Genomic DNA, 115343 nt, shown 5'->3' with positions numbered 1-115343 from the left:
AGCGCATGCCAGGCCAGGCGCCGCACCGGTGTGGACGATCCTTTCCGGCCCGGCTGCTTCGGAGCGGCGACGACACCCGCCACGGACATGCCGCAGGTGGACCAGTTGGCAGCGAGGGACGTGACGAGCCCGGCTCCGACGACAGCGACCGTCAGGGCCGTTGCCGTCGTCGGTGAGGCCAGGGCGGCGGACCCCGCCCCGGCCACTGAGGCACCGGCCGCGAGGCCGAGGCGGGTCTGCGCCGACACGGCACCGGCGAGCGTCGGACGGATATCGGGTAGATCGGTGTCGATCGGTTCATGGGTGAGGACAGTCGTCATCGGTAACCTCCAGAATCGTTGCTGTGTAGTAATTCCCGCTCGGGTATCAGCGGACGGTGACTGTTCCGTTCATGTACGGGTGGATCGAGCAGATGTAGCTGTAGGTGCCCGGACTGTCGAACGTGTGCGAAAAGGTGCCCTCGCCGGTGATGCCGCTGTCGAACTCACCGGGTGACTCCACGCGGTGGAGGACGCCGCCGTCGTCGAATCGCCATTCGACGGTGTCGCCGGCCGACACCGTGGCATCCATCGGGTTGTACCGCACGTTGCTGATCTCGATCACCGTGTCAGGCCCGGCGGCGGAACATCCGGTCGATGCAAGTGCCGCGACGCCGATGGTGAGTGCCCACCGGCTCCAGGCCCGCCCGGGGCCCTGCATCATGGACGGCCGCACTACCGGACGATCACGGTGCCGACCATCGACGCGTGCGGCGTGCAGTGATAGGTGTACGTGCCGGGGTCGTCGAAGGTGTACTCGTAGGTGCCCTCGGTGAGCAGTTCGCTCTGCAGCAGGCCTTCGAGGGGTCCGTCGCCGGCGACGTCGTGGGGGAGTCCGTTGTCGTCGAACTTCCACCGGACCGTCTGGCCCTGCTCGATCGTGACCGAGGCGGGTGAGTACGACATGTTCGTCACGTCGATCACCACGGCGGGTTCGGTGTCCGCCGCCGACGAACCGCACGCGGTCGGTCCGACGGTGGCGATCAGCGCGGCAATGAGTGGCAGCAGCTTCTTCACAGGTGTCCTCTCATCGGATGTATCGCAGGTTCGCGGTCATCCCGGCTTCGAAGTGATAGGCATTGTGGCAGTGGAACATCCACTCCCCAGGGTTGTCGGCGTCGAACTCGATGGCAAGTTCGGTGCCGGGTAGCACGTTGACGGTGTCGCGCCGGAGTCCGCCGTAGTCGGGGACCGCGAACGTGTGGCCGTGGGTGTGCATCGGATGCCACATCGTCGTGTTGTTCGCCATCGTGATGCGGATCCGCTCTCCCTGCCGCATCACCAGTTTTCCGGCATCCGGCCCGGCCATACCCCACACGTACCGATCTCCGGCCTGGATCAGCTCCACCCGGTAGTCCCGGTCTGCGGTGCGAGAATCCAACCGGACTGCGTCGACCGGTCGCAAGTCGCTCTCAGCGAGCAGGCGACCCGACAATTCCGGGACGAATCCGCCCACATCCGGATTCGGCAGGGGCGCCGCGTCGTTCGAGCGCAGCACCGTTGACGCGTATCCGTCCCGGCCCTCCACCTTCGCCACGATCGGCCACGCACCCGACTTCAGGGTGAGCAGCACGTCGTACCGCTGGGCCATGCCGACGATCAGGGTATCGACGGTGGTCGGGACGCAATCGAAGCCGTCCGCAGCGATCACCGTGAGTTCGTGGCCCGCGACTGCGAAGCGGTACGGCGTCTCGGCGGCTGCGTTGACGATCCGTAGCCGCACCCGGTTCCCGGGTGCCGCGGTCACCGTCTCGGGGTCGTTGGGCGGACGCCCGTTGATCAGGTGCATCGGGTAGCCGATGTGCTGGGTCATCCCGCCGAGAGGCCCCGACGAACCGTGACCTCCCGATACGAGCGACTGCGCCGCAGCGGTTTCCTCGGTGGTCTGTTCGGCCGGTGCGCCGCCTCCGCCATGCCCTGCGTGACCGCCGGATATCGCGGGATTGAGCGCCGCCAGCACTGCCTCGGGGGTGGTTCCGAGGCCGTCGACCCAATCGTCGAGGACCAGAACGGCGTCGACGTCGGCGCCGGAGGTATCGTGCGGATCCTCGACGATGAGGGCGCCGAACAGTCCACGGTCGGCCTGCAGGCCGCTGTGCGAGTGGTACCAGTGTGTGCCCGGGTCCGGGACGATGAAGTCGTACAGGAAATCACCACCCGGGCCGATCGGATCCTGCGTCACCGGCGCCGCACCGTCCATGTCGTTGCGGATGCGGATCCCGTGCCAGTGCAACGTCGTGTCCACTGCGAGGTCGTTGCGCACCGACACGAGCAATTTGTTGCGGACGCTCGCCCGCAGTTCCGGAGCCACCGCGCGGCCGCCGTACGACCAGGTGTCGACGAGCCGGCCACCGAGGTCGACGGTGGCCACCGCGGCGGTCAGCGCGACGGGCACTTCCCGCCCGTTCCATCCGCGCGCGGCTTCCGCCGCCAGGATCTCCGGATCGGTAGGGGAGATGTACTCGAGCGGAGGGCCGCCCGTCGCATCGGCCGAACTGCACGATGCCGCACCGAAACCGAGTACGCCGAACCCCACCGCACCGGCTCCGAGGGCGCCGATGCGGAGGAATCGACGACGGTCGAGGGTCGGTCCCGACCGCATCATTGCAGCACGCGACATCATTGCAGCACGCGACCGCGTCATTCCAGCACCTGGGGGGTGATGAGCGACCCGATGTCGTCGACGGTGCCGGTGACCTCAACGGAGCTGACCTGATCTCCTGTGGCGGCATCGATTCCGACGATCATCTGAGTGGTCTCGCCGTCGACCTCGGGACCGGATCCGACCACGTACAGGATGCTGCCGTCGACCGAGAATGCGCTGCTCGAGATCTCGGTGAGACCGAGAGTCGGCAGATCGAGAGTCTTGATCGGGGCGAAGGTCGCCGCGTCGACGAGTTCGACCTTCACCACGTCACCGCCGCGGGCGGAGTGCGGGTGGACCACCGAATCCGTGTACTCGATCGCGATTCGGGAGCCGGTGTTGTCGATCTCGTTGTCGGCGAACCGGCCGCCGTCCTGTCCGGCATTGCCGATCGGTGTGACTTCCGTAGCCGGCAGACCCTCCGAGAAGTCGAAGACGTAGACGTCGCCGTTCGCACCGACCAACAGGGACTTCTTCGCCTCCGCGGCCCACGTCACCGTACGGGTGCTGACGAAGTCCTCGGGGAGGACCTTCGAGCGGCTCGTCTCGGTCGGGACTCCGGTGTCGTCGATCGAGAACTGGATCAGCTCGCGCGTATCCTCACACACGCTGTAGAGCTCGTGCCCGTCGAGCCACGTGAACGGCCCGCAGCCGATGATCTGGAGGGAGCCGCTCTCCTTCTTCGCCTCGAGGTCGACGACGCGGATGCCGTACAGTCCGTCGTCCCAGGTCACGAAGAACCTACCGTCCGAGGTCACCGCACTCGAGCCCTCCCGTGAATGGGCGCGGGCGTAATCGGGGAGCAGCACCTCGGATGGTTCGAGCAGGTTGCCCGAGTAGGTGCTGACTGTGAATTCAGCGGTGCCGCGAGAGCCTCGCGGTCGCCACACCTCGGCCGCGAGCACCGCGGGATCGCTGGATGTCTCGCCGACGAATCCGTGGATCACGGGCGACCAGATGCCCGGCCCGACGACGAATCTGTTGCCCGCCACACCGGTCACCGGGTCGAGTGCATTGAGCTCGACCTCGAGACCCGTATTGACGACAGCGAGAAGGTCGGTCGCCTTGATCGGCTCGATGTCGCCGACGTGTACCGGTTCGGGGATCGTGGCGCCGATCTCCTGGTCGTCGTGGCCGAGCGAGATACCCTCACCCGGCGGAATGACGGGAACGGTGGGATATGTGACCTCGCCGTCGACGGTGGCGTCGTCGTTCGAACTGCATCCGGTGAGGACGAGCGCGGCGGCAAGCGGGATCGCTACCACGCTGGAGCGGGAAAGGCGCTTGGTGAGTGCAGAATTCATGCTCCCGCACCGACCTTCGGACGTGCGGCCGGTCGAGTCTGGCAGTCCTCGCCGATGATCGGGGCCATGGTGCAGGTGTACGACTGCGACTCGTCGGAGACGCACCAGATGATTTCCTGGTCGTAGCTGCCGGAGACCGGGTTGTACATGATCGCCTGCATGTCGGGTTCCCCGCAGAACGCATTGGAGCACGACGGTGCGCCGCAGCAGTCGTAATAGGCGATCAGGTAGGTCTTTCCGGTGTCGGGATTGGTGCAGCAGCCGACCCAGAACTCGGCGCCCGGCTTGCTGCCGGGGGCGCAGGTGGTGACGCCTCCGCCGTTGCAGGCCGCGCACGAGGTGCCGTCCATGTTGCACCAGCGCCAGTACTCGCATTCCGCGGGATCCTTGCCGTCGAAAGCGATGAACTGCGGATCCGGTGCGTCGGGGGCCGGGGCGGCCGGCGGTAGGTCCTGCGCCATCGCGCTGCGGGTGACCGGGAGCGAACTGATCAGCGCGACACCCGAGACGCCCATCGTCCAGCGGCCGATCCTGCTGAGCATCGACCGACGCGATGTGCGCTCGGACAGGGTGCGTCCCGCGCGGCTCGCGAGGGAACCACCCTGGCCGGCCATCCACGCTGCTTGCTCGCGGACGGTGTCTTCGTCGACCGGATATCGATTCTGGGTCGTACGGTGTTCTTCCACGGCGTACGCCTCCTTGTCTCGGGTGAATGGATCAGGGTCTCGGGTGAATGGATCAGGGTCTCGGGTGAATGGATCAGGCGGATTTCGCCTGCGCGTGCAGGTGCTGAAGGGACGGAGTGCCGGATTCGAGGGCATTGAGCAGACTCTCGACCTGCGCCATGTGGTTGCACAGGCCCTTGCCGCGGATCTTGCCGTGCTCGTCGAGAATCACCCCGTACGGCGTGGTGCCGACCTGGTATGCGATGCCGACGTCGCGAGCATCGATGTAGCTCAGTTCGGTGCCGATGTTGCTGCCTGCCAGGAACGCCTTGTGCTCTTCGGGGGTGCCGTCGGACACGATCACGACCTCGAGGTCGGTCTCCGCACGCGCCATCGCACGCAAACCGGGCAGCAGGCTCTTGCATGTGCTGCAACTCGGAGCGGTGAACATGAGCAGCTGTGCCTTCTCACGATGTCCACCGACGCGAACCGAGCGTCCGGCGTGGTCGACGAGCCCGGCGAACGAGGGACCGGCCTGCTCGACCTTCGGACCCGTGTCCATCATCCGTGCGCCGAGAGGGCCCAGGCGCACCTGGACGCGCCCGATTTCTCGGGCGAGCGCAAGCGTCATCAGGAGCAGCAGCGCGACCGCGATTGCCAGAACCACAACGGACACTACCAGGAATGTTGTCATCGAACGTGTCCTGTCTGTACGAAAGTTGTTGACGAAGAAGTGATCACGAGTCGAATCGAGACGTGGTACTCACCGCCCGGAGCTTGATCGAGGCGTTACTCAGATAGTCGTCGACCGGGCGCCGGCCGAGATGCACGACCGACCGGATCGATGCGACCGCAACGACGGCCAGCACGATCAGCGCACCACCTGCGGTGCCGGCCAGGTGTTCCGGCACAGTGACGTCCGGCGAACCGGCCACTGCGAGTGCCGTCGCCGTCGCCGCGAACGTCGCAGCACGGACGGCGTGGAACCAGCCGATGCGGGGGATCTCGTGCGCACCGAAGGCGAAACAGCCGCAGTCGAGATCGCTCCGCCCGCGGGCGAGATTCACGGTGAGCCCCATCGTGAACGCCACGAACAGCAGCGCGGCCGCCACAGCCGGCCACCGGCCACCGACGCCGATGATCAATGCGACGCCCACCAGCGTCTCGGCGATCGGCAGTGTCGCTGAGACCGTACGTTCCGCTCGGTCCGGCAGGAGCCGGTATCCCTTGACCACCGTCAGCAGTCCGTCCCGGTCGCGGAGCTTCGGAATGCCCGCGATCAGGAGCGTCCCACCGATGATCGATGCGACCATCACCCACAACATGGATCACGCCCTCTCTGTCGTCGGACCAATCGTGCTGGCGCGATGGGGCATTGATGAGTCGTCGGTGAAACGACCGTCGTGTCGGCGAGTGGGAATGCGCATGCACCAGGAGGAACCACTTCCGCGCAGGTGACGTGGTCGGGCACGACGCGTGCGGCTCTGCGGAGGTGATGCCCGGCACGGTCTGCTCGGTGCAGAGTCCGACACGATTTCCACTTGGGATCATGTCGCTGACACGACGGAAACACTCCCGTTACACCACGAGTCGTCCGGCGGGATTCGGAACACCGATCGGAAACACGACAATCCTAAAGTTCCCCGAACGGTGGTCCGTTCGGATGACGGGCCCACAATCGAAGAGAGGCGCCGAGTGAGTAGCGGCAGACGTGGTAATAGAGGTTCATGGATCGGCGGAGCGCTCGCTGCCGCGATCTCGACGTCGCGTAGCAGCGAGCCGGTGGCCACACCGGTGTACTCGCCCTTGAGGGGGCTGGGTCGTCGCAGACTCTCGCAAGTGGACCTGGTCGGGCAATCCCTGTCGACCGTCGCGCCGGCGACAGGGATGATCTTCATCGCGTCGTGGATCATCGGGGCCGAACCCGGCGTCGGTGGTCTGGCAGCGATCCTCGGTACAACCGCATGCGTTGTCGCAGTTGCCTACTGCGTCACCCAGTTCACCCGGCGGCTTGCTGCTGCGGGGTCGCTGTACAGCTTCGCATTCCACGGGCTGCCGCGCCGTGCGACGTTGACAGTGGGCGCGGCGTTGCTCCTCGGCTATCTGGGCATCTCGATTTCGGTGTCGGCCAACGCCGCCGAGAGTGTGCTGGGAGTAGCGATCACGCTGGGTCTGTCGTGGTCGGGGAGCCATCTCCCCCTGATTACCGCCGCGATCGTCACCGCTGTGGCCGCGGTGATCGCGGTGAGTGGCGTACGTGTCGCGACCCGCGCGATCCTCGTGGTCGAACTCTGCTCGCTCGTACTCATCTGCGCACTGATGGTCACCGGTTCCGGCGCGACCGTCGTAACGGAAACCACGAGTTTGTCTGCTTCTCTGCCATTTCTGGCGTTGGTTGTCGTGTTCGGGATGGCGGGTTTCGAGAGCGCGGCGTTCTTCGGCGCCGAAGCGCGGCGGCCCCTGACCACCGTGTCCCGGGCGGTGCTCGTCACCCCGGTGGTGTGCGGCTCGCTCTTCGTCTTCGCCGGGTGGGCAGCGCTGACCGGGCGTGCCGACGCCGTCGTCGCCGCGTACTTCGACGGCACCGCCTCCGGTGCGAGTCCGGCGATGGTGGTCGCGGTGCAGGTCGCTGTGACGTTCTCGTGGTTCGCGTCGACCCTCGGCTGTGCGCAGGCCGGGTCGCGGTTGTTGCTGGCGATGGGCATCGAAGAAACCGCGCCGAGGGCGTTGTCGCGTGTCCATCCGGGTCGGCGCACCCCCTGCGTTGCGATTGCCTGGTTCACCGTGCTGAGTTTCGTGGGCGCAGCGATCCATCTGCAGTTGTTCGTCAGCGAATCCGGCCTGTACGACGGGTTCGTCGAGGTCGCCATCGTCATCGCATACACCTTGCTGGCGGTGTCGTGCCTACAGTTCCTCCGCAGGATCGGGGAGGACGCACCGTGGACCACTGTCGTCGCCCTGGCGGTCGCGAGTACCGGAGCAGGTCTGCTGGGTTATCTGGTGATCGACGGTGCGGCACGCGGGGAATGGGGAATCCCGATCGCGGTGCTCGTGGTTGCGGCCTCCGGTGGACTGTGGGTGGCTGTGCTCGAGCGGCTCAAACCCGGATCACTCGCGACGATGGGCACCTTCGACAGCGTCGAGACGGCCGACCTGCTTCCAGGCTCCGGTGTTCTCGTTCTCGACGACGTGGGCAAACCGCAGTTGGTGTCGGCGCATCCGCGGCCGGAGTCCTCGTGAGGACCGCTCACGTGGTCGCCGAGACCGGGTTCAGTGGGCAGCAACCGAGAGCGGTGCAGAAGGCTCTCTGCATGCTCGAGGCGGTCGCGCATCTCGGTCCCGGTGCTACGGCCAAGGAGATCGCCCGCTTTGCGGGTGTCGCACCCACCACCGCCTATCGGATGCTCAACCTCCTTGTTGCAGAGGGATTCCTGGTGCGGGTTCCCGACCTGTCGGGTTTCGCGCTCGGACGCCGAACAGCCGAACTGTCCCGAGCCGCGGTGGCCACCGACACCTCACCGACACTGCACGAGACGGTGGAAGACCTCCGTTCGCACACCCGGTTCGGTCTGCATGTCGCGTCGTTCGCCGGTGGCAGGCTCCGCTTCGTCGATCAGGACCCCGACCATGAGATCGTCGGTATCGCGGTGCTGTCCAAGAACCTGCATGCAAACGCACTCGGCAAAGTGATGCTCGCGCACAATCCCGCGCTGCGAGCAGGAATCGAACTGCGACGATTGACCGAGGCGACCGTGTGCGACCCGGAAGGGCTCAGCGACGAACTGTCCCGCATACAACTCGACGGGCACGCCTTCGAAAATCAGGAATGTCGCATCGGCCGGTCGGCGTTGGCCGTCCCGATCCGGAACCACGGCGCCGAGGTGGTCGGGGGACTGTGTCTCCAGGGCTCGCCGCTTCGGGTATCGCCGTCGGACTTCGAGCAGTTGAGGTTTCTCTACGAGGGGTCCCGTCGGCTCACCGGGCTGCTGTAAGTGCGATCGGGGAGTTCCGGTGTGTCGGTGATGGCATCCGCGATCGCTGCCCCGGCAGCCGGGACGGTCGTGGCAGTTCTCGTCGCAGCGGCAATTCGTCAGCGGACACGTGTGACCGCGACTGTTCGGCACTCCGATCGGAGGTCGGCAGTGCGATGGTGCCCCCGGTGAGACTCGAACTCACACTGGACGGGTTTTGAATCCGTTTCCTCTGCCAATTGGGATACGGGGGCGTGGTGCGGAGACCACTGTAAGGGATGGATGGACAGGGGGCGAACACCGGTACCCTTCTAACGTTCGATTCCCTCACGGGGGCATCCGCAGCGAGAGGGGAAGGGCCCGCCATGACAGCCGTGCCGCAGGACGACAACGCCGGGACGAAGAGAGTCGTCGTCGCCGAGGACGAGGCGTTGATCAGGCTCGATCTGGTCGAAATGCTGCGCGAAGAGGGCTACGACGTGGTCGGTGAAGCGGGCGACGGGCAACGCGCCGTCGAACTCGCAGAGGAACTGAAACCGGATCTCGTGATCATGGACGTCAAGATGCCGCGCCGCGACGGAATCGACGCCGCATCCGAGATCGCGCAGAAGCGCATTGCCCCTGTGGTCATTCTCACAGCATTCAGTCAGCGCGAACTCGTCGAACGGGCGCGTGACGCGGGAGCCATGGCGTACCTGGTGAAGCCGTTCTCGAAGAGCGATCTGGTTCCGACCATCGAGGTGGCGGTGAGCCGGTTCGCCGAAGTCCGCGAACTGGAACGCGAAGTCCAGGGGCTGTCCGAGCGGTTCGAGACCCGCAAGCTCGTCGACCGGGCCAAGGGGACGTTGATGGACAAGCATGCGATGACCGAACCCGAGGCCTTCCGCTGGATCCAGCGCGCGGCAATGGACCGGCGCACCACGATGAAGCAGGTCGCCGAGGTGATCATCGAGAGCCTGGGGGAGACCGCCGGCTGAGTGTCGGCGCGGGTCGCACCGCGCAGTCCGTCCGGGTGGTCGTGGACGTCGTACCCGGTCCCTAGACTGGCACGCGTGACCCGTGCATCCGCTTCGCCCTCGACCACCCCGGCCGCCGACGACCGCCCGACCCTTCTGCTGCTCGACGGACATTCGCTGGCGTTCCGCGCGTTCTACGCGCTACCGGCCGAGAACTTCAGAACTACCAGCGGGCAGACCACCAACGCGGTGTACGGGTTCACCTCGATGCTCATCAACCTCCTGCGCGACGAGAAACCCACGCATGTGGCAGCAGCATTCGACGTGAGCCGCAAGACATTCCGTGCTGAAATGTATGCCCCCTACAAGGCGCAGCGCAGCGCAGCTCCCGACGAGTTCAAGGGACAGATCGACGTCACCAAAGAGGTGCTCGGCGCCATGGGTATCCCCGTCATGGCGGAGGAAGGGTACGAGGCCGACGACATCATCGCGACCCTCACCACCCAAGCCACCGCCCTCGGTTACAAGGTGCTCGTCGTCACGGGCGACCGTGACGCCCTGCAGCTGGTCACCGACGCTGTCACGGTGCTCTACCCGAAACGTGGCGTCTCCGAACTGACGCGCTTCACTCCCGAGGCCGTCGAGGAGAAGTACGGACTCACCCCGGCGCAGTACCCGGACTTCGCCGCGCTGCGCGGCGACCCCAGCGACAACCTCCCCGGCATCCCCGGAGTCGGCGAGAAGACCGCCGCCAAGTGGATCCGCGAGTTCGGTAGCCTCACCCACCTCGTCGACCGGGTCGACGAGGTGCGCGGAAAGACCGGGGATGCGCTCCGCGAGAACCTGTCGAACGTGCTGATGAATCGCCAGCTCACCGAGATGGTGCGGGAAGTGCCGCTGCCGTACACGCCGGATGCTCTCGCGCTCGCACCATGGGACCGCGACAAGATCCACCGGCTCTTCGACGACCTCGAATTCAAGGTCCTGCGTGATCGTCTCTTCGAGACCCTCGCGTCTGCCGAGCCCGAAGCCGACGAAGGATTCGAGGTGCGCGGCGGCATCATCGAGCCGGGTGCCCTCGGCGACTGGCTCGCAGAGCACGCCGTTGCAGGACAGCGGCACGGACTGTCCGTTGCCGGGCCGGGTACTCCGTACGGCGGCGATGCAGTGGCCATCGCGATCGCGGCCGATGACGGCGAGGGCGCGTACGTCACGACAGTGGCGCTGACACCGGAAGACGACAGTGCGCTCGCTGCATGGCTCGCCGACGCTGCCGTGGAGAAAGCATTGCACGAGGCCAAGTCGGCCATGCACGCGCTGCGTGGGCGGGGCTGGACTCTCGCCGGAGTCACCAGCGACACGGCGTTGGCGGCGTATCTTGTGCGCCCGGGTCAGCGCAGCTTCAAACTCGACGACCTCTCGCTGCGCTATCTCAAACGGGAGCTGCGAGTGGAAGATTCCGGCGCCCAGCAACTGTCCCTGCTCGACGACGAAGACGCGGCGGACAACCAGGCCGCAGAAGGTGAAATATTGCGGGCTCGCGCGGTCGTCGACCTCGCCGCGGCGCTCGACTCCGAACTCGCAGACATCGAATCGGTGCGGCTGCTGACCGAGATGGAGTTGCCGTTGCTCGAGGTCCTGGCCGATCTCGAGGCCACCGGCATCGCCGTCGACGCCGATCACCTGCACGACCTGCAGGCGGGCTTCGCCGCCGACGTCGCCGCCGCCGCGAACTCCGCGTACGAGGTGATCGGCAAGCAGATCAACCTCGGTTCGCCGAAGCAACTCCAGGTCGTGTTGTTCGACGAACTCGAGATGCCGAAAACCAAGAAGACCAAGACCGGCTACACCACCGACGCCGATGCTCTGCAGAACCTCTTCGAGAAGACAGAGCATCCGTTTCTCGAGCATCTGCTCGCGCACCGCGAATCGACCAAGATGAAGACCACCGTCGACGGTCTCATCAAGTCGGTGGCCGACGACGGTCGCATTCACACCACGTTCAACCAGACGGTCGCGGCGACCGGCCGCCTGTCGTCCACCGAACCAAACCTGCAGAACATCCCGGTCCGCACCGACGCGGGTAGGCAGATCCGCAACGGCTTCGTCGTCGGCGGCGGATACGACCTGCTCCTGACCGCCGACTACAGCCAGATCGAGATGCGCATCATGGCGCATCTATCCGGCGACGAAGGACTGATCGAGGCGTTCAATACCGGAGAGGATCTACACAGTTTCGTCGGTGCCCGCGCGTTCGGCGTGCCGATCGAAGAGGTCACCCCCGAACTGCGCCGACGGGTCAAGGCGATGTCCTACGGTCTGGCGTACGGTCTGAGCGCTTACGGTCTCGCGCAGCAGCTGAAGATCTCCACCGACGACGCCCGCGAGCAGATGGAGGCATACTTCACCCGTTTCGGTGGTGTGCGCGACTACCTGCACAACGTCGTGGAAGAGGCCCGCAAGGTCGGTTATACCTCCACGCTCTACGGGCGTCGCCGGTACCTGCCCGACCTGACCAGCGACAACCGGCAGCGGCGCGAGGTCGCCGAGCGAGCCGCGCTCAACGCGCCGATCCAGGGCACCGCAGCCGACATCATCAAGGTTGCGATGATCGAGGTGCAGAAAGCACTCGACGACGCAGGCCTGCGCTCACGGATGTTGCTGCAGGTCCACGACGAACTCGTCCTCGAAGTCACCGATGAGGAACGTGAACGTGTCGAGGAGATGGTCCGCAGCAAGATGGACTCGGTGATCGATCTGTCGGTGCCGCTCGAAGTGTCGGTCGGCTATGGCCGTAGCTGGGATGCCGCCGCCCACTGAGCCAAGCGAGTTGGGCCGCTCACAGCGACGCGGCTCGGTTCCCGGACAGGAGTCGAGCCGCGTCGCGGTCGGTCGAGTCAGCTCTGAGCGTTCGACGCCTCGTCGATCTGCTTGCGCACATCGTCCATATCGAGCGCCTTGACCTGTGAGACGAGGTCTTCGAGTGCTGCAGGCGGCAGTGCACCTGCCTGGTTGTAGACCAGGATTCCTTCACGGAACGCCATGATCGTCGGGATCGAGCGAATGTTCGCGGCAGCCGCGATCGACTGCTCGGCCTCGGTGTCGACCTTTGCGTGCACAACGTCCGGATGCTGCTCGGACGACGATTCGAAGGTCGGTGCGAACTGTTTGCATGGGCCACACCAATCGGCCCAGAAGTCGACGAGCACGATGTCATTGCTGGTGACGACCTCGTCGAAGTTCTGCTGAGTGAGAGCTTGGGTTGCCACGGTGGTCCTTTCGGTTCGGGCGTGTCGACGGGTGCAACAGCGAGCCGCCCCCATTTCTTCCGCCACGCTACGCGAGGTGGGCGACACGGGGCGGCGGTTGCGCGGTCGACGTCACTCGACCAGGGTCGACTCCGCGGATCGAAAGGTTCGGCGGTACGCCTGGGGCGTGGTGCGGCGAAAGCGCAGGAAATGCTGCCTGAGCACAGGCGCGGTGCCGAAGCCGACACGGTCGGCGACGACATCGATCGGCAGATCCGTGCTCTCGAGAAGCTGTTGCGCTGCGAGCACCCGCTGCCCGCGGATCCATCGCGCCGGTGTGGTGCCGGTTTCCTCCGTGAACCGTCGCGCGAAGGTCCTGGACGACATGTGTGCCTGCTCGGCGAGCACGGTCACCGGCAATTCGCGGTGCAGATTCTCGGTGATCCAATCGAGCAGCGGGCCGATCGAGTCATCGGTGCACTCGGGAAGTGGTCTGGATATGTACTGAGCTTGCCCGCCGTCGCGGTGTGGTGGTACGACCATGCCCCGAGCTATCGCGTTGGCGACCTGCGAACCCTGGGCGGTCCGCACGATGTGCAGGACCAGGTCGATGCTGGCCGCGGTGCCTGCACTCGTCAGCACCGGATGCTCGTCGACATACAGCACGTCGCGATCGACTCGGGCCGACGGATACATCGCGGAGAGCCGGTCTGCGTACCGCCAATGGGTGGTGCAGCGGCGATCGTCGAGAAGACCGGCGGCAGCGAGGACGAAAGCGCCTGTGCACAGACTCGCGACCGGAGTTCCCCGATCGACTGCGCTCCGCAGTTTCCCGAACAGCGGCTCGAGGACGGCGAGATCGGGGCTGCCGCTGCGCACGAACTCGGGATCGGTCAGTTCCCCTGCCCCGGTGCCACCGGGAGGCACGATGATCAGGTCGGCGTCGTCGAGACGGTCGAGGTCGTACGGCACATCGATGGAGTAGCCGTACTTCGTGGTGACGGGTTCGGTGCTGCCCGCGACGAGCGCGAACTCATATTCGGGCAAGCCGTCGTCCGCGAGCTCGCCTCCGAAGACCTCGCAGGCGACACCGAGTTCGAACATCACGATGCGCGGGAGGAGAGGGACGACCACGTTGCGAAGCATGAAACCCAGTCTCCCCGCGCAGTGGCAGAAAATCGAACGATTACCTCAACTCTGCCACCGCGGCTGTCCGCAGGGTCAGCAGAGCCGCCATTCCTGTTTCGCGGTGCCGTCCCAGCGCCGGATCCGGCCTGCCGTACCGGCCGGATCGCCCGGCGTCCGGTGGGCGGCGATCACTGCTGCGCCGACCCGATCGGCGGGGACCCGCCGTGCCAGCGTCACGTGCGGGGTCCATTCACCCGGACGGATGTGCGCCGGAATCCCGGGACACTGCGAGAACGAGGCGAACAACCGGGCATGCAGCTCCAACAGCGGCACCGAGGGCACAACGAGGCGCGCCACCGTCGCATGGCGGCCTCCGAACAGAATCACACCGCCGAGGAGCATCGGTAGTTCGATGCTCGAGACGGCTTCACGCGCAGCCTCCTCCACGTCAGGCGGAATCGTTTCCGCCACGAACAGCGTGACGTGTGGCCGATTCGATTCGGCCCGGACTCGCTCCTGACTGTCGACACCGGCCGCGCGCAGGCTCTTCCACTGCGCGCGGACGTAACCGTCGAGGCGGTCATCGAGTAGTAGCTCCACCGACTGCACCATGATGCGCAATGATGGCGCGGTGACCCACGAGACTGCAACGGCAACCCATGAGACCGCACTCTCGCAGCCCCAGCGCATCGGCCTGATCGAAGGTGATGGCATCGGCCACGAGATCGTTCCCGCAACCCGCCGTGTCGTCGACGCGGCGATCGAGGCCGCGGGAGGGTCGGGCGTCGAGTGGGTACCGTTGCCGCTCGGGGCCGATGCCATCGGCAGTCACGGCACCCCGGTACCGAAATCGACACTCGAGGTGCTGACCGAGCTCGACGGCTGGATTCTGGGGCCGCACGACAGCGCGTCCTACCGCGAACCATTTCGTACAGCGTTACCTCCGGGCGGTCAGATCCGGAAGCATTTCGACCTGTACGCGAACATCCGTCCCGCCCGAGCACTGCCGGGCACCCGCGCCGTGGTACCCGAGATGGATCTCGTCGTCGTACGTGAGAACACCGAAGGCTTCTACGCCGACCGCAACATGGCGGTAGGCAGCGGTGAATTCATGCCGACACCCGACGTCGCCCTCGCCGTCGGTGTTGTCACCCGTGCGGCCTGCGAACGGATTGCGCACACCGCCTTCGATCTGGCTTCACGTCGACGAAAGCGAGTCACCATCGTGCACAAGGCGAATGTGCTGTCGAAGACGACCGGGTTGTTCAGGGATGTGTGCCGCGAGATCGGACGCATGTATCCGAGCGTGGACGTCGACGACGAGCACGTCGACGCGATGGCCGCGCTGCTCGTCCGACGCGGCGGTGAGTTCGACGTCATCGTGACCGAGAACCTGTTCGGAGACATCCTGTCCGACCTCGCAGGTGAGCTGTCCGGCTCACTCGGCAGCGCCCCTTCGATCAATGCGTCCGCACGTAAGACAATGGCGCAGGCGGTCCACGGCGCCGCACCCGACATCGCCGGATCAGGTCGAGCCAACCCGACCGCCCTCTTCCTGTCCTCGGCGATGCTCCTCGACCGTCTCGCCGTCAACGGGGACCCGTTCCTAGGCGGTGCGGCGCGCGCGCTCGAGCGAGCCGTCACGGAGACGATCGGAGACGGTGTCGCCACCGCAGATCTCGGCGGGAGGGCATCGACAAGCGAGTTCACGGATGCGGTGATCGAGCACATCAGCACCCCGTGAGGGAGGGCGTGCGACGCTCGCGACACGGCACGGGATCGGCCCGCGAGATCACACAGCACAGATTTGCAGACACACAGAGCGCTCCGGTCTACTGTGCGGATGTGGATGGACCAGCTCACTCTCGTGCCCGACGGCCCCGGCCCGGCGGTGTTGTAGCCGCAGTGCTGCTGCTCCTCGCGGCCGTGACGGGCTGCGTGGTCAACACCGAATCCACCGTGCCTCCCGGCGACCGGGTACATGCCGAGCGCGTCGATGCGCTCGCTGCACAGCTCCCACCCTCGACGGCGTCGGCAGGCGTGTTGAAGGTCGGCACGAACGTGCCATACGCCCCCAACGAATTCAAGGACGACGACGGCACCATCGTCGGTTTTGCCGTCGAACTCGTGCAGGCGCTCGGCGACGTGCTCGGTATCGAAGCCGTGTTCTACGAGTCGGACTTCGACCGGATCATTCCCGCAGTGCAGTCCGGTACCTTCGATGTCGGCTCGTCGTCGTTCACCGACACTCTCGAGCGCGAGCAGTCCGTCGACTTCGTCACCTACTTCAACGCGGGAATCCAATGGGCGCAGCGACTCGGCGAACCTGTCGATCCTGACAATGCCTGCGGACTGCGAGTGGCGGTGCAGACCACGACAATCGAAGACATCGATGAGGTCCCGGCGAAGAGTCAGGCCTGTGTGGATGCGGGACTTCCTCCCATCGAGAAGATCAAGTACGACAGCCAGGACGAAGCCGCCAATGCGCTGATCCTCGGCCGGGTCGACGCATTGTCCGCCGATTCGCCGGTCACCGCCTACGTGATCGAACGCAGCGAGGGTCGGCTCGAGTCGGCAGGTCCGCTGTTCGACGCCGCGCCGTACGGTTTCGTCGTCGGGAAGGGCGCTCCCATCGGTCCGGTCCTGCAGCAGGCGATGCAGCACCTGATCGACTCGGGAAAGTACCAGCAGATCGCCGACCGCTGGGGCGTGACAGAGGGAACGATCACCGAGTCGCAGATCAATGCGGCGACGAGCTGAGGAAGGGCCCGATGAATCAGCACACCGAATCCGGCGCGGCCGAGACCGAACCGGAACCGATACAGGCCGTCCCGTTGCGGCGTCCAGGCCGGTGGATCGCGGGCGCCGTCGTGGTGATCGCGTTGATCCTGCTCGTGTGGGGCGCCGCCACCAACGAGGCGTATCGCTGGGACATCTACGGGCAGTACTTGTTCGACCGGCGCATCAGCGAGGCAGCATGGAACACGGTTCAGCTGACCGTGCTCGCCATGCTCATTGCCGTTGTGCTGGGCGTGGTTCTCGCGGTGATGCGCTTGTCGCCGAACCCGGTGCTCAAATCGGTGGCGTGGGTGTATTTGTGGGTATTCCGCGGCACCCCGGTGTACGTTCAGCTCGTGCTGTGGGGCCTGTTCCCGTCGATCTACAAGCAGCTCGACATCGGAATCCCGTTCGTGCACCAGTTCTTCCACATCGATCTGCAGTCACTGAATGCGGCGTTCCTGTTCGCGGTGATCGGCCTCGCCCTCAATGAGGCCGCATACATGGCCGAAATCGTCCGCGCCGGAATCGGCTCGGTTCCCGAAGGACAGCTCGAAGCCTCCACCGCCTTGGGAATGTCGTGGGCGCAGACGATCCGGCGGACCGTGCTCCCCCAGGCCATGCGCGTGATCATCCCGCCGACCGGCAACGAACTCATCAGCATGCTCAAGACCACCTCGCTGGTTGCGGCCGTGCCGTACACCGCTGAACTCTATGCCCGGGCACGAGACATCGCAGGTGCGAACTTCCAGCCGATTCCGCTGTTCCTCGTCGCAGCGACGTGGTATCTGGCGATCACGAGCATCCTGATGGTGGGCCAGTACTTCGTCGAGAAGCATTATTCGAAGGGCATGACCCGGCACCTGACGGCTCGCCAGTTGCAGGCCCTCGCCGACGCCGAAGGTAAGGCCGTCGTCATCCAACCGGAACCGCCGACAGATCCGACCATCCCCGGGGGTGAGCGCAAGTGACCGCGTCAGGCCGGACGACCGAGCCGAACAACGTGCCCATGGTGCGGGCCGATCGGGTATGCAAGAACTACGGTGCCGTCCGAGTGCTCAAAGGGATCTCGCTCGAGGTGCAGCGTGGCCAGGTCGCGTGCTTGATCGGCCCGTCGGGCTCAGGTAAATCGACGTTCTTACGGTGCATCAACCACCTCGAGCGTGTCGACGCGGGGCGGCTCTACGTCGACGGCACACTCGTCGGCTATGCCGAACGCGGAGGCAAACTCCACGAACTGCATCCGCGCACGGCTGCGAAACAGCGCCGCGAGATCGGAATGGTCTTCCAGCACTTCAACCTGTTCCCGCACCGGACGGTGATCGCCAACATCATCGAAGCGCCGATGCTGGTGAAGAAGATGCGCCGTAGCGAAGCCACCGAAATTGCCCGCGACCTGCTGTCGAAGGTGGGATTGGGCAACAAGGCCGATGCGTACCCGGCCCAGCTGTCGGGCGGACAGCAGCAGCGCGTGGCCATCGCGCGGGCGCTGGCGATGGAACCGAAGCTCATGCTGTTCGACGAGCCCACCTCGGCTCTCGACCCGGAGCTCGTGGGGGAGGTGCTCTCCGTGATGCGCGATCTCGCCGACGGCGGCATGACCATGGTGGTGGTCACCCACGAGATGGGGTTCGCGCGAGAGGTCGCCGATCAGTTGGTGTTCATGGACGGCGGGGTGGTCGTCGAGGCGGGCGCGCCCGACGACCTGCTCACTGATCCGCAGCATGACCGCACCCGCGAGTTCCTGGCCCGCCTGCTCTGAGCTCGCGTGATCGACGACTCGGTCAGATCAGAGCTGGTCGCGCGCTGGTCGCGTCGCCTGGCGCGCGGCTGCAGAAGATCGCGGTCCCCGGAAAGATCTCGCCGCGCAGCGGGCTCCACTGTCCCCACTCCCGGTCGAGATGCTCGGGCCAGTCGGGTTCGACGATGTCGTAGATCTCGAAGCCGGCTGCGACGAGCTCGCGGACACGATCGCCGATGGTGCGGTGATGCTCGACGTAGGTCGGTATGCCATCGTCGTCGACCTCGACGTACGGTGTGCGGTCGAAATAGGGGAACATCGCGACCAATCCGCGCTCGCTCGGATCGTCAGGGAAGATCCACCGCATCGGGTGGTTGACCGAGAACACCCAACGTCCACCCGGACGCAGTACCCGTGCGACCTCCCTCATCACCTGCGCCGAATCCGCGACGAACGGGACAGCGCCGAACGCGGAGCACACGATGTCGAAACTGTTGTCGGGAAAGGGGAGATTCTCGGCGCCTGCCTGCACGAGCGGCACGCGCGGTCCACCTCGATCCATCGCCTCGACACCGCGCGACAGCATGCCCATCGACAGGTCGAGCCCAACGGCGCGGGCACCCTCACCTGCGAGCCAGCGCGCGCACGGCGCCGATCCGCAACCGAGTTCGAGGACGTCCTTGTCTCGGACATCGCCGAGAAGGCGGACGTCGCCTTCGTGCAGGCCCTCCGGACACCACACGAATTCGCCCGCGGGTGAGTCCGCGCCGAGGAAGTCACCGTGGGTGCGGTGGTAATCACCGGCGTCGGCGTCCCACCACGTGCGGCTGGCATGCTCACTGTCGCGGCTGCCCACGCGTGCACGGCCTGCCTTCGACGTGCCGAGCAGTTCATTGGCAGTGGCGTGACGAGGATCGGGCGGTAGCGACGGGTCGGACATGGAAACAGCGTAGGACGTGCACTGCAGACGGTTCGCCATTGGGATTCGCAATGGGAAGGCGTTGACGTGGCTGTGTGATGTCGAACATACTCACCGCGGGGCCCGGGCATCGATGCCCGGTGTGAAGGGGGATGTCATGTGGGGGAATCGTGGCCGCTACACGGCCGTCGTCGCGGCGGCGGCGCTCTTGGTGCCGGCGGGGATCGCCGCGGCGGGTCCACCGCCGCAGGACTCGTCCGGCGTAGTCCGAGAGGCCGGCGAGTTCGGGCGGCATGCGGCGGCGCGCGCAGAATGCGGGCCCGGATCACGACCCGAGCCCGGGTTGCAGGGCGACGTGCCTGCTGCTGATCGCGCCAGCGGACGCAGCGCTGAAGGCTACGAATGCAACATCACACGGCTCGGCGGGTTCGCGGGTGACGGCGCGGGCATTGTCTCGGCAAGCTATGACCACTGCGCCTACATGGGAAGTATCTTCCCCGGTAGTCTCGTCGGACCGGAAACGGGCGTACAGGTGATCGACGGGTCGGACCCCGCAGATCCGAGACCGACCGTGACACTCACCGAACCGGCGATGCTCGCAGGAACCTGGGAAAGTCTCAAAGTGCATCCGGGACGAAAACTGTTGGTGGGAACAGGTGTTCCGGCGTTGTTCGGTGCGGGGCTGCTGTCGGTGTACGACGTCTCCGACTGCTCGCACCCGCGACTGCTCAACCCCGGTACGGGTACCGACCCGCGGATGCCGCTCCCGATCACCGCGCACGAGGGGGGATTCTCACCCGATGGCCTCACCTACTGGTCATCGGGTACCGAAGGGGTGCTCAGCGCCGTCGACCTGACGGAGCCGACCGATCCGAGGGTCATCTGGCAGGGCTGGATGGGGATGTCCGGGCACGGGTTCGGGATCTCGCCCGACGGCAACCGGCTGTACCTGTCCAACAACTTCGGCGGCCTGACGGTGCTCGACATCAGCGCCGTGCAACGCCGTGACCCAGGCGCGCAGGTCCTTCAGGTTGCCTCGATGTCATGGACGGACGGCTGGGCCACCCAGCACAGCATTCCCGTCTCCTACGAGGGACATCCGTACCTGTTCACGGTCGACGAAGGTGGGTCGGGTGGGGTCAAGCTCATCGACGTGGGGGACGAGACGAAACCGACGATCGTGAATTCGATCAAGCTCGAGATCAATCTGCCGGAGAACATCGACAGTCAGGTCGCGTCAGGAATGGGTGGTTCGGCGTTCTCCTACGAATCGCATTACTGCTCGGCGGACCGGCCGGTGAATCCCACGGCCCTGGCGTGCGGATGGGTGTCCTCCGGTATCCGCGTCTTCGACGTCCGTGACCCGTTCGACGTGAAGGAGATCGCCTACTACAACCCACCGGCGATGACCGCGCGTAATCTCGAGCGGCCGAACTCGCCGCACGCGTTGGCATCCGTGATCGGTGTACCGATTCTCAGTGCGCCCGCGGTGCTGCAGGCCGCGATCGGAGGGCAGTTCGATCTCGCCCAGGCGGGCTCGTCACGCAGCGGCATGGTAGTTGCCGGCGACCTGTCCAGCGACTGGTGCTTCTCGCCCCCGGAATGGCGAGGCAACGAGCTGTGGGTCAGCTGTTCGGACAACGGGTTCATGACGCTGCGTCTGAGCGAGGACGTCTACACCCCACCCGCCGACCAGTTGTCCACGATCGGGTCATGAACGGAGCAGGAGGCCTCTCCCGAGCGCCCAGCATCATGGTCGGGGTCCTGGCGTTGGTATCGCTCTCGGGTCTCCTGTTGGTCGTCGGTGCGGCGTTTCGGCCGCTGGTGGAACCGCCGGACGCGGGTGAACCGGTGTTGAACGACGTCGAAGTCGGATTCGTGCAGGACATGGTGATCCATCATCAGCAGGCGTTGCAGATGACGGCGCGGCTGTCACCGGACTTCGATCCCACCGTCGTCGCATTCGCCGACCGGATCGATGCCGCGCAGCGGATCGAACTCGGAACGCTGCTCGGCTGGCTGACCTTGGCAGAAGCGCCTCCGACCAATCCCGATCCGATGTGGTGGCACCGCGCCGCGCACACACATGCAGGCGCCGTCGGTTCGAATGCCGGTGCCGGTGCCGGTGAGAGCATGCCGGGGATGGCCACACTCGCGGAACTCGACGCTCTGTCGGCAGCTCGTGGTCGCGACGGGGAGGTGCTGTTCCTTCAGTTGATGCGACGGCACCACGAGGGCGGAGTCGCCATGGCGCGGTCGGTGGATCTTCTGCTCGACGACGGTCCCGTGAAGCGGATGGCGCGCGCAATGATGCAGGAGCAGAGCAAAGAATCGGGTCTGATGACGATCATGCTCGCGGAACGCGGGGCGCTTCCTGCCGGGTGAGTTTGCCGGGGCGATACCGGACCGCGTAGCCTAGTGCACGCGAGTGTCCCGAGTTCTGTCCTTCACCGGTCTGCGCGAGGGCACTCGTGGTGGAAAGTGCGCGATGTGCACGTCAGCGCCGGTCCACCTGTCCGAAAGCGTTAATCAACCGACTATCAACCCGTCCGGAGCAACTCAAACACATGGCCTCCACCACCGTCACCTCGCCGCAGGTAGCCGTCAACGACATCGGCTCCGCCGAGGATTTCCTCGCCGCCATCGACGCCACGATCAAGTACTTCAACGATGGCGACATCGTCGAAGGCACCATCGTCAAGGTCGATCGCGATGAGGTGCTGCTCGACATCGGTTACAAGACCGAAGGCGTCATCCCGTCCCGCGAGCTCTCGATCAAGCACGACGTCGACCCCAATGAGGTCGTGTCGGTGGGCGACGAGGTCGAGGCCCTGGTCCTCACCAAGGAGGACAAGGAAGGCCGCCTGATCCTGTCCAAGAAGCGTGCGCAGTACGAGCGCGCGTGGGGCACGATCGAGGAGCTCAAGGAGAAGGACGAGGCCGTCAAGGGCACCGTCATCGAGGTCGTCAAGGGCGGCCTGATCCTCGACATCGGTCTGCGCGGCTTCCTGCCTGCATCGCTCGTCGAGATGCGTCGCGTCCGCGACCTCCAGCCGTACGTGGGCAAGGAGATCGAAGCCAAGATCATCGAGCTCGACAAGAACCGCAACAACGTGGTTCTGTCGCGCCGCGCATGGCTCGAGCAGACCCAGTCCGAGGTCCGCAGCGAGTTCCTGCACCAGCTCCAGAAGGGCCAGGTCCGCAAGGGCGTCGTGTCCTCCATCGTCAACTTCGGCGCCTTCGTCGATCTCGGCGGTGTCGACGGCCTCGTGCACGTCTCCGAGCTGTCCTGGAAGCACATCGACCACCCGTCCGAGGTTGTCGAGGTCGGCACCGAGGTCACCGTCGAGGTTCTCGACGTCGATCTCGACCGCGAGCGCGTGTCCCTGTCGCTCAAGGCGACGCAGGAAGATCCGTGGCGTCAGTTCGCCCGGACCCACGCGATCGGCCAGATCGTTCCGGGCAAGGTCACCAAGCTCGTTCCGTTCGGTGCGTTCGTCCGCGTCGAAGAGGGAATCGAAGGCCTGGTGCACATCTCCGAGCTGGCCGAGCGCCACGTGGAGGTTCCGGACCAGGTTGTCGCAGTCGGCGACGACGCGATGGTCAAGGTCATCGACATCGATCTCGAGCGTCGTCGTATCTCGCTGTCGCTCAAGCAGGCGAACGAGGACTACACGGCCGAGTTCGACCCGTCGAAGTACGGCATGGCCGACAGCTACGACGAGCAGGGCAACTACATCTTCCCCGAGGGCTTCGATCCCGAGACCAACGAATGGCTCGAGGGCTTCGAGAAGCAGCGTGAGGAGTGGGAGTCCCGCTACGCGGAGGCCGAGCGTCGTCACAAGATGCACACCGCTCAGATCGAGAAGATGGCTGCCGACGAGGCTGCCGAGGCTGCTGCCGGCGTGTCCAGCAGCAACTACTCCTCGGATTCGGCCCCGGAGACCGGCGAGACCGAGACCACCGGTGGCGGCTCGCTCGCCAGCGATGCTCAGCTCGCTGCACTGCGCGAGAAGCTGTCGGGCAACGCCTGATAGAGCGCTTCGACGGACGACCCCGCACCATCCGGTGCGGGGTCGTCCGCTTTCCCGGAACTGTTCGGCATGGCGCCGAGGGGCTGGGAGGACTGAGCCCCTCCGACACCGACGGCCCCTCCCGCATGGGAGAGGCCGCCGGTCGAGTCGTGCCCGGAATCCGTGTGGTACCGGATGCTCTCCGGGTGATCAGCCCACTGCGGGCGTCGCCCACTGGGAAGGCAGTCCAGTTGCGCGCTTACGAATGGCGGCCTGGCTGTGGCGCGCGTTGGTCAGGAGCATCGTGAGCCAATTGCGTCGGTGCTCTGTGAGTGCGGCGGCCACCTCGGGGATGAGGATGCAGTGAACACCGTTTTCCATACCGAGGCGATGCCGACCGGGTGATGACTGGGAGGATCGCATTCTTGCCTTCTCGAGTGGACTGGACTCTGTGGTCGGACGCTTCTGGACGACGATATCCGACCGAGAGATGCAAATGCTGCATTTGGCGCAGGTGAGAGGCGTGTTTCACTCGTGGTGGATCACTCGCGATCGGCCTGTGACCCGCTCGTGACCGCGATGTGACTGCGGCAGCCCGAGTTCCGATATCACGGTCGGTGATGCAAGACTGGGCGACGTGTTGCGAATGGGGTTGACCGGAGGCATCGGCGCGGGGAAGTCGACCGCGGCGAGGGAGCTTGTTGCACTCGGAGCGGTTCTCGTCGACGCCGACGTGATTGCGCGGGAGATCGTGGCGCCGGGATCGGAGGGACTCGAAGAACTCGTCGATGCGTTCGGCGACGAGATCCTGCTTCCAGACGGTTCGTTGAATCGCCCGGTGCTCGCGGAGAAGGCGTTCGCGACCGACGAAGCGCGCGCTGTGCTCAATGCGATCACCCACCCCCGGGTCGGTCGTCGCACGGCCGAACTCGTCGAGGAAGCCGCAGACGATGCGATTGTCGTGCAGGACATTCCGCTGCTCGTCGAAGGTTCCATGGCCCCCGCGTTCCACCTCGTCGCGGTCGTGCATGCCGGTGAGGAGGAACGTCTGCGTCGGCTCGTGGCACTGCGGGGGATGCCCGAATCCGATGCGAAGGCCCGGATCCGCGCACAGGCCACCGAAGAGCAGCGTCGTGAAGTCGCCGACGTCTGGCTCGACAACACCGGTGAGCCCGGCGCCGTTGTCGAGGCGGTCCGGCAGCTGTGGGAGCAGCGACTGGTGCCGTTCGAGGAGAACCTCCGTACTCGCACAGCCGTGCATGCCGAGCCGGTTCTCGGACCGGCACAGGCTCGATGGGAGCAGCAGGCCCGGCGTCTCGTAGCGCGACTGGCTCTCGCGTGTGGTGGGCTTGCGGTGCGCATCGACCATGTGGGATCGACTGCGGTGCCCGAACTCGACGCGGTGGACATGCTCGATCTTCAGGTCACCGTCGCGGACCTCGCGGACGCCGATGCACTCCTCGAGCCGCTTGCGGCGGCGGGCTTCCCGCGGATCGAGCAGATCGACCATGACATTCCGAAGCCGTCCTACAGTGCGAGCGGTGAGACCGATCCCGCAGTGTGGTCGATGAGGTTGCACGGTAGTGCCGATCCCGGCCGCCCCGCGCGCGTGGCGCTGAGAGTTGATGGGTGGCCCGGGCAACGGTTCTCCCTACTTCTGCGCGACTGGTTGCGGGCCGACGCGGAGGCCGTTCAGGAGTATGCGGAAGTCAAGCGCGCAGCGGCGCAGTCGGCTGCCGACGAGCCCGATCCTCTGCGTGCGGCGGCGGTGTACCGAGAAATCAAGGAGCCGTGGTTCGACCGGGCTTACCGCCGGGCGTCGGATTGGGCGGACGCGACCGATTGGTCGATCTAGTACTTTCGGCATCGACAAGGCACGTCGTTGCGCCCACGAACGTTGTCTCGGGTCGGGGGAACAAACCGCCGGAGCAGACCGTTGAAGTAGTTGACTGTTCAACGACATGACGGAGGTTCGGGAATGCAATTCGGGATTTTCACTATCGGAGATGTGACCCGCGATCCCACGACGGGGCAAATACCCACCGAACACGACCGCATCGTCGCCATGACGAAGATCGCTCTCAAGGCCGAAGAGGTCGGGCTCGACGTCTTCGCCACCGGCGAGCACCACAATCCGCCCTTCGTGCCGTCCTCGCCGACGACGATGCTCGGCTGGGTTGCAGCCAGGACCGAGAACCTTGTCCTCTCGACAGCGACGACCCTCATCACCACCAACGATCCGGTAAAGATCGCCGAAGACTACGCGATGCTGCAACACCTCTCCGGTGGGCGCGTCGATCTGATGATGGGACGCGGCAACACCGGACCCGTCTACCCGTGGTTCGGCAAGGACATTCGGCAGGGCATCCCCCTCGCGATCGAGAACTATCACCTGCTGCGCCGCCTGTGGCGTGAGAAGGTCGTCGACTGGGACGGTAAGTTCCGCACCCCGCTGCACGGCTACACCTCCACTCCGATGCCCCTCGACGGCGTCCCGCCCTTCGTCTGGCACGGATCGATCCGCTCGTCCGAGATCGCTGAGCAGGCTGCCTTCTACGGCGACGGGTTCTTCCACAACAACATCTTCTGGAACAGGGAACACATTCAGCAGATGATCACGCTCTACCGCACCCGGTTCGAGCAGTACGGGCACGGCGCCGCGGAGCAGGCAATCGTCGGGCTCGGGGGGCAGGTGTTCATGGCCGACACCGAAGCCGAGGCCAAGAGCCGGTTCCGGCCGTATTTCGACAACGCCCCCGTGTACGGGCACGGACCGTCGCTCGAGGAGTTCGGTGCGATGACGCCTCTGACGGTCGGTACGCCCGAGCAGGTCATCGAGCGCACCCTCGGGTTCGCCGACTACGCCGGGGACTACCAGCGTCAGCTCTTCCTCATGGATCATGCGGGCCTGCCGCTCGACGTTGTTCTCGACCAGATCGAAATCCTGGGTCGTGAGGTGGTTCCGGTGCTGCGTACCGAGTTCGAGCGTCGCCGTCCGGCACACGTGCCCTCGGATCCGCCGACCCATGCCTCCCTGCTGGCGGCCGGACCGGACTCGCCGCACCGACTCGTCGTGCCCGCCACGATCGACACGGAGGCCGCGGGAGCGTCGAAATGACTCGCCGCGTAATCGTTGTCACCGGGGGACTGTCGCAACCGTCGTCCACCCGACTGCTGTCCGATCGGATCTCCGGCGCGCTGATCGCCGCGATCGAGGCGCGCGGTGAATCGCTGGACGTCGATATCGTCGAACTGCGTGACCTCGCCGGAGACCTTGCAACCATGATGAGCACGCAGGTGGTGACACCCGCGCTGGCCGACATCCGTGAACGAGTGTCACGAGCGGACGGGCTCATCGCTGTGACCCCGGTGTTCACAGCAAGCTACAGCGGACTTTTCAAGATGTTCTTCGACGCCCTCGACCCCGATGTCCTACGCGGCACGCCGACGATCATCGCGGCCACCGCGGGCAGTGCACGGCACTCGCTCGTGCTCGACCACGCGATGCGCCCATTGTTCGCGTTCCTGGGTGCGGTCGTGGTACCCACGGGAATCTTTGCCGCCACCGAAGATTTCGGGGGCGGGGAGAACCGGGGAGAGGACGGACTGCCGCGACGTATCCGCCGAGCCGCCGACGAACTCGCGGCGATGATGGTGACCGGCAACACCGCGTCCGCTGTGTCGGAGGGCAGGGGCGGCTCGGCATTCGAAGCGTTGCTCCAGTCTCACCTGAAATGACCATCGCCGTTGCGTGACTCGGCCCTTGCGTGACTCGGCCCTTGCGTGACTCGGCCCTTGCGTGACTCGGCCCGCAGGACGACGGCAGTGTCGTTCCTGCGGGCCGAGCCGGATGCGGCACGAAGGTGGATCAGACCAGATCTTCACCGTTCCGTCGGGCTTCGAGCCATTCCTTGGTGAAGCCGCGGCCGAGAACAAGTAACACCAGCGCCACCAGGACTGGCCAGATCAGGACGTAGATGGTCAGGGCAACGGTACTCATGCGCGGTCCTTCGTCAGGGTCGGGTCGTTGTCGGGATCTTCGTCAGAGTCGGCCTCCACGGGGTCGAAATCGCCGACACGCTGTGCGATTACATCGAAATCGAACTCTTCCTTGCTGTTCACCGATATTGCCCAGCACACCAGCGTGCTGACCGCGTACGCCACCAGCGATGCGCTGAGGACTGCGTAGTCGTGCAGGAAGCCGATCGAGAACGGAGCGGCGATCAGCGCGGCTACGACGCCCACGACCCGCGCGACCCGCAGCCCGAAGAAGCCGAATGCCATCAGGCCGGCGATCACGCCTACACCGATGACCGAGACGATATCGACGAGGTAACCGACCGCGCCGTCCATCGCGATCCACTCGAATCGCACCGGGAGGAACAAGGCGAGTGCGAGCACCACCGAGCTGGTGAACGCCTTGTTGGTGACCTTGCCCCAGTAGAAGCTGGCGATCACCGGAAAGACGAGCGCGCCCCACAGCGCACCGACGAATACCAGTAGGTCGAGGATGTTCAAGCGCATACTGGCGAATCCGACTGCTGCCGCGGTGGCGAGCACCATCGTGGCCCGGCCTACGAACAGCATGCGCTGCGGGTCGGCGTGTTTCTTGCCACCGGCGATGTTCTGGCCGTACACATCGGCCATCATGATCGAAGACAGGGCGGCGAGGTCGGAATCCGCCGTCGACGACAGTGCCCCGATGATCATGACGAAGAACAGCACCACCAGGACCGTCGGCAGATACGACGCGACCATCTGCGGAATGATGTTGTTGACGTCCCCGTCCATCGGGTCGATCCCGAGGTACAGCGCGAGGACACCGAACATTCCGACACCGATGACCGTCGCGCCGTAGCCCACGGTTGCGGTGATGAAAGTGGGCTTGATCAGGTCTTCACGTACCGCGAACAGACGCTGCGCGATGGTCTGGTTTCCGATCGCATAGGCGAGTACCGCTGCGATATAAGGGGCGCCCTGGTTGAGAAATGCGTCGCTGGAGAAGAAGTTGCTCTGCTGCTCGCTGAGGTTGCTCGCACCTGTCTCGAAGGCGTCGGGGAATCCAGTGATGAAGAAGACGGCCGGGACGATCACCACAACCGCTCCGAGCATGGCCACCACTTGGACGAAGTCGGTGAGTACCGACGCTCGGAACCCCGACCACAGCGTGTACAGGAGCACGCCGGCCGCGATGAACACCACGCCCTGGACGAACGAGAAGGGCGAAAGCATCGAGATGAGGACGCCGCCCGCGATGAAGTTCGACATCAGACTGATGAGGCTGCCCACCACATTCGATCCGGCGAGCATCAACTGGCTCGACGCCCCGTGTCGTGCGTACATCACCTCGGCCAGGGTGTGTGCCTTGGGCGCGACCGCGCGGATCCTCTTGCCGAAGGGGTAGATGAACAGAATCATCAACGCGCCCCAGAGTCCGTAGTGGATAGGACCGGAGATTCCGTAGGTATATCCCGAGGTTGCGGACGCATATAGTGAGGACGCCCAGATCCATGTGGCCGTCATACTCGCTGCCGAGACGCCGAATCCAATTTTGTTTCCGGCAGTCATGTACCCGTCGGCATTTTCGTCCTTCTTGCCGATCCGGGCCGAAATGATAAATGTTCCACCATAGAATAAGACAAGCAACAGAACAACTGTCACGGCACTGAACTGAACGAGCTCGGTGCTGTTCAATGCGACCTCCTTCGTATTGACGTGGTGCCCGGCGCGGGGCACAGTGCGACACGAATTCGGTTTCGGCTATCCACCGGCGGGTCGACGGTATACCCGAACGGCCAGGGGATGCGACGCTGCCACGGCCCGCTCCGGACACGCGGGGCACGTATCCTGCTGGTCAACGCCCATTTGTGGGCGCACGTCAACGGGACAGCAGCTGTGCTGCTGCGCGCTCGAGAAAGTGTTTCGGCGCCACGCATGCCGACAGGAAGGGGTTTCCTCGCCCTGTCGACACCGATTGCCCTCCGGTCGTTCGTCCGGAGATTTTTCACGTGTGATGCAAATGCTCGCTGACCGCGAAACAGTAACATGCGGGGTCTGCAGGTATTTGCGTGGGTCTCGTCGAGGTTGTCGAATTATGTGATTTCCAGGAGTTTTCGGATGTTCGGCCCAACGATATCGACGTGAAAATGCGCGTGAACGGTTCACTGCGCGCATCGAATCGATTCAGCGCCATTCGACAGGAAAACCCTGGGCGGTGAGCCACGCGTCCAGATCATGGCCGTGGGAGGCGATTCCGTCGACCGCTGCGACAGCGGTGGCGACCGCCCGCTCGGCATCGTCGGTGTCGAGCACCCCGGCTGCCACGGCTGCGAACAACTCGTCGATGTCCTCGACACGGGTACTGCGCCCCGTCGAGACCACCAGATCGAGGTAGTGGTCGCGTGAATGCCAGACGTCACCGTCACGCCAGAACGCTCCGACGTCGACGTAGCGGTCCTGATCGCGTTCGTGTCCGGGTCGGAAGTGGAAGATCGATGCTCGTAGATGCAGAGAGGGCAACAGCCAGGATTCGAGGTAGTCGAACTGGACGTGATCTGCGGGTCGGGCCATGTACAAGCCCCACGGAAGTACTCGGAAACACTCGACCGGTCGCACCGTGCCCTTCGGGTCGGTGTTGGTCCGGGCGGTCACGTCGAATCGTTCCACCTTGATCGGATGAAGACGGTGCACCATGTGGGCACGCTACCGCGACCTGTTGCGGCCAGTGCGAGACCGTGTGCTCGGTGGTGCCGGAATGTCGGTGGCAGCGCCTACCCTGGATCGCATGGCGTTCGCAAGCGAGCATCCGGTTGTTGCCCATTCCGAGTTCCGCCCGGTCGGAGAGATCGAGCGCACCGACGCACGTTTCGAAGTGGTCAGCGAGTACGAGCCCGCGGGCGACCAGCCCGCCGCCATCGACGAACTGGAGCGCCGCCTGAAGTCGGGGGAGAAGGACGTAGTACTCCTCGGTGCCACGGGCACCGGTAAGTCCGCGACCACAGCATGGCTGATCGAGCGGGTGCAGCGCCCCACACTGGTAATGGCACCGAACAAGACTCTCGCCGCGCAGCTCGCCAATGAGCTGCGCGAGATGCTTCCCCACAATGCGGTCGAGTACTTCGTGTCCTACTACGATTACTACCAACCAGAGGCGTACATCGCCCAGACCGACACCTACATCGAGAAGGACTCGTCCATCAACGACGACGTCGAACGATTGCGGCACTCCGCCACCTCGGCACTGCTCTCGCGTCGCGACGTCGTGGTTGTTGCGTCCGTTTCGTGCATCTACGGACTCGGCACGCCGCAGTCCTATCTCGACCGGTCGGTGCAGCTGGAGGTCGGTGTCGAAGTACCCCGCGACGCCCTGCTCCGTCTGCTGGTGGACGTGCAGTACACCCGCAACGACATGGCATTCACACGTGGATCCTTCCGCGTGAAGGGTGACACCGTCGATATCATCCCTGCTTACGAAGAGCTCGCAGTCCGCATCGAGTTCTTCGGTGATGAAATCGACGCCCTCTATTACCTGCATCCGCTCACCGGCGACGTGATCCGCAAGGTGGATTCGCTGCGTATCTTCCCCGCAACGCACTACGTGGCCGGCCCTGAACGCATGGAACGCGCCGTGAACTCGATCGAATCCGAACTCGAGGAGCGCCTCGCCGATCTCGAGAACCGCGGAAAGCTCCTCGAGGCGCAACGGCTTCGGATGCGCACACAATACGATCTCGAGATGATTCGTCAGGTCGGCTTCTGCTCGGGCATCGAGAACTACTCGCGACACATCGACGGGCGCGGCCCGGGGTCGGCGCCCGCTACCCTCATCGACTACTTTCCCGAAGACTTCTTGCTGGTCATCGACGAGTCCCACGTGACAGTGCCGCAGATCGGCGCGATGTACGAGGGCGACATGTCGCGCAAGCGCAACCTCGTCGAATTCGGGTTCCGGCTTCCGTCCGCCGTCGACAATCGTCCTCTGACCTGGGAGGAATTCTCCGACCGGATCGGCCAGACCGTGTATCTGTCGGCGACCCCCGGCGACTACGAACTCGGGCAGGCGGGCGGCGAGTTCGTCGAACAGGTCATTCGGCCCACCGGGCTCGTGGACCCGAAGGTTGTCGTCAAACCCACGAAGGGGCAGATCGATGATCTTCTGCACGAGATCAGGGGGCGTGTCGAGCGCGACGAACGCGTTCTCGTGACCACTCTGACGAAGAAGATGGCCGAGGATCTCACCGACTACCTTCTCGAGCTCGGGGTGCGCGTACGGTACCTGCACTCCGATATCGACACCCTGCGGCGCGTGGAGCTGCTCCGTCAGCTCCGACTCGGGGAATACGACGTCCTCATCGGCATCAACCTTCTTCGCGAAGGTCTCGATCTTCCCGAGGTGTCGCTCGTGGCGATCCTCGACGCCGACAAGGAAGGCTTCCTGCGCTCGACCCGGTCGCTGATCCAGACGATCGGTCGTGCGGCCCGCAACGTCTCCGGCGAAGTTCACATGTATGCCGACAAGATCACCGACTCGATGGCGCGCGCCATCGACGAAACCGAACGGCGCCGTGAGAAGCAGATCGCGTACAACGTCGAACACGGTATCGATCCGCAACCGTTGCGCAAGAAGATCGCCGACATCCTCGATCAGGTCTACGAGGAGGCCGAGGACTCCGAGAAGATCGAGGTGGGCGGGTCGGGCCGCAACGCGAGCCGCGGCCGCCGGGCTGCAGGCGAATCGGGGAGGATCGGAAGTTCAGGTGTGGTCGAGGGTCGCGACGCGAAATCGATGCCTCGCGCGGAACTCGCCGATCTCGTGCAGCAACTGACCGACCAGATGATGCAGGCGGCTCGCGACCTGCAGTTCGAGCTCGCCGCGCGTCTACGCGACGAAATCTCGGATCTCAAGAAGGAGCTGCGAGGTATGGACGCCGCTGGACTCCAGTAATCACTCCTGGGCAGAAATCACGCCCGGGTCGCGCCGCCGGGTGCCGTAGTGTTCCGGTTCATGGATTCTGCTGCCGCCGGTCGCGCCGCTCGCGCCCTCGAGCTCCTTCATTCGTTCACTTACTTCGCTCCGGAAGTGCATTCGGAGCTGGGAGAGCTCGGGCTGAAGGGCTCTGCGATGAAGTATGTGGCGTCCCGAGTCGCGCCGATGGGCACGGTCGGGCCGGCCGTCGCGACCGCGACCTTCTACAACTTCGCGCCGCGACTGATCGGGGCAGCGTTGCCCGCGGCATGGGAGATCGCCGCACCGTCCGCGGTGTATGCGGCTCGCGTGCGTGGAGTGGATGCCGCGATGACGCGGTGGCTCGGAGCGGATGTCATCGCGTCACAGGAGATGGTCGAGGCCGCGGAGTTGGCTGCGATCGTTGCCCGGTCGATCCCCGGCGTCGAAGGCAGGGCACTCTTCGCCGGGTACGCTGATCAGCCGTGGCCGGAGGCGCCGCACCTGGTGTTCTGGCACGCGTTGACCCTGCTTCGTGAATACCGTGGGGACGGACACGTCGCAGCGTTGCAGGGCGCCGGGCTCACGGGACTCGACGCGCTCGTGACACACACCGCCAGCGGGATCGGCTTCACCACAGAATTCGTGAAGGCGAACAGAGGCTGGACCGCCGAAGAATGGGATGGGGCCGAGTCCGCCTTGCGTGGGGCGGGACTGCTCGACCGCGCAGGTACGTTGACGGGCGACGGATTCGAAGTGCGTGAGCTGGTCGAGGATCTCACCGACGATCTCGGGGTGGCACCGTGGGCGGCAGCCGGTGAGGAAGTGGTCGAGCGGCTGCTCGACCTTGCCGTACCGTGGCGCGACACGATCGCTGATGTCGGGCCGCTCCCCGGAGGCATGTTCGGACCACGTTTCGGTGACGCGAGGTAACACACACAACGGGTTCTGATGAGGTGTCGACCCCAAACATCCCACCCGTACCCCCGCGACCGCTAGTGTCTTTGCCAGCATCAGGTGTGGGGGATCGCCTGTTCGATCCGTCGCCACCGATCGGCCACCGCGCCGACACATAATCGATGGAGGACTGAATGACCGCTTACCGGACCATTGTCGTCGGCACCGACGGCTCGGAGTCGTCGTACCGCGCCGTGGAGAAGGCGGCCGCTCTCGCTGCGGACGCCGGAGCCAAACTGGTGATCGCATGCGCGTACTACCCCGTTGACGCCCGTGATACCGCCCAGGCGGCCGACGTCCTCCGCGACGAGGCGTATCAGGTCACCGGCTCCGCACCGACCTACGACATCCTCCGCACCGCTCGGGAGAAGGCGACGGTAGCGGGTGCGAAGGACGTCGTCGAGCGGCCGATCGTGGGCGCGCCCGTCGACTCCCTGCTGACCCTCATCGAAGAGGTCGATGCAGACCTCGTCGTCATCGGCAATCGCGGACTCAACACTCTGACCGGTCGCCTTCTCGGGTCGGTGCCGTCGGACGTTGCCCGCAAGTCCACCTCCGACGTGCTGATCGTGCACACGGTGCGCTGACGTCAGCAGAACTTCTCGCGCGTGATCATGATGTAATGCCGGGCGGCTTCGTCGCCCGGCATCGTCGTCTCCGAGACCGTCGCGGCATACGCCGCGATCGGACGGACCACCCCGATCACCTCTTCCTCCGGAGCGCCGGATGCCAATCGGCTGCACACCCCTCGGCCCACCGCGAGCAGTGTCTCGTCGGGCACGCCCGCCGCCAACCCGGAGTCGGCCAACGCATTCCTGAACCGAAGGGCATGCGCATCGAGCAACGGCGCCTTCTGCTCCGGACGAGCAGTCGTCGTCGAGGTCGCGGCGGGGGCGTGTGCGTGTTCCACGTGATCGGGGGAGTCGGCGCACGAGACCGCCGCGGCGACGACCCCCACCAGCACCCCCAGCACCATCGGTCGAGCTGCTCGACGGCCGGCCTCCCGGGGGGACGACCACCTACGGATCAGCACGGCGCCGGATTCTCCGCCGCGTCACTCGCCCCGAGCGAGGTCGTGAGCCCGCCGAGTACCTGCGGCAGTGGTGCAGTGTGGACCACCCCGAGGCGCTGGGTCGCGCGCGTCAACGCCACATACAGGTCGTTGAGTCCGCGCGGAGATTCCTCCTGGATCTCGGCCGGCTCGACGAGCACCACCGAATCGAATTCGAGTCCTTTCACATCCTTGACGGTTGCCACCCGCACCGAATCCGAGGCCAGGTGCGCCCATTCGTGCACCAGGCGCGGCGGAACGATCACTGCGGTGAGGCCGGGGCCGACCTCGGCATCGAGGACCTCACGGACCACATCGACGAGGTGATTCCGATCGACCTGGCGCGCCCAGGGCTCGAATCCGGAATCGCGCACCGAGCGAGGCGGAACCTGTTCGGGATCGATCTCGGCGAGCACGTCGTGCGCGATGTGCATGATCTCGGCGGGCGTCCGATAGTTGACCGTCAGCTCTGCCTTGCGCCACCGGTTCTTCACGTACGGCTCCAGGATCCGGTGCCACGACGAGGTTCCGGCGGGGTCACCTGTTTGAGCGGTGTCGCCCACCAGGGTCATCCACCGGTTCGGGATCCGGCGCATCAGCATGCGCCACGCCATGGCCGACAGTTCCTGCGCCTCATCGACGATCATGTGCCCGTACGTCCAGGTCCGGTCACCTGCCGCTCGTTCGGCCGTCGTCCGGTGCTGCTTCATGTCCTGACGCTCGGCGAGTTGCGACGCATCGATCAGGTCGTATGCCATCAACAGTTCGGGATCGAGTTCGTCCTCCAGATCCTGTGGCGCCGAACCGGTGAGGATGTCCAATGCACCTTGGGCGTCGGCGATCTGCCTTCGCCACCGCTTGGCGGCCCCTTCGCGTTCTGCCGCATCGTCGATGCCGAGCAGTTCGGCGAGTTCGTCGAGCAGTGGTGCGTCCGCGGCACTGAAACCAGCGTGTAGGCCCGGGCGATGGAGAGCGTCGATCTGTGCTTCGGTGAGACCGGGGGCGGCTGCGGTCAGACGCTTTTTCGACGCCAGCAGGTCCGACAGCACGCGTTGCGGTGACAGTGTCGGCCACAGTGCGTCGATTGCGGTCACGATGTCGGGATCGGCCCGCATCTCCGAGCGGATGTCGCCGATGTCCTCGCGGCTCAGGAGATTTCCGCCATTGACGAGATCCGCTCCGATGAGCTCTGCCATCTGATCCGCGAGCGCTTCGATGACAGCGGAGACGAAGATGGGCCGTGCCAGATTGTGGGGGCGACGGGACGACCGAGCGCGGCCTCGGGCGCGCGTGACAATCTTGCGGTCGAGCGTGAGTCGATAGGTGTCGAAGGTGAGGTGCACGGGCTTCGTTGGCACTTCCTGCCGGTCGCGGACCGCCGTCTTCAGGATGTCCACCATGTCGAGGGAGCCTTTGATCTCTGCGGCCTCGAAACCGTCGTCGAGGGTGGCCGTGACCCCGGGATAGAGGTCGCCGACAGTGGACAGCAGCACGCCGGTTTCGCCCAGGGACGGAAGCACCTGACCGATGTAGTCGAGGAACGTCGAGTTGGGCCCGACGATGAGCACGCCGCTCTTGGCGAGTTGTTTGCGGTAGGTGTACAGAAGGTAGGCGGCGCGATGCAGAGCGACCGCGGTCTTGCCGGTGCCGGGGCCGCCCTGAACCACGAGCACGCTCTTGTGCTCGGAGCGGATGATCGCGTCCTGTTCCGATTGAATGGTCGCGACGATGTCGTGCATCTGCCCGGTGCGGGCTGCGTTGAGCGCGTCGAGGAGCGCAGACTCGCCGGCCATGCCACCAGCGGATCCGACGCTTGCGTGCTCGCGTGCAGTGTCGAGGTCGAGGTACTCGTCGTTGAGGGCAGTCACGGTGCGGTTGCGGCTGCGGATGTGTCGGCGCAGTACCACCCCCTCCGGTGCTGCGGGGGTGGCCAGATAGAAGGGTCTGGCGAGAGGAGCGCGCCAGTCGAGCAACAACGATTCGTAGTCGTTGTCCTCGTCCAGGATGCCGATGCGTCCGATGTACCGCGCTTCGATGCTCCCACCGTCACCGTCCGGGTCGCCGCTGTGTGCGGCTTCGCGGACGTCGACGCGGCCGAAACACAGTCCGTGTTCGGCCGCGTCGTACTTGGCGAGGTCCTCGGTGTACATCTGGGTGAACGATTCGCGCTCGCTACGCGCCTGGGGAGTGCCGCCCGTCTCCAGTAGCACTCGCTTCAAGCGCGTCCGGGTGTACTCCCGCAGTGCGTCGAGCTGTGTGTACAGCATCGACAGGTAACGCTGCTCGTGCTCGAGGTCGGGATGGGGCGCGCCATCATCCGGCACATGAACTCCTCGGGTTGGAACGATTCGAACGCGCAGGCACGTCGAGGAAAGTGTCCAAGGAGTCTAGTTCGGCGGGGGCCCGTGTGCAGAAATCTCGGTGTGTCCGCCCCGGCTCCGGTCGCTATCCGAGTTTCTTCTGAAGCGCCTTCTCCGCCTTCGCTCGCGCTTTCTCTGCCTTCGTCCGCGTCTTCTCCGCGCGTGCTTGTGCCCGGTGCGCGTTCTCGAGTGCCTTCGCGTTCAGTTCCGAGGTTCGTTCCTCGGCGAGATGCGCCAGTTCGGTCCCTCGATCGCGGGTTGTCTCCCACAATTTCGAGCCGCGCCGTCGCGCGACCTCGGCGTACTCGGGGGCGCGGTTTCGTGCACGTTCGAGCAATTCGCTGCTGCGATCCTTTGCGGCGTCCGTGAGCTCCGGGGTGTGCTCCTTGGCTGCATCGAGGAGCTCGGCGCCGCGTTCACGCGCGACCGAGGCGAGCTCGGGACCTCGCTCACGGGCAACTCCCAGGATTTCCGTTCCGCGCTCGCGCGCTACCTCGGCGAGTTCGGGTGCACGTTCCTTGGCCTTCTCGAAGAGGGCGCTTCCCTGCTGGCTCGCGTCATCGGTGAGCGATTTCACTCGTTCGGAAACAGTGTGCAGGGCGTCGCCGGTCGCATGATCCGACGTCGATCCGGGCAAGGCGGCCACCACGGCTTCCTGGGCATGACGCGCGGCGCGCCTGCCTCGCCAGCCGAGTGACGGCTTGCCTTCGGTATCGACGGATGCGAGAAGCAGTCCACCGAGGAGGCCCACGTTCTTGAGGAACTGTGTGCGGTGCTGGGCGCGTGCGGCAGGGTCGTCGTAATTCCAGAAGTCGTGGCCGGCGATGGTGGTCGGGACAACGGTGCCTGCCAAGGCCAGGGCGGAGATCCGCGGCCACTTGCCGATGGCGAGAAGCGCGCCCGCCCCGACCTGGACCGCGGCATTGATCTGCACCAGGGTCTCCGGATTGCTGGGTAGCCGGTCGGTGACCGAATCGGGTGCGACGCCGAGCATCTGGTCCAGCCCTGTCTGGGCCGCGGTGGCCTTGGGAGTGGGATTGCGCAGGGCGTCGACTCCCCCTGCGATGAAGATGGATGCGAGCATCGGGCGAGCAATCCTTCGGACGATCATGTGCAGCCTCTTTCTCCGCGTCGCTTTGTTTCAGACCCTGCCACGTGTACCCGGATCGGATCGGAAGTATGCGAGATCTGGCTGAGGATGTGCTGCGATCGAATTCGGACCGGACGGAATCCCATAATATACCGAATAATTGTCGGCGCGGCCACTCGTCGCCCCTGACAGTTCCGATCGTGGCCTCCGGTCGGTATCCCCCGCCGATCATCCTCGAATCGACGAAGTGACCCGGATGGACAGGCGGGAGACACGCGTTCCGCTTCCGTGAACGCGCCGAGGCGGAGTGCTCGCACCGATGTGCGTATGTGGTTGTGCTCCTGCAGGATCGGAGCTCGGGCAGAAGGGTCGAGTCAGGATGTCCGGCGGGGTGATGGTTGATGGTCCTGGGCCCCGCACCTGCGATGTCACCAGCCGCGCTCACGCCACTGTTGCAGATGCGGACGCTCGGCTCCGAGCGTGGTGTCCTTGCCGTGGCCCGGGTAGATCACCGTGTCGTCACCGAACCGTCCGAAGAGCTTCGCCTCGACGTCGTCGAGCAGTGAAGTGAACTTCTCTGTATCGGCGGTCTTTCCGATCCCGCCGGGGAAGAGGCAGTCGCCGGTGAAGACGTGATGGCGTCCGGTACCGGCCTCCTCGAGTACGAGTGCGATCGAACCGGGGGTGTGCCCGGACAAGTGAAGCACCTCGAGGCCGAGTTCGCCGATCCGGATGGTGTCGCCCTCTTCGAGGAGACGATCCGGGGTCACCGGCAGCGGTTCGGCGTCGAGAGGGTGCGCTGCGGTCGGTGCCTTCGTGGCGGCAGCGACCTGCTCGAGGCCTTGCCAATGGTCCCAGTGCTGATGCGTGGTGAGGATCAGTTCGAGATTCGGCGCATGCTCGGCAAGATAGGGCACGAGCAGGTCCGGTTCGTTGGCTGCATCGATGAACAGAGATTTGCCGGTTCGGGTGTCGGTGATGAGGTAGGTGTTGTTGTCCATCTGACCGACCGAGAGCTTGACGATAGTCGCACCGGGGATGCTGCGTCGCTGCGCGGGGCCGCCCGGGGAGACCTCGCCGGTGTAGTGGTCATCGATGATGAGAGGCTGCTGCGTCATGTGCCGCACGTTACCTCTGCGCCGCATCGTCCGAGGTCGAGTGGCCGCAGACCGGAACGTGTCGGTGCACGCGCCTACGATGGGCAAGGGCCCGAATGCGGCCTTGTCGACAAGGAAGGAACTGGCGTGGCGGATCGCCTGATCGTACGAGGGGCGCGCGAACACAACCTGCGCGGTGTCGACCTGGATTTGCCGCGCGACAGTCTTATCGTGTTCACCGGCCTCTCCGGGTCCGGCAAGTCGAGCCTTGCGTTCGACACGATTTTCGCGGAGGGTCAGCGCCGCTATGTCGAGTCGCTGTCCGCGTATGCGCGGCAGTTCCTCGGCCAGATGGACAAGCCGGATGTCGACTTCATCGAGGGACTTTCGCCTGCGGTATCGATCGACCAGAAATCGACCAACCGGAACCCCCGTTCCACCGTCGGCACCATCACCGAGGTCTACGACTACCTCCGGCTGCTGTATGCGCGTGCCGGTACTCCGCATTGCCCCGTGTGCGGCGAGAAGATCGCCCGCCAGTCGCCGCAGCAGATCGTCGACCAGGTGCTCGAGATGGAAGCCGGTCTGCGCTTCCAGATCCTCGCGCCCGTGGTACGGACCAGAAAAGGCGAGTTCGTCGACCTGTTCGAGCACCTCACCGTGCAGGGCTACTCCCGCGTCCGGGTGGACGGGGTGGTGTATCCGCTCTCCGAGCCGCCCAAGCTCAAGAAGCAGGAGAAACACGACATCGAGGTTGTCGTCGACCGCCTCGCGGTGAAGCCCTCCGCCAAGCAGCGTCTCACCGATTCCGTCGAGACCGCGCTGCGCCTCGCGGAAGGCATCGTCGTCCTCGACTTCGTCGACCGCGACGAGGGCGCCCCCGATCGCGAACGTCGATTCTCCGAATCCCTGGCCTGCCCGAACGCGCATCCCCTCGCGATCGACGACCTCGAGCCGCGCTCGTTCTCCTTCAACTCCCCGTACGGTGCGTGCCCCGACTGCGCCGGCCTCGGCGTACGTAAGGAGGTCGATACCGACCTGGTGGTACCCGACCCGGACCGCAGCCTCGCCGACGGCGCGATCGCACCGTGGTCGATGGGGCAGAGTTCCGAATACTTCACCCGTCTGCTGACCGGGCTGGCCGACGTCATGGGCTTCGACATCGACACACCGTGGAAGAAGCTGCCCGCAAAGGTTCGTAAGGCGGTGCTCGAGGGCAGTACCGAGCAGGTGCACGTCCGCTACAAGAACCGTTACGGCCGAGTCCGCTCCTACTACGCCGAATTCGAAGGCGTGATGCCGTTCCTGCATCGCCGCATGGAGCAGACCGAGTCGGAACAGATGAAGGAACGCTACGACGGCTACATGCGCGACATTCCGTGCCCGACGTGTAGCGGCACCCGGCTACGACCCGAGATCCTGGCGGTCACGATCACCGCGGACAACCTCGGCGCCAAGTCGATCGCCGAGGTATGCGATCTGTCGATTGCCGAGTGCGCCGACTTCCTGAACAACCTCACCCTCGGGCCCCGGGAGGCGGCGATCGCCGGCCAGGTCCTCAAGGAAGTGCAGGCACGGCTCGGCTTCCTGCTCGACGTGGGTCTCGATTACCTCACTCTCGCTCGGGCGGCCGCCACCCTGTCCGGTGGCGAAGCTCAACGTATCCGGCTCGCTACCCAGATCGGCTCAGGTCTCGTCGGTGTCCTCTACGTACTGGACGAGCCGTCCATCGGTCTACATCAGCGCGACAATCGCCGATTGATCGATACCCTCACCCGGCTGCGCGATCTCGGAAACACTCTGATCGTCGTGGAACACGACGAGGACACCATCCGCGCGTCGGACTGGGTGGTCGATATCGGACCGCGCGCCGGCGAGCATGGCGGGCATGTCGTCCACAGCGGCACCTACAAGGGGCTTCTCGACAACTCCGAATCCATCACCGGCGCGTTCCTGTCGGGTCGCGAATCGATTCCCGTTCCACTCGTGCGCCGACCCGTGGATCCGAAACGTCAGGTCACCGTGATCGGTGCCCGGGAGAACAATCTCCGTGAGATCGACGTCGCATTCCCGCTGGGGGTACTCACCTGCGTGACCGGCGTGTCGGGCTCTGGCAAGTCGACGCTCGTCAACGAGATCCTCGCGACGGTGATGGCCAACAAGCTCAACCGTGCGCGGCAGGTGCCCGGGCGGCATACCCGCATCAACGGTCTCGATCAGCTCGACAAGCTCGTGCAGGTCGACCAATCACCGATCGGCCGGACACCCCGGTCGAACCCCGCGACCTACACCGGAGTGTTCGACAAGATCCGCACCCTCTTCGCTGCGACCACCGAGGCGAAGGTGCGCGGGTATCAGCCCGGACGTTTCTCGTTCAATGTCAAGGGCGGTCGCTGCGAAGCGTGCTCGGGTGACGGCACCCTCAAGATCGAGATGAACTTCCTCCCCGATGTGTACGTGCCGTGCGAAGTATGCCACGGCGCCCGGTACAACCGGGAAACACTCGAGGTGCATTACAAGGGCAAGACGATCGCTGAGGTGCTCGACATGTCGATCGAGGAGGCCGCCGAGTTCTTCGAACCGGTCACCTCGATCCACCGCTACCTTGCGACCCTCGTCGAGGTGGGTCTCGGTTATGTCCGACTGGGTCAGCCGGCGACGACGTTGTCCGGTGGTGAGGCTCAGCGTGTCAAGCTCGCTGCCGAACTGCAGAAACGTTCCAACGGACGAACCGCCTACATCCTCGATGAGCCGACTACCGGTCTGCACTTCGACGACATCCGGAAGTTGCTCGGCGTCATCAACGGCCTCGTCGACAAGGGCAACACGGTCATCGTCATCGAACACAATCTCGATGTGATCAAGACGTCGGACTGGATCATCGACATGGGGCCGGAAGGAGGGTCCGGCGGCGGCATGGTCGTTGCGGAAGGCACACCCGAGGATGTCGCGGCGGTCGAACGTAGCTATACAGGCCGATTCGTTGCGGAATCCCTCGCGGAATCCGTCCCGGCTCAGGAGAAGAAGTCTGCTCGTCCCGCCCGCAAGCGTGCGCCCCGAAAGAAGGCAGTCGCAGGCTGACGGGCGAGGCGAGCATGCGCTGAAGGTCAGTAGACAGGGCCGGTGTACTTCTCGCCGGGACCCTGGCCGGGTGCATCCGGTACCGACGAAGCCTCGCGGAATGCCTTCTGAAGTGCTTGCAGACCCTCACGGATCGGACCGGCGTGCGGGCCGAGGTACTCCACCGAGGCAGTGACCAGCCCGGCGAGGGCTGTGATCACACGGCGCGCCTCATCGAGGTCCAAGCGGTCGCTCGCGTCGGGATCGTCGTCGGCGAGGCCCAGCTTTTCTGCGGCGGAACTCATCAGCATCACCGCAGCGCGGCTGATCACCTCGACCGCGGGAATGTCGGCGAGGTCGCGAATATCCGCGGGCTGATCATCGTGGTGGGGGACGTCGGGGGTGTCGGTCATGTCCTCGAGGATCCCACCAGCGCAGCGGTGCTCGTGTCCCGGGTGCGTCCATCGACGCCCGATTCGGCGCCGACGTGCATATTTTGCTAGACTGATCGCTACGACCGCCTGCGCGTACCCGCGCGGGCAGCAAGTGGAGTCCGACTCCCACCTCTGGCCGTGTGATTTTTGCGGCGCAGTGGTCCGGTCCTTCGAACGTTTCGGCGCTCGGAGAGTTCATGCCCTCAAGGGTATGGAACGTGGTCGCGGCGGTGCCGCGGCGCGTCGACCGGTCGGTACGGACCCCGCCAGGTGTATCAGCACTGCAGCGGGGTTTTTTCGTCGAGGAATCGCCGGGCCCCGCGTGCTGCGGTGCGGTCAGGAAGACCACACCGCATTTCTACCTAGGAGGCCCCATCAGCGCTGAGACCCGCATCAACGAACGCATCCGTGTTCCCGAGGTCCGACTCGTCGGACCGGGTGGTGAACAGGTCGGAATCGTGCGTGTCGAAGATGCACTCCGCCTGGCCATCGAAGCCGACCTCGACCTCGTCGAGGTGGCCCCCGACGCCCGCCCGCCGGTCTGCAAGATCATGGACTACGGCAAGTTCAAGTACGAAGCCGCGCAGAAGGCGCGCGAATCGCGCAAGAACCAGCAGCTGACCGTGATCAAGGAGCAGAAGCTCCGTCCCAAGATCGACGACCACGACTACGAGACCAAGAAGAAGAACGTCGTTCGCTTCCTCGAGGCCGGCTCGAAGGTCAAAGTGACCATCATGTTCCGCGGTCGTGAGCAGTCGCGTCCCGAACTCGGATTCCGTCTGTTGCAGCGTCTCGGCGCCGATGTCGCCGACCTGGGATTCATCGAGACGTCCGCGAAGCAGGACGGCCGCAACATGACGATGGTCCTGGCCCCGCACAAGGGAGCGAAGACCCGCGCCAAGGCTCAGGAAGCCGCGCATGCCGCTCCGGCCAAGTCTTCCCGGCCTGCCCCCGCGGTACCTGCAGAACCCGCCGCACCTGCGGCGCAGGAGCAGCAGGATCAATCGGGAGAGGCACAGACCAGCTAGCCGCTCCGGCAGCACATCCGGTGCTGCGCGCGAGCACCGATGTATCCACGACAAGAACTGAGGACTCCATGCCCAAGTCGAAGACCCACAGCGGCACCGCAAAGCGTTTCAAGGTGTCCGGTAGCGGAAAGATCCTGCGCCAGAAGGCCGGTCGCCGCCACCTGCTCGAGCACAAGTCCTCGCGCGTCACGCGTCGCCTCGACGGGACCGCCGTCGTCGCGCCCGCCGACGCGCCGCGCATCAAGCGCCTGCTCGACATCTGAGCCTTCCCGACCGATCACCCCGGGGGCCGAGTACCAGCCCCCCGAACCTGACAGGACATATCAGTGGCACGCGTGAAGAGGGCCGTCAACGCCCAGAAGAAGCGCCGTTCGATTCTCGAGGCCTCCAAGGGCTACCGCGGGCAGCGCTCGCGTCTGTACCGCAAGGCCAAGGAACAGCAGCTTCACTCGCTGACCTACGCCTACCGCGACCGTCGCGCGCGCAAGGGCGACTTCCGCAAGCTGTGGATCACCCGCATCAACGCTGCGGCCCGCGCGAACGACATCACCTACAACCGGTTCATCCAGGGCCTCAAGGCTGCCGGTGTCGAGGTCGACCGCAAGATCCTTGCTGAGCTTGCCGTCTCCGACACCGAGGCATTCGCAGGCTTGGTGGCTGTCGCGAAGGCCGCGCTGCCCGCCGACGTCAACGCTCCGGCTGCCTGAGCGCGACGCTGAACGAGAATCCAGCACAGGAACGGCCCGTGGACCCGCTCACCGAGCGCACCCCACGGGTCGTTTCTGCTGTCAAACTGCTCCGCGCCGCTGAGCGGCGTAAAACCGGACGCTTCCTCGCGGAAGGTGAGAACTCGGTCACCGCGGCCCTCGCCGCCGGGGTGGTGCACGACATATTCGTGACCGAAGACGCCGCCGAGCGCTACCGGGATCTCGTCACCACCGCGCAGAAACGCGGCATCCGCGTGGGCCTCGTGACCGACCGCGCCGCCGGGCGACTGTCCGACACCGTCTCACCGCCGGGACTCGTCGCGGTGTGCGACACCCTCGACGTGCCCCTCGGCTCGGCACTCGACTCCGGGGCACGGCTACTCGCGATCCCGGTCGAGATGGGGGAGCCCGGCAACGCAGGGACCCTCATCCGCGTCGCCGACGCTGTCGGTGCCGACGCGGTGATCCTCGCGGGAGACAGCGTCGATCCGCACAACGGAAAATGCGTGCGTTCCTCGGCAGGCAGCGTCTTCCATCTGCCGCTCGTGAGAGAACGCGACACCAGCCGCGTGCTCGACGCCGTGACCGCCGCGGGAGTTCGAGTCCTCGCGACCGCGGCCGACGGTGAGGTCGATCTCGACGAAGCGGACGAACTGCTCGCAGGTCCCACGGCTTGGCTCTTCGGCAGTGAAGCCCACGGGCTGCCGCCCGAGGTCGCCGCCCGCGCCGATCATCGGGTGCGCATTCCGATCCGCGGTCGTGCCGAATCCCTCAACCTCGCGACCGCCGCTGCGATCTGCATGTATGCAAGTGCCAGGGTGCAGCATCGGTCGGCTACGCGCTTAACCTAGGATTTCTACGGTGCAGCCTCGTTGCACCGGCTTCACCCACCGACGAAGAACCGCTCGCCCCAAGAAGGAGTTGCACCGGTCGTGGCCAAGAAAGAGGGCGGCACTCCGCCGGAAGTCGATCCCCAAGCGCTGACCGAGGACGCCCTCGCGGCGGCACAGAAAGCAGCCCTCGAAGGATTCAGCGCGGCCCGTAACCTCGACGAACTCGCCCAGGCGAAGATTGCGCACCTGGGGGACAAGGCGCCCATCTCATTGGCGAAGCGCGCGCTCGGCTCCCTGCCCGGTCCCGAACGCGCCGACGCCGGGAAACGTGTCAACGTCCACCGCACCGCAGTGCAGGCCGCCTTCGACTCGCGTCGCGAAGAACTGCAGGCGGAGCGCGACGCCGCGGTCCTCGTCGCCGAGTCGATCGACGTGACCCTGCCCGCCACCCGCCGTGCGCTCGGCGCGCGACATCCCATCACCATCATCTCCGAACAGGTCTCCGACGTGTTCGTTGCGATGGGCTGGGAGATCGCCGAGGGACCGGAAGTCGAAACCGAGCACTACAACTTCGACGCACTGAACTTCTTGCCCGACCACCCGGCCCGGACGATGCAGGACACGTTTCACATCGCGCCCGAGGGTTCGAGGCAGGTGTTGCGCACGCACACCTCCCCGGTGCAGGTCCGCACGATGCTCAGCCGGGACATCCCGATATACGTGGTGTGTCCCGGGCGTACCTTCCGCACGGACGAACTCGACGCCACCCACACCCCGGTGTTCTCGCAGATCGAGGGACTCGCGGTCGACAAGGGCCTGACGATGGCGCACCTCAAGGGCACGCTCGACGCCTTCGCCCGTGCCCTGTTCGGTCCGGAGACCACTACCCGGATGCGGCCGAACTACTTCCCGTTCACCGAACCGTCCGCCGAGGTCGACGTGTGGTTCCCGAACAAGAAGGGCGGCGCAGGCTGGGTCGAGTGGGGTGGCTGCGGAATGGTCAACCCCAATGTGCTCCGCGCGAGCGGTATCGACCCCGATGTGTACGGCGGATTCGCGTTCGGCATGGGCCTCGAACGCACCCTGCAGTTCCGCAACGGTATCTCCGACATGCGCGACATCGTCGAAGGCGACATCCGCTTCACCCTTCCCTTCGGGGTGCAGGGCTGACGCCCTGACCCCTGACCGACGGGATCCGGCGCCGATGCCCTGACCCGTGACCGACATCGAACGAGAAAGCTGAGCTCAAGTGCGAGTAGCGCAATCCTGGCTGGCGGAAATCCTGCAGCGCGCCACCCCCGAGTGGAACGTCACCCCGGAGGAACTCGACGCAGGCTTCGTCCGGGTCGGTCTCGAGGTCGAGGACATCGAGACCCTGGGGCGCGTCGCCCATCTCGTCATCGGACGTGTCGTGGAGATCACCGAACTCGAGGGCTTCAAGAAGCCCATTCGGTTCTGCCAGGTCGACGTCGGTGAAGACGTCCCCCGCGGCATCGTGTGCGGTGCCCGTAATTTCGCGGTAGGCGACCTCATCGTCGCCGCGTTGCCCGGCGCGGTGCTCCCGGGCGGGTTCGCCATTGCGTCGCGCAAGACGTACGGCCACGTGTCCGACGGCATGATCTGCTCGGTCGCCGAACTCGGCATCGGCAAGGACCATTCCGGCATTCTCGTCCTCGAGCCGGGATCCGGAGAGCCCGGTGACGACGCGAACGACCTGCTCGGACTCGGCGACACCGTGATCGAGCTCAACATCACCCCCGACCGCGGCTACTGTTTCTCCCTGCGCGGCCTCACCCGTGAACTCGCGTGTGGTTTCGACCTCGAGTTCATCGATCCGGCCCAGATCCCGTCGCTGCCGTCCGATGGCGGACAGAGCTACCCGATCCGGCTCGAACCAGAAGCAGGAGCGACGCGATTCGCGGCGCGGAAGGTTACCGGTATCGACCCCACCGCGGTCACGCCGTGGTGGATGCAGCGTCGCCTGCACACCGCTGGGGTCCGCCCGATCTCACCGGCCGTAGACGTCACCAACTACGTGATGCTCGAACTGGGCCAGCCCCTGCACGCGTTCGACGCCGCGACCTTGCAGGGCGAGATCGTCATCCGTCGCGCTGTAGCGGGGGAGAAGCTCACCACGCTCGACGGGGTGGAACGCGTGCTCGATCCCGAGGACGTCGTCATCACCGACGACAGCGGTGTCATCTCCCTCGCCGGAATCATGGGCGGCGCCACCACCGAGGTCGGGGACGACACCACCGACATCCTCCTCGAGGCTGCGACCTGGGATCCGCTTGCGGTCTTTCGTGGCAACCGCCGGCACAAGCTCAGCAGCGAGGCAGGCAAACGCTTCGAGCGCACCGTCGACCCCGAGGTTGCGCTCGCGGCGCTCGATCGTGCGGCGTCGCTGCTCACCTCGATCGCGGGCGGTCGTGTCGAGCCGACGCTGACCGACATCTCCGTGCCGACCGAGAGCGTCTCGATCCGCATGGACATCGACCTTCCCGATCGCACCGCCGGTGTCGGCTACGCGAACGGCACCGCCGCACGTCGACTCACACAGATCGGGTGTGCCGTCGAGGTCGGTGTCGCTGACGATGGGAAGGGCCAGTTGGTCGTCGCGCCTCCGTCGTGGCGTCCCGATCTGCGCCAGCCCGCGGATCTCGTCGAGGAGGTCCTCCGTCTCGAAGGACTCGAACAGATCCCGTCTGTCGTTCCCGCCGCGCCCGCGGGACGCGGACTGACCCCGAGCCAGCGTCGTCGTCGCGCGGTGGGACGTGCGCTCGCTTCCGACGGATACATCGAGGTCCTCGCTCCGGTCTTTCTGCCCGCGGGCGTGTTCGACACGTGGGGGCTGGGCGCCGAAGACCCGCGCCGCACCACCACCAAGGTCCTCAACCCGCTCGAGTCGGATCGACCCGAGTTGGCGACAACGCTGCTGCCGGGCCTGCTGGAAGTACTTTCGCGCAACGTGTCGCGCGGACAGCGTGACGTCGCGCTGTTCTCGATCGCGCAGGTGGTCCACCCCGGCCCCGAGACGACCTCGGTCGCGGCGCTTCCCGTCGATCGGCGCCCCACCGACGACGAGATCGCACTCCTGGAACGGTCCCTGCCTGAGCAACCCGTGCATATCGGCGGTGTCCTGTCCGGTTTGCGGGAGCCCGCAGGCCCCTGGGGCCCCGGCCGGGTCTCCGACGCGGCCGACGCGTTTGCGGCAGCCGAGACCGTTGCCCGGGCTGCGGGCGTGCAACTCGAGCGTCGGGCAGCGCAGTACCTGCCGTGGCACCCGGGCCGTTGCGCGGAACTGCTCGTCGACGGGGTCGTCGTCGGTCATGCCGGTGAACTTCACCCGGCCGTCGTCGAACGGTCCGGGCTCCCCGCCCGGACGTGCGCCTTCGAGCTGAATCTCGATGCGCTGCCGATCGTGGAGTTGCTGCCTGCCCCCATCGTGTCGCCATTCCCCGCAGTTCTGCAGGACGTCGCGGTCGTTGTCGCCGACGAGGTGCCTGCTGCGCGAGTGGAAGCGGCCCTGCGTAGCGGTGGCGGCGAATTGCTCGAGGACATCCGGTTGTTCGATGTCTTCACAGGTTCGCAAGTGGGCGACGGACGAAAGTCACTCGCCTTCGCGCTGCGGTTCCGTGCGTACGACCGCACCCTCACCGAGGATGAGGCGAGCGCGGCTCGCGACTCCGCTGTCGCTGCTGCCTCGGCCGCAGTAGGAGCGGAACTTCGCGGCTGACGCGGCAGCGGCGGGCGGGTGCGCGACGTAGCCTGAGGAGATGAGCACGCACGAATCGTCCCCAGAGCGCGTACCGGATCCCGACAGTCCGGAGGAACCGGTACCGGATGTGACACCGGCGGGGCCCGACACGCCGTCGGTGCCCGATGTACCGCCCGGTCCATCGATACCCGACGTTCCACCTATCGATCCGGAACCATCGCCCGATCCCGACATCACACCGACCGGGACACGAGCGCCGACGATCGAGGAGGTGACCGGGTACACGGAGGGCGGGGTACCGACCTTCGACTCGGTGCGCGACAAGATCGAGCGGCGAGCCGGTACAGCGACCGGCATGGAGGAGCTGGCCCACGAGAGTGCCGCGGGACGGAGCCTCGATGAGAAGTACGAGGAGCACAGGAAGGCCGCGGCCGACAGATTGGACGAGATCCGGCAGTCGATGAAGAAGACCTGATCGGGGAAAGCCCGGTATGGGAACCCAGTGATGAAATAATTTGCATGAGCGTGCATAATCAATCGCATGGGTAACTCACCGGCATTCACAGCGACACCGCAGTCGCCACTCCGGGTCGCAGTAGCGGGCGCCAGCGGCTACGCGGGTGGCGAGGTCCTACGCCTGCTTCTCGCGCATCCCGCCTACCTGGACGGATCCCTCGTCATCGGTGCACTGACCGCGGGTGGCAACGCGGGCGCCGCCCTGCGCGAGTTCCATCCGCACCTGCACCCGCTCGCGGAGCGAGTGCTGGCGCCGACCGACCTCGACTCGCTTGCCGGTCACGACGTCGTCTTCCTCGGGTTGCCGCACGGCCACTCCGCCGCGCTCGCCGAGCAACTGCCCGGTACTACTGTCGTGATCGACTGCGGCGCAGACTTCCGGCTCGAGGACTCCGACGACTGGCAACGCTGGTACGGAACCGACCATGCAGGCACCTGGCCCTACGGACTTCCGGAACTCGCCGGAAAGCGGGAGCAGCTCACCGGCGCCACCCGCATTGCGGTCCCCGGCTGCTACCCGACGTCCGCGACACTCGCGCTGGCCCCGGCCGTCGCTGCAGGCATCGTCGAACCGGCAGTCCGGATCGTGGCGGTCTCCGGAACCTCCGGCGCAGGCAAGTCCCCTCGAGTCGACCTGCTCGGTTCCGAAGTGATGGGCTCGGCGCGCGCCTACGGCGTCGCGGGCGCACACCGGCACACGCCGGAGATCAAACAGAATCTGTCCGCGCTCGCAGGCGCACCGGTGACGGTCTCGTTCACCCCCGTGCTGGCCCCGATGCCGCGCGGGATCCTGGCCACGTGCACCGCCCCGACCACAGCGTCGATCGCAGAGGTGCGCGCCGTATACGAAAAGGCCTATTCCGACGAACCATTCGTGCATCTGCTTCCCGACGGCGTGCTACCCGCGACCGGCGCCGTCGTCGGATCCAACGCCGTGCAGATCTCGGTCACCGTCGACACCGACGCCGGACTTCTGGTCGCAATCGCCGCGATCGACAATCTCACCAAGGGCACCGCAGGCGGTGCCGTCCAATCCATGAACCTTGCCGTCGGTCTACCCGAGACCGCGGGCCTGCCCACAGTGGGAGTTGCACCGTGACCGAGAGCGCCGACAAGCACGCAGACCACGTCTACAGCGACGCGGTCGACATCGCCGGGGGACGGCTCATCCGCACCCAGGGCGTCACCAGCCCCGCCGGATTCCGCGCCGCAGGAATTCCCGCAGGTATCAAGATCTCCGGCAGGCCCGATCTCGCGCTCGTGTTCAACGAAGGCCCCGACCTCACTGCCGCCGGTGTGTTCACGGCAAACAAGGTCAAGGCCGCACCCGTCCTGTGGTCCCAGCAGGTGCTGGCCTCGCACGCATTACGCGCCGTGGTCCTCAACTCCGGGGGAGCCAACGCATGCACCGGACCCGGCGGATTCCAGGACACCCATGCCACCGCCGAAGCCGTCGCCGAGGCGCTGAGCAACTGGGGTACCGAGACCGGCGCCGGCGAGGTCGCCGTGTGCTCGACCGGACTCATCGGCGACCGATTGCCCATGGACAAGGTGCTCTCCGGCGTCCAGGACATCGTGCACGAACTTGCCGGTGGCATCTCCGGGGGTACCGACGCCGCCTACGCCATCATGACCACCGACACCGTGCCCAAGCAGGCTGCTCTGCATCACGCCGACAAGTGGAATGTGGGTGGCATGGCGAAGGGCGCGGGCATGCTGGCACCTGCGCTTGCCACCATGCTGTGCGTGGTGACCACCGACGCCGTCGCCACCGCCGAACAGCTCAGCCGAGCGCTGCGCGGCGCGACCCGCATGACATTCGACCGACTCGACATCGACGGTGCCACCAGTACCAACGACACGGTCCTGCTCCTCGCATCCGGCGCCAGCGGTGTGAGCCCGACGCAGAACGAACTCGATGCTGCCGTCCTCGCGGTATGTGACGACCTGGCAGCGCAGATGATGGCCGACGCCGAAGGCGTCACCAAGCGCGTCATCGTCACGGTGCGCGGTGCCGCTTCCGAGGCCCATGCCCTGATCGGCGCCCGCACGGTTGCCCGCGACAGCCTGGTCAAGACCGCGCTTTTCGGCTCCGATCCCAACTGGGGCCGTGTCCTCGCTGCGATCGGCATCGCCCCCATCGAACTCGACCCCGACAAGATCTCGGTGACGTTCAACGGCAGCCCGGTGTGCATCGACGGAGTCGGCGCTCCCGGCGCCCGTGAGGTGGACCTGTCCGGCATCGACATCGCGTTGGAGATCGACCTCGGTGTCGGCGACGCCGAAGCCTCCATCCGTACCACCGACCTCTCGCACGCCTACGTGGAAGAGAACTCGGCCTACTCGTCCTGATCGAGCGGCCCCCAGATCACCGGTCGATACAGGAGACCCCATGACCGACGACCTCATCGCGAGCCTGACCTCGCACCAGAAGGCGTTCGTACTCGCCGAAGCTCTGCCGTGGCTGCAGAAATTCCGCGACAAGATCGTCGTCGTCAAATACGGCGGCAACGCCATGACCGACGGCGCCCTCAAAGTTGCGTTCGCTGCCGACATGGCGTTCCTGCGCACCGTCGGCATACATCCGGTGGTGGTGCACGGCGGGGGCCCACAGATCAACACCATGCTGAAGCGGCTAGGCATGGAAGGCGAGTTCCGCGGCGGTTTCCGGGTGACCACCCCCGACGTCATGGATGTCGTACGCATGGTGCTGTTCGGACAGGTCGGCCGCGAACTCGTCGGCCTGATCAACAGCCACGGGCCCTACGCGGTCGGGATCTCCGGTGAGGACGCGCAGCTGTTCACCGCGACCCGGCGCACCGTCCTGGTAGACGGAACCGATACCGACATCGGGCTCGTCGGCGACGTCACCACCGTCGACCCCGCGGCGGTGCTCGACCTCATTGCGGCAGGACGCATCCCCGTAGTGTCGACCATCGCGCCCGACGCGGACGGCGTCGTGCACAACATCAACGCCGACACCGCGGCCGCAGCCCTCGCCGAAGCGCTCGGCGCGGAGAAACTCGTCGTCCTCACCGACGTCGAAGGTCTCTACACCGACTGGCCGGACCGTAGCTCGCTCACCTCGTCGATCGACACTGTCGCACTCGAGGCGCTCCTTCCGTCCCTCGACTCCGGGATGGTCCCGAAAATGGAGGCGTGCCTGCGCGCCGTACAGGGCGGAGTTCCCAGCGCGCACGTCATCGACGGGCGCCAGCCGCACTCCGTCCTGCTCGAACTGTTCACCGAAGAAGGTATCGGCACCATGGTGGTGCCTGCCCACGACCAGGAAGGCGCCGCATGACCGGCACGTCCGAGCTCCAGCAGCGCTGGGCCGGCTCACTCATGAACAACTACGGGGTGCCCAAGGTCGCGCTCGTCGCGGGCGACGGCGCCGTCCTCACCGACGCCGACGGTAAGCAGTATCTCGATCTGCTCGGCGGCATCGCAGTCAACAGCCTCGGTCACCGCCACCCGGCCGTCATCGAGGCCGTCACCGCGCAGCTGGGCCAACTCGGGCACGTGTCGAATCTGTATGCCTCTCAGCCGGTTCTCGACCTCGCCGAACAACTCCTCGGACGCTGGGGGCACCCGGGTCGCGCGTTCTTCTGCAACTCCGGGACCGAAGCCAACGAAGCCGCGTTCAAGATTGCGCGGCTCACCGGCCGTCCCAAGATCATCGCCGCCGAGAAGGCATTTCACGGTCGTACGATGGGTGCCCTTGCACTCACGGGTCAACCTGACAAGCGCGCACCGTTCGAACCGATGCCGGCAGGCGTGGAATTCGTTCCCTACGGCGACCTCGACGCACTCGCCGCCGCGATCGACGACACCACCGCCGCCGTGTTCCTCGAACCGATCATGGGTGAGTCGGGCGTCGTCGTACCGCCCGAGGGATACTTGGCAGGTGCTCGTCGCCTCACCTCCGAACACGGCGCGCTGCTCGTGCTCGACGAAGTGCAGACCGGCATCGGCCGCACCGGCACCTTCTTCGCGCATCAGGCGGCAGGAATCGTCCCCGATGTGATGACGCTTGCCAAGGGACTCGGCGGAGGCCTCCCCATCGGCGCGGTCCTCGCAACCGGATCCGCCGCCGATCTGCTCACCCCGGGCAAGCACGGCACCACCTTCGGCGGCAATCCAGTGTGCGCTGCTGCGGCGCTCGCCGTGCTGCGCACCATCGACGAACAGAATCTGCTCGCCCACGTCGATTCGGTGGGCAAGGCGCTCTCCGCCGGAATCGAAGAACTCGGTCATCCGCTCGTGGATCACGTGCGCGGTTCGGGCCTGCTTCTCGGCATCGTGCTCACCGGCACCAAGGCCGGTGCTGTCGAAGCCGCCGCGCGCGACGCCGGGTACCTGATCAACGCGGCCGCAGCCGATGTGATTCGTCTCGCGCCGCCGCTCATCCTCACCCAAGAGCAGGCGGACGGATTCGTCACCGCACTGCCAGGCATCCTCGACACCGCATCCCAGGAAGGGGGCCGGTGACCATGGTCAGACATTTCCTCCGCGACGACGATCTCACCCCGGCGGAACAGAACGAAGTCCTCGAACTCGCCGCAGAGTTGAAGAAGAATCCGCTCTCGCGTCGCCCACTCGAAGGCCCGTACAGCGTCGCTGTCCTCTTCGACAAGACGTCCACACGGACCCGCTTCTCGTTCGATGCGGGCATCGCACAACTCGGCGGACACGCGATCGTCGTCGATGCGGGCGCCACCCAGATCGGCAAGGGCGAAACCCTCGACGACACTGCGCGCATGTTCTCCCGCTTCACGAAGGCGGTGGTCTGGCGCACGTACGGTCAGGACCGTATCGAGACGCTCGCCACTCACTCCGACGTGCCCGTGGTCAATGCGCTCACCGACACCTTCCACCCTTGCCAGGTTCTCGCAGACCTGCAAACCATCCGCGAGCACAAGGGCAGCACCGCAGGCCTGAAGATGACCTACTTCGGTGACGGCGCCAACAACATGGCGCACTCGCTGATGCTCGGCGGCGTCACCGCGGGCATGCACGTCACCGTCGCCACCCCAGAAGGGTTCGCCCCCGACCCGGATGTCGTCGAGGCCACCCGTGTCCGTGCCGAGCAGACCGGCGGAAGCATCACGATCACCGGTGAGCCGCGGGCCGCGGCGGAGGATGTCGACGTCCTCGTCACCGACACCTGGGTGTCCATGGGACAGGAGAACGACGGCCTCGACCGAGAGGCGGTGTTTCGGCCGTTCCAGCTGAACGACGAGATCGTCGCACTGTCGAAGTCCGACTCGATCGTGTTGCACTGCCTTCCCGCCTACCGGGGCAAAGAGATCACAGCCGAGGTCATCGACGGTCCCCGCGCGGTCGTGTGGGACGAAGCGGAGAATCGTCTGCACGCGCAGAAAGCACTGCTCGTGTGGCTGCTCGAACAGAGCCGGAGCTGACGATGAGCACCGCGCCCGACCGAGACGACATTGCGGTGAGCGCTCCGACTCGGGCGGCCCGGCAAGCACGCATCATCGCGTTGTTGGCCGCACGCGCGGTGCGCAGTCACACCGAGCTCGCGGCCATGCTTGCCGATGAGGGCATCGAAGTTTCGACCGCCACGCTCTCCCGTGATCTCGAGGAACTCGGAGCCGTCAAGCTCCGGGCGGCCGACGGGGGAGCAGGCGTGTATGTCGTCCCTGAGGACGGAAGTCCGGTCCGCGGCGTCACGGGTGGCACCGACCGACTGTCGAAACTTCTCGGCGAACTGCTCGTGTCGACCGACTCGAGCGGCAACATCGCGGTGCTTCGTACCCCTCCCGGAGCAGCGCACTATCTGGCCAGTGCACTCGATCGTGCATCATTACCGGAAGTGGTCGGCACGATCGCGGGTGACGACACCATCGCTGTGATCGCCCGGGAACCGAACACCGGAGCCGACCTGGCTGCGAAAATCGAATCACTCGCCTGACCTACCACTGATCGACAGACGTCAAAGACAAGAAAGATAAGAAGGAGCACAATCACCATGGCCGATCGCGTCGTACTCGCCTACTCGGGCGGGCTGGACACCTCCGTTGCCATCAGCTGGATCGGCAAGGAGACCGGCAAGGAGGTCGTCGCCGTCGCCATCGATCTCGGCCAGGGCGGCGAGGACATGGAGGTCGTGCGTCAGCGCGCCCTCGACTGCGGGGCTGTCGAATCCGTGGTCGTCGATGCCAAGGACGAGTTCGCGACCGAGTACTGCCTGCCGACCGTGCAGGCCAATGCTCTGTACATGGACCGCTACCCATTGGTGTCTGCGATCAGCCGTCCGCTGATCGTCAAGCACATCGTGCAGGCTGCACGGGAGCACGGCGGCACCATCGTGTCGCACGGCTGCACAGGCAAGGGCAACGATCAGGTTCGATTCGAGGTCGGCTTCGGCGCCCTCGCTCCCGACCTGCAGGTCATCGCGCCCGTCCGCGACTACGCCTGGACCCGTGAGAAGGCGATCGCGTTCGCTGGTGAGCACGGCCTGCCGATCAACGTGACGAAGAAGTCTCCGTTCTCGATCGATCAGAACGTGTGGGGTCGCGCTGTCGAGACCGGCTTCCTCGAAGACCTGTGGAACGCTCCGACCAAGGACGTCTACGACTACACCGAAGACCCGACCCTCAACTGGCAGGCCCCCGACGAGGTCATCATCAGCTTCGAAGCGGGACGTCCTGTCGCCATCGACGGCAAGCACGTCACCACACTCGAAGCGATCCAGCAGCTCAACAAGCGTGCCGGTGCCCAGGGTGTGGGCAGACTCGACATGGTCGAGGACCGTCTCGTCGGCATCAAGAGCCGTGAGATCTACGAGGCTCCCGGCGCGATCGCGTTGATCACGGCTCATCAGGAGCTCGAGCACGTCACTCTCGAACGCGAGCTCGGCCGCTACAAGCGTCGCGTCGAAGAGCGGTGGAGCGAGCTCGTCTACGACGGCCTGTGGTTCTCCCCGCTCAAGTACGCGCTCGACGCATTCGTCGAGAAGACGCAGGAACGCGTCACCGGCGACATCCGAATGGTCATGCACGGCGGTCATATCTCGGTCAACGGTCGCCGCAGCCCCGAGTCGCTGTACGACTTCAACCTCGCCACCTACGACGAGGGGGACAGCTTCGACCAGTCGAACGCCAAGGGCTTCGTGCAGATCCACGGCCTCTCCTCGAAGGTCGCGGCCAAGCGCGATCTGGGCCTGTAACAATGACTCAGGCTCACGGCACCAACGAAGGTGCCCTGTGGGGCGGCCGGTTCGAATCGGGACCGGCCGCCGCCATGGCGGCTCTGAGCAAGTCCACGCACTTCGACTGGGTGCTTGCCCCGTACGACGTGCGCGCCTCGCAGGCCCATGCGAAGGTCCTGCACCGTGCGGGGTTGCTGACCGAGTCCGATCTGGCGACGATGCTCGACGGTCTCGAACAGCTCGCCACGGACGTCGCCTCAGGGGCGTTCACCCCGGCAGAATCCGACGAGGACGTACACGGTGCGCTCGAACGCGGACTCATCGAGCGCGTCGGTCCCGAGATCGGTGGGCGGCTGCGGGCGGGACGGTCGCGAAACGACCAGGTCGCCACGTTGTTCCGGATGTGGCTCCGAGACGCGGCCCGGCGTATCGGCGACGGAGTTCTCGACGTCGTGGAGGCGATCGCCGGGCAGGCTGCGGCGCACCCGGACGCGATCATGCCGGGCAAGACGCACCTGCAGGCCGCGCAGCCTGTGCTCCTTGCACACCACCTGCTCGCGCACGCGCATCCGCTGCTGCGAGACGTCGACCGCGTGCGCGATTTCGACAAGCGCGCTGCCGTGTCGCCATACGGGTCGGGCGCGCTGGCGGGGTCGTCGCTAGGGCTGGACCCGGATGCGATCGCCGAGGATCTCGGGTTCGACTCCGCTGCGAACAACTCGATCGACGCGACCAGTTCGCGCGACTTCGCGGCCGAGGCTGCGTTCGTGTTCGCGCAGATCGCGGTCGACCTATCGCGGATGGCGGAAGAGGTGATCCTCTGGAGCACACCCGAATTCCGGTACGTCACACTCGCCGACGCATGGTCAACAGGGTCGTCGATCATGCCGCAGAAGAAAAACCCCGATGTGTCCGAGCTCACGCGCGGAAAAGCCGGGCGTCTGATCGGCAACCTCACCGGTCTGCTGGCCACGCTCAAGGCACAACCGCTCGCCTACAACCGAGACCTCCAAGAAGACAAGGAACCGGTCTTCGATTCGGTTGCGCAACTCGAGTTGTTGCTGCCCGCCATCACCGGGCTGATAGCGACACTGACGTTCCACACCGACCGCATGGCAGAACTCGCACCGGCCGGTTTCACCCTCGCGACCGACATCGCGGAGTGGATGGTCCGGCAGGGCGTGCCCTTCCGGGTTGCACACGAAGCGGCCGGGGCGTGCGTACGTGTCGCAGAAGCACGTGGTGTCGGACTCGATGAGCTCACTGACGACGAGCTCGCTGCGGTCGATCCCGCCCTCACTCCTTCTGTCCGTGAGGTGCTCACGGTCGAGGGATCGGTGGCCTCGAGGAATGCGCGCGGCGGCACGGCAGGTGTCCGCGTCGCCGAGCAGCTCGACGACGTGCGGGCCGAAACGCAGAACCTGCGCTCGTGGGTGCGCGCCTGACCGAGTAGAGCTCGGACCACGATCTGTTGCCATCGGGCGACACTTCGTGGGGCACCACCGACAGGGGCGGGCCGTGTGGCACTCTGAGACCGTGAACCGGGACGTCGGACGCCAGGTGGAGGGGGCGGTAGGTGGAACTCAGTTCTGACGCGGTGATCGGGTCCCTGCGGCGCATCATTGCCACGGCACAGAACGGTCTCGAGGTGGTCCGTTTCGGCGGCCTGGAATCGGGGGCAACGCCGTCTCCGTTCCAGGTCGTCGTGCGTACCCCGATGTACCGGCTCCGTCGGTACTTTCCCGAAGCCGACACCGCCCGCTCAGGAATTCCGATCGTGCTCGTGCCTCCGATGATGATGGCGGCCGATGTGTACGACGTCACCCCCGACGCGGGTGCTGTCGGGATGCTGCAGTCGCTGGGACTGGACCCGTGGGTAGTCGATTTCGGGTCGCCCGACCAAGAAGAAGGCGGGTGGGGACGCACGCTGACCGATCACATCGTGGCCCTCGACGACATCATCGATCGGGTCCACGAGTACACGGGTCGCGACGTCCACCTGTCCGGGTACTCGCAGGGCGGAATGTTCTGTTATCAGGCTGCGGCATACCGGCGGAGCCGCAACATCGCGAGCCTCGTGACGTTCGGGAGCCCCGTCGACACCCTGGCAGCGCTCCCATTCGGTATTCCCGATGCCCTCGCGGTCAGATCCGCGGACTTCCTGGCCGACCACGTATTCAACCGGCTTGCGATCTCGGGCTGGATGGCGCGCACCGGCTTCCAGTTCCTCGATCCCGTCAAGACCGTACGCTCACGCATCGACTTCCTCATGCAGTTGCACGACCGTGAGGCACTTCTTCCGCGTGAACCGCAGCGCAGGTTCCTCGATACGGAAGGTTGGGTGGCATGGTCGGGGCCGGCCGTCGCAGAACTGCTGCGGCAGTTCATCGCGCACAACCGGATGATGAGCGGCGGGTTCGTGATCAACGACCGCGCGGTCAGTCTCGCTGAGATCACCTGCCCGATACTCGCTTTCGTCGGTGAGGTCGACGACATCGGCCAACCGCTCGCGGTTCGAGGCATCCGCAAGGCCGCGCCTCGCGCCGACGTGTACGAGTATTCGCTGCGCGCGGGTCATTTCGGTCTCGTCGTGGGATCGGTTGCTGCACAACAGACGTGGCCGGCTGTGAGTGAATGGGTGCACTGGCGTGACGGCCAATCGGACCGGCCCGTCGGAGTGGTTCCGATGGAAACGCCGAATCCGCACGGAGAAGACGAGACCGGTGTGACAATCGGTAATCGCATCACTCACACAGCCACGACGATCGCCGAGGTGGGTACCGAACTCGTCGAAGGCGTCGCAGACATCGCCGTCGGCGCTGTACGGGGTGCCCGCGAACTGTCGGGGGAAGCGATACGTGCTCTACCGCGGCTTGCTCGGTTGCGGCAACTCCAATCCCACACTCGTGTCTCTGTCGGAGGATTGCTCGCCGAACAGGGCAGCAAGGCCGCTCAACGCGAGTGCTTCATCTACGACGACCGCGTGTACACGTACGCGGTCGTCAACGCTCGGATCGACGCCATCGTCCTCGGTCTCGTCAGTTGTGGAATCCGCCCGGCCATGCACGTCGGCATCCTGATGGGAACTCGTCCCAGCGCTATGGCGGCAGTTGCTGCGGTGTCGCGGCTCGGCGGGGTGTCGGTGATGCTGGCCCCTGGTCCGGACCTCGCCGAGGCCATCAGGCTCGGCGCCGTCGAGAAGGTCATCACCGATCCGGAGAACCTCGACCGCGCCGCCGCTACCGGTCTGCCCGCGCTGGTCCTCGGCGGTGGCGACGTTCGCGACCTGGATGTTCCGCCCGGTGCTGACGTCGTCGATCTCGAACGGCTCGACGTGTCGGCCGTGGAGCTGCCGGGCTGGTACGTGCCGAATCCAGGGCTCGCTCGCGAACTGGCGTTCATACTGTTCACGGGTAGCGGCGACGCACTCGAGATGAAGCGGATCACGAATCACCGGTGGGCGTTGTCGGCCTTCGGCACTGCGACCGCAGCGGCCCTCGACCGCGGCGACACCATGTATTGCCTTGCACCTCTGTATCATTCGTCGGGTTTGCTGGTCGGGCTCGGGGGAGCTCTTGCGGGTGGCGCCCGAATCGCTCTGTCGCGGGAATTGGACCCGGCGCGGTTCCGCGAGGAGATCCACCGCTACGGGGTGACGGTGGTGACCTACACCTGGTCGATGCTCCACACTGTCCTCGGCAGCTCCTCCTGGCACTCCGACGATATCCATCCCATCCGATTGTTCCTCGGGTCCGGTATGACACCGGGCCTGTGGCGGCGCACCCTGGAGCGATTCGCGCCGGCGCGGGTCCTCGAGTTCTACGCGTCGACCGAGGGCGACATCGTGCTGGCGAATGTGTCCGGGGCCAAGATCGGTTCGAAAGGGCGTCCCTTGCCAGGCAGCGCCGAGGTCCGACTGGCTGCCTACGACGCGATTGCCGGACGACTTGTCGAGGGCGACCGCGGGTTCGTCCGTGAATGTGACTCCGATGAAGTCGGGTTGCTGCTCGGCCGACGGGGTCACTCGGCGGAAAGCCTCACCGCAGTGATGCGGGGTGTGTTCGAGCCGGGCGACAGTTGGGTCCCTACCGACAATCTGTTCCGGCGCGATGCCGACGGGGACTTCTGGCTCCTCGACAACAAGCGTTCGGTCATCGTGACACCGCACGGCCCGGTCTATGCGCAGCCGGTCGTCGATGTTCTCGGCAGTCTCCCGCGCGTCGACCTCGCAGTGTCGTACGGAGTGTCCGTCGGCCACGCCGATATCGCAGTGGCGGCAATCACGCTCCGCGAGAACCGGGCGCCGACCGCGTCCGAGATCACAGTGGCCCTCGACGCCCTGCCGGTCGACGAGCGACCGGATCTGGTTCATGTGGTTGCGGAGATAGCTCTCGGACCGTCGTATCGCCCGGTCACCGAGGTTCTGCATGCACGAGGGTTACCTGCTCCCAGCGTCCGGTCCTGGTATGCAGACCCCGCGACGGGGGCGTACCGACGGTTCACCAAGGCGGTATGGACGAAGTGGACGTCGGGCACGGACCGCTCCGGCCCGGTCGCGCGGTAGCCTGAGCGCGTTCACCACCAACCGTCGAGAGGACCTCCGTGGCCGTCGATCCCACACTGTTGAGCATCCTGGCCTGCCCGCAGGACAAGGGTCCGCTTCTGCTAGTCGACGACACGGTGCTGTACAACCCCAGGCTGCGCCGCGCCTATCCCATCGAGAACGGAATTCCGGTTCTGCTCGTCGACGATGCACGTGACGTCTCCGACGCCGAGCACGAGGATTTCGTCGCGCGCGGTGTCGCCGGGTGGGTGGCGAGCTGAGCTCGGACCGCCTCTCGGCTCTCGATCCGGTTGCTGCAGCGCGCGCCGTGCTGACTGCTCACATCAGAGTTGGCGAGGTGACACTGCGTGTTACCGAGGTCGAGGCCTACGGCGGACCCGAAGACAGCCCGTGGCCGGATCCGGCCGCGCATTCGTACCGGGGCCCGACCGGTCGCAATCGAGTCATGTTCGGTCCTGCCGGACACCTGTACGTCTATCGGAGCTACGGAATCCATCACTGCGCGAACATCTCGGTCGGTGCCCCCGGCGTGGCGTCCGCGGTGCTGTTGCGCGGTGCCGAAGTGCTCACCGGTGAAACCGCAGTACGGACTCGGCGGACGCCCGGCACCCCCGTGGAGAATCTCGCTCGGGGCCCGGGAAATCTTGCGCAAGCACTCGGGCTGACCCTCGAGGACAACGGTCTGGATGTATTCGCGCCGGGTGCGCGGGTATCGGTCACCCTCGCCGAAGTGGTGACACAGGTGGAGGCGGGACCGAGGGTGGGAATCAGCGTCGCTGCGGACCGGCCGTGGCGGTTCTGGATCCGCGGTGGGGTCGGCGTCTCCGCATACCGAAGGAGCCCACGCGCTCCGATCCTCTGAGCCGTAGTGGGATGATCGAACGGTGACTGAGCAAATTCTGGACGAACTGACCTGGCGCGGGCTCATTGCCCAATCGACCGATCTCGACGCACTTCGATGGGACCTCGATGCAGGTCCGGTCACGCTCTACGCCGGATTCGATCCCACGGGGCCGAGCCTGCACGCAGGTCATCTCGTGCCGCTCCTCGCACTCAAGCGCTTCCAGCGAGCCGGACATCGGCCGATCGTGCTCGCCGGGGGTGCGACGGGCATGATCGGCGATCCACGCGACGTGGGGGAGCGGACCATGCAGTCCGCCGATACAGTCGCCGATTGGTCTGATCGCATCCGTGGCCAACTCGAACGGTTCGTCGATTTCGGGGACCCGGACACCGGCGCGGTAGTGGTGAACAATCTCGACTGGACGGGCCAGCTCAGTGTCGTCGATTTCCTGCGTGATGTCGGTAAACACTTCTCCGTCAATGTCATGCTCGCGCGCGACACGGTCAAGCGCCGCCTCGAGGGCGACGGAATCTCGTACACGGAATTCAGTTACATGCTGCTCCAGGCCAACGACTACGTCGAACTTCGCCGCAAACACGGGTGCGTGCTCCAGGTCGGTGGCTCCGATCAGTGGGGCAACATCATCGCGGGTGTCGAACTGAACCGGCGCACCGACGGAGCCTCGGTGCATGCCTTGACCGTTCCGCTCGTGACCTCTTCGGACGGCAAGAAGTTCGGAAAGTCGACCGGCGGTGGAAGCCTGTGGCTCGACCCGGCTATGACGAGCCCGTACGCGTGGTACCAGTACTTCGTCAACGCGGCAGACGCCGACGTCATGAAGTACCTGCGATGGTTCACATTCCTCTCACGGGACGAACTGGCCGAGCTCGAGACCGCGACCGCCGAACGTCCCCACGCACGCGAGGCCCAGAAGCGTCTCGCAGCAGAGATGACGACCCTCGTCCACGGTGAAGCGAACACTCACGCGGTCGAACACGCCAGCCGGGCATTGTTCGGGCGCGGCGAACTCGCGGAGCTCGACGAGGGGACGCTGGCTGCCGCGTTGACAGAGGCTTCGGTAGCCGAGGTCCGAGCCGGCGATCCGAACACCATCGTCGACCTTCTGGTCGCAACGGAACTGTGTGAGAGCAAGGGGGCGGCTCGACGGACCGTCAAGGAGGGCGGTGCGTCGGTCAACAACGTCCGCGTCTCCAGCGAGGACTGGACGCCGTCGGGCAACGATCTACTCCATGGCGAGTGGATGGTCGTACGTCGCGGCAAACGGAACTTCGCCGGTGTGCGCGTCGTGCAGAGCTGACAACGTAGCGGCGCCACCGCTGTCAGGGCGTCTACCAGGCGATTTGACGCTCTGTTAGCGGTGGCGTAACTTTGTCGTTGTTCGAGCGACAGGGACACCAACCGAGCCGAGAGGGTCGGGGATATGGTAATGTTCAGGTCCGCAAGAACAATCACAGCAGGAACAGAACGAGGGTTTGCACCCTGTATGCTGGCTGTGATAGGTTGGAACGGTTGCCCCGGAGCTGGTTGAAGCAAGTTCGAACAGCGATGGTGTGTGCGTGTTCTTTGAGAACTCAACAGTGTGCCGATGAATGTCAGTGCCAATTATTTTGGTGCGATCGCCGATGATGTTCGGTGGTCGAATTTGCTGATCATCACATTCTTCCGTCTGTGGTGGTCAGTGTTTTGCTAGTTTGAGTTTTTTTGCTAGTGATTTGGCTCGATGTCTTTGACTGATTCGCCTTTCGAGGTGTTTCTAGAGTCTTTAACGGAGAGTTTGATCCTGGCTCAGGACGAACGCTGGCGGCGTGCTTAACACATGCAAGTCGAACGATGAAGCCCAGCTTGCTGGGTGGATTAGTGGCGAACGGGTGAGTAACACGTGGGTGATCTGCCCTGCACTTCGGGATAAGCCTGGGAAACTGGGTCTAATACCGGATATGACCAAAGGCTGCATGGTTTTTGGTGGAAAGTTTTTCGGTGCAGGATGAGCCCGCGGCCTATCAGCTTGTTGGTGGGGTAATGGCCTACCAAGGCGACGACGGGTAGCCGGCCTGAGAGGGCGACCGGCCACACTGGGACTGAGACACGGCCCAGACTCCTACGGGAGGCAGCAGTGGGGAATATTGCACAATGGGCGAAAGCCTGATGCAGCGACGCCGCGTGAGGGATGACGGCCTTCGGGTTGTAAACCTCTTTCACCAGGGACGAAGCGCAAGTGACGGTACCTGGAGAAGAAGCACCGGCCAACTACGTGCCAGCAGCCGCGGTAATACGTAGGGTGCGAGCGTTGTCCGGAATTACTGGGCGTAAAGAGCTCGTAGGCGGTTTGTCGCGTCGTCTGTGAAATCCCGCAGCTCAACTGCGGGCTTGCAGGCGATACGGGCAAACTCGAGTACTGCAGGGGAGACTGGAATTCCTGGTGTAGCGGTGAAATGCGCAGATATCAGGAGGAACACCGGTGGCGAAGGCGGGTCTCTGGGCAGTAACTGACGCTGAGGAGCGAAAGCGTGGGTAGCGAACAGGATTAGATACCCTGGTAGTCCACGCCGTAAACGGTGGGCGCTAGGTGTGGGTTTCCTTCCACGGGATCCGTGCCGTAGCTAACGCATTAAGCGCCCCGCCTGGGGAGTACGGCCGCAAGGCTAAAACTCAAAGGAATTGACGGGGGCCCGCACAAGCGGCGGAGCATGTGGATTAATTCGATGCAACGCGAAGAACCTTACCTGGGTTTGACATATACCGGACGACTGCAGAGATGTGGTTTCCCTTGTGGTCGGTATACAGGTGGTGCATGGCTGTCGTCAGCTCGTGTCGTGAGATGTTGGGTTAAGTCCCGCAACGAGCGCAACCCTTGTCCTGTGTTGCCAGCACGTAATGGTGGGGACTCGCAGGAGACTGCCGGGGTCAACTCGGAGGAAGGTGGGGACGACGTCAAGTCATCATGCCCCTTATGTCCAGGGCTTCACACATGCTACAATGGTCGGTACAGAGGGCTGCGATACCGTGAGGTGGAGCGAATCCCTTAAAGCCGGTCTCAGTTCGGATCGGGGTCTGCAACTCGACCCCGTGAAGTCGGAGTCGCTAGTAATCGCAGATCAGCAACGCTGCGGTGAATACGTTCCCGGGCCTTGTACACACCGCCCGTCACGTCATGAAAGTCGGTAACACCCGAAGCCGGTGGCCTAACCCCTTGTGGGAGGGAGCCGTCGAAGGTGGGATCGGCGATTGGGACGAAGTCGTAACAAGGTAGCCGTACCGGAAGGTGCGGCTGGATCACCTCCTTTCTAAGGAGCAACTTCCGAGATGGTCGCAACACAGGTTGTGTGCTGTTCGGCAGAGCCATTACGGATACACATGTTGTCCGGTGGTGCTCATGGGTGGAACGCTGGCAATCATCACTGCGATGCGAGAAGGCCATGTTCTTCTCGGTGGTGGTTATATCGGTGCGCTGTTGGGTCCTGAGGGAACACGTTTTCGTGTTTTTTCAGCGACGATGATCCACGAAACAAGACACGGTGTGTGTTCTTGCGGTAGGGGTTGTTGTGTGTTGTTTGAGAACTGCACAGTGGACGCGAGCATCTTTGTTGTAAGTGTTTATGAGCGTACGGTGGATGTCTTGGCACCAGGAGCCGATGAAGGACGTGGGAGGCTGCGATATGCCTCGGGGAGCTGTCAACCGAGCTGTGATCCGAGGATTTCCGAATGGGGAAACCCAGCACGAGTGATGTCGTGTTACCCGCGCCTGAATATATAGGGCGTGTGGAGGGAACGTGGGGAAGTGAAACATCTCAGTACCCACAGGAAGAGAAAACAATATGTGATTCCGTCAGTAGTGGCGAGCGAACGCGGAAGAGGCCAAACCATGGGTGTGTGATACCTGGCAGGGGTTGCACTTGTGGGGTTGTGGGGCTTTTCTTCTCATCACTGTCATGATGAGCGAGAGTAAGAAACCGGTGGATTAGTCGAAGTGGTCTGGAACGGCCTGTCGTAGAGGGTGAGAATCCCGTAGACGAAAATTTGCCGGCTCTCGTGAAAGGTACCCAAGTAGCACCGGGCCCGTGAAATCCGGTGTGAATCTGTCGGGACCACCCGATAAGCCTGAATACTCCCTGGTGACCGATAGCGGACTAGTACCGTGAGGGAAAGATGAAAAGTACCCCGGGAGGGGAGTGAAATAGTACCTGAAACCGTGCGCTTACAATCCGTCAGAGCCTGTGCAGTCTTTGGTGGCTGGTGGGTGATGGCGTGCCTTTTGAAGAATGAGCCTGCGAGTTAGTGGCATGTCGCGAGGTTAACCCGTGTGGGGTAGCCGTAGCGAAAGCGAGTCCGAATAGGGCGGTGCAGTGGCATGTTCTAGACCCGAAGCGGAGTGATCTACCCATGGCCAGGGTGAAGCGATGGTAAGACGTCGTGGAGGCCCGAACCCACTTAGGTTGAAAACTGAGGGGATGAGTTGTGGGTAGGGGTGAAAGGCCAATCAAACTCCGTGATAGCTGGTTCTCCCCGAAATGCATTTAGGTGCAGCGTCGCGTGTTTCACTCTGGAGGTAGAGCTACTGGATGGCCGATGGGCCCTACAAGGTTACTGACGTCAGCCAAACTCCGAATGCCAGGGTGTGAGAGCGCGGCAGTGAGACTGCGGGGGATAAGCTTCGTAGTCGAGAGGGAAACAGCCCAGATCGCCGGCTAAGGCCCCTAAGCGTGTACTAAGTGGAAAAGGATGTGGGATCGCTGAGACAACCAGGAGGTTGGCTTAGAAGCAGCCACCCTTGAAAGAGTGCGTAATAGCTCACTGGTCAAGTGGTCCTGCGCCGACAATGTAGCGGGGCTCAAGTACACCGCCGAAGCCGCGGCATTCGCATGACACACGCTTGTTTCTGCGGAAACTTGTGCAGTGGTGTGGATGGGTAGGGGAGCGTCGTGTGGCCGTGGAAGCAGCAGTGTGAACTAGTTGTGGAGGCCATGCGAGTGAGAATGCAGGCATGAGTAGCGAAAGACGAGTGAGAAACTCGTCCGCCGAATGACCAAGGGTTCCTGGGCCAGGTTAATCCGCCCAGGGTGAGTCGGGACCTAAGGCGAGGCCGACAGGCGTAGTCGATGGACAACGGGTTGATATTCCCGTACCCGTGTGAACGCGCCCCTGATGAATCACTGGTACTAACCGTCCTGAAGCAGGTCTGTTCCCTTCGGGGGATGGGTGTGTGGATGCACGGGACCTTCGGTGGTAGTAGTCAAGCGATGGGGTGACGCAGGAAGGTAGCTGGGCCGGCTGGTGGAATAGCCGGTGTAAGCCTGTAGGGCGAGTGGTAGGCAAATCCGCCACTCATGTGCCTGAGAGGTGATGCGTAGCCGTTGTGGTGAATTCAGTGATCCTATGCTGCCGAGAAAAGCCTCTAGCGAGCTTTCACATGGCCCGTACCCCAAACCGACACAGGTGGTCAGGTAGAGAATACTGAGGCGATCGAGATAACTGTGGTTAAGGAACTCGGCAAAATGCCCCCGTAACTTCGGGAGAAGGGGGACCTCGTCTGGTGATCGCCTTTACGGTGTGAGCTGGGTGGGGTCGCAGAGACCAGAGAGAAGCGACTGTTTACTAAAAACACAGGTCCGTGCGAAGTCGTAAGACGATGTATACGGACTGACGCCTGCCCGGTGCTGGAAGGTTAAGAGGACCGGTTAGCTGCCCTTGTGGTGGCGAAGCTGAGAATTTAAGCCCCAGTAAACGGCGGTGGTAACTATAACCATCCTAAGGTAGCGAAATTCCTTGTCGGGTAAGTTCCGACCTGCACGAATGGCGTAACGACTTCTCTGCTGTCTCGACCACAGACTCGGCGAAATTGCATTACGAGTAAAGATGCTCGTTACGCGCGGCAGGACGAAAAGACCCCGGGACCTTCACTATAGCTTGGTATTGGTGTTCGGTTCGGTTTGTGTAGGATAGGTGGGAGACTGTGAAGCGGGCACGCCAGTGTTTGTGGAGTCGTTGTTGAAATACCACTCTGATCGTATTGGATGTCTAACCTCGGGCCCTGATCGGGTTCAGGGACAGTGCCTGGTGGGTAGTTTAACTGGGGCGGTTGCCTCCTAAAATGTAACGGAGGCGCCCAAAGGTTCCCTCAGCCTGGTTGGCAATCAGGTGTTGAGTGTAAGTGCACAAGGGAGCTTGACTGTGAGACTGACAGGTCGAGCAGGGACGAAAGTCGGGACTAGTGATCCGGCACCGGCATGTGGAAGCGGTGTCGCTCAACGGATAAAAGGTACCCCGGGGATAACAGGCTGATCTTCCCCAAGAGTCCATATCGACGGGATGGTTTGGCACCTCGATGTCGGCTCGTCGCATCCTGGGGCTGGAGTAGGTCCCAAGGGTTGGGCTGTTCGCCCATTAAAGCGGCACGCGAGCTGGGTTTAGAACGTCGTGAGACAGTTCGGTCTCTATCCGCCGCGCGCGTAAGAAACTTGAGGAAGGCTGTCCCTAGTACGAGAGGACCGGGACGGACGAACCTCTGGTGTGCCAGTTGTCCCGCCAGGGGCATGGCTGGTTGGCTACGTTCGGAAGGGATAACCGCTGAAAGCATCTAAGCGGGAAGCCTGTTCCAAGATGAGGTTTCTCACCCTTTATTGGGGTAAGGCCCCCGGCAGACCACCGGGTTGATAGGCCGGAACTGGAAGCGCAGTAATGTGTGGAGGTGACTGGTACTAATAGGCCGAGGACTTATCATGAAGGTGTTACGCGTCCACTGTGCGGTGTCTGAGACAGCACATGCTTCGTATCCATTGTGTGGGTGTGGGGTGTTGCAGTGTTTCATAGAGTTACGGTGGTTATAGCGATGGGGAAACGCCCGGTCCCATTCCGAACCCGGAAGCTAAGCCTGTCTGCGCCGATGGTACTGCACTCGTCAGGGTGTGGGAGAGTAGGTCGCCGCCGTGCACCCGTTCCGAAGGGGGACTCACTTTGTGGGTCCCCCTTCGTGTTTTTCGTTTTTCCATGAAAGGATTTTGCTGTGTCCGACAGCAACGGTGAACGTAGGTCCTTCCGAAGCGGAGGATCTACTCCGTGGTCGGGCCGAGGAGGCGATGACCGCCGGCGAGACAACGCCCGCGATGACGAGCGGAAAGACGACCGCCGACCGTCCTACGGCGGTGGCGGACGGCCTGCTCGCGGTCGCGAGGATCATCGTGTGGACGATCGCCGGAGCGGCGATTCCCGCGGTGGGCGTCCCTACGGGGATCGACCGCGCCAGGGGTCGTCAGGCGGCGAACGCAGCGAGGGAGACCGCAGACGTAACGAGCGTGGACGCGACGACCGGGGGCGACAAGGCTCCGGCTTCGGTCGCAGTGATGAGCGGCGCGGCGGTGACGATCGGCGGGGCAGTGCAGACCGGAGTGGAAACGAGGACCGGCGCGGTAACCGCCCCGGGTATCCCGAACGCTCCAACCGGTCTTCCGATGACCGTCGTGCTTCCGAGGACCGACGGCCTCGGGATGGCAACCGTGGAGGTCATGGCACGGAACGACACGGTGGCGGAGCCGACCGCCGCAGTGGCGGAAGCGATCGGCGTGGAAGTGGTCCGGATCGTCACAGCGGGGGAGCGCCGCGTCGGCGAGGAGGCGAAGGCGGCTTCGACCCTCAGGGTCGCGAAGGGGTTCGGCCCCAACGTCGTGAGGCCCGCCCGGACGAACCGGATCTGCCGGACGACATCGAGGCCTCGGAGCTCGATCCGACCATCCGCCGCGACCTATTGAGCTTGGACAAGGCGAATGCGAACGCCGTCGCGCGCCACCTTGTCATGGCAGGGCGTCTGATCGACGACGATCCACGGACCGCACTGTCTCACGCACGTGCCGCTAGACAGCGTGCCGGTCGTATCGCGGTCGTGCGTGAAGCAGCGGGTATCACGGCCTACCACGCCGGGGAGTGGGCAGAAGCACTGTCGGAGCTGCGCGCTGCACGTCGGATGTCAGGCGGAACCGGACTGCTGGCAGTCATGGCCGACTGCGAGCGCGGTCTCGGCCGTCCCGAGAAGGCTGTCGAACTCGGCCGCAGCGAGGATGCGCGCAAGCTGACCGGTGAGGAAGCGTCGGAGTTGCGCATCGTCGTCGCAGGTGCGCGGATGGACCTCGGTCAGATCGATCAGGCGGTGGTGACCCTGCAGACACCGGACCTCGACCCGGAGCGGGTAGGTACCCCAGCGGCACGGTTGTTCTACGCCTATGCCGATGCGCTGGTGGCTGCCGGTCGTACCGACGAAGGCCTGCAATGGTTCCTGCACTCGGCGGCCGCCGATCTCGAGGGCGTCACCGACGCAGAGGATCGGGTGGAGGAACTGACCGGAGACCACAGGTGAGTTCGCACACCCTGCGTTCCCGGTACGACGTGTTGCTGCTCGATCTCGACGGCACCGTCTACCGCGGAGCTGAAGCGGTTCCCGGGGCCCTCGAAGCCCTCAGTGCCGGCGACAGAATTCTGTATGTGACGAATAATGCCAGTCGCCGTCCGGTCGAGGTCGCGGAGCACTTGCAGGGACTCGGGTTCGTGGCCGCGACCGATTCCGTGGTGACGAGTTCACAGTCGGCGGCTCGGCTCCTGGCCGAACGTGTCCCCTCCGGATCGAAAATTCTGGTGGTGGGTACGGATGCGCTCGCGGAGGAGATCGCCGCGGTGTCGCTGGAGCCGGTCCGGACGGCGGACGCGCAGCCGGTCGCGGTCGTGCAGGGTCATTCTCCCGATACCGGTTGGCGAATCCTCGCGGAGGCGACCCTCGCTATTCGGGCGGGAGCGTTGTGGGTGGCCACCAACGTCGACTCCACGCTCCCGACCGAGCGGGGGCTCGTCCTCGGCAACGGCTCGATGGTCGCGGCGCTGGAGTCTGCCACCGGTCGCACACCGATCGTGGCAGGGAAACCCGCGGCACCACTTCTCCAGGATGCGATCCGTCGGTCCTCGGCCGATCGCCCCCTCGTCATCGGTGATCGGCTCGACACGGACATCGAGGGAGCGAATGCTGTAGGCGCAGACTCGCTGTTGGTCCTGACCGGCGTGAGCACGATCGAGGATCTGTTGCGTGCGCCTGCCCATCAACGACCCACCTACGTCGCGGCCTCCCTGGAGAGCCTGGACACCGCCGCATCGAAGCTACGAGTGGAGCCGGGAAACGAGTGGTCGGTCGCAGTCGACGGCGACGACCTGCACCTCGCGTCCACCACCGTCGGAGAACCCGCACCCGGTTCCGAGGACGAATCCATGGAGGCGCTGCGAGGCGTCCTCGACCTCGCGTGGGCGCACCCGGGTTTCCGCAGCATCGTGGGTCTGGATGATGTTGCCCGCCGCGTCGTCGCCCGATGGACCCCGGTGTCCTGACAGAGGTCGTGCGATGTGTCCGTCGTACCGATCATGGACTAGCGTGGTCGGCGATGAGCATGTCGATTCCACGTCCAGGAGAACACCTTCCCGACGCTGCACCCAGCGTCGATCCCGATGCTGTGCACGTCGAGGTGGACCGCATACTTGCGCAGGTGCAGAAGGAAGGCGTCGCCGGAGATCCGGCCGTTGCAATCGGGAAGCAGGCGCAATTGCTCGAGCAGGCGCATGAGGTGCTCGTCCAGGCATTGTCGACCGTGGACAAGATCTGACATGGCGCGGAGAGCACGAGTCGATGCGGAACTGGTACGTCGAGGACTGGCACGCTCGCGCGAGCATGCAAGTGAACTGATCGCGGCAGGGCGGGTTCTGATCGCCGGAACCGTGGCGACCAAACCGGCAACCGCTGTGGAGGCGAACACACCGCTGATCGTCAATGAGGTGTCGGACGAGGTGTCGTGGGCCTCCCGAGGCGCCCACAAGCTGCTCGGCGCCCTCGAAACCTTTACTCCGTCCGGATTGCGGATCTCCGACCGCAGATGCCTCGATGCGGGCGCGTCCACCGGTGGATTCACCGATGTCCTGCTCCACGAGGGCGCCTCCGAGGTCGTCGCGGTCGACGTCGGCTACGGCCAGCTGGTGTGGCGACTGCAATCCGACGAGCGCGTCCACGTGATCGATCGAACAAATGTGCGTAACATCGATGCCGAGGTGATCGGGGGGCAGGTCGACGTTGTCGTGGCGGATCTGTCGTTCATTTCGTTGCGCTTGGTGCTCCCGGCGTTCGTACGGTGCGTCAATCCCGGTGCCGACTTGCTCCCTATGATCAAACCGCAGTTCGAAGTGGGGAAGGAGCGCGTCGGCAGTGGCGGAGTCGTGCGCGACCCGGCGTTGCGGACCGAGGCGGTGCTCGACGTGGCACGGGACGCCCAGATGCTCGGGCTCCGCACACTGGGCGCGGTGGCCAGTCCGCTGCCCGGCCCATCGGGGAATGTCGAATACTTCCTGTGGCTACGGGCCGGAGAGCCGGACACAGGAGACCTCGACACCAGCGTGATCGAACTCGTCGAGCAAGCGGTGCAGGAAGGACCTCAGTGACAACAGGATCGGGCGAGTCGACGCCCGGGACGCAGGGCCGCGAGGTTCTGCTCGTGTCGCACTCGGGCAGGGACGAAATTGCCGTGACCGCCCAACGGGTCGCGAAACTCTTCGGCGACGCAGGCATCGTCCTGCGAGTCCTCGAGGACGAATCGATCAGCACCGGCCTCGGAGCGGCGGAGGTTCCCGGCAGCAGGATCCGGATCGTCGAATCGGGTCCCGACGCAGCTGCCGGGTGTGAGATGGTCATCGTTCTCGGGGGCGACGGTAGCTTCCTGCGGGCAGCCGAACTCGCGCAACACGCCTCAGTACCTGTGCTCGGCATCAATCTGGGCCGGATCGGCTTCCTGGCCGAGGCCGAAGCCGACCACCTCGAAGAGGCCTTGCATCAGGTGGTGCGACAGCAGTACTCGGTCGAGAACCGGATGACACTCGACGTGACGATCCGCGTCGACGATGTGATCGTCGATCGCGGCTGGGCGCTCAACGAGGCCAGTCTCGAGAATCAATCGCGGCTCGGCGTCCTCGAAGTGGTTCTCGAAGTCGATGGACGCCCGGTGTCGTCGTTCGGCGGCGACGGGGTACTGATCGCTACCCCGACCGGGTCGACGGCGTATGCCTTCTCCGCGGGTGGCCCGATCGTGTGGCCGGAACTCGAAGCGCTACTCGTGATCCCGAGCAACGCCCACGCATTGTTCGCGCGCCCGCTCGTAACCAGCCCGAAATCGATCATTGCGGTCGAGACCCTCGCTGGCAGCCATGCCGGGCTGGTGTTCTGCGATGGACGTCGCACTCTCGAGCTCCCGGCCGGAGGCCGCCTCGAGGTTGTCCGAGGGCAACATCCCGTGCGATGGGTAAGGCTGGATTCGGCGCCGTTCGCCGATCGGATGGTGCGCAAGTTCGAACTTCCGGTGAAGGGCTGGCGGGGAAGGAAGCTCTAGGTGCTCGCAGAGATCCGGATCGACAACCTCGGTGTGATCACCGAGGCAAGTGCCCGGTTCGACGGAGGCTTGACCGTGCTGACCGGTGAGACCGGTGCCGGCAAGACCATGGTCGTGACCAGCTTGCATCTGCTGTCCGGCGTGCGCGCGGATTCCGCGCGCGTGCGGGTGGGAGCGTCGCGTGCTGTGGTCGAAGGTCGATTCAGCGTCGACGGGGGCAACAGTCACGTCGAGAAGGAAGTGGTGCGGCTGCTCGAATCCGCAGGTGCACAACGCGACGAAGACGGCAGCATCATCGCAGTGCGCACGGTCAACAGCGACGGAGGGTCCCGTGCACACCTCGGGGGCCGCAGCATTCCTGTCGGATTGCTCGCCGAATTCACCGGCCCGCTCCTGACGGTGCACGGGCAGAACGATCAACTTCGATTGTTGCGGCCCGACCAACAGCGTGCTGCCCTCGACAGATTCGGTGGCAAGACGGTCACATCGCTCCGGGAGCGTTACCGCACACACCGGCGACGGTGGCTCGATGCTCGAAGTGAACTGCTCGACCGTACGAACCGGGCGCGCGAGTTGGCTCAGGAAGCGGACCGACTGCAGTTCGGTCTGGATGAGATCGACGCGGTCGCTCCCGAGCGAGGCGAAGACAAGCAGATCGTCGCCGACGTCCTGCGCCTGTCGGATCTCGACTCGCTACGCGAGGCGGCGGCCGCCGCACACGGCGTCCTCGCCGGATACGACAGTGCCGACGCAGGAGAGGCCGCGTCGGCACTGGATCTGCTCGGTGAGGCCCGGTCCCGTGTGGAGGGGAGCGACGATGCGGCGCTGCGCGAGCTCGGACCGCGGCTGGCGGAGGCCATCACGGTGGTCACCGATGTGACGGCGGACCTCTCCGGCTATCTGGGTGATCTGCCGTCCGATCAAGGCACACTCGAATCGCTGCTGACCAGGCAAGCGGAACTGAAGACCCTCACCCGCAAGTACGCCGCCGACATCGACGGGGTGCTCGACTGGGCGGACGATGCGCGTGATCGCCTGTCGAGGCTGGATGTGTCGTCCGAGGCGCTCGAGAAACTGGCCGGCGAAGTGGACAGCGAAGCGGCGGCGACCGCAGAAGCGGCAGCTGCGTTGACGACCGCGCGACGTAGAGCGGCCACCAAGCTCGCCAAAGCGGTGAGCAGAGAACTTGCCGGTCTCGCGATGGGGCGCGCCGTGCTCGATGTACATGTCCGTGATCGTGACGCCGGTGCGGGCGATTCCGCGCCTCTTCCCGTGGGCGATCGTACGTTGCACGCGGGTGAGTCGGGCGTCGACGACGTCGAGTTCCGGCTCGCCGCGCATGCCGGCGCGACGGCTCTGCCGATCTCGCGTAGTGCGTCAGGCGGTGAGATGTCACGGGTGATGCTCGCGCTCGAGGTGGTTCTCGCCGCTTCGGAGCGCGGAGCCACCATGGTGTTCGACGAGGTGGATGCCGGGGTGGGAGGCCGTGCCGCAGTCGAGATCGGCCGTCGTCTGGCCAGGCTCTCGCGCACACATCAGGTCATCGTCGTCACCCACCTGCCGCAGGTTGCCGCGTTCGCCGACACTCATCTTGTGGTCGACAAGGTCGACGACAGGGCGGGTGTGGTGAGCAGCGGGGTGCGCACCTTGACCGAGGCGGAGCGGGTCACCGAGCTGGCGCGGATGCTCGCCGGCCTCGACGACACCGAGACCGGACGCGCACATGCCGAGGAGTTGCTCGCCATGGCGCACGCCGAGCGGGAGAGCTGAGCGCCGTCGCGACCGACGAGGTGTGAAGCGGGGGTGAAAGCCGCGTCGTCCGGCGCGCCTCCACAATCGCATCGCACCTCAGGAGCATCATTCTCACCATGAAGATGCCGGCGCTGCTGTCCCGCAACAACGAAACGCTGCCCGGAGTGAGCGGTATCGCCCGGGTCGACAAGAACACCGCGAAACTGGTCCGCCGGGTCGGCCCCGGCGACATCGTCATCCTCGACGCAGTGGACCTCGATCGGGTCACCGCCGACGCACTCGTCGAAGCGGGGGTCGCCGCGGTCGTCAACGCCTCGGCTTCGATTTCCGGTCGCTATCCGAACCTCGGCCCGGAAGTCCTTGTCGCCAATGACATCGTTCTGATCGACAGCGTCGGGTCGGATCTGTTCAAGAAGGTCAAGGACGGCGCGAAGATCCGGCTGCACGAGGGCGGACTCTATGCCGGCGAGCGCCTGCTCGTCGAAGGTGAGGAACAGACCGAAGCCGAGATCTCCGATCGCATGATCGAAGCAAAAACCGGCCTGGTCGACCATCTCGAGGCGTTCTCGGGCAACACCATCGAATTCATCCGGTCGGAGAGCCCACTGCTCATCGACGGGGTGGGTATTCCCGAGATCGATCTCGATCTGAGAGATCGGCACGTCGTGGTGGTCAGTCCCGGTCCCGACCACGTGCAGGATTTGAAGAACCTGCGACCCTTCATCAAGGAGTACGCACCGATCCTGGTGGGTGTCGACTCCGGTGCGGATGCCCTGACCAAGGCCGGCTACCGGCCCGACCTGATCATCGGTGACCCGGACGGCATCGGCACCGCGACCCTCCAGTCCGGTGCCGAGGTGGTCCTGCCCGCGGACCCGGACGGACACGCCCCCGGACTCGAACGTATCCAGGACCTCGGGATCGGTGCGATGACGTTCCCCGCGGCAGGCACCTCCACCGACCTCGCTCTGCTCCTCGTCGATCATCACGGTGCGGCACTCGTCGTCACGGTGGGCAGCACGGTCTCCCTCGACGAATTCTTCGATCAGGGTCGTCGCGACACCAACCCCTCCGCGGTGATGACGCGCCTGAAGGTCGGTCCGAAACTGGTCGATTCGAAGGCCGTTGCCACGTTGTATCGCAGTCGGGTTTCCGGTGGGGTGATCGCGCTTCTGGTCTTCGCTGCGCTGATCGCGGTCATCGCCGCATTGGTCGTGTCCAATCTGGGTGGCGATGTCGTCGACTGGGTCACGACCTGGTCGGCAGACTCCGTCGAGTGGGTTCGGGGTCAGTTCGAGTGATTTCGATGCGCCAGCACGCCGTCTCCCTGATCGCGGTGTTCTTGGCACTCGGCCTCGGAGTGGTGCTCGGTTCCGGGCTGTTGTCGAACAGTCTCGTGGCAGGTCTGCGCGATGACAAAGCGGATATGGGTCGTGAGCTTCAGGCCGAGCACGATCGAGCCAACCGGCTCGACTCCGAGCTGCGTGCCGCCGACGCCTACGACGCCACCGTCGCTCCCCGCGTGGTCCGCGATGAACTCTCCGGCCGTACGGTCCTCGTGGCGACGACCCCCGACACCGATCCCGCCGATCTCGATGCGGTGATGACGGCGGTGGCCTCCGCAGGTGGCGCAGTCACCGGTCGACTGTCGCTGACGGAGTCGTTCCTCGACGCCGCGGGTGCCGACATGCTCCGTACCACGGTCACCAACATCATCCCCGCCGGCGTGCAACTGCAGACCGGGGCTGTCGACCCGGGCAGTCTCGCGGGTGATCTGCTCGGTGCGGCACTGCTCGTCGACCCGGGGACCGGTGCGCCGCGCAGCACCCCGGAGGAACGCGAACTCGCGTTGTCCGCGCTGCGCAGCGGCGGGTTCATCACGTACGACGGAACAGTCGAGCCGGCCCAATCCGCCCTGATTCTGACCGGTACCGGTGTCGAAGAGGTCGACGGGGGCAACCGCGGGGCACTCATAGCCCGTTTTGCAGCAGCCGTCGACACCCGTGGTGCGGGGGCCGTGCTTGCCGGACGATCAGAATCGGCCGTAGGCAACGGACCGCTCGCTGTGGTTCGCGCCGACGCGGCGCTGTCAGCGGGGCTGTCGACCGTCGACAATCTCGACCGCGAAGCGGGACGGAGCACTGTGATACTGGCCCTGCGTGAACAGTTCGACGGCGGAGCAGGCCGCTACGGAACGGGGCCCGGCGCAGCTGCGGTCACCGTGGGATCCACCGCGCGGTGACCGAACACCCAACTGTCCGGTGCTGTGACGTCCGCAGCACCGGAGCCTCACAACCGCGATCCGGGTACGCCGCGGCGGCTGCAGGTGTTACCGTGAAGTTCCGTGGGTCGGCAGGCCCCAGCTGTATCGTCTGAAGTCCAAAAGTCCTGCACCTGACGTCACGGGAGCTTCGTTGCCACAGTCACGCCAATCGCGTACCCCTACCAAGCACATCTTCGTCAGTGGGGGCGTCGCATCCTCGCTGGGCAAGGGACTCACCGCGTCGAGTCTCGGTGCATTGCTCACAGCGCGCGGAATGCGCGTGACCATGCAGAAACTCGATCCGTATCTCAACGTCGATCCCGGGACGATGAATCCGTTCCAGCACGGTGAGGTGTTCGTCACCGAGGACGGCGCCGAAACCGACCTCGACGTGGGTCACTACGAGCGCTTCCTCGACCGTAACCTCAACGCCGACGCGAACGTCACCACGGGCCAGGTGTATTCGACCGTCATCGCGAAGGAACGTCGCGGCGAGTACCTCGGCGACACCGTCCAGGTGATTCCGCACATCACCGACGAGATCAAACGGCGAATCCTGGCGATGTCGGCTCCCGACACCGAAGGCCACACACCCGACGTCGTGATCACAGAGATCGGCGGCACGGTCGGCGACATCGAATCCCAGCCGTTCCTCGAGGCAGCCAGGCAGGTACGTCACGAAGTGGGTCGTGACAACTGTTTCTTCCTGCACGTGTCGTTGGTGCCGTACCTCGGTCCTTCCGGTGAGCTGAAGACCAAGCCCACCCAGCACTCCGTGGCCGCGTTGCGCAACATCGGCATCCAGCCCGACGCTCTCGTGCTGCGATGCGATCGCGACGTACCCGCGTCCCTCAAGGCGAAAATCTCCCTGATGTGCGACGTCGACGTCGCAGGATGCATCTCGTGTCCCGACGCACCGAGCATCTACGACATACCCAAGGTGCTGCACAGCGAAGGCCTCGACGCCTATGTCGTGCGCCAGCTCGGACTCCCGTTCCGTGACGTCGACTGGACGGTGTGGGGCGATCTCCTCGACCGCGTCCACAAGCCGCGGGAAACCGTCGAGGTGGCTCTCGTCGGCAAGTACATCGACCTCCCTGACGCCTACCTGTCTGTCACCGAAGCATTGCGTGCGGGAGGATTCGCGCACCGGGCGAAGGTCAAGATCCGCTGGGTCGCATCCGATGAATGCGAAACCGAGTCAGGCGCGCAGACGCACCTCGGTGATGTCGACGCGGTCCTGATTCCGGGGGGCTTCGGGATCCGCGGTATCGAGGGCAAACTCGGCGCGATCAGCTTCGCGCGGTCCCGGAAGATCCCGCTCCTGGGACTGTGTCTCGGGCTGCAGTGCGTCGTCATCGAGGCGGCACGCTCGGTCGGTATCGCCGACGCGTCGTCCACCGAGTTCGACCCGGACACCACGGCGCCGGTGATCTCCACGATGGCCGACCAGGAACAGGCCGTCGCCGGTGAAGCCGACCTGGGCGGCACCATGCGTCTCGGCGCGTACCCAGCCGTTCTGGCCAAGGGCTCGGTCGTCGCGAAGGCCTACGGCAGCGACAAGGTATCCGAGCGCCACCGCCACCGCTTCGAGGTCAACAACGCCTACCGTGACCGGATCGCGAAGTCCGGGCTCGTGTTCTCCGGAACCTCGCCGGATGGACGGCTGGTCGAGTTCGTCGAGTACCCGGCGGACATCCACCCGTTCTTCGTCGCCACCCAGGCGCATCCGGAACTCAAGAGCCGCCCGACGCGTCCGCACCCGCTGTTCGCAGGGCTGGTCTCCGCGGCGCTGAGGTACAAGGCGGCCGAACGCCTGCCCGTCGACGTACACGGAGGCGACCGCAAGCGCGACGCCGACGAGCCCGCCGAGGCCGTGGCATCCGCGTCCGGCAGCGTCGACGCGGACTGACACGTGACGCAGCGACACGACTTCCGGATCCTGTCCACGCAACGCATCTACACAGGTGCCATCGTGTCGCTGCGCGTCGACGAGGTGACGATGCCGGACGGGCATTCCGCCCACCGTGAAGTGGTCGAGCACTTCGGTGCGGTAGCAATCGTCGCCATCGACGATCGAGACCGGCTGGTCCTGGTCGACCAGTACCGGCATCCGCTCGGGCGACGATTGTGGGAGCTGCCCGCAGGTCTCCTCGACGAGGCCGGCGAGTCGCCTCTCGACGCCGCGAAACGTGAACTCGCGGAGGAGACCGGGCTCGCCGCGGAGCGCTGGGACACACTCGTCGACGTCGCACTCTCGCCCGGTTTCACCGACGAAGCAGTCCGTGTCTTCGTGGCTCGCGGCCTGTCCGAGGTGGGTCGGCCCGAACCCGAACATGAGGAAGCCGACCTCGAGATTCACAAGGTCCCACTCGAGGAGGCGGTGTCGATGGCATTGCGGGGCGAGATCATCAACGCGACCGCGGTGGCGGGCATCCTCGCATCGTCCGCCACACGTACCTCCCGGACCGGACTGCGCCCCTCCGACGCGCCCTGGCCCGACCGGCCCTCCGCCTTCTCCCGCACTCGCGCTGCGGAATGACCTCGGTGCTGGAGGGGCAGCTCGACACGTACCTCGACCATCTCACCGTCGAACGCGGCGCTGCCGCGAACACCTTGTCGTCCTACCGGCGAGATCTCGACCGCTACCGCGACTACCTCACGGACTGCGGTATCAGCGATCTCGCTCAGGTCAGCGAAGCGCACGTCGCCGACTTCGTGGCGGTGTTGCGTGGCGGCGACCCGGACCGGGATCGTCCGGCGCTCGCCGCCAGTTCGGTGGCCCGTGCCCTCATCGCGGTCCGGGGCCTGCACCGATTCACCGCGGCCGAGGGCCGGACCCCGACCGACGTGGCACGTGCAGTCAAACCACCCACCGCGGGGCGACGCCTTCCGAAGTCGCTCACCGTCGCCCAGGTGACGGCGATTCTCGATGCGGTCGGGAATGAAGCGGACGGTCCGCGCGGCCTGCGCGACCGCGCGCTGCTGGAATTGTTGTACTCGACCGGCGCCCGCATCTCCGAGGCGGTCGGACTCGATGTCGACGACGTCGACTCCGACGCCCGCGCAGTGCTCCTGCGCGGAAAGGGCGGCAAGGAACGACTCGTGCCTGTCGGGCGTCCTGCGCTCGCGGCGCTCGACGCCTATCTCGTGCGGGGCAGGCCCGTCCTTGCCGCCGGACACACCGCCGCGCTGTTCCTCAACGCACGCGGCGGACGACTATCGCGGCAGAGCGCGTGGCAGGTATTGCAGACCGCGGCCGAGCGAGCGGGCGTCAGCACCGCGGTTTCACCGCACACACTGCGGCATTCGTTCGCGACCCACCTGCTCGACGGTGGCGCCGATGTACGAGTGGTGCAGGAGTTACTCGGGCATGCCTCTGTGACGACCACGCAGATCTACACGCTGGTCACCGTGGGTGCGTTGCGGGAGGTCTGGGCCGGTGCGCACCCGCGCGCACGCTGATCGGGCAACATCGGAAACGCGTGTCCACCCGCGCAACACGTCGACCAGGCGGTAGCGTTCAGGAGGTAGAAAGGCGGTAGCGTTCCGGATACGGAACAGCATCCGTTCGACAACCCGACGGCAACGATATTGCTCGCTAGACGCACAGTGGGACGCAGAACAGGGGGAGCACCGCTCGTGGGCACACCTCGGCCATCTGCCACAGACGACACACACCTGAACATTGCACACGCGGCGACGCAGGGCTGGCCGACGCCGGTTCGGTCCGTAGCCGGCTACCGTCCACCTGCCGAACCACGACCGTCAGGAACCGACGACCCCGGTGACGACACCGACGCCGATCTCAGAGAAACCGCGTCGATCGACGACTCCGACCTCGGCCCCACCGGCCGTCCGCGCAGGCGCATTCCCGAACCACCGGCACTGACCTCGCACGGACCCGCCAAGATCATCGCGATGTGCAACCAGAAAGGCGGAGTGGGCAAAACCACCTCCACTATCAACCTGGGTGCTGCCCTCGCCGAATGCGGACGCCGTGTACTGCTCGTCGACCTCGACCCCCAGGGAGCCCTGTCAGCCGGCCTGGGCGTGGCCCACCACGACCTCGAGTCGACCGTCCACAACCTGCTTGTCGAACCCCGCGCGGACACCGACGACGTACTGCTCGACACACACATCGAGAACCTCGATCTGCTACCCAGCAACATCGACCTGTCCGCCGCCGAGATCCAACTCGTCTCCGAGGTCGGGCGCGAACAGGCTCTCGGCCGCGCCTTGTTCCCCGTCCTCGAGCGCTACGACTACATCCTCGTCGACTGCCAACCGTCTCTCGGCCTGCTCACCGTCAACGCTCTGGCCTGCGCCGATTCGGTTCTCATCCCGATGGAGTGCGAGTTTTTCAGCCTTCGCGGTCTGGCGTTGCTCAACGACACCGTCGCCAAGGTCAGGGACCGGCTCAATCCACGCCTCGCCGTGGCCGGGATCCTCGTGACCATGTTCGACTCGCGGACACTGCACGGTCGTGAAGTGATGTCCCGGGTGGTCGAGGTCTTCGGAGACCTCGTCTACGACAGCGTCATCTCCCGCACTGTCAAATTCCCCGAAACCAGCGTCGCCGGCGAACCGATCATCACCTGGGCGCCGAAATCCGGTGGTGCCGAGTCGTATCGGTCGCTCGCCCGCGAAGTGATCCATCGGACCGGCCGCTGATCCGTGTCTGCCCCCACCCAGGATTCCGCCGAGGCGGAATCCGCTGCTCCCGTCACCGACGAGGCGTCGGCCACCGACCAGACCTCGGAACCCACTGTCACCGGCGGATTCCAGGTCCGGCTCCGCAACTTCGAGGGCCCGTTCGATCTGCTACTCACTCTGATCTCACAGCGTCGCCTGGACGTCACCGAAGTCGCATTGCATGAGGTGACCGACGACTTCATCGCATACACGAGGAAACTCGGTCCGGAACTCGGTCTTGACCAGACAACCGAGTTCCTCGTCGTTGCCTCGACTCTGCTCGACCTCAAAGCGGCTCGCCTGCTGCCTGCCGGCGACGTCGACGATCCAGAGGACCTCGCGTTGCTCGAGGCGCGCGACCTGCTGTTCGCGCGGCTGTTGCAGTATCGGGCCTACAAACAGATCGCCGAGCACTTCGCCGAACTCGAAAGCGCTGCCCTCCGTCGTTACCCGCGCGCGGTATCCCTCGAGGAATGCTTCGAAAATCTCGTGCCCGAGGTCGTTCTCGGTGTCGATGCACAGCGCTTCGCCGAGATCGCAGCGGCGGCGTTCCGACCGAAACCGACACCCAGCGTAGGGCTCGACCACCTGCACGTCCAGACGGTGTCGGTGCCGGAGCAGGCCGCATACATTCTCGCTCTGCTGAGGGACAACGGTGCCGGACAATGGATCGGCTTCGACGTCCTTACCGCAGATTGCGAGCACGGACTGCTCGTAGTCGCGCGGTTCCTCGCGCTGCTCGAGCTCTATCGCGAACGTGCAGTCACCTTCGAGCAACCCGACCCACTCGGGCCACTCCAGGTGGCCTGGACCGGTGAGAACGACGAGAACGCCATCGACTTCGAGGAGGACTACGGGTGAGTGCGCACATCCCAGACCGCGCCTTGCCCGCGCAGCAGCAACCCGATCCGTCCGGCGACGAGCGGGCCTGGGACGGTGAACTGCTCGACATGGCCGATGACGAACTCACCGCCGCGCTCGAAGCACTGCTCCTGATGGTCGACACCCCCGCGTCCGCCGACCAGCTCGCTGCCGCGATCGGTGTCACCGCCGACCGCGCCGAGCGTGCCCTCCGTGCGCTCGCGGCCTGCCTGGATGCGCGCGGCTCCGGAATCGATCTGCGGTTCGCGGGTGACGGCTGGCGGTTCTACACCCGCCGCGACTACGCACCCTACGTCGAGAAGCTCCTCCAGGGCGGGGCGCGCACCAAACTCACCCGCGCGGCGTTGGAAACCCTCGCGGTCGTCGCCTACCGGCAACCGGTGACCCGTAGCCGCGTCAGCGCCGTGCGCGGCGTCAACGTCGACGGAGTGATGCGCACCTTGCTCGCGCGGGATCTCATCGCCGAAGCGGGCACCGATCCCGAGACCGGCGGTACCCTCTACATCACCACCGAACTGTTCCTCGAACGTCTCGGCCTTGCGTCGCTGAGCGATCTACCACCGGTCGGTCCCCTGTTACCCGATGTAGATGTGATCGATGACATCAGCGACAGCCTCGAAGCAGACCCGAGGTTTGAGAGAATAGGAAAGAACGCGCGCGCCGAGACACTCTCGCACGCGGAGTTCGATCCAGAGAACTGACAGGAAAAAAGTGAAAAAGCCCGCTCGCCGTGATGGCACACCGGACCGTAAACGAACCGCCCGCCCCGTGAAGGGCCAGGCCACCGGCAGATCTTCGTCCGCCCGCCGGTCGGATCCCCGCACTCAGGACGCTCCGAGCTCCACCGCAGGGAACGCGGGGGCAGCCAAGAAGCCCCATCGGGGTCAAGGAAGCGCTCCGCTGAACAAGCGAGGCAGGCCTGCTGCACCGAAACCCCAGGCCCGCCGGGCCTCGGCAACGCCGACCATCAGCAACGCCAAGCCCGCCCGCCACCAGCACAGCACAGCCGCACCGGCGAAGCTGCCTGCGGGCGAAGGCGTGCGACTGCAGAAGGTCCTCGCCCAGGCAGGGGTGGCCTCACGCCGTGCCGCCGAGGAAATGATCGACCGCGGCCGCATCGAAGTCGACGGGGTCATCGTTCGAGAGCAGGGGTTGCGTGTCGACCCTGAGAACGCCGTGATCCGCGTCGACGGTGTCCGTGTGGTCGTCAAGAAGGATCTCGTTCACCTCGTGCTCAACAAGCCACGCGGGTGGCAGTCCACCATGTCGGACGATCTGGGTCGCCCTTGTGTCGGCGACATCGTTTCAGAGCGTGTCGCCGCAGGTCAACGCCTCTTCCACGTCGGAAGGCTCGACGCCGACACCGAGGGGCTGTTGCTACTGACCAACGACGGTGAACTCGCACATCGCCTCATGCACCCGTCCTTCGAGGTCAACAAGACCTACCTTGCCACGGTCAAGGGTGTGCTCGCGCGAGGCGTCGGCAAGCAGCTCAAGACGGGCGTCGAGCTCGAGGACGGCCCCGCCAAAGTCGACAGGTTCGCGTTGCTCGAGGTGAACGAAGGCCAGTCCCTCGTGCGCCTGGACCTGCACGAAGGCCGCAAACACATCGTGCGTCGACTGCTCGACTCCGTGGGCCACCCCGTGATCCGGCTCGTGCGTACCAATATCGGTCCCGTCGCGCTCGGCGATCAGCGGCCCGGCACACTTCGTGTCCTCGGGCGCAACGAGGTCGGCGGTCTCTACCAGGCGGTGGGGTTGTGACCGATACCGTAGGCGCATTGATCGTCGCGATGGACGGCCCATCGGGAACGGGCAAGTCCAGCGTCTCCAAGCGGCTCGCACGCCACCTCGGCGCTGCATACCTCGACACCGGCGCCATGTACCGGATCGCGACCTTGTACGTGCTGCGCCGGGGCGCTGACCTGACCGACCCTGCCGCGATCGCCGAGGCTGTCGCCGGCCTGCCCTGGTCGATCGGTACCGACCCCGACGTCGAGGACATTCGACTCGACGGCCAGGACGTGCGCGGAGAGATCCGCGGCGGGGAGGTCACCGCAGCGGTCTCCGCCGTCTCCGCGGTCCCCGAAGTACGCCAACTGCTCGTCGCTGCGCAGCAGCGTCTCGGACTCGCAGCGCACCGAGTCGTTGTCGAAGGACGCGACATCGGCACGGCGGTATTCCCGGATGCCGATGTGAAGATCTTCCTCACCGCATCCGCGGAAGCACGCGCACAGCGCCGCAACGCCCAGAACATCGTGGAAGGCCGCGGTGACGACTACGACGCGGTACTCGCGTCGGTGCAGCGCCGTGACCACCTTGATTCCACACGCGCAGTGTCGCCTCTGCGCGCCGCGGACGACGCCGTCGTCGTGGACACCAGCGACATGGACATCGACGAGGTGACCTCGATGCTGACGGCACTGGTCACCGAACAGACGGGAGCGGCGCTGTGAGCGACGACGTCACAACGGAGTACACCGACGAGGGTTCCGACGGCACCTGGTCCGAAGAATCGGACTGGGACCTCGACTTCGAAACCGGAGCCGAACTCGAAGAGTTCGTGCCCATCCCGACAGTCGCGGTTGTCGGCCGCCCCAACGTCGGAAAGTCCACCCTGGTCAACCGCATCATCGGTCGCCGGGAAGCCGTCGTAGAGGACATCCCGGGCGTGACCCGCGACCGCGTGTCGTACGAGGCGAACTGGAACGGCCGACGCTTCATGGTCCAGGACACCGGCGGCTGGGAACCCGACGCCAAAGGGATGCAGCAGTCGGTTGCTCGTCAGGCCGAGGTTGCCATGCGTACCGCCGACGCGATCCTTGTCGTTGTCGACGCCACCGTCGGCGCGACATCGGTCGACGAGGCCGTCGCCAAGGTGCTGCGCCGGTCGAAGACGCCGGTGCTGCTCGTCGCGAACAAGGTCGACGACGACCGCGTCGAAGCCGAAGCCGCGGCATTGTGGTCGCTCGGGCTCGGCCAGCCCTATTCGGTGTCCGCCACGCACGGTCGTGGCACCGGTGATCTGCTCGACGACCTGCTCGAGAAGATGCCGCCCACCCCGCGTGAGGGCACGGGTGGGGGAGGACCCCGCCGTGTCGCTTTGGTCGGCAAGCCGAACGTCGGGAAGTCCAGCCTGATCAACAAGCTTTCGGGCGACGAACGTTCGGTGGTGCACGACGTCGCGGGTACCACCGTCGACCCCGTGGACTCGGTCGTCGAACTCGGTGGCAAACCGTGGCGGTTCGTCGACACAGCAGGCCTGCGCAAGCGGGTCAGTCACGCGTCTGGCGCCGAGTTCTATGCCTCGCTGCGCACCCGGGCGGCGATCGACGCCGCGGAGGTGGCGGTGTTGCTCATCGACGCCTCGCAGCCGATCACCGAACAGGACCAGCGGGTGATCACCATGATCGTGGAATCCGGTCGCGCACTGGTGATCGCGTTCAACAAGTGGGACCTCGTCGACGAGGACCGACGTCATGAGTTGGGCCGCGAGATCGAGCGTGATCTGCTGCGGGTGCCGTGGGCGGCGCGAGTCAACATTTCGGCCAAGACCGGCCGTGCCGTGCAGAAGCTCGTGCCGGCGATGGAGACCGCGCTCGAATCATGGGACAAGCGCATCTCCACGGGCCGGCTCAATACCTGGCTCAAGGAAGTGGTGGCCGCGACTCCGCCGCCGATGCGTGGGGGACGCTTGCCCCGTGTGATGTTTGCTACCCAGGCAGCGACGCGTCCGCCGACGTTCGTGTTGTTCACCACCGGCTTCCTCGAGGCCGGTTACCGCCGCTTCCTCGAACGGAAGCTGCGTGAGGAGTTCAACTTCGACGGCAGCCCTGTCCGGATATCCGTGCGAGTGCGGGAGAAGCGCGACCGCCGCAAGTAGACCCGAATCCCCGGAAACGGCGCTGACCAGCCGATTCGCCTTTCGGTCCGCACCTGTTGTAATCTCAACGAGCGCTCGACGAGAGCGCGGGCGGGCTGTGGCGCAGCTTGGTAGCGCACTTGACTGGGGGTCAAGTGGTCGCAGGTTCAAATCCTGTCAGCCCGACCGAGAAGCCCCGGTGAGATCTGATCTCACCGGGGCTTCTTCGTATCGCGGGGCCGGCACCGCGCCGGCCTGCGCTACCGCCGGCAGGCGAATGTGCCGTCCGTGCGGCGGCGGACCGATCCGGGAGATAGGCCTGTGATCCTTTTGAAGGCCTTCGAGAACGCCGCTTCCGACTCGTAGCCCGATCTCGACGCGAGTTCGGCGATCGTCGCGCCGTCCTGCAACGCGACGGTCGCCGACTCCATCCGCCAGCGACCGACGTACCGCATTGCGGGTTCGCCGACCAGCTCGGTGAACCGTGCCGCGAACGCAGACCGCGACATCGCCGCTTCCCGCGCGAGAGACTCGACTGTCCACGGCCGCTCGGGGGCGTGGTGAACCGCGGCGAGCGCACGGCCCACCTGTGGGTCCTGCAGAGCGCCGATCCATCCGTGTCGGGCCGCCGGCGCGGAGTCGATCCAACTCCGGATTGCCATGATCACAAGAATGTCCGCCAGTCGAGTGAGCACCGCTTCGCCACCGGGCTGCACGTGCTGCGCTTCCTCGGCCATCAACGACAACACCTGTGTCGGCGCGCTGTGCCTCGCCGACCCGGTCGTGTCCATCCGCAGGAGGGGCGGCAGCAACGCCACCAGACGTCGCGCAGTCGGATGATCGAACTCGACGACCCCGCACACCAAGGTGGAGTGCTCTCCACCTCCGCCGTAGTGCAGAACCGAATAGTGGTCGCCGATCATCGTCTGGGGGAGTAGATCCACGCGTCCCCGACTCCCCGTGCCGGTGATGCTCGGGTCGCTGCGCATCACGTGCCCCGAGCCGTGCGGGACGATGACGAAATCCCCGGGGAGGAGCCGCGCTGATGCCGAACCGGGGACCTCGAGCCACATTTCGCCAGAGACGACCAGATGGAAGCTCACGCTGTCGGCCACCGGTGGCATCTCCAGCGCCCATGGCGCGCTCAACTCCGACCGACAGTAGAAGCCGCCGCGCATGCGCAGCAGGTGAAGGGCATGTGCGAGGGGATCGACCGGTGTCCACGGATAGAGCACGTCGGCGGTCTCCCGAACCCTGTCGATCGTCATATGTCCACCCTCGCCGCTGGGTATCCATTCGTCCAGCCCCGTAGGACGAATGAACACAAGGGACGGACGGAGAACCATAGAACGTCTCGAGGAACGTTCATACGGTGGACACATCGTCCCCAACGAACTCAGGAGAACATCATGAAAGTACTCGTCATCGGCGCCACAGGCGGCTCCGGTCGCGCAGCCGTCACCGCACTCCTCGCCCGCGGCCACGACGTGACCGTCATGGTCCGCACACCCGACGCACAGCACACATTCGGCGACCGAACCCTAGGCGTGATCGGGGACGCCACCTGTCTCGATGACGTCGACCGCGCGGTCCGCGGACAGGACGCTGTCATCGTCACCCTCGGCATCACCGAGAACCCCGTCCGAGTGCGGCTGCGCGGCCCGGCGCATACTGCACTCGACGTGCGGTCCACCGGCACCCGCAACATCATCGACGCGATGCAACGTCACGGTGTGCGGCGCCTGATCGTCCAGACCACCTACGGAGTGGGTGACACCGATGGCCGCCTGCCGTTGCGTTACAAGCTCATGTTCTCGCTGCTTCTCGGGCCACAGGTCGCCGACACCGTGATCCAGGATCGCTTCGTGCACGAGAGCGGCCTCGACTGGACCCTCGTACAACCGGTCAACCTGACCGACTCGACCGACGGCGGAGAGGCGTTCACCTCGACAAGCGGCGAGATCACAGGCTGGCAGGTCGCGCGCAACAAGGTCGGTCGGGTTCTCGCCTCCGCTGTCGACGACGAAGAGAACGTGCGGCGAACCGTGTCGGTGTCCTGAGCCGGGATCCGTCGAAAGGCTCCGCGAGTGAGCGGGAAAGGACACGATGAGAAACGGCAATGCGCAGAGTCCCTCTGTGTAGTGCCGACTCATCCTCCCTCCGAACAGATCAGGAGCTCGCGATGACCACTCGACTCAATCCGTACATCAGCTTCCGTGACAACGCGCGTGACGCGATCGAGTTCTACAAGACCGTCTTCGGCGGGGAACTCGATATCAGCACGTTCGGGGAGGGGCAACCTACCGGCGACGCCGCGGTGGACAGCAAGGTAATGCATGCGATGCTCACCACCGACAGCGGTTTCGTGCTCATGGCCTCGGACACGCCCCCGGGAATGGACCATACCCCGGGAAACAACTACTCGATATCCCTCAGCGGCGACGACGAATCCGAACTCCGCGGTTACTGGAATGAACTCGTCGCCGGCGGCACCGAGGCGCTGCCCCTCGAGAAGGCGCCCTGGGGAGACAGCTTCGGAATGTGCATCGACAAGTTCGGTGTCCAGTGGATGGTCAACATCAGCGGCAGTCCTGACTGATCGAGCGGGAACCCGCACACGCGCTGGACGCGCGACTCAACCGAGACGCGCGTCCAGTTCGCGTACCAGCTTCGCAGGAGCAGTCTCGCGGAACGACATGTCGATCAGTTCCGCAACCTCCGCCCAATCCACCTCCCGGCGGCCGAGGTCGTACCCGATCCACCCCGACGGACCCAGATACATCGGCAGATACGTGTGGGGTTCACCGAGGAGGGCAAGACGTTCGTCGCGCTCGGGCTTGACGATCAACGATCGAGGAAACGGGGCCCGGGTGTCCTTCTCGGAGCCGCCGTAGACCGCGAACGAGGTCTTGGTGAAGAAGAACGGACGGCCGTGCGAGACCTTCTCTCGTGCGCCCGGGTATGCGAGGGCGAGGGTGCGCACCCGAGCCAGCAACGGATCCGTGTCGTCGAACATGATCGGATGCGGCATGAATGTACCTTACCGTCGCAGGGCCGAAAGCCCCTCGCGGAGGAGGGGTTCCACAGCATCACCGAATGCACTGAAGCCGTCGCCCACGGTCTGACCCTGCAGGAACCGGAAATGAATACCTTCGAGGATCACCGCGAGCTTGAAATAGGCCAGGCCGAGATGAAAAGCCATCCCCGACAGGTTCCTGCCGCTCGCGTTTGCGTAGCGCGACACCATCGCGTCCTCGCTCAGGAACCCCGGGGCACGCGATACGGTCGACACCGGTACTGGCCCGTCCCGGTCCGCGAGCTGTTGGTAGACCACGAGAAGCGCGACATCGGTGAGCGGATCGCCGAGGGTCGCCATCTCCCAATCCAGCACCGCCGCAACCTGATCACGTTCGTCGATGAGTACGTTGTCGAGGCGGTAGTCGCCATGCACGATCGCAGCGCCGCTTGCCGAAGGCAGGTGCTCGACCAGTAACCGGTGAAGCTCGTCGGCACCGTCGAGCGTACGGCTCCGGGACGCATCGAGCTGAGTCTTCCATCGGTGCACCTGTCGTCCGAGGAAGCCCTCGGGACGGCCGAAGTTCGCGAGCCCCACCGTCGCAGGCTCCACCGCGTGGAGTCTCGCCAGCGTGTCGATCGTCCGCTCGGAGATCGCACGCACCCGATCCTCCCCGAGCGGAGCGAGTTCCTCGGCAGTACGGAAGGGCGTGCCCGGGACCAGATCCATGAGGTAGAACGGTGCGCCGATGACCTCGGTGTCCGTGCACAGGAGATGAGTACGCGGCACAGGCACCTCGGTTCCTGCCAGCGCCGTGATCACGCGGTGCTCGCGTGCCATGTCGTGCGCGGTCTCCAGTACATGCCCGAGCGGTGGGCGCCGCAGGACCAGCTCCCGCTCACCGTTGCTCACACCGTAGGTGAGGTTCGATCGCCCGCCGCTGATGAGGCGGGCGGTCAGCGCCCCGTCGAGCAAACCGGGGGCGGCGGTCTGCAGATGGGTGCGAAGTACTGCGGTGTCCAGTCCTGCGGGGTCGGCAGCCATGATGTCCTCCGCGGATTTCGGTGGGGTTCGGCGGAACCTGGGAGAGAGCGTAGTCGCAACTGAATACACCTGTCCCCACAGGTAGAAGGATTTCGGATTGCACGGAATATCGAGTTAAACCGAAATCGCGTGAGATAATGTCGCACCATGTCCGTATCGAACGCACTGACGCACACAACACTTCAGGACTCGCTTGCCTGCTTCGAGTCGCGTCGGATTCCGCTCGAAGGGCGCCGCCATGCAGCGGTCGTCATCGCTGTTCTGAACGATGATGCAGGCAATCCCGTCATGCCTCTGACCCGCCGGCCGACGAGATTACGTGCACATCCCGGCCAGTTCGCGCTCCCCGGCGGGCGACTCGACCCCGGGGAGACACCCGAGGAAGCGGCGCTGAGGGAACTGCACGAGGAGCTCGGACTCGACGCCGCGCCGAACTCCATCGTCGGGCGCCTCGACGACTACGTCACCCGATCCGGATATGTGATGTCACCGTTCGTCGTGTGGTCCGACACAGCGATCGCCGATCTGAAACCGAGCCCTGACGAGGTCGACGTCCTGTTCTCCGTCACGGAGACCGAACTGGACAGCGAGCCTCGATTCGTGGATATCCCCGAGTCCGATAAGCCGGTCATCCAGTGGCCGTTTCGTGGTCACCTCATTCACGCACCCACCGCCGCAGTGGTCTACCAGTTCCGTGAAGTTGCCCTCCATGGTCGGCACACTCGTATCGACGGACTCGAGCAACCGGTGTTCGCATGGCGCTGACCACCTCGCGACGACCCCCACGGCCGGTGTGAAAAGGTTGGTGGACCGTACCGCGTAGATCAGACAGGGGGCACGATGGGTGACGTGACCACTCCGGACGACGTCCGCCCGGGTGCCGATCGCATCCTCACCATCCCGAACCTGCTCAGCTTCGTGCGGCTTCTCGGAATACCTCTCTTTCTCTACTTGATCCTCGTTGTCCACGCGGACGGATGGGCCCTCGCGATCCTCTTCCTCAGCGGATTCACCGACTGGGCCGACGGCAAGCTCGCCCGCCTGCTCGACCAGGCGTCCCGGCTCGGCGCGCTGCTCGACCCCATGGTCGACCGGCTCTACATAGTGACCACGCTCCTCGCGTTGGTCGCGCGGGACGTCCTTCCGTGGTGGATCGCCGCGATCCTGGTCGGGCGCGAACTCGTGCTGGTCCCGACCCTCGCCGTATACCGGCGTCGGGGCATGCCCCCGCCCGACGTTCTCTACCTGGGTAAAGGCGCGACCTTCCTCCTCATGTGCGCATTGCCGCTGCTGCTGCTCGACCTGGCGTCACCCGCCACGTCCGTCGTGGCGCACCCACTCGGCTGGGCTGCCCTGATCTGGGGTTCGGCGCTCTACATCTGGACCGGGCTGCTCTACATCGGCCAGGCCGTATGGATCGCCCGTGCAGTGCCTCCGAACGAGGAGCGACCAGCCGAGTGAACCGTCGTTGGGAACAGATCCCCCGGAACCCGGTCCCCTCGCTGCTCAAGTCGCTGCTCGAGGACCACCTCGACCCCGGCTACGGTGCCGCCGCCGAGGACCGGGCAGCGGGTCGCGCTGCCGCATCGCCGGCACGCACCACGGTCTGGCTCGTCATCGGCTGCATTCTTGCCGGTCTCGTACTCGGCGCGGCCTACGCCGAAAACACCGATCGTGAACCGGGGGCAGATCAGGCGCGCGCCGAGATCCTCGACTCGCTACGTACCAGTGAGGAACGCATCGCAACCCTTGTGGCCCGCCGCGATGAACTGACCGACACGGTCGAGCAGCGCAGCGCTGAACTGGTGGCCCACGATGCGGAGGGTGCGACGACTCTCGACGCGTTGCGCGCGGCGCAGATCGCGGCTGCCGGCGCGCCTGTCATCGGCCCAGGGATCACCGTCACCCTTTCCGATCCGACGGGTCGGCCGAACCTGTCGGACCCGTCTGTGCACGACACCGGCGACGCCGCGACAGTCCTCGATCGAGACCTGCAATCGGTGGTCAACGCGCTGTGGGCCGGCGGTGCCGAAGCAGTGTCGGTCGGCGATGTGCGCATCGGCCCCGGCGTCACCATCCGGCAGGCAGGGGGAGCGATGCTCGTCGACAACCGGCCGGTGTTCTCGCCCTACGTCGTCTCCGCCGTCGGACCGCAGGCCCAAATGCAGACGGATTTCGTGGTGAGTGACGCCTACCTCAGGCTCTCGGGCATCAAACAGCTCTACGGGGTAGGTTTCACGATCGCCGAGGCCGGAGAGCTCGAACTGCCTGCAGCCACGGTACGTACAGTCGAATCGGCTCGGGAAGCGGGGAATCGGTGAAGCACCTTCGGCACGGCCAGGCGCTGTATGCGGTGCTGGCACTCGTGATCGGCATCGTTGCCGGAATCGTGTTCAGTCCCCAGGTGCCCGACGTGGTCCAGCCGTACCTGCCGATTGCGGTGGTCGCCGCGCTCGATACGGTGTTCGGTGGATTGCGTGCCTATCTCGACGACATTTTCGACGCGAAGGTCTTCGTCGTCTCCTTCGTGTTCAACGTTCTCGTAGCCGCACTCATCGTGTGGCTCGGGGACCAGCTCGGTGTGGGCACCCAGCTCTCCACCGCGGTCATCGTCGTCCTCGGGATCCGCATTTTCGGGAACGCGTCGGCACTGCGCCGCAGACTTTTCGGGGCGTGAGCGATGGTCGAGGACACCTCCGAACAAGCTCTGTCGGGCACACCGGACTCCCGGCGCAAGCGCCGGGTGTACGCGATGCTTGCGATGCTGCTCGTCGCCCTGCTCGGCACGGCTATCGCCACCCAGGTGAAGAACACTGATACGGGGGACAACCTCGACTCCGCCCGCCCCGCGGATCTGCTTGTGCTCCTCGACAGTCTCAATCGACGCGAGGCGGCGCTGCGGCAAGAGATCACTGGCCTCGAACGCACTCTCGAAGGATTCGAGCAGAACGGTTCGGATGCTGCTCTGTCGGAGGCCCGCGCTCGTCTGCAGAACCTGTCGGTCCAACTCGGTACGGTTCCCGCGGCAGGGCCGGGTGTCGTCCTGACGATCGACGACCCGCTCGGCGGAGTCGGCCCGGAGGTCGTCCTCGACACGATCCAGGAATTACGTGCGGCGGGTGCGGACACCATGCAGATCACCGGAGCCGACGGAACAGCGGTGCGCATCGGCGTCGACTCGTGGGTCGGAGGGCAGGGCGGAGATATCATTGTCGACGATCGAAACCTCCCGGCGCCCTATACGGTTACTGCTATCGGGGACGGGCCGACGCTCGCTGCGGCGTTGAACATCCCCGGCGGTGTGGTGGATACGGTCGCTCGCCGCGGTGGAACTTTGACTGTCGAGCAGTTGTCGCAGGTCGAGGTGCCCGCCTTGCGGGAGATCGAACCACGCCAATACGCTCAGCCAGGAAACTGAAACAGACGTTCGTGCCGAATCGTCGCCTCCGAAAGGAACTGCCGTGAGTGAGTTCGAGACGCCCGCCGATCTGCGATACACCGCGGAGCACGAGTGGGTCCAGCGGACTGGGGCGACCACCGCCCGGATCGGCATCACCGACTACGCTCAATCCCAGCTCGGTGATGTGGTGTTCGTGCAGTTGCCGGACGCCGGATCCGTTTTCGCTGCGGGCGATTCGTTCGGTGAGGTCGAATCCACGAAGAGTGTCTCGGATGTCTATGCGCCCTTCGCCGCGACGGTCGCGGCGGTGAACGGCGACCTCGAGGCGAGCCCCGAGTTGGTCAACAGCGCGCCGTACACAGAAGGATGGTTGATCGATATCGAATCGAGTAGCGAGTCGGATCTCGACGCCGCCTTGGAACGGACCCTCGACGCCGCCGGATACAGAACGATCACAGAAGGATGAGATCCCCTGGGTGACGTAACCGCGACTACCTGCACCAGGGGCATGCGCAGGGTACGGTCGGGTATGGCGTGTGCCGTGTCCGACCGTGGTGGTGGCGAACGAATGACGATCGTCCGGGACTACCCGGACGATCGAACGGATAAGGAGAAACGGTGAGCGAGAACGGCAACGCGGGCTACGAAGAGACCCCAGCGGAAACCACTTCGGTGTTTCGTGCCGACTTCCTGAACGAATTGGAGAACACCGGCGCGGCTGCGACGACCGAAGCACCGGTCTCGGGAGTCGAAGGTCTTCCGGCCGGGGCGGCCCTGCTCGTCGTCAAGCGCGGTCCCAACGCGGGGTCGCGTTTCCTGCTCGACCAGCCCACCACGTCCGCCGGGCGACACCCCGACAGCGACATCTTCCTCGATGATGTCACCGTCAGCCGTCGTCACGCAGAGTTCCGCCAGGACGACGGCGAATTCCAGGTCGTCGATGTGGGAAGCCTCAACGGTACTTACGTCAATCGTGAGCCCGTCGACTCGGCAGTACTCGCGAATGGCGACGAGGTCCAGATCGGAAAGTTCCGTCTGGTGTTCTTGACCGGCCCGCGGGGCACTCAGGGCGCAGGTAGCTGATGACCGCTGCCCGCCAGCCGGCGCCGGCAGGTATGTCGATCGGGTCCGTGCTCGATCGACTCCGCCCGGAGTTCCCGGACGTGACGATCTCGAAGATCAGATTTCTCGAAGCCGAAGGACTGATCAGTCCGGAGCGCACACCGTCGGGTTACCGGCGGTTCTCGATCGCGGACTGTGAGCGACTCCGGTACGTGCTCACCGCGCAGCGCGATCAGTACCTCCCGCTGAAGGTGATCAAGGAACAGCTCGAGGCGATCGACCGTGGTGCCGCAACGGTGGGGGCCGTCGAAACTCGCCCCAAGCGACCGCGCCAGCTCGCGGTCGCGCGGGGCGAGGTTTCTCCCGAGGACCTTCGTACCGACCGCCAGATCCGAGTGGGTCGAGACGATCTCTGTGAACGGGCCGGTATCGACACCGTGTTCCTCACCGAGCTGGTGGGCGCGGGGCTCCTCACGCCGGGTGCCGCAGGCTTCTTCGACGACGATGCGGTATTGCTGGCGCGGACAGCGAAGGCGATGTCCCAGTTCGGACTCGAAGTCCGGCACCTACGCGCGTTCAAGTTGGCGGCAGACCGCGAAGCGGGCCTCGTCGCCCAGATCGCCGGTCCTGTCGCCAAGGGACGCGATGCAGGGGCGCGGGAACGCGCAGAAGAGATGGTTCGTGAGTTGGCTGCGCTATCTCTGACCTTGCACACGTGCCTCGTCAAGTCGGCGGTGCAGGGTTCACTCGATCGTTGACCTCGATCGTCGAGGCAGCCCTGCAGCAGTATTGAGCACGGGAAGCGGTGCACCTTCCGGATTCGGGCACCTGACGTACACGAACGAGCGCACTAGAATTCAGGCAGTACGTGTCAGCGACCACGCGACTGACAGGCACCGGGACGGAGGCGCCGCTATGAGCGAGATGAGGATAGTCGGTATCCGAGTCGAGCAACCCCAGAACCAGCCTGTCCTTCTGCTGCGCGAAGCAGAGGGCGAGCGGTACCTACCGATCTGGATCGGTCAGATGGAGGCCACCGCCATTGCGCTGGAACAGCAGGGAGTGGAGCCGGCCCGGCCGCTCACGCACGACCTGATCAAGAATCTTCTCGACGCGTTCGGTCATGCCCTCCTCGAGGTCAGGATAGTGGATCTTCAGGAGGGTACGTTCTACGCCGATCTCCTCTTCGAGGGGGAGATGCGGGTCTCGTGTCGTCCTTCGGACGCAGTTGCCGTCGCCTTGCGCACCGGTGCACCGGTGTTTGCCGAGGAATCAGTTCTGGCAGAAGCCGGCCTCGCGATGCCCGAGGAGAAGGAGGACGAGGTCGAGAAGTTCAAGGAATTCCTCGAATCGGTCTCGCCCGACGACTTCAAGGCAACCGACGGCTGATCTGCTCGTCGCGCCGACGGCTCGGGTCGAAGTTGTTCGACGACGCACTGCGACGAACCCGTGTAATGTCGAACGTTACTTTCCGAGTCGGCGTGTTGCTGCTCGACCTGAATCACACAGGGCGTACGCTTGGTTGATCCGTTACGGGACAAGTCGGGTGAACCGGGGGATGTACGGGATCGGATGCGGAGGAGATCCGCCTGGTCGGTGGTGGCGAGGGACAACGGGGCGCGCGAGAGGAAGTCACAAAGTGCGAGATCGGCCGCAAGGACAGCAACTCGGTGCCGGCACCGGCGATCGCGTGGCTCCGGTACCGGTATCGGACACTTCCGAGGATCTGCAGCCGGGGCTGTTTCCCGACAACTCGGTCCCCGATGAACTTGTCGGCTATCGGGTCCCGATCGCGTGCCAGATTGCAGGTATCAGTTACCGTCAACTCGACTACTGGGCACGAACCAATCTGGTAGTGCCTTCGATCAGGAGCGCGGCGGGTTCCGGAAGCCAGCGCCTGTACTCGTTCAAGGACATTCTGGTCCTCAAGATAGTCAAGCGCCTCCTCGATACCGGAGTCTCTCTGCAGAACATTCGCGTAGCGGTCGATCATCTCCGGAGCCGTGGCGTACGGGACCTGGCCAAGATCACCCTTTTCTCCGACGGCACCACTGTCTACGAATGCACCTCCCCGGAAGAGGTCGTCGACCTGCTCCAAGGCGGGCAAGGTGTGTTCGGTATCGCAGTCAGTGGGGCAGTCCGAGAATTGACAGGCAGTATCGCGGATTTCCCGGCCGAGCGCGCCGAGGGATACGACGTCGAAGAGAAGCCCGAGGACGAACTGGCTTCCCGCCGTCGAAACCGTATCAACCGCCGCATCGGATAGGGCATACGTCACCCGCCGGGAGAGCGTGGACTCGATCGGCCCGCTCGTGCTCTAGAATCGGTGTGCGTCGCCGTCCCGCGGGAGAGCCCCGGACCAACATGTCCGGGCGCCGAAGGAGCAGCACCTCCCCGTCAATCTCTCAGGCACCCAGGACCGCGTGAGCTACGACGTCTCTGGAAAGTGGTGGGAGCACCCACCCGCCCACGGGGAAAGGTTCGCCGACCAGGACCGAATCTCTCAGGCGCTCGCCTCGCGAGCTCAGGACAGAGGGGGAGGAAGCGCCCGTGCCGACCGAGCACGTGTGAACCTCGCCGACCAGCCTGGGAGCTGCGATGACAGATGCCGTCACCTGGAATTTCGCCGACCGTCACATCGGACCTGATGCGCAGGGAATGCGCCGGATCCTCGACGTTGTCGGAGTCGATACGCTCGAGAACCTCGTCGCAAAGGCGCTGCCCGCGGGCATTCTCGACCACTGTGCCGGCGAAGTGGCCGACGGGCTCGGTGTCCTGGATGCGCCGCTCAGCGAACACGAAGTTCTCGCCGGTCTGAAAGCCTTGGCGTCGCGCAACGCGGTCGCCACCTCCATGATCGGGCACGGTTACTACGACACGCTCACTCCGCCGGTGCTGCTCCGCAACATCATCGAGAATCCCGCTTGGTACACGGCCTACACGCCGTATCAGCCGGAGATCAGTCAGGGTCGGCTCGAAGCGTTGCTCAATTTCCAGACGATGGTCGCGGACCTGACCGGTATGGAAGTCGCGAACTCCTCGATGCTCGACGAGGCCACTGCTGCGGCGGAAGCGATGACCTTGCTGCGTCGTGCCAACCGCAAGTCCCAGAGCCACCGGTTCGTCGTCGATTCCGACCTGTTCACTCAAACCGCCGCGGTGCTCGCAACCCGCGCCGAGCCGCTCGGCATCGAGCTCGTCACCGTTGACCTTGTGGAGGAGGGACTGCCCGAGGGTGAGTTCTTCGGTGTAATCCTGCAGGTACCGGGTGCGTCGGGCCGAGTGTTCGACGTTGCGCCCGTGATCGATGCGGCACATGAGCGCGGTGCGATGGTCGCGGTGGGCGCGGACCTCCTTTCAATGACGCTGATGACTCCGCCCGGGGAGAAGGGCGCTGATGCTTGCTTCGGCACCACTCAGCGATTCGGGGTGCCCATGGGATTCGGTGGCCCACACGCGGGATATCTGGCTGTGAACGCTGCGCACACGCGGAATCTGCCGGGACGTCTCGTCGGTGTCTCGGTCGATGCTGACGGTGCCTCTGCCTACCGGCTTGCGCTACAGACCCGTGAACAGCATATTCGCCGTGAGAAGGCGACCAGCAACATCTGTACCGCTCAGGTGCTTCTGGCGGTTCTCGCCGCGATGTACGCGTCGTATCACGGCGCGGAGGGACTGACCGGAATCGCACGACGAGTGGCTGCTCATGCAGCCGGTCTTGCTGCGTCGCTGCGACGCGGTGGAGTCGCGGTCGTTCACGACGACTTCTTCGATACCGTCCTGGTCCGGGTTCCGGATCGCGCCGCCGAGGTTGTGGCGGCAGCGGCTGAGCGGTCGGTCAATCTGTATCTCGTCGACGCGGACCACGTGTCGATCTCCTGCGACGAAGCGACGACAGATGCACACGTGGCGAGTGTGCTTTCCGCGTTCGGTATCGCCGCCGAGGAGACGGTTGCAGCCGAACGAGCGTCCATCCCGGAGGCGCTCGGGCGAACCAGTGACTTCCTGAAGCATGAGGCGTTCACGAAGTACCGGACGGAGACCGCGATGATGCGGTATCTGCGACGGTTGTCCGACAAAGATCTCGCGCTCGACCGCACCATGATCCCGCTCGGCTCCTGCACGATGAAACTCAACGCCGCTGCGGAGATGGAAGCCATCACGTGGCCGGAGTTCGCGGGCTTGCACCCGTTCGCTCCCGCGGAACAGACCGTAGGAATCCGGGAACTGATCTCGGATCTCGAACGCTGGCTCGCCGCAGTAACCGGGTACGACGCCGTCACCTTACAGCCCAACGCAGGCAGTCAGGGTGAATACGCAGGTCTGCTCGCTATTCGGCACTACCACCTGAGCCGCGGTGACGACCACCGCGACACCTGCCTGATTCCGTCGAGCGCACACGGAACCAATGCCGCCTCTGCAGTCATGGCAGGTATGCGTGTCGAGGTGGTGGCGTGCCGTCCCAACGGTGACGTCGACCTCGACGATCTGCGAGCGAAGATCGCTGACCACGCTGAACGGCTGGCTGCGATCATGATCACCTACCCGTCGACCCACGGCGTCTACGAACACGAGATCGAGGACATCTGCGGTGCCGTGCACGACGCAGGCGGGCAGGTGTACATCGACGGCGCAAACCTCAACGCACTCGTGGGTCTGGCCCGACCGGGCAGGTTCGGTGGCGATGTGAGCCATCTGAACCTGCACAAGACCTTCTGCATTCCACACGGTGGTGGCGGACCGGGAGTCGGTCCGATCGGAGTTCGTTCGCACCTCACGCCGTTCCTCCCGGGGCATCCCGCAGTGCCGGGTCTCGGCGGCGTGGGGCCGGTTTCGGCTGCGCCTTACGGATCGGCGTCGATCCTGCCGATCACGTGGGCGTACATCAAGCTGATGGGTGCTTCCGGGCTTCGCCGGGCGTCGCTCACTGCGATCGCGTCGGCGAACTACATTGCACGACGCCTCGACGAGTACTTCCCGGTGCTGTACACGGGTGCGAATGGAATGGTGGCGCATGAGTGCATCCTCGACCTGCGTCAGTTGACCAGGGACACCGGTGTCACCGTCGATGACGTGGCCAAGCGTCTCGCCGACTACGGATTCCATGCGCCGACGATGAGTTTCCCCGTGGCCGGAACTCTCATGGTCGAACCCACCGAGAGTGAAGATCTGAGCGAGATCGACGAGTTCATCGATGCGATGGTCTCGATCCGGGGGGAGATCGACAGGGTCGGGGCAGGGGAGTGGGCGGTCGACGACAACCCGCTGAGAGGAGCACCGCACACCGCGGAGTGCCTGGTGGGGGAGTGGGACCATCCATATTCGCGTGAGATCGCGGTGTACCCGCTAGGGAAGGGGCGTGCGAAGGTGTGGCCGGCGGTCCGTCGAATCGACGGTGCCCACGGCGACCGCAACCTGGTGTGCTCGTGCCCACCGCTGGAGGCATACAGCAGCTGAGAGCCTGTGGCTGCGGGCATTGCCCGCAGCCACACTTCGAAGTTGAAGCATTCCGTACTATACGGAATAGCAAAATATACAGAATATCACCCCTTAGTAAACACGGAATCTCCCCTCTAAAACACACAGACGAAAGGTCCGTCTCGAGCAGCGGCGCAGCTACTTCTGTGTGACGAGCTCAAGAATAGAAACTTCGGGCGGAGTTGCGACGCGGACCGGCGGGCCCCACGCACCGGCGCCTTGTGACGTATAGATTGCGGTGTCGCCGAAGTGGTCCAGCCCGGTGACAGTGGGATTCGCAGCAGCGACGATGTATCCCAGGGGCCACATCTGGCCGCCGTGTGTATGTCCGGACAGCTGAAGGTCCACACCGAGATCCTGTGCTTCGAAGACGTGTTTCGGCTGGTGTGCGGCCAGAAGAACGAAGGTCTCCGGAGACAGCCCGTCGATGGCTCGGGGCAGATCCGCTGCATCCGGTGCGGGAGCAGTGTAGTCGTGCACGCCTGCCAGTGCGATCTGCTCGCCGTTGTGCGTCACGAGGACGTTTTCGTTTCGCAAGGTCTTCACACCCAGGGTTTCCCAGTGATCGAGCCAGGACGAGGCGTCGTCCGAGTAGTACTCGTGATTGCCACTCACTCCGTAGACCCCGAGAGGGGCACGAAGCTCGACGAGGGGCGCGAGGTCGTCGCCCACCAGCTCGATGGTGCCGTCGGCGAGATCCCCGCCGAGAACGATGAGGTCGGGTCGCTGTTCGTTGACCTGATCGACGACTCCCCGCACGAACCCGGCGCCCCGCGCCGGACCGACGTGCAAGTCGGTGATCAAGGCGACGCGGATGCCGTCGAACTCGTCCGGAAGCCCGGGCAGGGCGATGGTGGAGTGAACGAGCCGTGGATTGGCTGCCTCGACCAGACTTCCATAGCCGATCGTGGCGACGGTGGCGGCAACGAGAGAGCCCGTTGCGATCCGGAGTGCACGGCGTGGTGGTGGTAGGTGCGATGAGCCGGGTTCGTCCGAGGGGGACTTGCCACTGCGGAACCGTCGCACGAGCCGTGCCGCTAGGCAGAAAGCGCCGATGACGAGGAGCCCGAAGATCAAGTAGAGACCTGCGGCGAACCAGCTGTAGCCGAGGAAGCCCAGCGGACGTGCCCATGCGGGGTCGAGAACAGTGCCGGTGACGGACGCGACCAATGCGGTCGCGAGTAACGCTACGAGGACGATATCGGCCGTCAGTGCAGCTCTCCCGGTGAGGCCTGGCGCTCGTACGAGGCGACGGTGGAGCCAGTAGGTGATGAGGGCGAGGAACGTCCCCGCGACGAGTAGTCGGATCACGGTCAGGAGGTGAGCTTTCGGAGTAAGGCGGTCAGATCGTCGTTCGCGATGGTGGCGAGCGTGGAGTACGACCCGCCGGTGCGGTCGGTGAGGTCTTGCAGTGTCTCGGAGTCGGTGACATCGTCGCCGAGTACGACGATGTCTACCCGGACCGGTGATGCGCTGTCGGTGAGCTCGCTGATTCCGTCGAGAAGCTCTTCGCCTGTACCCGTGCTGGAATCGACGTCGGTGTTCATCTCGTCGCCGTCCAGGCTCTCGTCGTCGCTGTCGAGGATCACGAGCACCGAGTTCGGTCTGGACGGATCGTAGTTGTCGACGGCATCGGCGTATGCGGCGAGGATCGATTCGTACACCGGCGCAGTCTCGGTGGGGATGACGGCGTCGAGTGCAGAATTCAGCGCCGCACGCTGCTCGCCGGTGAGCGCGTCGCGAGCAACAGCGACTCGGGAGGGCGATGTGTCGTCGAAGACATGTATCCCGAAGATCGAGGAGTTCGGGGAACGGCGGAGGACGTTCTCTATTGCGGTCGCGGTGTCGTCGAGTCGGGTGGTACCACCTGCTGCGGTGGCGGCCATGGAGGTGGTGGTGTCCACGAGCACGGTCGTTTTGACAGGCTGTTGGGGATCGAGGCGGATGTCGAGGAGCGCGTCGCCGGCGGATGGATCTGCCGGGGCGAGGACATCGGCGACCGGCGCGAATGCGAAGTCGGATCGATCGGGGGAATCACCGTCTTGGTTCCGGAATCCGGCATCGATGAAGCGTCGGGCCTGGTCGGGGTTGCGCACGTAGTCGATGAACTGTCCGGCGGCCCGGGAGAGTGTTTCGTCGATCCAGGGGGTGCTCGGGACCACTGCTGGGAAGTCGGCGATGGGCGTGGCACCTGCGGGACGGAATCCGGCGAGGTCTGCGGCGGTTCCGTCGGTGACTGCGTCGTGCAGTTGTTTTTCTGCCACGGGCACTGCGTGGATCGGGGAGTCGGGGGCGGTGTTCGTGGCGAGTGCCGTGAGCGCGTCCGCGGTGGAGGGGCCTGCCGCGATGTCGAGTGCGTCGGCTCCGAGCGCGAGTTCGGTGATAGCAGTCACGACGTCCGGTGACCGCGCTTCGTCCTGGGTCAGTGGTCCTGCCCCGGTGGTGGCGACGGCTTCGAGGGCGGGCAGGGTGGCATCGCTGCCTGTTCCGGTGGGCAGTGCCATGCGCAGAGATTCCCAAGGGGCCAGGCCGAGTGCGCCGAGGGATCCGGGGACGGACTGCAGCGACGGTAGGTCGCGCCAATCGATCCCGGCCGTGGTGAGTCCGTTGTTCAGGGCTGCGGGGGTCGCGAGCACGATCGGTGAGGTGGCGAGGGATCGACGTTGTCCGCTCGCGCTCGAGCCCGCGCGGTCGGCGGCGCGGGTGTCGATGGGGACCCAGAGAGCGGGTTCGGGTCCGAGTTCGGGGTTCCAGGTGCCGTCGGCGAGGGTCGCGGCGGCCGTGGTGGATTCGGTGGAGGTGACGTGAGCGGTGACGCAATAGTCGCGGATGACGGGTGCGACGTCGGTGTTCCACGTGTCGGCGAGGTCGGCGAGGGTGGGGGCAATGAGCGGGTCGGCGGCGATCCGGAGTTCGACGTCACCTTCGACACAGGTCCTGGCTGCTTCGGTGGCCTGTTCGTCGATTCGGTTGCGGAGTTGGAGCCAGCCGACGATGCCGAGAACCAGGAGGGCGACCGCGACCACGGAAACGACGATGCCTGTGCTGACTCCACGTGTTCCACCGGATCCGCGATGTCGAGCCACTTGGTTTCTCGCCTCGTTTCGTTGTGGTCGGGCCCCAGCAGTCTAGTGAGGTGTCGAGGGTGCCGGTCCATGCCTGCCCCGGTGGTGTGACGATGGGCCCCGATCCACGCGGATCGGGGCCCATCGCTCCTCCTTGGGGGTGCCGGGGTCAGGCGCCTGCGGCCTTGTACTCCCGGCGGCGACGGTGCAGGATCGGCTCGGTGTAGCCGCTGGGCTGCGTGCCACCTTCGAGGATCAGTTCCTTCGCGGCCTGGAAGGCGATGTTGGTGTCGAAGTTCGGCGCCATGTTCCGGTAGGTGGCATCGCCTTCGTTCTGACGGTCGACGACCGGAGCCATCCGCTCGAGGGCGGCGACGACGTCATCTTCGGTGACGACACCGTGGCGGATCCAGTTCGCGAGGAGCTGGCTCGAGATGCGCAGCGTCGCGCGGTCTTCCATCAGTGCGACGTCGTGGATGTCGGGAACCTTGGAGCAGCCGACACCGGCGTCGATCCAACGGACCACATAACCGAGGATGGACTGGCAGTTGTTGTCGAGTTCTTCGCGTTTCTCGGCGTCGGACCAGTCGGTGCTCTCGGCGAGCGGGATAGTGAGGATGTCGTCGACGGTGGCGCGGGGCGCGCCCTTCAATGCGTCCTGCACTGCGAAGACGTCGACCTCGTGGTAGTGGGTGGCGTGCAGGGTGGCGCCGGTCGGGGACGGGACCCACGCGGTGTTGGCGCCGGCTTTGGGCTGGCCGATCTTCTGCACGAGCATGTCGGCCATGAGGTCGGTCATGGCCCACATGCCCTTGCCGATCTGTGCCTTGCCCTGCAGCCCGGCGGCAAGTCCGGTGTCGACGTTCCAGTCCTCGTACGCGGCGATCCACTTCTGCTGCTTCATGGCCGCCTTGCGCACGACGGCGCCGGCCTCCATGGAGGTGTGGATTTCGTCGCCGGTGCGATCGAGGAAGCCGGTGTTGATGAACACGACGCGCTCGGAGGCGGCCTCGATGCAGGCGGCGAGGTTGACGGTGGTGCGGCGCTCCTCGTCCATGATGCCGACCTTGAGGGTGTTGGCAGGAAGGCCGAGCACCTGTTCGACGCGGCCGAACAGTTCGGTGGTGAAGGCGGATTCCTCGGGGCCGTGCTGCTTGGGCTTGACGATGTAGATCGAGCCGGTGCGGCTGTTGGCCAGGGCGCCGTGTGCGTCGTCGGTATGCAGACCATGGACGGCACAGAGGCTGGTGATCAGGGCGTCGAGGATGCCTTCGGGGATTTCGTTGCCGTCTGAGTCGAGGATGGCGGGGGTGGTCATGAGGTGGCCGACGTTGCGCACGAACAGCAGGGAGCGGCCATGCAATTCGAGGTCGTTGCCGTCGATACCGGTATAGACGCGGTTGGCGTTGAGGGTGCGGGTGAGGGTCTTGCCGCCCTTGTCGAACGACTCGGTCAGATCGCCGCGGTTGAGTCCGAGCCAGTTTCGGTAGCCGAGGGTCTTGTCGTCGGCGTCGACGGCGGCCACGGAGTCCTCGAAGTCCATGATCGTGGTGACGGCCGATTCGAGGACGACGTCCTTGACTCCGGCGGCGTCAGTGCCGCCGATGGGAGAATCCGCATCGATCTGGATGTCGATGTGCAGGCCGTGGTTGCGCAGCAGTATCGAGGTGGGGGCGCTCGGTTCGCCGAGATAGCCGACGAGCTTGTCGGGTTGTGCGAGTTCGGTGACGGTGCCGTCAGCGAGCGTGACCTTCAGTGCGGTGCCGTCGATGATGTAGTTCGTCGAGTCGGCATGACTGCCTGAGGCGAGAGGTGCGGCCTTGTCGAGGAAGTCGCGTGCCCAGGCGATGACCTTGTCGCCTCGGACCTTGTTGTAGCCTGCGGTCTTCTCCGCGCCGCCCTCTTCGGAAATGGCGTCGGTGCCGTACAGCGCGTCGTAGAGCGAACCCCACCGGGCATTGGAGGCGTTGAGCGCGAAGCGGGCGTTGAGGATCGGCACCACGAGCTGCGGGCCTGCGGTGGAGGTGATCTCGCTGTCGACTCCGGCGGTGGTGACCTCGAAGGGCGCGGGCACGGGGACGAGGTAACCGATTTCTTCGAGGAAGGCCTTGTAGGCGGCTGCGTCGTGGGGCGTTCCGGCGCGGTCGCGGTGCCAGGTATCGATCTTGGCCTGAAGGTCGTCGCGCTTGGCGAGCAGGTCGCGGTTCTTGGGGGCGAGCTCTTCGACGATCTTGTCGGCGCCGGTCCAGAACGCCTCGGCGTCCACTCCGGTGCCGGGGAGCGCCTCGTTGTTGACGAAGTCGTAGAGCACCTTGGCGATCTGCAGTCCGCCGACGGTCACGCGTTCAGTCATTACCCTCACTCTTTCCGGTTGCTGTGCGCCCGGTGTTGTTGCGTTCCGGGAGCCGCACGAAAATTCACCAATTATGTTACCCGCCGGTAGCTAGGGGCGTACGTCGGTTCGGCGCGCGCGCAGGGCGGTGCATCGTTCGAGCAGGTCCTGTCGCAGGTCCGCGGCGCGAGAGGTGAGCGCCGACTGCTCGCGGACGTACTGTGCGCGTCCGGCGGCAGTCTCGATCGTGATGGGCGAGTAGCCGTAGTCGCCCAGATCATACGGGCTCGCCCTCATGTCGAGTTCGCGTGCCACGGCGGCGTGCCGGAAACAACGCAACAGCAGGTCCGAATCCACCAAGGGGGAGAGCTTGTAACACCACTTGTAGAGATCCATCCCCGCATGTAGACACCCGGGTTGCTCGCGATCGAGTTGGGTGTCGCGGGTGAGGGGTTCGAAGTTGCGAGGCGCGGCTTCCGGGGTGAAGAACCGATAGGCGTCATAATGACTGCAGCGCAGCTGCATTGATTCCACCACCGCATCCGTTCCGGCGTGACCGAGCCGCAGCGGCACCGCCGAATGCCGCACATCGTCACTGCTCGTGCGGTACACCATCGCCCATTCGTGGAGCCCGAAACAGCCGAGCTGAGCGGACCTCGAACCAGTGCGAGTCAGCAGATCGGTCACGAACTCGACGGTGCCGGACCGACGCTCGAGGGTGTCGGAGCTCACCCGGACCCCGGGCGTGCCGTCGATGACGACCCGCTCGTAGGCGGGATGGTTTCGGTATTCGCGACCCGCCCCGAGCAGAACGGTGCCGAATCCGGGGTGCCACCGCCGCAGCTGAGCGGGCCGGTGACTGTAATACGTGAACAGGAAATCGTGAACGGGATGTTTCTCGTGCGCCGCGCGCCGGCGCAGATACGCGGCGAGCAACTCGTCGACCTCGTGTCGATGTCGGTCGCGGCGCGCGGTCCATTGGCTCTCGGTGAGGATCACCTCGCGGTGGGCGGTCGGGGTCTCGGTCACTCGGGTGTGCCTCCTGTGCGTTTCCCGGGAGTGGGATCGGTGATGCGGTGGGTGGCGTCGCGGACCGTGCCGACGAATTCTTCGACCAGGTCTTCGAGGGCGACGATGCCGAGCGTGGCGCCGGTGTGGTCGACTACGCAGGCGAGGTGGGAGCGGGCGCGGCGGAGCTGGGACAGGGCATCGTCGAGTGCGGTGTCGAGCGGGAGCGGCGGGAGCGGTCGGATGGTGCCTGGTGGAATCACGGTGTCGGGGCCTGCAGTGTGGTCGTGGACGAGGTCGAGGATGTCCTTGACGTGGAGGTATCCGGTGTAGTCGCCGGCGGCAGTGCGCGTGGGATAGCGCGAGAACCCGGTGGTGGTGACGGCCAGTTCGATGGCGCCGAGGGCGACACCGGCAGTGGTGGCGGGCACGGTACGGACATCGTCGACGGGGATGAGGACGTCGGAGACGGTGCGTCCTCCGGTGTTCAGTGCGTGGGTCAGGCGGCGGTGTTCTTCTTCGTCGATCAGGCCTTCGGATCGTGATTCACCGATCATCTCGGTCAGTTCACCTGCGGTGACGGTCGCGTCGAGTTCGTCTTTGGGCTCGATACGTGCCAGTCGCAACGTGATGTTGGCGCACCAGTTGTAGAAGGCGATCAGGGGGCGGGCGGGGCGCATGAACTGCAGGTGGATCGGGACGAGGAGCATGGCGGTGCGTTCGGGCCCGGCGATCGCGATGTTCTTGGGCACCATCTCGCCGAGCAGGATGTGCAGTGTCACCACGAGCGTGATCGAGACGGCGAACGCGATGGGGTGCAAGAGTGGGGCGGGGAGGCCGATCAGGTGGAGTGGGCTCTCGATGAGGTGAGCGATGGCGGGTTCGCCGACGCGACCGAGGAGGATCGAGCAGATCGTGATGCCGAGTTGGGAGCCGGCGAGCATGAGGGAGAGGTGTTCGCCGGCGGTGATGACGGTGTGGGCACGCTTCTTGCCTTGGGCATGAAGCGCTTCGAGTCGGTCGCGCCGGGCGGTGATGAGGGAGAATTCGGCGCCGACGAAGAAGGCGTTCCCGGCGAGGAGAAGTATGGTCAGGGCGACGGCGAGCAGGTCGTTCATGGCTGCTCCTGACCCGGATCGTCGTGGCCGGTGGGGGTCAGCAAGAGACGGTCGATGCGGTGTCCGTCCATCTCGAGGACGCGGGCGAGCCAGGGGGACTCGTCGCGGTCGCGGGCGGGGAGCGGAATCTCGTCGTGAACCTGGGGGATACGACCGAGTTCGGTGAGGATGAGTCCGCCGATCGTCTCGTAGTCGCCGTCGGGAGCACGGTAGCCGGTCAGTCGTGTGACCTCGTCGATGCGCAGGAGCCCGGAACACGCCCACCCCTTGTCGAATGGCAGGGCGGCGGGTTGTGGTTGGTCGTGTTCGTCCCGGACGTCTCCGATGATCTCCTCGACGAGGTCTTCCATGGTGACGATCCCGGCGGTGCCGCCGTATTCGTCGGCGACGAGGGCGACCTGCATTCCGTCGGCGCGGACGCGTTCCATGACGGTGTCGCCGTCGAGGGTCGACGGCACGATCGGCACTCTTCGGGCGAGATCCCGGACTGCGGTGGTGCCGCGTCGGTCGGCGGTGACGGTGAACGCGTGTTTGACATGGACAACGCCGAGCGTGGAGTCGAGATCGGCATCGATCACCGGGAATCGGGAGTATCCGGTGCGTGAGGACAGTTCGATCAGGTCGAGGACGGTGTCGCGGTGATCGAGGCATTCGACGGTCACGCGCGGGGTCATGAGGTCTTCGGCAGTGCGTTCACCGAAGCGCAGCGAACGGTCGACGAGGCGGGCTGTGGATTCGTCGAGGACACCGCCTTCAGCGGAGGCGCGTACGAGAGAGCCGAGTTCCTGAGGGGAGCGTGCTGAGCGCAATTCTTCGGCGGGTTCGATGCCCAAGCGTCGCACGATGCGGTTGGCGGTGCCGTTGAGGCCGTTGATGGCCCAGCGGAAGACCAGCGAGAAGCCGGCTTGGAGGCCGGCGGTGGTGCGGGCGGTGGCCAGGGGCCGGGAGATGGCGATGTTCTTCGGGACGAGTTCACCGAAGATCATGGAGAACGACGTTGCGAGGACGAGCGCGACGATCAGGGACAGGGTGCTCGCAGTGTTCTCGGACAGCCCGATGGCACCGAATACGGGGTCGAGGAAGCGGGCGAGGACGGGTTCGGCGAGGTAGCCGGTGATCAGGGTGGTGATGGTGATGCCGAGTTGGGCACCGGACAGCTGGAACGAGAGAGTGCTGTGGGCGTGTTGTACCTGGCGGGCGCGGGTGTCGCCGTCCCGGGCGTGTGCTTCGACGGTGCTGCGTTCGAGGGCGGTCAGGGAGAACTCGGCAGCGACGAACAGTGCGGTGCCTGCGGTGAGTGCGACGAAGCCGAGGAGGCTGAGGATGGACAGGGCGACGGACATCAGTGCCGCTCCGGGGTGGCGGCGGATTCGGCCGGGGGCGTGCCGATAGTGGGTGCCGCGGGCACCGTGTTCCTCTCGTCCGGCCCGGGATGGATGGTCTGGTCCCGGACGGTGTGGTGAAAGTGGTCATTATAATTCGGGGGTCGTGGGCTGTCTCGTGCTGCGGTGCAGTGCATAGGGTGGGGCGTACGTGGCTCGCAGTGGGCGGCCCGATCGAGGAGGTGGGACGTTGGCCGAGCGCATTCGAAGCCAGTGGGAGGACATCACCGCCGCGGATCCGTCGCATTCGACTTGGTATGTCGAGCGTTTCCGCACGATGGCGGCACAGGGTGAGGACATCGTGGGCGAGGCCCGGTTGATCGACGCGATGTTGACGCGGGGTGCGCGGGTGCTTGATGCGGGGTGTGGTCCGGGCCGGTTGGGTGGCTATCTGCACGGGGTGGGGCATGTCGTGGTGGGGGTCGATGTCGACCCGGTGTTGATTGCGGCGGCCGAGGAGGATTATCCGGGCCCGACGTGGCTGGTCGGCGATCTGGCCGAGTTGGATCTTCCGAGTCGTGGTGTGTCGGCGGAATTCGATGCGATCGTGTGTGCGGGCAATGTGATGACGTTCTTGGCACCGGCGACGCGTCGGGCGACGTTGGCTGGGTTCGCGCGGCATCTGGCGCCGTCGGGGCGTGCGGTGGTGGGGTTCGGTGCGGGCCGCGACTACGACTTCGCGGAGTTCCTTGCTGATGCCGCAGCCGGAGGGCTCACTCCGGAGCTGTTGCTGTCGACATGGGATCTGCGCCCGTTCGCGGAGGATTCGGATTTCTTGGTTGCGGTGTTGTCGCGGTCGGGGAACTGATCAGGACCGAGTGGGTTTGATCGTTGCGGTCTCGTCGGTCACCGGTGTGGTGACGGTGCGGGCGAGCGCGAGCGTGGTTACGGCCATGACTGCGACCGCGATGGCGGTGGCGATGAGGCCGAGGCCGTCGGTGTCGAGGTGTTCGCCGAGCACGGTCATGCCGAGGGCCGCGGCGGCGAGCGGTTCGGCGATCGTCAGTGTGGGGAGGGAGGCTGTGAGCGGCCCGGCTTGGAAGGCGCGTTGCTGCAGGTACATGCCGGTGAGTCCGGCGGTGATCACGGTCCAGACCTGCCACGAACCGAGAACGGTGGGTAGGCCGTGTTCGATCAGGTCGGTGACATGTTTGGTGAGGGCCGCCGCGACGCCGTAGAGGATGCCTGCGGCGGTACCGAGCAGCATGGCGCGGCGTCTCGGCGTCCCGGGGGCGGCGCCGAGTGCGGCGGCGCAGGCGGCGACGGTCAGGGTGATCGTGAGAGGCAGTGCCCATCGGGTGGCGGCAGCGTCGATGTTTCCCGCGGTGGGATTGCCGGCGATCAGGAACATGGCCAACGCGATGCACAGGGCCGCGGCGAGCAGGAGGGTGCGGTGGTCGGGTCGTCGTCCTGTGTAGTAGGCGGAGATGGGGATGGCGAACAGCAGCGACGAGACGAGCAGGGGTTGCACGATCAGGACGGTGCCGAGCGCGAGGGCGAGAACTTGGAGGGTGTAGCCGCCGCCGTCCACGGCCAACGCCGCCCACCAGCGGGGGCTGCGGATGAGAGTGCCGACGAGTGGGCCGGAGGTGGGAACGGCGGCGGCGGTGCGTTGCTGGGCGACCATGCTGACAGCGACCAGCAACGCGGCGGCAAGTGCGCACGTCACGGATGCTGCCGCGGTGCCGGTCATGGTCGGGGGCGGGTCAGGCCTGGACTTCGCTGTGGTCGCCGCTCCACAGGGTGTGGAACTTGCCGGGCTTGTCGGTGCGCTCGTAGGTGTGTGCCCCGAAGTAGTCGCGTTGGCCTTGGGTGAGTGCGGCGGGGAGACGTTCGGCGCGCAGTCCGTCGTAGTAGGACAGGGAGGAGCCGAAGGCGGGGATGGGGATGCCGAGGGTGGTGGCGGTGACCACGACGCGTCGCCAGCTGTCGATGCCGGCTTCGATCGCGTCGCGGAAGTATGGGGCGAGGATCAGGCTGGGCAGTTCCTGATCGGCGTCGTAGGCCTCTTTGATGCGGTTGAGGAACTGGGCGCGGATGATGCAGCCGCCGCGCCAGATGGTGGCCATGGCAGCGCGGTCGATGTTCCAGCCGTATTCGGCGCTGCCTGCCGCGATCTGGTCGAAGCCCTGGGCATAGGCGACGATCTTGGAGGCGTAGAGGGCGGCGCGGATGTCTTCGGTGAACTGGGCGGCGTCGGTGGGTGCGGCGCCGAGGGTGCCGGTGGCCAGGTTGCGGGCTGCGGCACGTTGGGTGCGGGAGCCGGACAGTGCGCGGGCGAAGACGGCTTCGGCGATGCCGGTGACGGGGATGCCGAGGTCGAGGGCCGCTTTGACGGTCCAGCGGCCGGTGCCTTTCTGTTCGGCGGCGTCGACGATGACGTCGACGAGGGGTTTTCCGGTGGTGGCGTCGGTCTGGCGGAGCACTTCGGCGGTGATTTCGATGAGATATGACTCGAGGGTGCCGGTGTTCCAGTCGGCGAATACGTCGGCGATCTTCGCCGCGTCGTAGCCCAGTGCGTCGCGCAGCAGGTGATAGGCCTCGCCGATGAGCTGCATGTCGGCGTATTCGATGCCGTTGTGCACCATCTTGACGAAGTGTCCGGCGCCGTCGGGGCCGACGTGGGTGCAGCAGGGGGTGCCGTCGACCTTGGCGGAGACGGCTTCGAGGAGGGGGCCGAGTGCGGCGTAGGACTCGGCGGGGCCGCCGGGCATGATGGACGGTCCGTTGAGGGCGCCTTCTTCGCCGCCGGAGATGCCTGCGCCGACGAAGTGCAGGCCGCGTTCGCGCAGGGCGGCTTCGCGGCGGATGGTGTCGGTGTAGAGGGCGTTGCCGCCGTCGATGATGATGTCGCCCGGTTCCATGGCGTCGGCGAGTTCTTCGATGACGGCGTCGGTGGCGTCGCCGGCCTTGACCATGATCAGGACGCGGCGGGGTTTTTCCAGGGCGGCGACGAAGTCGTCGATCGTTTCGGTGCGGACGAAGGTGCCGTCGCTGCTGTGTTCGGCGAGCAGGGCGTCGGTTTTGGCGATGCTGCGGTTGTGCAGGGCGACGGTGTAGCCGTGGCGGGCGAAGTTCCGGGCGATGTTGGACCCCATGACGGCCAGGCCGGTCACGCCGATCTGGGCGAGGGGGGTCTCGGTGCGTTCGACGGTCATGGGTACAGCTTCCCCCGAAATGGGGCGCGATCGAAATCGAACGGGTACGAGGTGTGTCAGTGGGTGAACAGGCGGGTCAGTTCGGTGAGCCAGGGGACGGCGACGGCGACGGTGGGGATGACGAGGATCGCGGCGGCGGCTATGTAGGCGCACGCGGAGATGGTCAGGTCGGGGCCGGGGGCGGCGAGTCGCTGTACTCGCAGCAGGGTGGAGGGGCCGCCGACGGCGAGGGCGCCGGTGGGGGTGCGGGCATCGGCGCAGGTGATGAGGGCACGGGCCAGGGGGGCGGGGCCGGTGCGGCGGACGGCGGAGTCGTCGGCGAGCATTTCGACGAGGAGTTGCACGGAGCCGAGGGCGGAGCCGGAGCGAACCCATCGGGGGAACGCTTCGTAGACGGCGGTGAATGCTTCGAGGATCAGGTCGTGGCGGGCGCGCAGGTGGGAGTGTTCGTGGCGCAGGACGGCGCTGAGTTCGTCGTCGTCGAGGTTGTCGAGGGTGCCTTCGGAGAGGACGACGCGGTGCCGGATGCCGGGTAGGCAGTAGGCGATGGGGTCGGCGCTGTCGAGGATCCGTACGTGGGGGAGGGTGCGGACGGCGGAGGGGTTGTCGCGGCGGTCGAGGAGGTCGACGAGCATGCGGTGGCGGGCGCGGCGGCGGCGGGTGCGGACCCCGACGCGCAGGATCGAGTAGATCAGGCGGCCGCCGATGAGCAGGGTGAGCATGAAGACGACGACGTAGGTCAGCCACAGGGGTAGTCCGAGCGCGTCGATTTCTTCGAGGGGGCCGGTGGTGGGGCGGCCGTCTTCGCCGGGGACCAGCAGGAGCGCGGCGATGGCGAGCCCGGAGCTGAATGCGGAGAGCACGGCGGCGAGAGCGACGGCCTGCCACAGGACGAGGGCGGCTCGTGGGTTGCGGTGTGGCCAGGTGGCGCGGGCGAGGAGCCCGGGCACCGGGCCCGCGAGGAGAAGCGCAAGTATGCCGAATACGAGCGCTGTGGTCGCATTCATGTAGTCGAGTGTGTCAGCTTGCGCGTCCGGGGGACCGGTCGGTGCTGTGTTGGGCTTCGAGTTCGGCGAGGGCGGCGCGCAGTGCGGCTGCTTCGTCGGCGCCGACGCGGCCGACGAAGTGGACGAGGGCGGCGGTGCGTCCGGCGGTTTCGTCGGCCTGGTCGAGGGCGTCGACCATGAGGCCTGCGACGAGTTCGTCGCGGCCGTGTACCGGGAGGTAGCGGTGGGCGCGGTCATCGCGTTGCTGGATGACGAGGTTCTTCTTCGCGAGGCGTTGAAGGACAGTCATGACGGTGGTGTATGCGAGGGAGCGTTGGGCGGAGAGGCCTTCGTGGACCTGTCGCACGGTTTGGGGTTCGGTGGAGGACCACAGGTGGTCCATCACTGCTCGCTCGAGTTCGCCTAGTGCTGCCATACCGTGATTCTACGGAGTCTCCGACATTTGTGCGTACTACCTAGGGTCGTAGCTATTCGGGCGGGGTGTCGCCGCCGACCGTGCCGTAGACGTGGCGGGTGCCGATGGGCACGATCAGGGGTCGGCCGGAGACCGGGTCGCTGATGACAGAGGCGTCGAGTCCGAACACGTCGCGGAGCAGTTCGACGGAGATGACTTCGGTGGGAGGGCCGGAGGCGATGACCTTGCCGTCGCGCATGACGACGAGGTGGTCGCTGTAGCGGACGGCGAGGTTGAGGTCGTGGAGCACCATCACCACGGTGCGGCCGAGTTCGCTGTGGAGTTGATCGACGAGGTCGAGGACCTCGATGGAGTGTGCGAGGTCGAGGTAGGTGGTGGGTTCGTCGAGCAGCAGGATGTCGGTGCCTTGCGCGAGGGCCATCGAGATCCAGGCGCGTTGGCGTTGGCCACCGGAGAGTTCGTCGACGGGGCGGTCGGCGAGGTCGGCGATGCCGGTGCGGGCGAGTGCGGTGGATACGACGTCCTCGTCGTCGCCGGACCATTGCCGCATCCACGACTGGTGGGGGTGGCGGCCGCGGGCGACGAGGTCGGCGACGGTCAGTCCTTCGGGGGCGGTGGGTGCTTGGGGGAGCATGCCGAGGACTCGGGCCACGTCGCGGGTGCGCATCGTGGTGATCTTGCGGCCGTCGAGCACGACGTGTCCGCTGCGAGGTTTGAGGAGACGACTCAGTGCACGCAGCAGTGTGGATTTGCCGCAGCCGTTGGGGCCGATGATGGTGGTGATCACGCCGGTGGGGATCTCGAGGTCGAGGTCGTCGACGATGAGACGGTCTCCGTAGCCGAGTGCGAGATGTTCGGCGATGAGTCGTGAGCCGGTGAGGTCGGTGGCGCCGTCGGCGTGTGTGTCGAGGCGGTGTGTGTCGAGGCGGTGTGTGTCGAGGGGCTGGGTGGGGGTCACACGGACACCTTCCGGTTGGAGCGCACGAGCAGGTACAGCAGGAACGGGCCGCCGAGCGCGGAGGTTACGAGGCCGACCGGCAGGGAGACCGGCAGGATGGTGCGGGCGATGATGTCGGCGCCGACGACGAGTACGGCGCCGGTCAGCGCGGAGGCGATGATCGGGGGTCCGGCGGAGCGGACGAGGCGGAGCGCGACCTGGGGTGCGGCGAGTGCGACGAAGCCGATGGGTCCGGCGGCGGCGGTGG

Annotated in this window: 104 protein-coding genes, 2 tRNA genes, 3 rRNA genes and 1 riboswitch (2 of these 110 only partly in view); of the genes, 72 read left to right on the top strand and 37 right to left on the bottom strand. The window is 65.3% G+C overall.

The features are described 5' to 3' along the window. The 8 genes from ACTDXD_RS25285 to ACTDXD_RS25250 form a co-directional block, all read right to left on the bottom strand. Positions 1-320, bottom strand: the start of a protein-coding gene (locus ACTDXD_RS25285; protein WP_440124896.1) for a methylamine utilization protein. 517 nt of this gene lie to the left of the window's left edge; the window shows 320 of its 837 coding nt (coding positions 1-320); the start codon lies at positions 318-320; its stop codon lies beyond the left edge, outside the window. 46 nt (positions 321-366) lie between these two features. Beyond that, entirely contained in the window at positions 367-702 is a 336-nt protein-coding gene (locus ACTDXD_RS25280; protein WP_440124895.1) for a cupredoxin domain-containing protein, read from the bottom strand. Between the two features lie 11 nt (positions 703-713). After that, a complete protein-coding gene (locus ACTDXD_RS25275) occupies positions 714-1055 on the bottom strand; it encodes a plastocyanin/azurin family copper-binding protein (protein ID WP_440124894.1) in 342 nt (113 codons plus the stop codon). A 10-nt stretch (positions 1056-1065) separates the two neighbouring features. Next, positions 1066-2643, bottom strand: a complete 1578-nt coding sequence (locus ACTDXD_RS25270; RefSeq protein ID WP_440127795.1) for a multicopper oxidase domain-containing protein — start codon at positions 2641-2643, stop codon at positions 1066-1068. Between the two features lie 35 nt (positions 2644-2678). Continuing rightward, positions 2679-3986 (bottom strand): hypothetical protein, encoded by a 1308-nt coding sequence (locus tag ACTDXD_RS25265; RefSeq protein ID WP_440124893.1) that lies wholly within the window; start codon positions 3984-3986, stop codon positions 2679-2681. Next, entirely contained in the window at positions 3983-4600 is a 618-nt protein-coding gene (locus tag ACTDXD_RS25260; protein ID WP_440127794.1) for a methylamine dehydrogenase light chain, read from the bottom strand. Before ACTDXD_RS25260 ends, ACTDXD_RS25265 begins: the two co-directional genes overlap by 4 nt. 145 nt (positions 4601-4745) lie before the next feature. Next, complete coding sequence (locus tag ACTDXD_RS25255) at positions 4746-5345, bottom strand: redoxin domain-containing protein (RefSeq protein ID WP_440124892.1); 600 nt, start codon at positions 5343-5345, stop codon at positions 4746-4748. 43 nt (positions 5346-5388) lie between these two features. Then, positions 5389-5976, bottom strand: coding sequence for a MauE/DoxX family redox-associated membrane protein (locus ACTDXD_RS25250; RefSeq protein WP_440124891.1), 588 nt, complete (start codon positions 5974-5976; stop codon positions 5389-5391). A 406-nt stretch (positions 5977-6382) separates the two neighbouring features. Between ACTDXD_RS25250 and ACTDXD_RS25245 the strand changes: the two genes are divergently transcribed. Then, a complete protein-coding gene (locus ACTDXD_RS25245; RefSeq protein ID WP_440127793.1) occupies positions 6383-7891 on the top strand; it encodes an APC family permease in 1509 nt (502 codons plus the stop codon). A 71-nt stretch (positions 7892-7962) separates the two neighbouring features. Next, complete coding sequence (locus ACTDXD_RS25240) at positions 7963-8643, top strand: IclR family transcriptional regulator (protein WP_440127792.1); 681 nt, start codon at positions 7963-7965, stop codon at positions 8641-8643. A gap of 156 nt (positions 8644-8799) precedes the next feature. Here the strand turns inward: ACTDXD_RS25240 and ACTDXD_RS25235 are convergent. Beyond that, a tRNA-Leu gene (locus ACTDXD_RS25235) sits at positions 8800-8876 on the bottom strand. 111 nt (positions 8877-8987) lie between these two features. On the opposite strand from ACTDXD_RS25235, the gene ACTDXD_RS25230 reads away from it, so the two are divergent. Beyond that, positions 8988-9599, top strand: coding sequence for an ANTAR domain-containing response regulator (locus tag ACTDXD_RS25230; RefSeq protein ID WP_440124890.1), 612 nt, complete (start codon positions 8988-8990; stop codon positions 9597-9599). Between the two features lie 75 nt (positions 9600-9674). Then, complete coding sequence (gene polA / locus ACTDXD_RS25225; RefSeq protein ID WP_440124889.1) at positions 9675-12398, top strand: DNA polymerase I; 2724 nt, start codon at positions 9675-9677, stop codon at positions 12396-12398. 77 nt (positions 12399-12475) lie between these two features. Here polA and trxA read toward each other — a convergent pair whose 3' ends face one another. From trxA to ACTDXD_RS25210, 3 genes are all read right to left on the bottom strand, one after another. Beyond that, positions 12476-12847 (bottom strand): thioredoxin, encoded by a 372-nt coding sequence (gene trxA / locus ACTDXD_RS25220; protein ID WP_169686676.1) that lies wholly within the window; start codon positions 12845-12847, stop codon positions 12476-12478. A 111-nt stretch (positions 12848-12958) separates the two neighbouring features. Continuing rightward, positions 12959-13972, bottom strand: coding sequence for a GlxA family transcriptional regulator (locus ACTDXD_RS25215; RefSeq protein ID WP_440124888.1), 1014 nt, complete (start codon positions 13970-13972; stop codon positions 12959-12961). 75 nt (positions 13973-14047) lie between these two features. Continuing rightward, positions 14048-14566, bottom strand: coding sequence for a 2'-5' RNA ligase family protein (locus tag ACTDXD_RS25210; RefSeq protein ID WP_440124887.1), 519 nt, complete (start codon positions 14564-14566; stop codon positions 14048-14050). Between ACTDXD_RS25210 and ACTDXD_RS25205 the strand changes: the two genes are divergently transcribed. From ACTDXD_RS25205 to ACTDXD_RS25190, 4 genes are all read left to right on the top strand, one after another. Beyond that, positions 14565-15698: an isocitrate/isopropylmalate dehydrogenase family protein gene (locus tag ACTDXD_RS25205; RefSeq protein WP_440124886.1), complete on the top strand. Its 1134-nt coding sequence runs from the start codon at positions 14565-14567 to the stop codon at positions 15696-15698. The genes ACTDXD_RS25210 and ACTDXD_RS25205 overlap by 2 nt on opposite strands. A gap of 161 nt (positions 15699-15859) precedes the next feature. Further along, complete coding sequence (locus ACTDXD_RS25200; RefSeq protein WP_440127791.1) at positions 15860-16714, top strand: ABC transporter substrate-binding protein; 855 nt, start codon at positions 15860-15862, stop codon at positions 16712-16714. Positions 16715-16725: 11 nt separating this feature from the next. Further along, a complete protein-coding gene (locus tag ACTDXD_RS25195; RefSeq protein WP_440124885.1) occupies positions 16726-17703 on the top strand; it encodes an amino acid ABC transporter permease in 978 nt (325 codons plus the stop codon). Positions 17704-17741: 38 nt separating this feature from the next. Continuing rightward, positions 17742-18494 carry an amino acid ABC transporter ATP-binding protein gene (locus tag ACTDXD_RS25190; protein ID WP_440127790.1) on the top strand — a complete coding sequence of 251 codons (753 nt, stop codon included), beginning with the start codon at positions 17742-17744 and terminating at the stop codon, positions 18492-18494. A 22-nt stretch (positions 18495-18516) separates the two neighbouring features. On the opposite strand, the gene ACTDXD_RS25185 is transcribed toward ACTDXD_RS25190, so the two are convergent. Beyond that, positions 18517-19413 (bottom strand): class I SAM-dependent methyltransferase, encoded by an 897-nt coding sequence (locus ACTDXD_RS25185; RefSeq protein WP_440124884.1) that lies wholly within the window; start codon positions 19411-19413, stop codon positions 18517-18519. A gap of 136 nt (positions 19414-19549) precedes the next feature. Here ACTDXD_RS25185 and ACTDXD_RS25180 point away from each other — a divergent pair, with 136 nt between their 5' ends. The 3 genes from ACTDXD_RS25180 to rpsA all read left to right on the top strand — a co-directional run bounded on the left by ACTDXD_RS25180 (position 19550) and on the right by rpsA (position 23426). Further along, a complete protein-coding gene (locus tag ACTDXD_RS25180; protein ID WP_440124883.1) occupies positions 19550-21109 on the top strand; it encodes an LVIVD repeat-containing protein in 1560 nt (519 codons plus the stop codon). Beyond that, positions 21106-21777 (top strand): DUF305 domain-containing protein, encoded by a 672-nt coding sequence (locus ACTDXD_RS25175; RefSeq protein WP_440124882.1) that lies wholly within the window; start codon positions 21106-21108, stop codon positions 21775-21777. Before ACTDXD_RS25180 ends, ACTDXD_RS25175 begins: the two co-directional genes overlap by 4 nt. Positions 21778-21959: 182 nt before the next feature. Continuing rightward, on the top strand, positions 21960-23426 hold the full coding sequence (gene rpsA, locus ACTDXD_RS25170) for a 30S ribosomal protein S1 (protein WP_440124881.1): 1467 nt from the start codon (positions 21960-21962) through the stop codon (positions 23424-23426). 189 nt (positions 23427-23615) lie between these two features. On the opposite strand, the gene ACTDXD_RS25165 is transcribed toward rpsA, so the two are convergent. Beyond that, positions 23616-23828, bottom strand: coding sequence for a hypothetical protein (locus ACTDXD_RS25165; RefSeq protein ID WP_440124880.1), 213 nt, complete (start codon positions 23826-23828; stop codon positions 23616-23618). A gap of 214 nt (positions 23829-24042) precedes the next feature. Between ACTDXD_RS25165 and coaE the strand changes: the two genes are divergently transcribed. The 3 genes from coaE to ACTDXD_RS25150 all read left to right on the top strand — a co-directional run bounded on the left by coaE (position 24043) and on the right by ACTDXD_RS25150 (position 27143). Next, the gene (gene coaE, locus ACTDXD_RS25160) at positions 24043-25260 is read left to right on the top strand and encodes a dephospho-CoA kinase (protein WP_440124879.1); all 1218 of its coding nucleotides are present in this window, start codon (positions 24043-24045) and stop codon (positions 25258-25260) included. Between the two features lie 123 nt (positions 25261-25383). Beyond that, complete coding sequence (locus ACTDXD_RS25155) at positions 25384-26523, top strand: LLM class flavin-dependent oxidoreductase (protein WP_440124878.1); 1140 nt, start codon at positions 25384-25386, stop codon at positions 26521-26523. Continuing rightward, positions 26520-27143, top strand: coding sequence for an FMN reductase (locus tag ACTDXD_RS25150; RefSeq protein ID WP_440124877.1), 624 nt, complete (start codon positions 26520-26522; stop codon positions 27141-27143). Before ACTDXD_RS25155 ends, ACTDXD_RS25150 begins: the two co-directional genes overlap by 4 nt. A 130-nt stretch (positions 27144-27273) precedes the next feature. Here the strand turns inward: ACTDXD_RS25150 and ACTDXD_RS25145 are convergent, their stop codons facing one another. The 3 genes from ACTDXD_RS25145 to ACTDXD_RS25135 form a co-directional block, all read right to left on the bottom strand. Beyond that, positions 27274-27405, bottom strand: coding sequence for a putative transporter small subunit (locus ACTDXD_RS25145; protein WP_440124876.1), 132 nt, complete (start codon positions 27403-27405; stop codon positions 27274-27276). Further along, complete coding sequence (locus tag ACTDXD_RS25140; protein WP_440124875.1) at positions 27402-29099, bottom strand: sodium:solute symporter family protein; 1698 nt, start codon at positions 29097-29099, stop codon at positions 27402-27404. The genes ACTDXD_RS25145 and ACTDXD_RS25140 overlap by 4 nt, the downstream gene beginning before the upstream one ends. A 489-nt stretch (positions 29100-29588) precedes the next feature. Next, a complete protein-coding gene (locus ACTDXD_RS25135) occupies positions 29589-30098 on the bottom strand; it encodes a DUF402 domain-containing protein (RefSeq protein ID WP_440124874.1) in 510 nt (169 codons plus the stop codon). A 91-nt stretch (positions 30099-30189) separates the two neighbouring features. Between ACTDXD_RS25135 and uvrB the strand changes: the two genes are divergently transcribed. The 3 genes from uvrB to ACTDXD_RS25120 all read left to right on the top strand — a co-directional run bounded on the left by uvrB (position 30190) and on the right by ACTDXD_RS25120 (position 33893). After that, a complete protein-coding gene (gene uvrB / locus ACTDXD_RS25130; protein WP_440124873.1) occupies positions 30190-32349 on the top strand; it encodes an excinuclease ABC subunit UvrB in 2160 nt (719 codons plus the stop codon). 60 nt (positions 32350-32409) lie between these two features. Further along, complete coding sequence (locus ACTDXD_RS25125; RefSeq protein ID WP_440124872.1) at positions 32410-33282, top strand: SCO6745 family protein; 873 nt, start codon at positions 32410-32412, stop codon at positions 33280-33282. A 158-nt stretch (positions 33283-33440) separates the two neighbouring features. Beyond that, on the top strand, positions 33441-33893 hold the full coding sequence (locus ACTDXD_RS25120) for a universal stress protein (RefSeq protein WP_440124871.1): 453 nt from the start codon (positions 33441-33443) through the stop codon (positions 33891-33893). A gap of 2 nt (positions 33894-33895) precedes the next feature. On the opposite strand, the gene ACTDXD_RS25115 is transcribed toward ACTDXD_RS25120, so the two are convergent. The 4 genes from ACTDXD_RS25115 to ACTDXD_RS25100 all read right to left on the bottom strand — a co-directional run bounded on the left by ACTDXD_RS25115 (position 33896) and on the right by ACTDXD_RS25100 (position 38925). After that, complete coding sequence (locus ACTDXD_RS25115) at positions 33896-34282, bottom strand: DUF732 domain-containing protein (RefSeq protein WP_440124870.1); 387 nt, start codon at positions 34280-34282, stop codon at positions 33896-33898. A 50-nt stretch (positions 34283-34332) separates the two neighbouring features. Then, entirely contained in the window at positions 34333-36681 is a 2349-nt protein-coding gene (locus ACTDXD_RS25110) for a HelD family protein (RefSeq protein WP_440124869.1), read from the bottom strand. A gap of 121 nt (positions 36682-36802) precedes the next feature. Further along, a complete protein-coding gene (locus ACTDXD_RS25105) occupies positions 36803-37828 on the bottom strand; it encodes a DoxX family membrane protein (RefSeq protein WP_440124868.1) in 1026 nt (341 codons plus the stop codon). Between the two features lie 407 nt (positions 37829-38235). After that, positions 38236-38925 carry an MBL fold metallo-hydrolase gene (locus tag ACTDXD_RS25100; RefSeq protein WP_440124867.1) on the bottom strand — a complete coding sequence of 230 codons (690 nt, stop codon included), beginning with the start codon at positions 38923-38925 and terminating at the stop codon, positions 38236-38238. 126 nt (positions 38926-39051) lie between these two features. On the opposite strand from ACTDXD_RS25100, the gene uvrA reads away from it, so the two are divergent. Continuing rightward, the gene (gene uvrA, locus ACTDXD_RS25095) at positions 39052-41985 is read left to right on the top strand and encodes an excinuclease ABC subunit UvrA (protein WP_440124866.1); all 2934 of its coding nucleotides are present in this window, start codon (positions 39052-39054) and stop codon (positions 41983-41985) included. Between the two features lie 26 nt (positions 41986-42011). On the opposite strand, the gene ACTDXD_RS25090 is transcribed toward uvrA, so the two are convergent. Beyond that, positions 42012-42377: a DUF1844 domain-containing protein gene (locus ACTDXD_RS25090; RefSeq protein ID WP_440124865.1), complete on the bottom strand. Its 366-nt coding sequence runs from the start codon at positions 42375-42377 to the stop codon at positions 42012-42014. A 218-nt stretch (positions 42378-42595) separates the two neighbouring features. Here ACTDXD_RS25090 and infC point away from each other — a divergent pair, with 218 nt between their 5' ends. The 40 genes from infC to ACTDXD_RS24890 all read left to right on the top strand — a co-directional run bounded on the left by infC (position 42596) and on the right by ACTDXD_RS24890 (position 86839). Next, positions 42596-43426: a translation initiation factor IF-3 gene (gene infC / locus ACTDXD_RS25085; RefSeq protein WP_440124864.1), complete on the top strand. Its 831-nt coding sequence runs from the start codon at positions 42596-42598 to the stop codon at positions 43424-43426. A 68-nt stretch (positions 43427-43494) separates the two neighbouring features. Further along, positions 43495-43689: a 50S ribosomal protein L35 gene (gene rpmI / locus ACTDXD_RS25080; protein WP_054807968.1), complete on the top strand. Its 195-nt coding sequence runs from the start codon at positions 43495-43497 to the stop codon at positions 43687-43689. Between the two features lie 63 nt (positions 43690-43752). Next, positions 43753-44133: a 50S ribosomal protein L20 gene (gene rplT / locus ACTDXD_RS25075; RefSeq protein ID WP_440124863.1), complete on the top strand. Its 381-nt coding sequence runs from the start codon at positions 43753-43755 to the stop codon at positions 44131-44133. Between the two features lie 38 nt (positions 44134-44171). After that, positions 44172-44984: a TrmH family RNA methyltransferase gene (locus tag ACTDXD_RS25070; RefSeq protein ID WP_440124862.1), complete on the top strand. Its 813-nt coding sequence runs from the start codon at positions 44172-44174 to the stop codon at positions 44982-44984. Positions 44985-45065: 81 nt separating this feature from the next. Further along, the gene (gene pheS / locus ACTDXD_RS25065) at positions 45066-46136 is read left to right on the top strand and encodes a phenylalanine--tRNA ligase subunit alpha (RefSeq protein WP_440124861.1); all 1071 of its coding nucleotides are present in this window, start codon (positions 45066-45068) and stop codon (positions 46134-46136) included. A 79-nt stretch (positions 46137-46215) separates the two neighbouring features. Further along, on the top strand, positions 46216-48702 hold the full coding sequence (pheT, locus tag ACTDXD_RS25060; RefSeq protein WP_440124860.1) for a phenylalanine--tRNA ligase subunit beta: 2487 nt from the start codon (positions 46216-46218) through the stop codon (positions 48700-48702). Between the two features lie 40 nt (positions 48703-48742). Next, positions 48743-49159, top strand: coding sequence for a PspA/IM30 family protein (locus ACTDXD_RS25055; RefSeq protein ID WP_440124859.1), 417 nt, complete (start codon positions 48743-48745; stop codon positions 49157-49159). A 66-nt stretch (positions 49160-49225) separates the two neighbouring features. Beyond that, positions 49226-50299, top strand: coding sequence for an N-acetyl-gamma-glutamyl-phosphate reductase (gene argC, locus ACTDXD_RS25050; RefSeq protein ID WP_440124858.1), 1074 nt, complete (start codon positions 49226-49228; stop codon positions 50297-50299). Next, positions 50296-51552 carry a bifunctional glutamate N-acetyltransferase/amino-acid acetyltransferase ArgJ gene (gene argJ / locus ACTDXD_RS25045; protein ID WP_440124857.1) on the top strand — a complete coding sequence of 419 codons (1257 nt, stop codon included), beginning with the start codon at positions 50296-50298 and terminating at the stop codon, positions 51550-51552. Before argC ends, argJ begins: the two co-directional genes overlap by 4 nt. 40 nt (positions 51553-51592) lie before the next feature. Next, on the top strand, positions 51593-52504 hold the full coding sequence (gene argB / locus ACTDXD_RS25040) for an acetylglutamate kinase (RefSeq protein WP_440124856.1): 912 nt from the start codon (positions 51593-51595) through the stop codon (positions 52502-52504). Next, positions 52501-53691: an acetylornithine transaminase gene (locus ACTDXD_RS25035; protein WP_440124855.1), complete on the top strand. Its 1191-nt coding sequence runs from the start codon at positions 52501-52503 to the stop codon at positions 53689-53691. Before argB ends, ACTDXD_RS25035 begins: the two co-directional genes overlap by 4 nt. 2 nt (positions 53692-53693) lie before the next feature. Beyond that, positions 53694-54623 carry an ornithine carbamoyltransferase gene (argF, locus tag ACTDXD_RS25030; protein ID WP_440127789.1) on the top strand — a complete coding sequence of 310 codons (930 nt, stop codon included), beginning with the start codon at positions 53694-53696 and terminating at the stop codon, positions 54621-54623. A 2-nt stretch (positions 54624-54625) separates the two neighbouring features. Beyond that, positions 54626-55135, top strand: a complete 510-nt coding sequence (locus ACTDXD_RS25025; protein ID WP_440124854.1) for an arginine repressor — start codon at positions 54626-54628, stop codon at positions 55133-55135. A gap of 57 nt (positions 55136-55192) precedes the next feature. After that, positions 55193-56392: an argininosuccinate synthase gene (locus ACTDXD_RS25020; RefSeq protein WP_169686759.1), complete on the top strand. Its 1200-nt coding sequence runs from the start codon at positions 55193-55195 to the stop codon at positions 56390-56392. 2 nt (positions 56393-56394) lie between these two features. Next, entirely contained in the window at positions 56395-57819 is a 1425-nt protein-coding gene (gene argH, locus ACTDXD_RS25015; RefSeq protein WP_440124853.1) for an argininosuccinate lyase, read from the top strand. A 131-nt stretch (positions 57820-57950) separates the two neighbouring features. Further along, on the top strand, positions 57951-60938 hold the full coding sequence (locus ACTDXD_RS25010) for an alpha/beta fold hydrolase (RefSeq protein ID WP_440124852.1): 2988 nt from the start codon (positions 57951-57953) through the stop codon (positions 60936-60938). Positions 60939-60976: 38 nt separating this feature from the next. After that, positions 60977-61198, top strand: a complete 222-nt coding sequence (locus ACTDXD_RS25005) for a Trm112 family protein (protein WP_054807378.1) — start codon at positions 60977-60979, stop codon at positions 61196-61198. Beyond that, positions 61195-61800, top strand: coding sequence for a DNA-3-methyladenine glycosylase (locus ACTDXD_RS25000; RefSeq protein ID WP_440127788.1), 606 nt, complete (start codon positions 61195-61197; stop codon positions 61798-61800). The genes ACTDXD_RS25005 and ACTDXD_RS25000 overlap by 4 nt, the downstream gene beginning before the upstream one ends. Positions 61801-61822: 22 nt before the next feature. Next, complete coding sequence (tyrS, locus tag ACTDXD_RS24995) at positions 61823-63100, top strand: tyrosine--tRNA ligase (RefSeq protein WP_440124851.1); 1278 nt, start codon at positions 61823-61825, stop codon at positions 63098-63100. 465 nt (positions 63101-63565) lie between these two features. Continuing rightward, positions 63566-65087, top strand: a 16S ribosomal RNA gene (locus ACTDXD_RS24990). A gap of 300 nt (positions 65088-65387) precedes the next feature. Then, positions 65388-68522: ribosomal RNA gene (locus ACTDXD_RS24985) — 23S ribosomal RNA — on the top strand. A gap of 91 nt (positions 68523-68613) precedes the next feature. After that, a 5S ribosomal RNA gene (gene rrf / locus ACTDXD_RS24980) occupies positions 68614-68730 on the top strand. Together the 16S, 23S and 5S rRNA genes form the textbook arrangement of a ribosomal RNA operon. A 250-nt stretch (positions 68731-68980) precedes the next feature. Then, a complete protein-coding gene (locus tag ACTDXD_RS24975; RefSeq protein ID WP_440124850.1) occupies positions 68981-70147 on the top strand; it encodes a hypothetical protein in 1167 nt (388 codons plus the stop codon). Continuing rightward, entirely contained in the window at positions 70144-71160 is a 1017-nt protein-coding gene (locus tag ACTDXD_RS24970; RefSeq protein ID WP_440124849.1) for an HAD-IIA family hydrolase, read from the top strand. The genes ACTDXD_RS24975 and ACTDXD_RS24970 overlap by 4 nt, the downstream gene beginning before the upstream one ends. Positions 71161-71213: 53 nt before the next feature. Further along, complete coding sequence (locus ACTDXD_RS24965; RefSeq protein WP_440124848.1) at positions 71214-71432, top strand: hypothetical protein; 219 nt, start codon at positions 71214-71216, stop codon at positions 71430-71432. 1 nt (position 71433) lies between these two features. After that, positions 71434-72258 carry a TlyA family RNA methyltransferase gene (locus tag ACTDXD_RS24960; protein WP_440124847.1) on the top strand — a complete coding sequence of 275 codons (825 nt, stop codon included), beginning with the start codon at positions 71434-71436 and terminating at the stop codon, positions 72256-72258. Beyond that, positions 72255-73199: an NAD kinase gene (locus tag ACTDXD_RS24955; protein WP_440124846.1), complete on the top strand. Its 945-nt coding sequence runs from the start codon at positions 72255-72257 to the stop codon at positions 73197-73199. Before ACTDXD_RS24960 ends, ACTDXD_RS24955 begins: the two co-directional genes overlap by 4 nt. Further along, entirely contained in the window at positions 73200-74969 is a 1770-nt protein-coding gene (recN, locus tag ACTDXD_RS24950; protein ID WP_440124845.1) for a DNA repair protein RecN, read from the top strand. A 98-nt stretch (positions 74970-75067) separates the two neighbouring features. Further along, a complete protein-coding gene (steA, locus tag ACTDXD_RS24945) occupies positions 75068-76252 on the top strand; it encodes a putative cytokinetic ring protein SteA (protein WP_440124844.1) in 1185 nt (394 codons plus the stop codon). Next, on the top strand, positions 76249-77193 hold the full coding sequence (locus tag ACTDXD_RS24940; protein ID WP_440124843.1) for a copper transporter: 945 nt from the start codon (positions 76249-76251) through the stop codon (positions 77191-77193). Before steA ends, ACTDXD_RS24940 begins: the two co-directional genes overlap by 4 nt. A gap of 172 nt (positions 77194-77365) precedes the next feature. Continuing rightward, positions 77366-79126: a CTP synthase gene (locus ACTDXD_RS24935; protein ID WP_440124842.1), complete on the top strand. Its 1761-nt coding sequence runs from the start codon at positions 77366-77368 to the stop codon at positions 79124-79126. 3 nt (positions 79127-79129) lie between these two features. Then, positions 79130-79756: an NUDIX domain-containing protein gene (locus tag ACTDXD_RS24930; RefSeq protein WP_440124841.1), complete on the top strand. Its 627-nt coding sequence runs from the start codon at positions 79130-79132 to the stop codon at positions 79754-79756. Beyond that, on the top strand, positions 79753-80679 hold the full coding sequence (xerD, locus tag ACTDXD_RS24925; protein WP_440124840.1) for a site-specific tyrosine recombinase XerD: 927 nt from the start codon (positions 79753-79755) through the stop codon (positions 80677-80679). The genes ACTDXD_RS24930 and xerD overlap by 4 nt, the downstream gene beginning before the upstream one ends. A gap of 360 nt (positions 80680-81039) precedes the next feature. Beyond that, on the top strand, positions 81040-81888 hold the full coding sequence (locus ACTDXD_RS24920) for a ParA family protein (protein ID WP_440127787.1): 849 nt from the start codon (positions 81040-81042) through the stop codon (positions 81886-81888). Positions 81889-81891: 3 nt separating this feature from the next. Next, positions 81892-82770 carry a segregation and condensation protein A gene (locus ACTDXD_RS24915; RefSeq protein WP_440124839.1) on the top strand — a complete coding sequence of 293 codons (879 nt, stop codon included), beginning with the start codon at positions 81892-81894 and terminating at the stop codon, positions 82768-82770. 89 nt (positions 82771-82859) lie between these two features. After that, complete coding sequence (gene scpB, locus ACTDXD_RS24910) at positions 82860-83492, top strand: SMC-Scp complex subunit ScpB (RefSeq protein ID WP_440127786.1); 633 nt, start codon at positions 82860-82862, stop codon at positions 83490-83492. A 10-nt stretch (positions 83493-83502) separates the two neighbouring features. Further along, positions 83503-84555 (top strand): pseudouridine synthase, encoded by a 1053-nt coding sequence (locus ACTDXD_RS24905; protein WP_440124838.1) that lies wholly within the window; start codon positions 83503-83505, stop codon positions 84553-84555. A 29-nt stretch (positions 84556-84584) separates the two neighbouring features. Continuing rightward, positions 84585-85247 (top strand): (d)CMP kinase, encoded by a 663-nt coding sequence (gene cmk, locus ACTDXD_RS24900; protein ID WP_440127785.1) that lies wholly within the window; start codon positions 84585-84587, stop codon positions 85245-85247. After that, a complete protein-coding gene (gene der / locus ACTDXD_RS24895; protein WP_440124837.1) occupies positions 85244-86674 on the top strand; it encodes a ribosome biogenesis GTPase Der in 1431 nt (476 codons plus the stop codon). The genes cmk and der overlap by 4 nt, the downstream gene beginning before the upstream one ends. Positions 86675-86765: 91 nt before the next feature. After that, positions 86766-86839, top strand: a tRNA-Pro gene (locus ACTDXD_RS24890). 74 nt (positions 86840-86913) lie between these two features. Here ACTDXD_RS24890 and ACTDXD_RS24885 read toward each other — a convergent pair. Beyond that, positions 86914-87921, bottom strand: a complete 1008-nt coding sequence (locus ACTDXD_RS24885) for an AraC family transcriptional regulator (RefSeq protein ID WP_440124836.1) — start codon at positions 87919-87921, stop codon at positions 86914-86916. 141 nt (positions 87922-88062) lie between these two features. On the opposite strand from ACTDXD_RS24885, the gene ACTDXD_RS24880 reads away from it, so the two are divergent. Further along, on the top strand, positions 88063-88713 hold the full coding sequence (locus tag ACTDXD_RS24880; protein ID WP_440124835.1) for an NAD(P)-dependent oxidoreductase: 651 nt from the start codon (positions 88063-88065) through the stop codon (positions 88711-88713). A 122-nt stretch (positions 88714-88835) separates the two neighbouring features. Beyond that, positions 88836-89252 (top strand): VOC family protein, encoded by a 417-nt coding sequence (locus tag ACTDXD_RS24875; protein ID WP_440124834.1) that lies wholly within the window; start codon positions 88836-88838, stop codon positions 89250-89252. A gap of 36 nt (positions 89253-89288) precedes the next feature. On the opposite strand, the gene ACTDXD_RS24870 is transcribed toward ACTDXD_RS24875, so the two are convergent. Beyond that, entirely contained in the window at positions 89289-89684 is a 396-nt protein-coding gene (locus tag ACTDXD_RS24870) for an MmcQ/YjbR family DNA-binding protein (protein ID WP_440124833.1), read from the bottom strand. A gap of 9 nt (positions 89685-89693) precedes the next feature. Further along, complete coding sequence (locus ACTDXD_RS24865; RefSeq protein WP_440124832.1) at positions 89694-90713, bottom strand: phosphotransferase family protein; 1020 nt, start codon at positions 90711-90713, stop codon at positions 89694-89696. A 147-nt stretch (positions 90714-90860) separates the two neighbouring features. Here ACTDXD_RS24865 and ACTDXD_RS24860 point away from each other — a divergent pair, with 147 nt between their 5' ends. From ACTDXD_RS24860 to gcvP, 11 genes are all read left to right on the top strand, one after another. Next, positions 90861-91478, top strand: a complete 618-nt coding sequence (locus tag ACTDXD_RS24860) for an NUDIX hydrolase (RefSeq protein ID WP_440124831.1) — start codon at positions 90861-90863, stop codon at positions 91476-91478. A gap of 75 nt (positions 91479-91553) precedes the next feature. After that, a complete protein-coding gene (locus ACTDXD_RS24855) occupies positions 91554-92174 on the top strand; it encodes a CDP-alcohol phosphatidyltransferase family protein (RefSeq protein ID WP_440124830.1) in 621 nt (206 codons plus the stop codon). Next, positions 92171-93034: a DUF881 domain-containing protein gene (locus ACTDXD_RS24850; RefSeq protein ID WP_440124829.1), complete on the top strand. Its 864-nt coding sequence runs from the start codon at positions 92171-92173 to the stop codon at positions 93032-93034. The genes ACTDXD_RS24855 and ACTDXD_RS24850 overlap by 4 nt, the downstream gene beginning before the upstream one ends. Further along, positions 93031-93390 (top strand): small basic family protein, encoded by a 360-nt coding sequence (locus ACTDXD_RS24845; RefSeq protein ID WP_378565832.1) that lies wholly within the window; start codon positions 93031-93033, stop codon positions 93388-93390. The genes ACTDXD_RS24850 and ACTDXD_RS24845 overlap by 4 nt, the downstream gene beginning before the upstream one ends. Positions 93391-93393: 3 nt before the next feature. Then, a complete protein-coding gene (locus tag ACTDXD_RS24840) occupies positions 93394-94131 on the top strand; it encodes a DUF881 domain-containing protein (protein ID WP_440124828.1) in 738 nt (245 codons plus the stop codon). A gap of 43 nt (positions 94132-94174) precedes the next feature. Beyond that, positions 94175-94579: a glycine cleavage system protein GcvH gene (gene gcvH / locus ACTDXD_RS24835; protein ID WP_440124827.1), complete on the top strand. Its 405-nt coding sequence runs from the start codon at positions 94175-94177 to the stop codon at positions 94577-94579. A 152-nt stretch (positions 94580-94731) separates the two neighbouring features. Further along, complete coding sequence (gene garA, locus ACTDXD_RS24830) at positions 94732-95196, top strand: glycogen accumulation regulator GarA (protein WP_169690162.1); 465 nt, start codon at positions 94732-94734, stop codon at positions 95194-95196. After that, entirely contained in the window at positions 95196-95933 is a 738-nt protein-coding gene (ftsR, locus tag ACTDXD_RS24825) for a transcriptional regulator FtsR (RefSeq protein ID WP_440124826.1), read from the top strand. Before garA ends, ftsR begins: the two co-directional genes overlap by 1 nt. Positions 95934-96090: 157 nt before the next feature. Continuing rightward, positions 96091-96564, top strand: coding sequence for a bifunctional nuclease family protein (locus tag ACTDXD_RS24820; protein WP_169690164.1), 474 nt, complete (start codon positions 96091-96093; stop codon positions 96562-96564). A 250-nt stretch (positions 96565-96814) separates the two neighbouring features. Next, positions 96815-97441 carry a MerR family transcriptional regulator gene (locus ACTDXD_RS24815; protein WP_374229952.1) on the top strand — a complete coding sequence of 209 codons (627 nt, stop codon included), beginning with the start codon at positions 96815-96817 and terminating at the stop codon, positions 97439-97441. A 68-nt stretch (positions 97442-97509) separates the two neighbouring features. Further along, a riboswitch (glycine riboswitch) is annotated at positions 97510-97607 on the top strand. Between the two features lie 166 nt (positions 97608-97773). After that, on the top strand, positions 97774-100632 hold the full coding sequence (gene gcvP, locus ACTDXD_RS24810) for an aminomethyl-transferring glycine dehydrogenase (protein WP_440124825.1): 2859 nt from the start codon (positions 97774-97776) through the stop codon (positions 100630-100632). A 159-nt stretch (positions 100633-100791) separates the two neighbouring features. Here the strand turns inward: gcvP and ACTDXD_RS24805 are convergent, their stop codons facing one another. The 6 genes from ACTDXD_RS24805 to ACTDXD_RS24780 all read right to left on the bottom strand — a co-directional run bounded on the left by ACTDXD_RS24805 (position 100792) and on the right by ACTDXD_RS24780 (position 109519). After that, on the bottom strand, positions 100792-101964 hold the full coding sequence (locus ACTDXD_RS24805; protein WP_440124824.1) for a metallophosphoesterase: 1173 nt from the start codon (positions 101962-101964) through the stop codon (positions 100792-100794). A gap of 2 nt (positions 101965-101966) precedes the next feature. Further along, positions 101967-103679, bottom strand: coding sequence for a substrate-binding domain-containing protein (locus ACTDXD_RS24800; RefSeq protein WP_440124823.1), 1713 nt, complete (start codon positions 103677-103679; stop codon positions 101967-101969). Positions 103680-103887: 208 nt separating this feature from the next. After that, positions 103888-106071, bottom strand: a complete 2184-nt coding sequence (locus ACTDXD_RS24795; RefSeq protein WP_440124822.1) for a malate synthase G — start codon at positions 106069-106071, stop codon at positions 103888-103890. A gap of 90 nt (positions 106072-106161) precedes the next feature. Beyond that, positions 106162-107079 carry a 3-methyladenine DNA glycosylase gene (locus tag ACTDXD_RS24790; protein ID WP_440124821.1) on the bottom strand — a complete coding sequence of 306 codons (918 nt, stop codon included), beginning with the start codon at positions 107077-107079 and terminating at the stop codon, positions 106162-106164. After that, complete coding sequence (locus ACTDXD_RS24785) at positions 107076-108176, bottom strand: hemolysin family protein (RefSeq protein ID WP_440124820.1); 1101 nt, start codon at positions 108174-108176, stop codon at positions 107076-107078. Before ACTDXD_RS24785 ends, ACTDXD_RS24790 begins: the two co-directional genes overlap by 4 nt. Next, positions 108173-109519, bottom strand: coding sequence for a hemolysin family protein (locus ACTDXD_RS24780; RefSeq protein ID WP_440124819.1), 1347 nt, complete (start codon positions 109517-109519; stop codon positions 108173-108175). The genes ACTDXD_RS24785 and ACTDXD_RS24780 overlap by 4 nt, the downstream gene beginning before the upstream one ends. 190 nt (positions 109520-109709) lie before the next feature. Here ACTDXD_RS24780 and ACTDXD_RS24775 point away from each other — a divergent pair, with 190 nt between their 5' ends. Continuing rightward, complete coding sequence (locus tag ACTDXD_RS24775) at positions 109710-110366, top strand: class I SAM-dependent methyltransferase (RefSeq protein ID WP_440124818.1); 657 nt, start codon at positions 109710-109712, stop codon at positions 110364-110366. Here ACTDXD_RS24775 and ACTDXD_RS24770 read toward each other — a convergent pair whose 3' ends face one another. The 6 genes from ACTDXD_RS24770 to ACTDXD_RS24745 all read right to left on the bottom strand — a co-directional run. Next, a complete protein-coding gene (locus ACTDXD_RS24770) occupies positions 110367-111251 on the bottom strand; it encodes a DMT family transporter (RefSeq protein ID WP_440124817.1) in 885 nt (294 codons plus the stop codon). A 13-nt stretch (positions 111252-111264) separates the two neighbouring features. Beyond that, the gene (gene gndA, locus ACTDXD_RS24765) at positions 111265-112716 is read right to left on the bottom strand and encodes an NADP-dependent phosphogluconate dehydrogenase (RefSeq protein ID WP_440124816.1); all 1452 of its coding nucleotides are present in this window, start codon (positions 112714-112716) and stop codon (positions 111265-111267) included. A gap of 56 nt (positions 112717-112772) precedes the next feature. After that, complete coding sequence (locus ACTDXD_RS24760; protein WP_440124815.1) at positions 112773-113723, bottom strand: M56 family metallopeptidase; 951 nt, start codon at positions 113721-113723, stop codon at positions 112773-112775. 13 nt (positions 113724-113736) lie between these two features. Then, positions 113737-114138 (bottom strand): BlaI/MecI/CopY family transcriptional regulator, encoded by a 402-nt coding sequence (locus ACTDXD_RS24755; RefSeq protein ID WP_169690176.1) that lies wholly within the window; start codon positions 114136-114138, stop codon positions 113737-113739. A 52-nt stretch (positions 114139-114190) separates the two neighbouring features. Next, positions 114191-115000 carry an ABC transporter ATP-binding protein gene (locus ACTDXD_RS24750; protein WP_440127784.1) on the bottom strand — a complete coding sequence of 270 codons (810 nt, stop codon included), beginning with the start codon at positions 114998-115000 and terminating at the stop codon, positions 114191-114193. Positions 115001-115092: 92 nt separating this feature from the next. Then, on the bottom strand, positions 115093-115343 hold the final stretch of the coding sequence (locus ACTDXD_RS24745; RefSeq protein WP_440127783.1) for a FecCD family ABC transporter permease. It continues 883 nt past the right edge of the window; the window shows 251 of its 1134 coding nt (coding positions 884-1134); its start codon lies beyond the right edge, outside the window — the gene reads right to left on this strand; it ends in the stop codon at positions 115093-115095.

Origin of the sequence: Rhodococcus sp. SJ-3 (genome assembly GCF_051918125.1) — a bacterium.
Classification (GTDB): domain Bacteria; phylum Actinomycetota; class Actinomycetes; order Mycobacteriales; family Mycobacteriaceae; genus Rhodococcus.
This window is presented reverse-complemented; position numbering and strand designations above follow the sequence as displayed.

Excerpts from the sequence above, each read along its gene's own strand:
- ACTDXD_RS25280 (WP_440124895.1), bottom strand. The coding sequence starts at position 702 with ATGATGCAGGGCCCCGGGCGGGCCTGGAGCCGGTGGGCACTCACCATC.
- ACTDXD_RS25270 (WP_440127795.1), bottom strand. The coding sequence starts at position 2,643 with ATGATGCGGTCGGGACCGACCCTCGACCGTCGTCGATTCCTCCGCATC.
- ACTDXD_RS25265 (WP_440124893.1), bottom strand. The coding sequence starts at position 3,986 with ATGAATTCTGCACTCACCAAGCGCCTTTCCCGCTCCAGCGTGGTAGCG.
- ACTDXD_RS25260 (WP_440127794.1), bottom strand. The coding sequence starts at position 4,600 with ATGGCCGGCCAGGGTGGTTCCCTCGCGAGCCGCGCGGGACGCACCCTG.
- ACTDXD_RS25255 (WP_440124892.1), bottom strand. The coding sequence starts at position 5,345 with ATGACAACATTCCTGGTAGTGTCCGTTGTGGTTCTGGCAATCGCGGTC.
- ACTDXD_RS25250 (WP_440124891.1), bottom strand. The coding sequence starts at position 5,976 with ATGTTGTGGGTGATGGTCGCATCGATCATCGGTGGGACGCTCCTGATC.
- ACTDXD_RS25240 (WP_440127792.1), top strand. The coding sequence starts at position 7,963 with ATGCTCGAGGCGGTCGCGCATCTCGGTCCCGGTGCTACGGCCAAGGAG.
- ACTDXD_RS25230 (WP_440124890.1), top strand. The coding sequence starts at position 8,988 with ATGACAGCCGTGCCGCAGGACGACAACGCCGGGACGAAGAGAGTCGTC.
- ACTDXD_RS25215 (WP_440124888.1), bottom strand. The coding sequence starts at position 13,972 with ATGCTTCGCAACGTGGTCGTCCCTCTCCTCCCGCGCATCGTGATGTTC.
- ACTDXD_RS25205 (WP_440124886.1), top strand. The coding sequence starts at position 14,565 with ATGATGCGCAATGATGGCGCGGTGACCCACGAGACTGCAACGGCAACC.
- ACTDXD_RS25210 (WP_440124887.1), bottom strand. The coding sequence starts at position 14,566 with ATGGTGCAGTCGGTGGAGCTACTACTCGATGACCGCCTCGACGGTTAC.
- ACTDXD_RS25195 (WP_440124885.1), top strand. The coding sequence starts at position 16,726 with ATGAATCAGCACACCGAATCCGGCGCGGCCGAGACCGAACCGGAACCG.
- ACTDXD_RS25190 (WP_440127790.1), top strand. The coding sequence starts at position 17,742 with ATGGTGCGGGCCGATCGGGTATGCAAGAACTACGGTGCCGTCCGAGTG.
- ACTDXD_RS25185 (WP_440124884.1), bottom strand. The coding sequence starts at position 19,413 with ATGTCCGACCCGTCGCTACCGCCCGATCCTCGTCACGCCACTGCCAAT.
- ACTDXD_RS25180 (WP_440124883.1), top strand. The coding sequence starts at position 19,550 with ATGTGGGGGAATCGTGGCCGCTACACGGCCGTCGTCGCGGCGGCGGCG.
- ACTDXD_RS25175 (WP_440124882.1), top strand. The coding sequence starts at position 21,106 with ATGAACGGAGCAGGAGGCCTCTCCCGAGCGCCCAGCATCATGGTCGGG.
- rpsA (WP_440124881.1), top strand. The coding sequence starts at position 21,960 with ATGGCCTCCACCACCGTCACCTCGCCGCAGGTAGCCGTCAACGACATC.
- ACTDXD_RS25165 (WP_440124880.1), bottom strand. The coding sequence starts at position 23,828 with ATGCGATCCTCCCAGTCATCACCCGGTCGGCATCGCCTCGGTATGGAA.
- ACTDXD_RS25155 (WP_440124878.1), top strand. The coding sequence starts at position 25,384 with ATGCAATTCGGGATTTTCACTATCGGAGATGTGACCCGCGATCCCACG.
- ACTDXD_RS25150 (WP_440124877.1), top strand. The coding sequence starts at position 26,520 with ATGACTCGCCGCGTAATCGTTGTCACCGGGGGACTGTCGCAACCGTCG.
- ACTDXD_RS25145 (WP_440124876.1), bottom strand. The coding sequence starts at position 27,405 with ATGAGTACCGTTGCCCTGACCATCTACGTCCTGATCTGGCCAGTCCTG.
- ACTDXD_RS25135 (WP_440124874.1), bottom strand. The coding sequence starts at position 30,098 with ATGGTGCACCGTCTTCATCCGATCAAGGTGGAACGATTCGACGTGACC.
- uvrB (WP_440124873.1), top strand. The coding sequence starts at position 30,190 with ATGGCGTTCGCAAGCGAGCATCCGGTTGTTGCCCATTCCGAGTTCCGC.
- ACTDXD_RS25125 (WP_440124872.1), top strand. The coding sequence starts at position 32,410 with ATGGATTCTGCTGCCGCCGGTCGCGCCGCTCGCGCCCTCGAGCTCCTT.
- ACTDXD_RS25120 (WP_440124871.1), top strand. The coding sequence starts at position 33,441 with ATGACCGCTTACCGGACCATTGTCGTCGGCACCGACGGCTCGGAGTCG.
- ACTDXD_RS25115 (WP_440124870.1), bottom strand. The coding sequence starts at position 34,282 with ATGGTGCTGGGGGTGCTGGTGGGGGTCGTCGCCGCGGCGGTCTCGTGC.
- ACTDXD_RS25105 (WP_440124868.1), bottom strand. The coding sequence starts at position 37,828 with ATGATCGTCCGAAGGATTGCTCGCCCGATGCTCGCATCCATCTTCATC.
- ACTDXD_RS25100 (WP_440124867.1), bottom strand. The coding sequence starts at position 38,925 with ATGACGCAGCAGCCTCTCATCATCGATGACCACTACACCGGCGAGGTC.
- ACTDXD_RS25090 (WP_440124865.1), bottom strand. The coding sequence starts at position 42,377 with ATGACCGACACCCCCGACGTCCCCCACCACGATGATCAGCCCGCGGAT.
- infC (WP_440124864.1), top strand. The coding sequence starts at position 42,596 with ATGCCCTCAAGGGTATGGAACGTGGTCGCGGCGGTGCCGCGGCGCGTC.
- rpmI (WP_054807968.1), top strand. The coding sequence starts at position 43,495 with ATGCCCAAGTCGAAGACCCACAGCGGCACCGCAAAGCGTTTCAAGGTG.
- ACTDXD_RS25055 (WP_440124859.1), top strand. The coding sequence starts at position 48,743 with ATGAGCACGCACGAATCGTCCCCAGAGCGCGTACCGGATCCCGACAGT.
- argC (WP_440124858.1), top strand. The coding sequence starts at position 49,226 with ATGGGTAACTCACCGGCATTCACAGCGACACCGCAGTCGCCACTCCGG.
- argB (WP_440124856.1), top strand. The coding sequence starts at position 51,593 with ATGACCGACGACCTCATCGCGAGCCTGACCTCGCACCAGAAGGCGTTC.
- ACTDXD_RS25035 (WP_440124855.1), top strand. The coding sequence starts at position 52,501 with ATGACCGGCACGTCCGAGCTCCAGCAGCGCTGGGCCGGCTCACTCATG.
- argF (WP_440127789.1), top strand. The coding sequence starts at position 53,694 with ATGGTCAGACATTTCCTCCGCGACGACGATCTCACCCCGGCGGAACAG.
- ACTDXD_RS25025 (WP_440124854.1), top strand. The coding sequence starts at position 54,626 with ATGAGCACCGCGCCCGACCGAGACGACATTGCGGTGAGCGCTCCGACT.
- ACTDXD_RS25020 (WP_169686759.1), top strand. The coding sequence starts at position 55,193 with ATGGCCGATCGCGTCGTACTCGCCTACTCGGGCGGGCTGGACACCTCC.
- argH (WP_440124853.1), top strand. The coding sequence starts at position 56,395 with ATGACTCAGGCTCACGGCACCAACGAAGGTGCCCTGTGGGGCGGCCGG.
- ACTDXD_RS24965 (WP_440124848.1), top strand. The coding sequence starts at position 71,214 with ATGAGCATGTCGATTCCACGTCCAGGAGAACACCTTCCCGACGCTGCA.
- ACTDXD_RS24960 (WP_440124847.1), top strand. The coding sequence starts at position 71,434 with ATGGCGCGGAGAGCACGAGTCGATGCGGAACTGGTACGTCGAGGACTG.
- steA (WP_440124844.1), top strand. The coding sequence starts at position 75,068 with ATGAAGATGCCGGCGCTGCTGTCCCGCAACAACGAAACGCTGCCCGGA.
- xerD (WP_440124840.1), top strand. The coding sequence starts at position 79,753 with ATGACCTCGGTGCTGGAGGGGCAGCTCGACACGTACCTCGACCATCTC.
- scpB (WP_440127786.1), top strand. The coding sequence starts at position 82,860 with ATGGCCGATGACGAACTCACCGCCGCGCTCGAAGCACTGCTCCTGATG.
- cmk (WP_440127785.1), top strand. The coding sequence starts at position 84,585 with ATGGACGGCCCATCGGGAACGGGCAAGTCCAGCGTCTCCAAGCGGCTC.
- ACTDXD_RS24885 (WP_440124836.1), bottom strand. The coding sequence starts at position 87,921 with ATGACGATCGACAGGGTTCGGGAGACCGCCGACGTGCTCTATCCGTGG.
- ACTDXD_RS24880 (WP_440124835.1), top strand. The coding sequence starts at position 88,063 with ATGAAAGTACTCGTCATCGGCGCCACAGGCGGCTCCGGTCGCGCAGCC.
- ACTDXD_RS24875 (WP_440124834.1), top strand. The coding sequence starts at position 88,836 with ATGACCACTCGACTCAATCCGTACATCAGCTTCCGTGACAACGCGCGT.
- ACTDXD_RS24870 (WP_440124833.1), bottom strand. The coding sequence starts at position 89,684 with ATGCCGCATCCGATCATGTTCGACGACACGGATCCGTTGCTGGCTCGG.
- ACTDXD_RS24865 (WP_440124832.1), bottom strand. The coding sequence starts at position 90,713 with ATGGCTGCCGACCCCGCAGGACTGGACACCGCAGTACTTCGCACCCAT.
- ACTDXD_RS24860 (WP_440124831.1), top strand. The coding sequence starts at position 90,861 with ATGTCCGTATCGAACGCACTGACGCACACAACACTTCAGGACTCGCTT.
- ACTDXD_RS24855 (WP_440124830.1), top strand. The coding sequence starts at position 91,554 with ATGGGTGACGTGACCACTCCGGACGACGTCCGCCCGGGTGCCGATCGC.
- ACTDXD_RS24840 (WP_440124828.1), top strand. The coding sequence starts at position 93,394 with ATGGTCGAGGACACCTCCGAACAAGCTCTGTCGGGCACACCGGACTCC.
- ftsR (WP_440124826.1), top strand. The coding sequence starts at position 95,196 with ATGACCGCTGCCCGCCAGCCGGCGCCGGCAGGTATGTCGATCGGGTCC.
- ACTDXD_RS24820 (WP_169690164.1), top strand. The coding sequence starts at position 96,091 with ATGAGCGAGATGAGGATAGTCGGTATCCGAGTCGAGCAACCCCAGAAC.
- gcvP (WP_440124825.1), top strand. The coding sequence starts at position 97,774 with ATGACAGATGCCGTCACCTGGAATTTCGCCGACCGTCACATCGGACCT.
- ACTDXD_RS24795 (WP_440124822.1), bottom strand. The coding sequence starts at position 106,071 with ATGACTGAACGCGTGACCGTCGGCGGACTGCAGATCGCCAAGGTGCTC.
- ACTDXD_RS24785 (WP_440124820.1), bottom strand. The coding sequence starts at position 108,176 with ATGAACGACCTGCTCGCCGTCGCCCTGACCATACTTCTCCTCGCCGGG.
- ACTDXD_RS24780 (WP_440124819.1), bottom strand. The coding sequence starts at position 109,519 with ATGTCCGTCGCCCTGTCCATCCTCAGCCTCCTCGGCTTCGTCGCACTC.
- ACTDXD_RS24770 (WP_440124817.1), bottom strand. The coding sequence starts at position 111,251 with ATGACCGGCACCGCGGCAGCATCCGTGACGTGCGCACTTGCCGCCGCG.
- gndA (WP_440124816.1), bottom strand. The coding sequence starts at position 112,716 with ATGACCGTCGAACGCACCGAGACCCCCCTCGCCCAGATCGGCGTGACC.
- ACTDXD_RS24760 (WP_440124815.1), bottom strand. The coding sequence starts at position 113,723 with ATGAATGCGACCACAGCGCTCGTATTCGGCATACTTGCGCTTCTCCTC.
- ACTDXD_RS24755 (WP_169690176.1), bottom strand. The coding sequence starts at position 114,138 with ATGGCAGCACTAGGCGAACTCGAGCGAGCAGTGATGGACCACCTGTGG.